Source organism: Paraburkholderia sp. A1RI-2L (genome assembly GCF_048957375.1).
Taxonomy (GTDB): Bacteria; Pseudomonadota; Gammaproteobacteria; order Burkholderiales; family Burkholderiaceae; genus Paraburkholderia.
This window is the reverse complement of the sequence record NZ_JARBTA010000002.1, coordinates 744076-858595: the sequence shown is the minus strand read 5'-3', so window position 1 is coordinate 858595 and position 114520 is coordinate 744076. Positions and strand designations below refer to the sequence as shown.

Here is a 114520-nt window from a genome sequence, read left to right as displayed (position 1 = left end):
CCTGATCGGCGTGCTGTTCGCCCCGCAAATCGACATGCTGTTCGCGGGTGCGAGCCGCCTCGGCCGTCTCACCGCGGTGGTGATCCTCGTGCTGTTGCTGCTGTACGCGGCGTATCGGTGGCAGCGCCGCCGCCAGCTCATCAAGAAGCTCGCGAACGCGCGCATCACCGTGGACGACCTCTATCGCGCGATGACCAACCAGCCGCCGCCCGTGATCTTCGACATCCGCTCGGCGGAAAAGCGCAAGCTCGATCCGTTCATCATCCCGGGCTCGCTGTTCGCCGACGAACGCCAGCTCAAGGAGATCATCCAGAAGTATCCGCGCGATCAGAAGCTCGTGATTTACTGCTCGTGCCCCAACGAGATCTCGGCGGCATGGATGGCCAAGCAGCTTGCCGAGGCTGGTTTCGTCGACGTGCTGCCGCTGCTCGGCGGCCTCGACGCCTGGCGCGATGCGGGCCGCACGCTCGAACCGCTGCAGGTCATGGAACATCCCGAGGTGCCGGTCAACATCACGCCGAAACCTGTTTGAGCCGCGCAGATCCACGCGGCGTCCTCGCGCCGCCGCGCGCATGAGGAGAACCGCCTGATGGGCGCTATTGCAACCGACGCATCCGCGATGCCTCTGCGCGAGGCCTCGAACTCCACGTTTTCCGATACGCAGCCGCAACCCGCCGAGGCGCCCTTCTCGACGCTCTCCACGCGGCGCCACCAGATGTTCCCCATCCTCTTCGACGAGGAGATCGCGCGGCTCTCGCGCTTCGGCGAGCGGCGTCGCTGGGCGCCGGGCGAGTTGCTGTTCCAGACCGGCACGACCGGCCCAGGCATGTTCGTGCTACTGTCCGGCCACGTGAAGGTGTTGCAGCGCGATGGGCTTGGACGCGAGCGGATCATCAACGAGCATGGGGCCGGCAGCTTCCTCGCCGAAGTGGGCCAGCTCTCCGGCGGTCCGTCGCTGGTGGACGGCCTGGCGCTCGAGCCTGTCGAGGCGCTGCTGATTGCTCCCGAGCGCTTGCGCGCGGCCATCGTCGCCGAAGCCGAGCTCGGCGAGCGCATCGTGCGGGCGCTGATCCTGCGGCGCGTCGCGCTGATCGAGAAAGGCGCGGGCGGCCCGATTCTGGTCGGCAAGCACGACGACCCCAGCATGCTCTCGCTTCAGGGCTTTCTCTCGCGCAACGGCCATCCGTACTCGGTGTTCGACGAGCGCGACGAAAGCAGCATGCTCTGCGTGATCGAGCGCTTCGCGGCGCGCGCCGAGGACCTGCCGCTCGTGATCTGCCCCGACGGCACGGTGCTGCGCCATCCCACCTCGCCCGAGCTCGCCACCTGCCTCGGCCTGCTGCCCGACCTCGACGGCGAGCGCGTCTACGACGTGGCCGTGGTGGGCGCCGGCCCGGCGGGCCTCGCGACCGCGGTGTACGCGGCCTCCGAAGGCCTTTCGGTGATCGTGCTCGACGCGCGCGCGCCCGGCGGCCAGGCGGGCGCCAGCTCGCGCATCGAGAACTACCTCGGCTTTCCCACCGGCATCTCGGGCCAGGCGCTCGCGGGCCGCGCGTTCGTGCAGGCGCAGAAGTTCGGCGCCCATGTGGCCATCCCGGTCATGGTGCGCAAGCTCTATTGCAACGAAGTGCCGCGCCGCCTCGAAACCTGCAGCGGCAACGTGCGTGCGCGCACCGTCGTGATCGCGAGCGGCGCGAAGTACCGGCAGCCCGCGATCGACGGGCTCGACCGCTACACGGGGCGCGGCGTCTATTACTGGGCCTCGCCGGTCGAGGCGAAGCTCTGCAAGCACGAGAACGTCGTGCTGGTGGGCGGCGGCAACTCGGCGGGCCAGGCGATCGTCTATCTGTCCTCGCACGCGCGCCATCTCGACGTGCTGATCCGCAAGTCCGGCTTCGAATCGACGATGTCGCGCTATCTGATCGACCGCATCGCCTCGCTGCCCAACGTCACCGTGCATCCATCGTGCGAGGTCGGCGCGCTGGAGAACGACGAGGCGGGGCTCGCGGCCATCCGCCTGAAAGCGCCGTGCCCTGTGTCGGGCGCGGAGCGCTTCGACGCACGCCATCTGTTCCTCTTCACGGGCGCGGACCCCAACACCGGCTGGCTGCACGCATGCGGCGTGGCGCTCGACATGAACGGTTTCGTGCTCACCGGCGCCAACGACACCTCGTGCAGCCTCGCCACCTCGGTCGACGGCATCTACGCGATCGGCGATGCGCGCGCCGGCTCGACCAAGCGCGTTGCGGCGGCGGTGGGCGAAGGCGCCGCCGTGGTCGCGCAGATTCACCAGTGGCTGAGCGAAGCCAGCGTGCCGCGCGCGACCGTGACGCCCGCGGCCATGGCCGCGATGGCGGGCCTGCATGCGTGACGAGGCGGCGCTCGACATCGCAGCCGAGGCCAGCGCGCAACCATCTCGCACCACCGTGACGCTGCCGCTCGCCGCGGCGCGCACGCTCCATCTCGCGGCCCAAGGGCTGCTCGCGCCGCCGCGCCGCAAGGCCACCGCGGACGACGTGCTCGCCGCCATCCGCCGCATGGCGCAACTGCAAATCGACACGATTCACGTGGTCGCGCGCAGTCCGTATTTCGTGCTGTTCAGCCGCATCGGCGCTTACGACACGCGCTGGCTCGACGCGCATCTCGCCGAAGGCCGGCTCTTCGAATACTGGTCCCACGAGGCCTGCTTCGTGCCGATCGAGGACTACGGCCTGCTGCGCCATCGCATGCTCGACCCGTCGGGCATGGGCTGGAAATATCCGGCTGAATGGCATGCGAAGCATCGCCGCGAGATCGATGCGCTGCTCGAACGCATCCGCGCGAACGGTCCCGTGCGCTCTGCCGACTTCGCGAGAGAAAAAGGAGAAAAAGGCAGCGGCTGGTGGGACTGGAAGCCCGAGAAGCGCCACCTGGAGGTGCTGTTCGCGACCGGCGCGCTGATGGTGGCCAAGCGCCGTAATTTTCAGCGCGTCTACGACGTGACCGAGCGCGTGCTGCCCGACTGGAGCGACGCGCGCGATCTGCCCGCGCGCGCCGACGCCGAGCGCACGCTGCTGCTGCGCACATGCCAGGCGCTGGGCGTGATCCGCACCGACTGGGCCGCCGACTACTACCGCCTGCCGCGCCGCCCGTATGCCGAGGCGCTGCACGCGCTCGCCGACGCGGGCGAACTCGTGCCCGTGCGCGTGGAAGACTGGAAGCACGATGCGTTCGTGCATCGCGATTTCGCGCCGCTCATCGACGACGCCGCGAGCGGCGCGCTGGCCTCGACGGCCACCACGCTGCTCTCGCCTTTCGATCCGGTCGTATGGGAGCGCAAGCGCGCGACGGCGTTATTCAGCTTCGATTACGCAATCGAATGCTATCTGCCCGCGCACAAGCGCAAATACGGTTACTTCGTACTGCCTATCTTGAGCCGCGGTAAACTGATCGGCCGCGCCGATGCGAAGGCGCATCGCGCCCAGGCGGTATTCGAGTTGAAGTCGCTGCATCTGGAGCCGGGCGTGCGCGTGAGCGGCCGTCTCGTGAGCGATCTGCGGCGCGCGCTGCAACGTTGCGCGGACTGGCACGGCACGCCGGCATTGCGGATCGGCGAGGCGCCGCACGGGCTGGCCGCCGCGTTGCTCGCCGAACCTTGAATCTTGAAACCTCAAAGCGAAGCGCCTGGGTTACTCAGCGCTCCAGCTTCACGCGCAGCTCGCGCGCCGCTTCAAGCAAGCCTTCATAGCCCGAGCGTGCATGTTCGGGCAGGTCAGGGTCGCCCACCAGCGCGCCCAGCGTCTCGATCAGGCTGAAGAGGAGGCCCTTGGCCGCGCCCCTCGCGATGCTGCCGCTCTTCACCCCTTCGTCGACGTGCGACAACGCCGCGTTGAGATTCTCCAGATCGTGCTTCTGCGCGTCGCCGCCTGCCGCTTGAGCGTCATCCTTTTGCGTGTCGTCGCTCGTCATGATGAACCGTTTCCCCTTGCTGGTACTTCGTGGAAAAAAAATCCCGCACTGCTGTTATATACCCATCGCAAGCAGTCGTCCATTGGCCGCCGCCGGGGTTGCCTGGCGGCCTGGCAGCGCCCCGGGCGGGTCCCGAATCTTCTCACCTTTGTGCCCATCCTGCCGGTGCGTGCGCCGCTCACGCTTGCCAAGGCTCATGGCGAGCGTCAAGAAAAGCCCTGAAAACAAGCGCCGGTTCGATCGCTTCCCGGCAAGTTTCCTGGCAAGCCGGTTGCGTGCGAGCCGGCTTCCGGAACATCCCGGAAACGCTCACCCTTGTGCAATGGAGACGCATTCGAGCGCGGGTTTCAGCGCTCGGCAACGCCAGGCGACACACCCGCGTATCCGGCGCTTCGTTGCACATTCCCCCCTTGTTTCAGGGCACTTTCTCTGTGGTGACATGATGGAAACACGACGCGCACGGAACCTGGACGGTGCGCTCGCGCGCAGCGTTTCGCTCACTCCTGAAAATACTCACCTTTGCGGCAAACGCATGCTCGTTCGCCTTGACGCGCCCCTCGCACATCCCCAGACTGAGCGAGTCCGCCGCGAACCCGATCATCCAAGAGCCCATGAACCCGGTCACGCCCTTCATTCCCGAACGCTTTCACAACGCCGCGCCGCATTACCTGAGCGGCCGCCCCGCGTACTCGCCGGCACTGATTCGCCGCGTCGCGCAGCGCGCCGGCCTGGACGGCACGCAGCGCCTGCTCGACCTCGGCTGCGGCCCCGGCCAGCTCTCGCTCGCCTTCGCAAGCTGGGTGAGCAGCGCCGTGGCGATCGACCCCGAGCCCGCCATGCTCGACGTAGCCGCGCAACTCGGCGCGGGCATTGCGCCGAACATCGAGTACCGCCGCGGCAGTTCGTTTGAGCTCTCGCCCGCACTCGGCACCTTCGATCTGGCGGTGATCGGGCGCGCGTTTCACTGGATGGATCGCGTGGACACGCTCGCGCGGCTCGACGCGATCCTCAGCGAGCGCGGCGCCGTCACGCTCTTCAACACCACGCATCTCGACGACCCGCAGCGCCCCTGGGCCGCGCACTATCGTGACCTGCTCGACCGTTACGCCAATACCGATCCCGCGCGCGAAATGCGCCGCTCGCCGAACTGGGAGAGTCACACCGACGTGCTCGCGCGCTCGGCGTTCGCCGCCATCGAGCGCATTTCGGTGATCGAGTACCGGCGCGTGAGCGCAGAGCAGTTGAAGGCGCGCCCGCTCTCGATGTCGAGCCTCGCGCGCGAGCGCCTCGGCGATCAGCTCGACACGCTGCTCGCCGAAATCGACGCCATCGCCGCCGCGCATGGCGACGATGGCTGGCTCATCGAGCGCATCGAGTCGACCGCGACGATTGCCACGCGCGCGCTCGCCTGAGCGGCGCACGGCGCCATGCGGCGCCGCCAGCGCGCGGTGGCCGCCTGCGGTATCGTATGACGTCGACTTGAAAGGAGATCCAATGAGCTACGCCACCAAAGCCCCGGCCCGCCAGGAAATCGATGCGCTGAGCGGTCTCGCCGTGCTCGAATTCGGCACCGACTGGTGCGGGTATTGCCAGGGCGCGCAGCCCGTGATTGGCGATGCGTTCGCGAAGCGCCCGGGCGTGCGTCGCATCAAGGTGGAAGACGGTCCGGGCCGCCCACTCGGCCGATCGTTTCGCGTGAAGCTGTGGCCCACGCTGATCTTCCTGCGCGACGGCGCAGAAGTCGCGCGCGTGGTGCGCCCTGGCGCGGCGGCCGAACTCGATGCGGCGTTCGCGGCGCTGGGCTGAGCGCACACCTTTTCAGAGCCGGCGCTAGAGCATTGTCAGGCGCCCCGCGCGCATTCACTCGAGCCCGGCCAGCAAATCGTCGATGGCCCGATATACACGCCCCACGACCTCCGGCCCCACCTCCGCTTCCAGCGTCTTGTAGCGCGCCTCCAGATCCTTCGAAATCGCCTTCACGAGCTGGTGACTCTTCTTCGTGAGCTTCACGAGCACGCGCCGCTGGTCGTCGGCAAAGCGCTCCTTCGTCACGAGGCCCAGCGCCTCCATGCGCGCAAGCACGCCCGCCATGCTCGGGCTCGAAATCGTGCACAAATCGGAGATCTGACGCGGCTCCAGCGGCCCGCTCTCGTTGAGCGCGCGAATCACGCGCCACTGCTGCTCCGTGAGCCCATGCGCCGTGATCAACGGACGAAAGCGCTCCATCATCTTTTCGCGCGCGCGCAGCAGCAGCATGGGCAGATTGCGGTGCGCGACGCGCGCGGACATGCGGGAGGAATCGGACATGGTGGCTTGGTTCACTTCATTCCAGGGGAAACCCGCGAAATCTTCGTCGATGGTTGACGCTCGATCATAGCAAGCGCAGACTCACTTACATATTAGTATTTTCGGGAACACGAGTCACGACATGTTTTCACTGGCCGACCACCTGCTGCATCTCGAAGGCGAGGCGCTGCCGCGCGACGTGAGCGCAAGTGCGGCGCGCGCGCTGCTGGCCGGTGGCGCCCGCTGCCGCGCCCCCATTCCCGGCGCCGTGTACGGCACGCTGCTCAACGACAGCGCCGCGCTGGAAGCCCTGGGCGACGCCATGAACGCCGCGCCCTACAAGGCGCCGCCGCGCGCGCCCATCCTCTATCTCAAGCCGCGCAATACCCTCGCCGGCCATGGCGCGCGCGTGAGCGTGCCGGACGCGCAAGGCGTGCAGGTTGGCGCGTCGCTGGGCATCGTGATCGGCCGGACCGCCACGCGCGTCGCGCCGGGCGAAGCGCTCGATTACATCGCGGGCTATGCGCTGGTCGCCGACCTCAGTGTGCCGCACGAGAGCGTCTATCGCCCGTCCGTGCGCTTTCGTGCTCGCGACGGCTTCTGCGTGATCGGCCCGACGGTGCAGGCGCGCAGGCATGTCCCCGATCCGGACCGGCTCGCGATCCACGTCGATGTCGAGGGCACGCCGCGCTTCAGCGCAAATACGTCCACCTGCGTGCGCGGCGTCGCGCGATTGCTCGCGGACGTCACCGATTTCATGACGCTCTCGCCTGGCGACGTGCTCACGCTCGGCGTGCCGCATGGCGCGCCCGTCGTGCATTCAGGTGCGCGCGCAACCATTTCCATTGCGGACTGGCCCGCCCTTGCCATCGAATTCATTGTGCCAACTGCGGCGTCGACTGCGGCGCAAGGAGCCGCAGCATGATGCGAGGACGCGTTGCCTACGCAGGCGCCATCCACGAAGCGAGACCCGAAGGTCCGCTGGAAAATGCGCGCGTGCGCCTGGCCGATGGCCGCGTGCGTGAAGAGCATGAAGTGGTCTGGCTCGCGCCGTTCGAGCCAGGCACGATCTTCGCGCTGGGCCTGAACTACGCCGAGCACGCCAAAGAGCTGCAATTCACGAAGCAGGACGAGCCGCTCGTGTTCCTCAAGGGGCCGGGCAGCGTGATCGGGCATCGCGGCGTCACGCGCCGCCCCGCCGATGTCGCCTTCATGCACTACGAATGCGAGCTCGCAGTGGTGATCGGCCGCACGGCGCAGGACGTGAAGTGCGAAGACGCGATGCAGTACGTCGCCGGCTACACCATCGCCAACGATTACGCGATCCGCGATTATCTGGAGAACTACTATCGCCCGAACCTGCGCGTGAAAAATCGCGACGGCGGCACCGTGCTCGGGCCATGGTTCGTCGATGCCGCCGATATCGCCGACGTCAACGCGCTCGAACTGCGCACGTACGTGAACGGCGAATTGAAGCAGCGCGGCAACACGCGCGACCTCGTCACCGGCATCGCCGAGCTGATTGAGTATTTGAGCGGCTTCATGACGCTCGCGCCCGGCGACGTGATTCTCACGGGCACGCCCGAAGGCGTCGTCAACGTGAATGCCGGCGACGAAGTGATTTGCGAAGTCGACGGCCTCGGCCGTCTTGTCAATACGATCGCGTCCAACGCCGAGTTCGGCCGCGCTTCCACGCAGTAAGCGAGAACCCCATGCGCATCGAACACCTGATCGACGGCCGCGCCCATGCGGGGCGCGACTACTTCGAGACCGTGAATCCCGCGAACCAGCAGGTGCTCGCGGAAGTCGCGCGCGGCGGCGCGGAGGAAATCGACCTTGCCGTGCGCGCCGCGAAAAATGCCTTTCCTGCGTGGGCCGCAAAGCCGGCGGCGGAGCGCGCGAAATGCGTGCGCAAACTGGGTGAGCTGATTGCGAAGAACGTGCCCGAGATCGCGCAAACGGAAACGCAGGACACCGGACAGACTATTTCGCAAACGGGCAAGCAGCTCGTGCCGCGCGCCGCCGACAACTTCACCTACTTCGCCGAAATGTGCACGGCGGTGGACGGCCATACCTACCCCACCAGCACGCACCTGAACTACACGCTGTTTCATCCCGTGGGCGTATGCGCGCTCATCTCGCCCTGGAACGTGCCGTTCATGACGGCCACGTGGAAGGTCGCGCCCTGCCTCGCGTTCGGCAACACCGCCGTGCTCAAGATGAGCGAGCTGTCGCCGCTCACCGCCGCCATGCTCGGCCAGCTTGCGCTCGAAGCGGGCATTCCATCAGGCGTGCTGAACGTCGTGCACGGCTTCGGCAAGGAAACGGGCGAGCCGCTCGTCGCGCACCCCGACGTGCGCGCCGTTTCGTTCACGGGATCGACGGCTACCGGCAACCGTATCGTGCAGACCGCGGGCCTCAAGAAGTTTTCGATGGAGCTGGGCGGCAAGTCGCCGTTCGTGATCTTCGATGACGCCGATTTCGAGCGCGCGCTCGACGCCGCCGTGTTCATGATCTTCTCGAACAACGGCGAACGCTGCACGGCGGGCTCGCGCATTCTCGTGCAGCGCTCGATCTACGCGCAGTTCGCCGCGCGCTTCGTCGAGCGCGCGAAGCGCATCGCGGTGGGCGATCCGCTCGACGAAAATACCGTGGTCGGCCCGATGATCAGCCAGGGCCATCTCGCCAAGGTGCGCAGCTATATCGAGCTCGGGCCGAAGGAAGGCGCAACGCTCGCGTGCGGCGGGCTCGATGCGCCCGCACTGCCCGACGCCCTGAAACAGGGCAATTTCGTGCAGCCCACGGTGTTCGTCGATGTCGATAACCGCATGCGCATCGCGCAGGAAGAGATCTTCGGGCCGGTTGCGTGCCTGATTCCGTTCGACGACGAAGCCGATGCCATTCGCCTCTCGAACGACATCGCCTATGGCCTGTCGAGCTACGTGTGGACCGAGAACACGGGGCGCGCGCTGCGCGTGGCCGCCGCTGTCGAAGCTGGCATGTGCTTCGTGAACAGCCAGAACGTGCGCGATCTGCGCCAGCCGTTCGGCGGCTCGAAGGCTTCGGGCGTGGGCCGCGAGGGCGGCATCTGGAGCTACGAAGTGTTTCTCGAACCGAAAAACGTGTGCGTGTCGATGGGCTCGCATCCCATTCCGCGCTGGGGCGTTTAAATAGGGAAGCCGCAATGGGCAAACTCGCGCTGGCCGCCAAGATCACCCACGTGCCGTCGATGTACCTCTCCGAGCTCGACGGGCCGCACAAGGGCTGCCGCCAGGCCGCCATCGACGGCCACCGCGAAATCGGCCGGCGCTGCCGCGAGCTCGGCGTGGACACGATCGTCGTGTTCGACGTGCACTGGCTCGTGAACAGCGAATATCACATCAACTGCGCGCCGCGTTTCGAAGGCAATTACACGAGCAACGAGCTGCCGCATTTCATCAAGAACATGCCATACGCGTACCCGGGCAATCCCGCGCTCGGCCACCTGCTTGCCGATGTCGCCAATGAAATGGGCGTAAAGAGCCGCGCGCACAGCGAGACCACGCTGGACCTCGAATACGGCACGCTCGTGCCGATGCGCTACATGAACGCCGACCAGCACTTCAAAACGGTGTCCGTCGCGGGCTGGTGCATGTGGCACGACCTCGCCACGAGCGCGCGCTTCGGCCTCGCGGTGCGCCGGGCCATCGAGGAACGCTACGACGGCACCGTCGCGATTCTCGCGAGCGGATCGCTGAGCCACCATTTCGCGAACAACGGCACGGCCGAGCAGTTCATGCACAAGGTCTGGGACCCGTTCCTCGAAGCCACGGACCGCCATGTGGTCTCGCTCTGGGAACGCGGCGACTGGACCACCTTTTGCGGAATGCTGCCGCTCTACGCCGAAAAATGCTGGGGCGAAGGCGGCATGCACGACACCGCAATGCTGCTGGGTGCGCTCGGCTGGGACCGCTACGCAGGCCGCGCCGAAGTCGTCACGCCATATTTCGGCAGTTCCGGCACCGGGCAGATCAACGCGGTTTTTCCGGTCACGCCGCTGCCCGCCTGAATTTCGAAGGAGCATCTCGTGCCGCATCTCACCCTTGAATACAGCGCCAATCTCGCCGATGAAGCAAACATCGGCGAACTGTGCGCCATGCTCGCACACGTGCTCGACTCGCAACGCGACGCGAGCGGCGCACGCGTGTACCCGCGTGGCGGCATCCGCACGCGCGCACTGCGCTGCGAGCAGTACTTCGTCGCCGATGGCGATCCGCACAACGCCTTCCTGCACGGCTGCCTGAAGATCGGCGCGGGCCGCGCGCCCGAGGTACGCCGCGCCACCGGCGATGCGCTCTTCGAAGCCATCAAGCAGCACTTTGCCGTAGCGTTCGCCGCGCACGGGCTCGCGCTTTCGCTGGAAATCGTCGAGTTCGGCGAAGAAGGCGCATGGAAGCACAACAACCTGCATGCCCGGCTCAAGACCTGAGCGCTTGCATCGCAACCATCGGGAATAGATATGCTGGATCCGCAACGCATTCGCGAGCTGGCCGCGCAGCTCGACGAAGCCGAACGCACGCGCACGCAGTTGCGCCACTTCTCACGCGCCCATCCGTCGATGACGATCGACGACGGCTACGCGATCCAGCGCGAATGGGTCAAGCTCAAGCTCGCGGCGGGCCACATGATCAAGGGCCGCAAAATCGGCCTCACGTCGCGCGCGATGCAGCGCGCCTCACAAATCGACGAGCCCGATTATGCGCCGCTGCTCGACAGCATGTTCATCGAGGCCGGCAGCGACATTCCTGCTGCGCGCTTCATCGCGCCGCGCGTGGAAGTGGAGCTCGCGTTCGTGCTGGGCCGTGCGCTGCAAGGGCCGCACGTCATGCTATTCGACGTGCTCGATGCCACCGCTTATGTCACGCCCGCGATCGAGATCATCGACGCGCGCATCGAGCAGTTCGACCGCGAAACGAAGGCGCCGCGCAAGGTGTTCGACACGATCTCGGACTTCGCCGCGAACGCGGGCGTGGTGCTGGGCGGCCGCCCGGTGAAGCCGCTCGACGTCGACCTGCGCTGGGTGGGCGCGCTGCTCTACAAGAACGGCGCAGTCGAGGAGAGCGGACTGGCCGCCGCCGTGCTCAATCATCCGGCCACCGGCGTGGCCTGGCTCGCGAACCGGATCGCGCGCCACGACGAACGCCTCGAAGCCGGCGACGTGATCCTGAGCGGCTCGTTCACCGCGCCCATTACCGCGCGCGCGGGCGACACCTTCCATGCCGACTACGGGCCGCTTGGCGGCATCGGCTTCCATTTCGTCTGATATCGTTGCCGTCGCGCCAACTCAAAACGGAGACGCCCCATGAGCGCAACCCCCGACGAAGCCGCTCGCCCCGACTGGTGCGAGCCGCAGGAATGGGCCGCACGCGTGAAGCTCGCGGCCACCTACCGCGTATTTCACCTGCTGGGCTGGACCGAGCTGATCTTCAATCACATCACGCTGCGCGTGCCTGGTCCTGCGAAGCATTTCCTGATCAATCCGTTCGGCCTCGCGTATGACGAGATCAAGGCGTCGAACCTCGTGAAGGTCGATCTGGACGGCCAGATCCTGAGCCCCGGCGAGTATCCGATCAACCCGGCCGGCTTCGTGATCCACAGCGCGATTCACGCCCATGTGGACGACGCGCATTGCGTGATGCACACGCACACCACGGCCGGCCTCGCCGTCGCGTGCATGGAAAGCGGCCTCGCATACACGAACTTCTATTCGGCGCAGTTGCACGGCATGGTGGCTTATCACGACTTCGAAGGCATCACCGTGCACGACGAAGAAAAGCCGCGGCTGTTGAAATCGATGGGCGACCGCCGCCTGCTGATCCTGCGCAATCACGGCCTGCTCGCGCATGGCACGAGCCTCGCGCACGCGTTCGTGCTGCTCTGGACGCTCAACCGCGCGTGCGAGATCCAGTGCGTCACCGACTCGATGCGCGGCCAGACCATTCCCATCGACCCGGCCATCACCGCGCGCTCCACGCGCGACGCGCTGCAGTTCTCGCCCGCGCATGGCGCAGGCGAGAACGTGCTCGCGGCGCTGATCCGGCGCGTGGAGCGCATCGACCCTTCATACAAGGAGTAAGCCGTGAATGCCCCGCAACGCACCATCACGGTAGTTGGCGCCGGCGCGATCGGCGGCCTCATTGCGGCACGGCTCGCGCGCGCGGATAACCGCGCACAGATCAACGTGCTCGCGCGCGGCGCGCATCTCGAAGCCATCCGCCGCGACGGCCTCACGATACTCGAGGAAGATTCGCGCTACACGGCCCGCGTGAACGCCACCGACAACGCCGCCGCGCTCGGCGCGCAGGACATCGTGTTCGTCTGCCTCAAGGGCCAGTCGCTGGTGCAGGCCGCCGCCTCGCTGGTGCCGCTCGTTGGACCGCACACGCATATCGTCTCCGCGATGAACGGCGTGCCGTGGTGGTTCCTCGCGGAGTTCGGCGGCGCCCACGGCGCGGGCCGCGACCGTCACCTCGAATCCGTCGATCCGGGCGGCGCAGTGTCGGCGGCGCTGCCGCCCGCGCAAGCGTCGGGCTGCGTCGTGCATATCTCGTCGTCGATTGCGGGACCCGGCGTGATCCGCAAGGGCCGCGGCAATCTGCTGATCGTGGGCGGCGCTTCGCAGCGCACGCCGGCGCACGCCAACGAAGCGTGCGCGCTGCTCGTGCAAGCGGGCTTCGAAGTCCAGGCCACCGGGCAGATCCAGCATGAAATCTGGGCCAAGCTCTGGGGCAACATGACGATGAACCCCATCAGCGCGCTCACGCGTTCGAGCGCCGACGTGATCCTCGACGACCCGCTGACGGCGACCCTCGTGAAAGCAGTCATGGCCGAAGCCCGCGCGATAGGCGAGGCGTTCGGCATCGGCCTTGCCATGAGCATCGACGAGCGCAATGCCATCACGCGCAAGCTGGGCGCGTTCAAGACTTCCATGCTGCAAGACGTGGAAGCCGGCCGCACGCTCGAAGTGGAAGCGCTGCTGGGCGCGCCCTATGAACTCGCGCAGCGCGCGGGGGTGGCCGCGCCGGCGCTCGGCATGCTTTACGGCCTCGCGCGCCAGCTCGATGCAAATCTGGAAGCGGCGCGCCGGGCCGCTTAGAACGCCGCCCTCAATCCTCCAGCGGCTTGCCGGTGAGGTCGCGAATGAATGGCAGCGTGAGGCACGAAAGCGCCACGCACACCATCACGTACCAGGCGGGCGCGTGCAGGTCGCCCGTGAGCTTGATGAGCCAGGTGGCAATGGCCTGCGCGAAGCCGCCGAAGATCGCCACGCCCACGCTATAGACGATGGCCATGCCCGTCGCGCGCACCGCACGCGGGAACATCTCGGGCAGCATCGCAGTCGCCGTCGGCTCGCTGGATTGGCTGTTAGTTGCAATATCATGAATTAGCAGAACATCATCAGCAATCCGTATCGTGCAGGCGCGGCTCCTTCGGCTGGCGCGCGAAGCAGGAAAAGCGCAAGCCTTGGCGCGCGTCGACGCCCGTGTCCTAAATCAGCGTTGATTGATGCCGGCACAACGGGTGCGCGCTGCGCGCCTGAAACGCTGCCGCACGGCGCATACTTTGGGCTCTCACGCCGCGTGTGCCGTCGCGTCCATGACCTGCCCCGCGAAATCGGGGCACGAGACTTGCGCACGCACGGCGATCACGATTCGATATCGCTTTCCTCCCATGCCCAGGATGTCTCTTTCTTCCCGCTTACAGTCGCGTGCCGCGCAATGCCGCAACACGCTGATTGCCGCCTTCGCCTGCATGTTGCTGCTTGCCCTGCCCGGCGCCGCGCCGTGCAGCGCGGCGGCGCCCGCCACCGCCTCGCCAGCGAACCCCGCCGCGCCCGTCGTGCTGACGCCCGCGCAGGCGAACGCGGCCTTGCGAGTGCTCGACGATCCGGTCCAGCGTGCGCACGTGACGGACACGCTGCGCGCGATCGCCGCCGCGGGCGCGCTCGCCACGCCAGCCTCGGCCGCCACGGCGGCTCCAGCGGGCGCCAACGCCGCCGCAGCGGCATCGGCGGCCAGCGCACCGCGGCGTCCGCGCCGCTCGCGAACGCGTTGCGCTCGAATGGCCTCGTGCTGCAAATCGCCGACGGTGCCGCGCGCGGCGTGCAGGCCGTCGGCCAGCGACTGCTGCGCGCGCGCGCGGCGCTCTTCGACGTTGCGTCCGCACGCGAGTGGTGGAGCACCCGCATCGGCACGCCGCAAGGCCACGCGATGCTGCTCTCGCTGTTGCGCGTGCTGCTGCTCACGCTCGTGCCGGCGCTCGCGATCGAGGCGTTCCTGCGCCGCGCGATTGGCAAGCCGCGCCGTGCAATCGTCGAGCATGCGGCTGTCACGCAGGATGCGGACGAGGCTCGAGGCACGGACGGCAGCCCAGCGGTGGAGTCGAATGCCGCAGATGCGCCCGATACAAAGGATTCCTCATCTTCAGCGTCTGAAGCAGCCGGCGTGGAGCCGGCAAAAACCGATCAGGCCACCCTGCGTGCCGCTGCCGGCATGGCGCCCGCCGCCACGCCCCCTCACACTGACACCAGCCTCGACGAGCACGCCAGCGCAAGAGCCAGCGCCCTCACCGCCGAGGCCGACAACGCCTCCGGGCAGCGCATCGCCTCGCTCGCGCGCGAAGCGCGTCACCGCATCCGCGGCGCGCAGCACTGGCGCCTGCTCAAGCGCCTGCCCTGGACGCTGCTCGTTGCCCTGCTCGAACTCGTGCCCGTAATCGCATTCGGGCTGTGCGCCGCCGGCGTGCTCTCGCTGCTGAGCCCCGCGGACGCCGCACCCGCCGCCGCCGTCGGCCAGGTCGTCGACACGTGGGTGGTCTGCCGTATCATCGTCGCCATCGGCAACATGCTCTTTGCGCCCGACGCCGACGCCCTGCGGCTCATGCCGCTCTCCGGCACCTGGGCCACATTCGCGCAGCGCTGGGTCGAGCGCATCGTCGTGATCGGCGGCGTGGGCGGCGCGCTCGGGGGCGCGGTGCCGCTCGGCATGACCGAGGACACGCATCTCGCCCTGCTCAAGCTCGTCATCCTGTTCGCGCACGTCGCGCTCGCCGTGGCCATTCTGCAATGCCGCCAGCCGGTGGCCGCGGCCATCCGCAAGTCGGCCGCCGAACGCAGATCGTTCGCGTATCTGGTGCACTGGTTCGCCGACATCTGGGCCGCTGCGGCCGTCTTCGTCGTCATGGCGCTGTGGTTCGTCTGGGCGCTCGACCTGCGCGGCGGCTACCGCGAGCTCGTGCGCGCCGGCGGCATCTCGCTCGCCGTGCTGCTCGCCGCGCGCATGGTGGCCATCGTCACGCTCGGCGCGCTCGGCCGGATGTTCGACCCGAGCGGCAACGGCAAGAACATGACGATCGCGCAGCGCCGCGCGTATCGCTACTACCCGGCGCTGCGGCGCATCGTGGTCACCGTGCTGTGGATCGTCACGCTCGACATCCTGATGCGCGTATGGGGCCTGCATCCGGGCCGCCTCATCGCGAACGCGTCCATCGGGCACCTGATCGGCTCCGCGTTGCTGACGATCGCCATCGCCGTCGCCGTGGCCATCGTGATCTGGGAAGCCGCGAACGGCGCAGCCGAGCGGCGCCTGAACGCGTGGACCGATGCCGGCGACTTCGTGCGCGCCGCGCGCCTGCGCACGCTGCTGCCGATGTTCCGCACCACGCTGTTCGTCGCGATCCTCGTGGTGGTCGGACTCACGGCGCTCTCGCAGCTCGGCGTGAACACCGCGCCATTGATTGCGGGCGCAAGCATCTTCGGCGTGGCGCTCGGCTTCGGCTCGCAAAAGCTCGTGCAGGACTTCATCACGGGCATCTTCCTGCTCACCGAGAACGCCATGCAGGTGGGCGACTGGGTCACGGTCGCGGGCGTTTCGGGCACCGTCGAATTTCTCTCGATCCGCACGGTGCGCCTGCGCGGCGGCGACGGCTCGCTCTACACCGTGCCGTTCAGCTCGGTGACGACGGTGAACAACACGAACCGCGGCATCGGCAATGCGGCGGTGAAGGTGTTGATCGCGCATGGCGCGGACCTGCAGCGCGCCATCGATACGCTCAAGGAAATCGGCGCGGAGATCCGCAACGACGAGGCGTACAAGAAGGGCATCCTCGGCGACTTCGCGTACTGGGGCGTGGATCAGGTGGATGGCGCGAGCGTGACGCTGGTGGGGCAGATGCAGTGCAAGGACTCGGCGAGATGGGGCGTGCAGCGCGAGTTCAACCGGCGCGTGCTGGCGCGCTTCACGGAGCGTGGCATCGAGCTGGCGAATCCGCAGCGCAGTTTTTTGATTGGGCGCGCGAGTGGAAGCGATGTGGAAGGGCGCATGTACGGCGATGACCGGCGTGCATCGGGGGATGATGATGACGATGGCGGCACGGCGCGCCGCCCGCGCAATGAAGCGCGTGGCAAGCCGAATTGAAGCCGGGGTCGGTGCGCGGCTCGCGTGAGCCGGTCTCACCTTCGTAGTGCTTCGCAGGCGTTCCCGAAAATGCTCACCTCTAGCGGCGCCGGGCCGTTGCCGCGCGTCCCGCTCGCGGCGGAGTTTTCAGTCCAATCAATGACCTACGTGTGGCGTGAAGCGGCCAGGCAGTCGCTTCGTCACCGCTCCCGAAGAAGCTCACCTTTGCATGAATACGGTCGGGAGAGCTTCGCGGCTCGTTCGTACCGAACATGAATCGGCGGTCCCGTCCGTCCCTTCGGAACGTGAGCCCAACTATGGCCGTCGTAGTGGTAGAAGCTGCACTTGCCGCAATTTTCGTCGACCGTGAGAATAGAAACCGCTTTCCATCCTGCTTGAAACCATAGGTGCCGGCGAGGCTTGCGTGCTGTTACCGCAGCACACCTCATCGCGACGAGCCGAATCAGCGTTGCGCCAATAAACGCTGTAACCGCACATGCAAAGACTGGATCGCGGCAGGACTTCCGAACAGGAATCGACAATATGATTTCGCATGTCTACGTAGGCGTTAACGACTTTGAACGCGCCTTCCAGTTCTACTCACTCGTCATGCGCGAGCTGGGACACAAGCTGAAGTTTTGCGAGGCCGATAAACCGTGGGCAGGCTGGATGGCCGAGGGCGCGCCGCGCCCCCTCTTTCTTATCGGCAGCCCCTACGACGGCAACCCCGCCGAATGCGGCAACGGCCAGATGGTCGCGTTGCTTGCACCGGATCGCCGCTCGGTCGACAACGCATACGCCAGCGCGATGGCTCACGGGGCTGCCAGCGAAGGCGCTCCCGGCTTGCGGGTCCACTACCACCCCAATTATTACGGTGCATACTTTCGGGATCCGGAAGGCAACAAGATCTGCGTGTGTTGCCACGATACCGTAGCCCAGTAGATTTCTTTGTGAACCCGCGCCTCCCTCCCCCTTTGCCGCCCGAATGGCCCTTCCCGCCGAGTCGCGATGTCACTGGCCGGACCTTCGGCGATCTGGTCGCGCTTCGATATCTCGGCGCCGGTGCATGGCTCTGGAAGTGCCGTTGCGGCGACTACGTGAGCGCTGCGCTGGATGCGGTGGAGCGCGGCCAGACGCGGGATTGCGGCTGCCGCGAGCAGCGCCGCGTGTGGCGATCCCGGCCGGGCTCGCGGGCGCTGCGGGGCGGTGAGGTATTCGGCCAGTTGACGACGGATCGCTATCTCGGCGACGGCCTGTGGCTTTGCCGGTGCGAATGCGGGGGTGAAGTGAGAGTGAGCGCCGGGCGCCTGCGCCTGGGTCAGGCGCGTTCGTGCGGCCGCTGCTTTGGCGCTTCGACCGGCTGAGCGGCGCGGTTCGCTCAGCCGGCATGACCAGCGATGATCAAGCCTCGACATCCTCGAGACTGAAAATCTCCGACTGATCGTTATACGAAAAGATCTCGCCGTAACGACCCCAGTCGATCACCGTATCGAGCGTCTCTTCCGCCGCCACGTCGGAGAGAAAGTCTTCGAGCTCCTGCTCGAAGCGCACGCGCGGGGCACGATGCCCCGGACGCTCGTTGAGCACCTTCTTGATACGCGCCGCGAGCGGCACATTGCGCAGCAGATGGTCGGCGAACATCAGCTTGCGCGCCTGCGTGCCCATCTCCGCGAACACGCGTGCGGGCGGCGTGAGCAGCAGATCGCCGTCGCGCACGTCGGCGAAACCCAGCTGTTGCAGCACCTCCGCGATCGGGAACAGGTCGTCCACTTCGAGATGCAGCGAGCGCGCGATTTCGGGCATGTCGGCGCGGCCGTGATAAGGCGCCGCCGCCAGCGTCTCGATCAAGCCCGCCATCAGGTTCGTGGAAACGTCCGGCAAACGGCTGCCCACTTCCAGGCGCCGCTGCGAGGCCTCGGCGGCTTCGCGCGCGGTCATCTTCGCGTAGATCTCGTCGACGAGCTTGCGGAACGCCGGGTCCAGGCGGTTGCGCGGGTGCTTGAACGGCACCTTGATCTCGGCCACCACGCGCCCCGGATTCGACGACAACACCAGAATGCGGTCGCACATGAACACCGCTTCCTCGATGTTGTGCGTGACGATCAGCATCGATTTGATCGGCATGCGGCCTTGCGTCCACAGGTCGAGCAAATCGGTGCGCAGCGTTTCGGCGGTCAGCACGTCGAGCGCGGAGAACGGCTCGTCCATCAGCAGCAGCGCCGGGTCCACCACCAGTGCGCGCGCGAAGCCCACGCGCTGGCGCATGCCGCCCGAAAGCTCGCGCGGGTAGGCATTTTCGAAGCCGTCCAGACCAATCAGGTCGATGGCGGCCAGCGCCCGCTCGCGGCGCTCGCGCGCGCCCACGCCCTGCGCTTCGAGGCCCGCTTCCACGTTCTGCAGCACCGTGAGCCACGGAAACAGCGCGAAGGTCTGGAACACCATCGAGACGCCTTCGGCCGGCCCTTCGAGCGGCTTGCCGAGCCAGTTCACTTCGCCCGATGTGGCCTCGATCAGGCCGGAAATGATACGCAAAAGCGTGGACTTGCCCGAGCCCGAGCGGCCGAGCAGCCCGACGATTTCGCCTTCGCGCAGCGTGAGATTGACGTCGTCGAGCACGAGGCGCTCGTCGTCCTTCTTCGCGAAGCCGCGCGATACGTGCTTCACGGCGAGCACTTCCTGGCCCGGCACGGGACGCATCGGCAGCAGGTCGGATGAGACGATCCTGGGATTCAGCATGATTTACTCCATCTCAATCGAGCCGCAGCCGGGACTCGGCGAACGTGTACATCGGACGCCAGAGCACGCGGTTGAACAGCGTAACGAACAGGGACATCATCGCGATGCCCAGAATGATCTTCGGGAAGTCGCCGGCTGCCGTCATCTGCGCGATATACGCGCCCAGGCCGTGCGCCTGGAGCCTGGTGTCGCCCCACTGCACGAACTCGGACACGATGCTCGCGTTCCACGCGCCGCCCGAGGCCGTGATCGCCCCCGTGACGTAGTACGGGAAGATGCCCGGCAGCATCGCCTGACGCCACCATTGCCAGCCGCGAATGCGAAAGTTCTTGGCCGCTTCCTTGTAATCGTTGGGATAAGCCGTTGCGCCCGCAATCACATTGAAGAGGATGTACCACTGCGTGCCGAGCACGATCAGCGGCGAGAGCCAGATGTCCGGGTTCAGATGGAAGCGCACGATCACGATCACGAACACCGGGAACAGCAGGTTCGCCGGGAACGCCGCGAGGAACTGCGCGAGCGGCTGCACCTTTTCGGCAAGCGCCGGACGCAGGCCGATCAGCACGCCGAGCGGCACCCAGATCACCGAGGCAATCGCGATCAGCAGCACCACGCGCAACAGCGTGATGAGGCCGAGCACGAACACATGGCCGACTTCGTCGAGCGTGACGCCGGTGCGCACGAACGCGACCACGCGCCAGACCACGTAGACCGTGAGCGCGATCACGAACACGGCCCAGATAACATCGCCGATCTTCGCGCGCAGACCTTCGCCGCGCGCCGGAGCGGGCGCCGCGATGGACGTCAGTGACGAGGTCAGCGCGGCGGGCAGCCGGAACGGCACGCGCGCGAGCGTGGCCAGCAAAAAGCCCATCGGCACGAGCGACTGATGAATCAGATGCGTGCGGCGAATCAGGTCGAGCAGCCACGACTCGGGCGCGTCGCCCGAAGAGGTGTTCTCCATGCGGAACTTGTCAGCCCACGCCACCAGCGGGCGGAACAGGAACTGGTCGTAGGCCAGGATCACCACGGTCATCGTGAGAATCACCCAGCCCACCGCGTGCAGGTTCTTCTCCGTGATCGCCTGCGCCAGGTACGCGCCGATGCCCGGCAGCGTGATCGTGTTGTTGCCCACCGTGATCGCCTCGGAGGCCACCACGAAGAACCAGCCGCCCGACATCGACATCATCATGTTCCAGATGAGACCCGGCATCGAGAACGGCACTTCGAGCTTCCAGAAACGCTGCCAGCCCGTGAGGTGAAAGCCGCGCGAGACTTCGTCCAGATCGCGCGGCACCGTGCGCAGCGACTGATAGAAGCTGAAGGTCATGTTCCACGCCTGGCTCGTGAAGATCGCGAAGATCGCCGCAAGCTCCGCGCCCAGCACGCGCGAGGGAAACAGCGCGAGAAAGAAGGTGACCGTGAACGAGATGTAGCCGAGCACCGGCACCGACTGCAGGATGTCGAGGATCGGCACCAGCACCTGGCCCGCGCGCCGGCTCTTGGCCGCGAGCGTGCCGTAGACCAGCGTGAACGCGAGCGAGGCGACCATGGCCGCGAGCATGCGCAGCGTGGTGCGCATGGCGTACTCGGGCAGGTTGGCCGGGTCGAGCGAGATCGTCTGCGTCTTGAGCGTGGCGATGGGCGCCATGGTCTCGTGAAAGCCCACCACGGCCATGGCGATCAAACAGATGATCAGCGGGAACGCCACGAAGTCCCAGCGATTGGGCAGCACGCGCCACGCCGAGGCGTTGGCCGTACGGTTCAGGTTGAATCTGAACTCCATCAGCAGCCTCCCGGGGCGAATAACAGGTTGAACTGATTCATGTCTTGAAGCACCAGCGTTTCTGGATGTTGCGGCTTGTTGCGGCCTGTTTGCTGCTATTTGGCTCTTACCCGCCCTTGCGCCCCGCAACGCGCGGCGCGCCAGTCCGGCCAGCGCGCGGCGAGTCCCGAATGGCGGCAAGGCAAAGCGGCTGGCGCGCGCTGGCGGGCGCCGATCGCATCGGCCTGGGCCGAGCACCACGCAAGTGGCGGTCCGTGCCTCGCGCCGCATCGCTGCGATGCGCGCCATGAACGGACCGTGCCGCGAGCGAGAAAGTCGCTCACGGCGCAATGTCGGCCCTGCGCGGCGCGCGATAGAAACGCGGCTGCGCCGGGTCGACGCTAATTAAAGTGCACGGAAATGGCTGCTAGACGCGCACCGTCTGCCTGGCTGGCAAGACGGCGGCTGAAAGAAAGGGAGCGCGGACGTCGTGCCGGTCAGGCAGCGAAACTATTCGAAGATCGACAACTGCTACTGTCCAAGGCGTCAGCCCCTTTTGTTAAGACGGGCGAATTTTAGTCACGCCCACTGCCGGAAGTCAACACGATTCGCGCCGCCCGTCAAATCTCGTGCCAATGCCGCCACATGGCCACTGCACGGCACTTCCGCTCGCATCGCCGCGGCGCGGGACGATGCGCTGGACACCCCTCGCTGTATCCAGCCCTGTTTGCCGGCGATACATAAGCAATTGAGGTCTCGTGGCGGCGATTCCTGTGCGGACGGACCGATTGAAACGAACCGCCCAGGCAGCTCAGGCGGGATCGGCCGGCAGCCTCGCAGATGGCCCGCAATGCGCGTGCCCATCCGAGCGCCTGGCCGCCTGTGTCAGGCTTGCTTGCGCATCGGCTGCCTGGAATCGCCCGCGCGCATGCGCTCCAGCCGCTCGCTGGCCTCGGCCAGCACCCAGAATGGCGCGCTCTGCAACTGCTGGTCGTAGATGCCGACGATCGTCCTGACCGCCTCGAACCCGGATTCATCGAGCCGCCACACGCTCTCGGCCGCGCCGCGCGCGAAGCATGCGAGGATCGCCTCGTCGGCGCAGCGGACCTGCTCGGAGGTCAGCGCGCCGTAGCCGGCGCCAGCAATCGATTGCGCGAGCACGTGCGCATGGAGGAGCGCCTGCGCGTCGTGCTGTGTGCCGCCCGCGCGCAGCGAAGCGAGCGCCAGATGCAGCTGCAGCGCGAGTTCGTCCGCGCTCGCGCGCGGCATCGGCAGCAACTCGGCCTTATGCCGCCGGGCGCGGGTGGTCTTGTGCTGTGGAAAAGGGATCGTCTTGGCCATGTCGCCCATCGGTATCGAGTCAGGTGCGTTTGCAGCTTCATTAACGGCACGCAGCGGCCAAGGTTGAGCGCCGCCGCTCAAGATCGATGTAACAGTCAGTGACAGGCCGGCGCGCGAAGCGCCGGTGGCGTGCACGCGGGCGTGCGGGCCAGCCCGTGCACGCGACGCCCTATACGAATCTGTGGTGGGAAGCCCCATCGCCTCCGCCCGCGCTAGCGCGCGTCGTCGGGCGAGCGGCGCGCGGCCATGAAGGCTTCCACGTGGCGGATGGCCGCCTCGCACTGTTCGAGTGTCAGATGGTGGATCGACGGATTCGGCAGTTCGAAGCCGAGCTCCCCGGCCACCCAGCGCAACGCGCGTCCGCGCGCCTCGAAGACGTTCACCTTGTCGCGCCGCACCTTGGCGGCGACGAGCGGCTCGAGCGCGTCGTGCAGGCGGCTCTTGGCGTCGCGCAGCGCGGCGTTGGCGAGCCGCCCGAGCGGCACGTTGCGGGTGCTGCGCGCAGGCACGCCAATCCAGGCCTCGCAGGCCGCGCAGACCCAGAGTGGGCCATGGTCGTCGCGATACGGATAGGCTTCCTCGCCGTAACGGGCGAGCAGCGCCTTTGCGCCGCAGTAGTCGCACAGCGGCTGCGGCAGCGCCTTGACGGGGCGGCCTACGCGCATGCGCGGCTCCCGCGGGCGAAATTCGATGGTTCCATAGACTTGCTTGCGATGCGGTTGGATCGCGGTTCGGTAATTGCCGGATGAACGCAAAAAACTTCAAAACGCGCCCATCGACAAAAGGATACCGGGAAACCGCCAGCGAGCGGCACCCTGGCCGGATGGCCCAGTCCGAATCGCACAGGCCGAATCGCACGGGCCGGATGGCCCAAGCCAGATGGCCGAGGTGCGGGTCAACTCTTGACGAGCTTCTTCAGCGCTTCGATCTCGGGCGCGCACACGGCAGCGGCGCGCGCCTCGATGCCGCGATAGAGCCGGATGATCTCTTCGCCCACGGGCGTGAGCGTGCTGCCTCCGCCGCTTTGTCCGCCGTGTTCGGACACGGTGGCCGGCGACGCGAGCGCGCGATTGAGCTCGTCCATGAGGAGCCACGCGCGCCGATACGACATGTTCAGGCTGCGCGCCGCAGCTGAAATCGAGCCCTGCTCGCGCACGGCCTCCAGCAGTTCCACCTTGCCTGGCCCGAGCGCGATGGTGTCGTCATGAATGACACGCATGCGAAAACGCACTTCAGGCGCGCTGCGCGGCGTTGGCGTGGCGGCCTCGATCTGATTTTTTTTCGCGGAGGTCATGGACGCCAGCATACACGATGGCCCAAGCCATGATGGCCCGCGCCGTTCAATGCCCCAAGGGAAAGCAGAAGCCAAAATCCTCGCAGCCGTGGCACCCCGGCGCAGGTCCCGGCACGCCGCCCGTGGCCCGCGCCAGTTCGCGCGCGAGCAGCTTCTTCCAGCGCAAGCCTTCGCGATTGCGCGCGACCACCTGGGGGAAAAGCGCGTGAGCATTTGCGCGACGTCGTCGCGGCCGGCGAGCCCCAGATCGCGCCACAGGTGATCGGGACGCAGGCACGCGTGCGCGAGTAGCGTGGCGAGACACTGGGCTTCGGCGGCGCCGACGTCGGGCCAGGCCCCGGTCATGTCCGCCGCCGTTGCCGAGCGCCTCGCACGTCAGCTAGTCAGGCGTCCACGCCCACGATCACGCTCGACGCCTTGAACAGCGCCGCCGCCGACTTGCCCGCCGCGAGACCGAGGCGGTCCACGCTGTCGTTCGTGACGATGGCCGCGATCTGCGCGCCGCCCGCCGACGCGATCACGACCTCTGCGTTCACCGCGCCCTTCGTGACCGAAGCGACGGTGCCCGCGACGACGTTGCGCGTGGAAACCTTGCTGGCGTCGCCGTCGACCATCACGATCACCGACGAAGCCTTCACGAGCGCAAAGGCGCTCTTGCCGGCCGCGAGACCCAGCGAAGCGGCGCTGCCGTGCGTGATGATGGCGACGATCTCGAGGCCGCCGTCGACGCGCAGCGTGACTTCGTCGTTGACTGCACCGGCCTTGACCGCGGCGATCTGGCCAGAGAAGTGATTGCGTGCGCTGGTACGCATGAAAGCCTCCATATAGATGACGAAATTGATCGACGAAAGCGCCGGCGCGAGTCCGAATGCAGGCGCCCAGTGTAGCGGCGCTGCCGGGGCATGCACAGCCGTTATCGGAACGTTGACCATCCGGCCAGGCGCATGGCGTGAAACCGTCAGTTCGTCGTAATATATGCACCTTTATAACGCTACGGGGTAGAAGAGATGATCCGCAAGCTGATCGCGGCCGTCGTGGTGATGTCCGGCGTGCTCGCCACGAGCACGGGCGCGTTCGCGGCCGACCACAGCGATGTCAACGTGCTGTACGCAGGCTCGCTCGTGAACCTGATGGAAAAGAGCGTGGGGCCGGCATTCGAGAAGGAAACGGGCCTGCATTTCAAGGGCTACGCGGGCGGCTCGAACAAGATCGCCAATGAAGTGAAAGGCAAGTTGCGCCGTGGCGACGTGTTCATCAGCGCGAGCCCGAAGGTCAACGCGAACCTCATGGGCGACTCGAACGGCAATCATGTTTCGTGGTACGTGAATTTCGCCGAGTCGCCGCTCCTGATCGGCTACAACCCGAAGAGCCGTTTCGCCGCCGACTTCAAGACGAAGAAGTGGGACGCCGTGCTGCGTGAGCCCGGCATCCGCATTGGCCGCACCGATCCCAAGCTCGACCCGAAGGGCGCATTTACGGTCGAGCTCATGACGAAGGCGGCCCAGGCGTACAACCAGCCCGACCTCGTCGAAAAGACGCTCGGCGCACCGGAGAATCCCGCTCAGGTGCTGCCGGAGGAAACGCTCGTGGGCCGTCTGCAGTCGGGCCAGCTCGACGCGGGCTTCTTTTACTCGACCGAAACGTCGGACCTGAAGATTCCGTCGATCCATCCCGCGCCCGAACTGGGGATCAAGGCGAGCTACACGCTCACGATCCTCAACGACGCGCCCAATAGCGCGGGCGCTGCGCGCTTCGTCAACTTCCTGCTGAGCGCCGAGGGCAGCAAGCTGCTCGCCGAGCACGGCGTGGATATCAAGAAGCCCACGGTCAATGGCAACGCCCAGGGCATGCCGTCGGCGGTGCAGGCCGTGATCGACGCCGCACAGCAATGACGCCGCAATCATGACTCGACCCGCTCGGCCCCCTCGGCCCAGGCAACGCGCCGCAAGGCCGCTTTGGTGGCTTGGCGCGTTGCTCGCCGTCTACCTGTGCGCGCCGTTTTTCGCCAGCATTCCGCAGATCGGCCAGGCGGACTGGAAGGGTGTCGACTGGCGCACCATGGGGTCGGCGGTCGGCGTGTCGGTGGCGAGCGCGAGCGTCGCCGCGCTCGTCATCCTCGTAAGCGGCGTGCCGCTCGGCTACTGGCTCGCGCGTTCGCGCTCGCGCGGCGTCGCGCTGCTCGGCTTCGTCGTGCAGTTGCCGCTCGCGCTGCCGCCGCTCACGAGCGGCGTGCTGCTGCTGTTCCTGATCGGTCCGTATAGCGCGCTCGGCCAGCTCTTCAACGGCGCGCTCACCGACTCCTTCACGGGCATCGTGCTCGCCGAGACCTTCGTGGCCGCGCCGTTCCTGATCGTGGCGGCGCGCTCGGCGTTCTCCGCCGTCGATCCCGTCTACGACGACGTCGCCGCCACGCTCGGCCATCGCGCGGCGAGCCGCTTCTTTCGCATCACGCTGCCGATCGCCTGGCCCGCCATCCGCGCAGGGCTCGCGCTCGCGTGGCTGCGCGCGTTCGGCGAATTCGGCGCAACGGTGATGGTCGCCTATCACCCGTACTCGCTGCCGGTATACACCTACGTGGTGTTCGGCGGTCAGGGGCTGCCCGCGATGATGCCGCTGCTGCTGCCGACGCTTGGCATCGCGATCGTCTGCGCGGTGCTCTCGGTCTATAGCCGCGGCGCGCGCGCCACGCTCGCGGTGAGCCCCGACAACGGCGACGAGCTCACCGCATTCACGCCCGCCGCCGCGGCAGCGAATCTGGATAACCCGCGGCTCGCGTTCGCGGCGCAGCGGCGCCTCGGCGCCTTCACGCTCGACGTCGCCTGGCAGCCGCGCACGCGGCGGCTCGCAATCATCGGGCCCTCCGGCTCGGGCAAGTCGCTCGTGCTGCGCATCGTCGCGGGTCTCGAGCGCAACGATGCAGGCTTCGTCTCGCTCGGCGCAACCGACATCGGGGCATTGCCGCCCGAAGGCCGCCAGATCGGCTACATGCCGCAGGACTACGGCCTGTTTCCGCACCTGACGGTGGCGCAGCAACTGGCGTTTCCCGTCGATGCCGACGCCGCCAGCGCGCGCTACTGGCTCGCGCATCTGGGCCTCGACACGCTCATGCAGCGCCTGCCGCGCCAGCTCTCCTTCGGCCAGCGCCAGCGCGTGGCGCTCGCGCGCGCGCTCACGCGGCACAGCCAGCTGCTGCTGTTCGACGAGCCGTTCGCCGCGCTCGACACGCCGCGGCGGCGACGCCTGCAGCAAACGCTGCGCGCCTTGCAGCGCGAGATCAGCGCGGTCACCGTGATCGTCACGCACGATCCCGACGAAGCGGCCCTGCTCGCCGACGAAGTGCTCGTGATCGAGCATGGCCGCACGCTGCAAGCCGGTCCCGTCGACGAGGTGTTCGCGCGGCCCGCCTCGCCGCGCGTGGCCGAATTGCTCGGACTGCACAACATCGGCGCGGGCATCCTGCTCGACTCAGGCGAGATCGAAACGGCGGGCGGGCTGCGCTTGCCGTGCAGCCGCGCTTGCGAAGACGCGCGGCTCGCCACGGGCACGCGTGTAATGTGGCGCGTGTCGCCGCGCGCGCTGTGCGCGACGCCCGGTGGTTCGCTCGAAGGCCGTCTCGCGGGCGTCTCGCTGCGCCACGGCGACCGCTATGTCACGCTCGAACTGGCCGGCGAAATCTTCGACATCCCCGCCGACGACGGGACGCTTCCGCACGCCGGCGCGCTGCGCTTCGAGATCGCCCCGGCGGGCGTGAGCGCGTGGCCCGCCGCGCACTCCTGAAAAACCTCACCTTTCGGTTTACCGAGGTCCCGGCGGCATCGCGCCGGGCCTTCCCGCACCGCTCGAAAAGCCTTGTTTTCCAGTGTTTTCAAGACTTTTTCCCGAACGGTTAGTGTCTCGAAACAACCGCGCGCACCGCTCCCGAATACCCTCACCTTTGGCGTTCGGGCGCGGCTTCGCCTGTCGCGGGAGAGAACGCTTCGCATCGCTTAACCTGGGACTACCAGGAATTTTCTGCCGCGTTTCGGCCTGGAATCGCGTTATTTGTTGCGCAGCGGCTCGTCTCGGGTGAGAGTTCCCGAAGCAGCGCGCTTCACCTCACATCACGCGGGGCCGCCCGCTCGCAATGGCGCACGACTCCCGAAAACGCTCACCTATAGCTCAACCATGCCGTCTGCGGCTCAAATCACGAAGCGGCTATCCCCGTCCAATAGCTTCGGCAGCGGCATGAGGTCCGCGCGCGCAAAGCGGATCAGCGAGAACGCGCGCACGCCCTGCGGACCGGACGGCAATCGCGCGAGCGGAAACACGATCTGTGCACCGCTGCCCGGTGCGTCGTGCTCGATCACGACGTTCATCGGGCTCAGCCGCACCTGCTTCATCTCGACGTTCGCGTGCTGCGCCGGATGCGCGAGCACATCGCAAATCACGCCCATTTCGTGTTCTAGCGCGTCCGTCTTCAAGCCAAGCTCCGCGAGCGCCTGCTCGTTCGCCTCGATCTGCGCCTGCAGGTGTGCGAGTTCCGCGGCGTTCGCGACCGCGCGCTCGCCCACCATCTTCTGCGTGCCCGCGCCCTGGCGAGTGAGCAGCTGGCGGCGCGTGCGCAACAGCGCGCGCTCCTGCTCCAGCGCGTCGCGGCGCGACTCGTCGGCACCGATCTGCGCGAGTCCTTCGAGCGCGATCTGCTCGACCACGCGCTGCACGATCTGCTCGCGCAGGTCCGCTTCGGATTCGCCGCAGACGCGCACCTGATGGTCGTCGAAGCTCAGCGTGGTCTGGGCAACGTCGGTATGCACGTGGTCACCGTGCTGCGCGACGCCGAGGCTGCGGCGCTCGGCCATCGCCATGCCCAGCACGGCCCACGCTTCGTTTGCGAGCGGATGGCTCCCGAACCACGCATGCAATTCGGGCGAGCGGCTCAGCACCGGCGCGACCTCGTCGGGCGCGGCGAAGAATGCGTGGATATAGGGATCGGCAAGCCAGTTCGCGGCGCTCGCCTGGCACGCGGGCGGCAAAGCTTCGACGATTTCGCGCACATACGCGACCGACTCCGCGAGCGCGGGACCCAGCCGCTCGCGATAGTCGCGCGCGAGTTTCAGCGAGGGGCTGAGCACGATCAGCCGCTCGACGAGCGCGCGCGTTTGCGCGCTCTCCTGCACCGGCATCGCGCGTTTGCGCGGCCATAGTCGGTCGAAAAAACCCATGTTGCCGCTCCATAGCGCTGCGCCGACGGCGCGTTTCGCGAATCACTATACCGTGCGTGGCTCACATATCGATGACAGCTTGCCGCGCCGCACGACTCCCGAAAATACTCACCTTTACAAATCGACCCAAGACGCTTTTATTAAAAAAATCTGCGAAGCAACTTAAATACATCAGGTAAAAAGCAGCTTTTGGTACTGCTCAGTGAATATTGGCTCCCGCAGACACTCACCTTTACCATTCGCGCGTGTCCTCTCCCGATTTGTCAGCGATGTTTCTGCGTTTGCGACAAACGCCCCCGAAAACACTCACCTTTGGAAGCGGCGCGCGCAAACCCGCTCCCGAATTCCCTCACCTTTGAGTTCGTTGCGCGGCTCGACAACCACTGCCCCATATCACCGCCATTTCATTCGGATGCCAAATTAATCAGGTGACGGTTCAGGCTGCCCTCACCCATGCCTCAAGAGTCCTTCAAATAGCTTGCAGACCTCGCATCCATCGGGAACATCGTTTGCTCGGCGGCCCCGCCGGGCCGTTTGCAAGCATCGGGAAAAACCCCGGTTGCTAGCGGCTCGAGCCATGCCGGCGCGAGCCGCGCCGCCGCACGGCCAGTTTTAGAGTGCTTCGTTCAATTGACAGCGTCCGATGTCATGATCCAATCTTCAGCGCATAAATTATTACGAGACAGGGAGATAACACATGTGGGAGAGCATGCTCCGCTGCGGCGCGCTGGCCGCAGTCGCAACGCCATTACTGGTCGCGTGCGGCGGCGGAACCGCCAGCGATCCGGCGCCCATCACCCCGGCGCAATGTTCGGGATCGACGTGCGCGAACCAGGGCCCGCCCGCGAGCCAGCCGGCTGCCACCGCGCTGTGCCCGGCCGCCGCCGACATCGCGAAGAACACTTACCTCGGCGGTACGGGCAGCGGCGAAGTCGTCAGCCTGAACATCGATCCCACGAAGATGACCTACTCGCTCACCTTCCTCGCGTCGCCGATTCCAGTGAATTCGAGCAAGGTGCAGAACACGCGCGCAGGTCTCACGATCACGGGTGCGGTCCAGCATCCGAGCGCCGGCTCACTGCCCACGCCCGCGCAAATCGCCTGTGCGTTCCAGCTTCAGCAAGGCACGGGCACCATCGGTGGCAGCACCTACACGACGGCCTACAACGCCAATAATCCGCCCACCATCTATGTGGGCTTCGGCGTGGCCGGCGGCGGCATTCCGGGCGCGACTGTCGACTTCAGCGGCGACCAGCTCGCCTCCACGCTCTTCCCCAACGTGAAGGCGCGCACGTTCGACTTCTATCCGTTCATCGGATTTTCGTCGGTGAGCACGAATATCGCCGACTTGAAGGGCGCGTATAACGCGCTGCTCTATCACATCCTGCCGTCGAACAATTTCGCGCCCGCCGCCGAGGTCACGCAGGAACAATACGACGCGAACGGCAACTGCAGCGTGCCGGGTGGCGCAAGCAACACGAGTTGCGCGACGGCCACGAGCGCGTGGACTGCAAACTCGACCGGCGGCTACTTCAACAGCGCCAACGCACCGCAAATCCAGACGCCCACGCCGGTCGGCACGCCGCTGGTCGGCCCGCTGCTGGGGCTCGTCGTGCAGCGCAACGGCGCGACGGCGCATCTGATTCTCGGCAAGCTCAACAATGCGATCGTGCCGATCGTCGTGCGCACCGGCTACGTGAACGAAGACCTCACGAATGCTCATGTGGACGACGAATCGGGCATCGCGATGATGGCGCCGGCCACCACGCTCAAGTCGGGCGCGTTCGACGGCAGCTATATCGGCGCCGATTCGAACTTCGCCTACACGGCCACGCTCATCAACGGCCAGACCGCCGGCTTCCTCAAGCCCGCGACGATGACGACGCAAAGCACGTTCACGCTCGATTACACGCAGACGCATCCGGGCCTGATCGATGTGATCGACAACAACGGCAACAAAGGCAACGTGATCGCGGTCGGCGGGCTGTACGGCATCTTCCTGAATGGCCAGGAAAACGGCGGCGTCACATCGACCTCGGCAAACAGCGCCACGCCCAACCAGCCTTACTTCGGCGTGGGTGCGCTGATCCAGCCGCAGTAAATGTCGCGTGGCAGGCGTCCGATACCAAATTTATCTGGATGCCTGATTAATCAGCCGAAGCGATTCGAATGAGCCAGACCGGGGTGCCATGCACAGGGAGCCGGCGCTCCGCCTACAAAAACGATTCCGGAGATGCGGTATGAAATCCAGTTTCTTTGCGACGCTGGGCGCAGGCGTGCCCTTGCTGCTCACGTTGAGCGCATGCGGCGGCGGCAACAGCAGCCCGCCGCTGGTGGAGACTTCGCTCTGCCCGACGACGCTCGACTACAACACCGTCTACACGGGCGGCGGCGGCGACGGCGAAGTCGTCAAGCTCCAGCTCGACACCACGAAAAAGACCTGGCAGATCACCTATGTGGAGTCGCCGATTCCCGCCACTACGGGCACCGTCACGCCAACGCGCAAGGGACAAGTAGTGTCTGGCACGATTGCTCAGGAAACCGCACTACCCACGGCGAAGCTCAATCAGTGCGCGTTCCAGCTCACCGGCGCGAGCCTCGATCCGAACCGTCCGGCGCGCGTGTTCATCGGCGAGGGCGTGGCGGGCGGCACGATTCCGGGCGCCGAGATCCAGTTCGCGGGATCGGGCGGCATCGGCATAGTGCCGGACACGAAGTTTCCGTATTACCCGTTCATCGGCTTTGCTTCGCTCGAAACGAATATCGCCAAGGTTGCCGGCACGTATAACCAGCTCGGCTATCACCAGGTGCCGTCGCAGAACTTCCTGCCCACCGCCGTGGACGCGAAGATCACCATCAATGCCGACGGCTCCTGGACCGAATGCGACAACACCGGCGTGAACGCGGGCAAGTGCATGCAGCCGGGCACCAATCTCGCGCCGTCGGCCGATGGCAGCGGCGCGTTCGAAACCGATCACTTCCAGGGGCAGGTCAAGCCCACGCTCGTGACCGGACAGAACGCGGCGAAAGGCTTCATGATCGTCGGCAAGCTGCGCGGGCAGCTCGTGCCGGTGCTCGTGCGCACGGGCGTCGCGTATCCGCAGGTGGGCGTCGATCCGCAGAGCGGCGCGACCGGTCCCGTCGCCGACGACGAATCGGGCATTTCGGTGCTCGCGCCGCAAACGAACATCGCGCAGGGCTCGCAGGACGGCGAGTACATCGGCGTGGACAGCCAGTTCGATTACCGCACGCTCGCGCTCTCCGGCACGCAAGGCACGCTGCTCGATCCGTTCAACCCCTCGCAGGCCGCGCTCGCCACCGCGCTCGATCTGAACTTCGCGCAAAGCGTGGCAGGCGTCGTGACGACCACGCACGTGAACGCGTCGACCGGCAGCACCCCGACCGGCAAGATGATTTTCACGGGCGGCGTGTTCGGCTTCCTGGACATGACGAATGCATCCTCGCCGTACTTCACGGCGGGCGCATTCGTGCAGTGAGCCGCGCGATGAGACCCGATCATGCATCGATAAAACCGGGGCCGTGCAGCCCATGAGGTGACCGCCTTCTCGCACGCGAGGCGCGTGCGGGCCGCCGGGCGCGCGCAGGAACGGCCGTTCACGAAACGGTCGCCGCGCGCAAACAGCGGACGGGCAGGGACACCCGAACCTGAGAGCAGCCGAAGAAAACAGGAAGGACAGGGAGGAATGATGAGACGTATCGCAAAGCCAATGCTGGCAGGGGTGGCGGTCGTGCTGAGCACGGCCGCCCACGCCCAGCACGCGGGCGACAACGTGGCCGTGCTCGGCTGGTTCCACGTCGCGCCGCAGCAGTCCAGCACACCGCTCACGACCACGGTGGCGCCCTCGCCGATCAACACGCCGCTGCGCCTGCCGAATTCGTCCACGTCGCCGGGCACGGGTCTTTCGACGAGCAGCGCGAACACGGTCGGCTTCGTGTTCAGCCATTTCCTGACCGATCACATCGCGGTCTCGACGGTGGCGGGCGTGCCCCCCACCTTCAAGCTGTACGGTCACGGCACGGTCAAGCCGCCCGGCCCGGCGGGCGCGCTCGGCAGCCAGAACCTCAGCGATCCGGCCACCAACCCCATCGTCAAGAGCGTGCGCCAGTGGAGCCCGGCGCTGCTCTTTCAGTACTACTTCCGGGATGCCGATGCAAAGTTCCGCCCGTTCATGGGCATCGGCGTTTCGTACAACTGGTTCTCGGACATCCAGCTCAATCCGAACTTCGTGAAAGCCACTCAGGACGACCTGGGCTCTGTGCTCGCGGCGGGCGCAGGCAAGCCGGGGACGACGCAGGTCACCGCGAAGGCGTCGTCATCGTGGCAGCCGGTGTTCAACGTGGGCGCCGAATACAACATCACCTCGCATCTGGGGCTCGTGGCATCGCTCACCTATATTCCGCTGAAAACGACATCATCGGTGATCGTGAAAGCCGCCGACGGCACCGAGCTGGCCGTGAGCCGTGGAGAGCTCAAGGCCGATCCGCTCATCTCGTACCTCGCGGTCTCGTACAAGTTCTAGCGCGTTCGTGGGGCACGCCCGATGGGGCACGCCTGGTAGGGCACGCCTGGCGGCCCATGGCCAGGCGCACGCCGGTTCGCGCTTGGGCGGCGGCTCGCGCTAAAATCGGCGCATGCCGAAATCGCCCACGCCTCCCGTCACCGACACCACGCCCGAGCGCGCCGCCGACAGCGAATACACCGTCGACGAACTCGCGCGCGTGGCCGGCACCACGGTGCGCAACGTGCGCGCCTATCAAGACCGCGACCTGCTCATGCCGCCCGACAAGCGCGGCCGCGTGGGCATCTACAACGACTCCCACGTTGCGCGCCTGAAGCTCATCAATCACCTGCTTGCGCGCGGCTACACGCTGTCGAACATCCAGGACCTCATCAAGGCTATCGACGACGGCGGCGACCTGCGCTCGATTCTCGGCCTCGAGAACGCGATTGGCGGCCCGTGGTCGCATACGCGGCCCAGAACCTATTCGCTGCCCGAGCTGATCAAGCTGTTCGGTCCGCAAGCACCCAATAGCCTCACGCGGCTCGCCGAGCTCGGCCTGCTCGAACGCAAGGGGCTGTCGTTCGTCGCGCGCAATCCGGCCATGCTCGATGCCGCCGCGGCCACGGTGCGCGAAGGCATTCCGGCGCGCGAGCTGCTGGACGTGCTCGAAGAGGCGCGCCCGCATTTCGATGCGATCGCGGGCGCGCTGGTGGCCATGGTCGTGCGGCACCTCGACCGCTACGACGCGGGCGCGTTGCCGCCCGCGACCGACATGCCGGCGCTCGTCGACGCGATCTGGCGGCTGCGGCCGCTGTCTACGGTGTTCGTCGAGAATGAGATTCTGCGCGCGCTCGAGGAGCAGTCGAGCGCGTATCTTGGTGGCCGCGTTGCGACGATTCTCGAGCAGACGCTGGGCCGTCGTGGGGGAGCGGGCTCGGCGCCGGCTGAGGATGCGCCGGTCGAGCTGGATAAAGCGGCCGGTGTGGCTGTGAAGAAGTCCGGTGGTAAAGGCAGCGGCAAGGCCGCCACCGCCCGCAAAGTCCTAGGTAAATCCATCGGCAAGAAACGCTGATCAGGCGCGCGCTGAAAGCGCGCCCGTGCGTCCAGGAACGCATCCTTCCTTTCGCGGGTGTGCTTGCTTCAAGACCCGCTTTTTTCTCTCCCGCCTGCCCCCGCACCGCTCCCCCTCACTGGCCTGAAGCCCAAGCCAGTCGCGCACTCGCGTGCTTTTTTTGACGCTCGCGTTTTTCCTGGAACGCTTCCTCTAGTCCCTTGCGTCCATGCGTCGCACCCGCTATGTTTACATCATTCAATGTAACAGTTCATAATGGACCATAGGGAGACGCTCCGGATGAACGCACCCACCCGGTCTTTCGAAGCAGCCGGCAACGACCGCACCGGCGAGCCACTCGGCGTGGCCATCATCGGCACCGGATTCGCCGGCCTCGGCATGGCGATCCGCCTGCTGCAGCGCGGCCATACCGACTTCGCCGTATTCGAGAAGGCCGGCTCGGTGGGCGGCACCTGGCGCGACAATCACTACCCCGGATGCGCGTGCGACGTGCAATCGCACGTGTACTCGTTCTCGTTCGCGCCCAATCCGCGCTGGACCCGCATGTTCGCGCCGCAGCCCGAGATTCGCGCGTATCTGAACCGCTGCGTCGAGCAGTTCGGGCTCTCGCGGTGGCTGAACTTCGATCACGAACTGACCAGCGCCCAGTGGGACGAGACCGCACATTGCTGGCGTCTGGCTTTCGCCAACGGCAGGCGCCTGGCCGCCCGCGTGCTGATCTCGGCCATGGGCGGCCTCTCGCGGCCCGCGCTGCCCGCGATCCCCGGCGTGGAGACCTTCGCGGGCAAGGCCTTTCATTCGCAGCAGTGGGACCACGGCTATGCGCTCGAAGACAAGCGCGTGGCCGTGATCGGCACCGGCGCGAGCGCGATCCAGTTCGTGCCGCAGATCGCGCCAAAGGTGGCCGGGCTCGCGCTGTTCCAGCGCACCCCGCCATGGATCATGCCCAAGCCCGACCGTCGGCTTTCCCGCTTCGAGCAATGGATGTTCCGCACGCTGCCGTTCACGCAGAAAATCGCCCGCACGGGCCTCTACTGGATGCTGGAGTCGCGCGTGCTGGGCTTCGCGGTCCACCCGGCGCTCATGAAGAACGTGCAGAAGCTCGCACTGCGCCATCTCCGCAATCAGGTCGCGGATCCCGCGCTGCGCGATGCGGTGACGCCCGACTACACGATCGGCTGCAAGCGCGTGCTGATCTCGAACGACTACTATCCGGCGCTCGCGCGCGCCAACGTCAATGTCGTCACGGCTGCAATCGAGCGCATCGACGCCACCGGCGTGATCACCGCCGACGGCACGCATCACGAGGTGGATTGCCTGATCTACGGCACGGGTTTCCTGGTGGCCGATCCGTTTCCACCAGGCGCGGTCATCGGGCGCGGCGGCGTGGACATCGTGCAGACATGGTGCAACGGCGCGCATGCCTATCTCGGCACGACTTTGCCTGGTTATCCGAATTTTTTCATGATCGTCGGCCCGAATACCGGGCTCGGCCATAACTCGATGGTGTTCATGATCGAGTCGCAGGTCGAGTACATCCTCGGCGCGCTCGACGCCATGAAGCAGGAGCGCGCCGATTCGATCGAAGTGCGAGCGCAGGTGGAGGCGCGCTACAACGCGCGTATTCAGGACCAGCTCGGCCGCGCGATCTGGTCCGTGGGCGGCTGCAAGAGCTGGTATCTCGATCCGCGCAACGGCAAGAACACCACACTCTGGCCGGGCTTCACATGGCGCTACCGGCAGGCCACCGCGCGTTTCTCGATGGCCGACTATCAGGCATTTCGCGCACCGCATCGTGAGGATGCCGAATCGCCTGTCGTCGCCGCCACGCATACGACCGAAGCCGCTTGAGGCGACCCAAAGTGACCCCAAGCGCCCCAACGCGGTTCACAACGGAGAACACGTTCATGAAGCACTTCGACAACAAGGTAGCCGCCATCACCGGCGCGGGATCGGGCATGGGCCGCTCGCTCGCCGTGCAGCTCGCGCGCGCCGGCTGCCATCTCGCACTCGCCGACCGGTACGCGCCCGGCCTCGCCGAAACCGAACGCATCGTGCGCGCGCTCGCCCCCACGGTGCGCGTGAGCCCGCGCGTGCTCGACGTGAGCGAGCGCGACGCCGTGTTCGCGTGGGCCGACGAAACCGCCCGCGAGCACGGCCGCGTGAATCTCGTGTTCAACAATGCGGGCGTCGCGCTCTCCAGCACGATCGAGGGCATGTCGTACAGCGACCTCGAATGGATCGTGAACATCAACTTCTGGGGCGTCGTGCATGGCACCAAGGCTTTCCTGCCGCATCTGAAGGTTTCGGGCGATGGACATATCGTCAACACGTCGAGCGTGTTCGGCCTGTTCGCCCAGCCCGGCATGAGCGGCTACAACGCCACCAAGTACGCGGTGCGCGGCTTCACCGAATCGCTGCGCCAGGAGCTCGACATGATGAAGTGCGGCGTCTCCGCCACCTGCGTGCATCCGGGCGGCATCCGCACCAACATCGCGCAGTCGAGCCACGTGGCCACGAACATGGTCGGCTTCATGGTGGCAAGCGAGCAGCAGGGCAAGGACGAGTTCGAGAAGTTCTTCATCACCACCGCCGACGAGGCCGCGCGCACGATCCTCGCCGGCGTGCGCCGCAACGCGCGGCGCGTGCTGATCGGGCGCGACGCGCGCATGGCCGACTGGCTCGCGCGCACGCTGCCCGCCGCCTATCAGGCGCTCGTCGTGATGAGCGCGCGGCGCGAGGCCGCGAAGGCGCGCAAGCGCGCCAGGAATAACAACGCAGGCAACAGCAATCAGGGAGAAACAGCATGATGCCGATCCGGCGCGACATCCGCTTCGCGTTACCGCCCGAAAGGGCTTGTGACTGGCACGTCGAGGGCGTGCCGGTCACCCACTTCTTCAATGCGCTTTCGCTGCTTTTTCCGGCCGGCGAGCGCTTTTTCATGGACGCGGTGCGCCATTACCGCGACCGCATCGAAGATCCCGAGCTCAAGAAACAGGTGATGGGTTTCATCGGGCAGGAAGCGATGCACACGCGCGAGCACGTCGAGTACAACGACCTGCTGCAAGCGGCCGGCCTGCCCGCGCACAAGCTCGACAAGCGCCTCTGGGCCATCCTGAACTTCGCGCGCAAGGTGCTGCCGCCCTCGCTGCAGCTCGCGCAGACGGTCGCGCTCGAGCACTACACCGCGATGCTCGCCGATCTGCTGCTCGCCGACGGCAGCGCGCGCATCGAGGGCTCGGTGGAAGGCTACAAGCAGATGTGGCTATGGCATGCGCTCGAGGAAACCGAGCATAAATCGGTTTCGTACGACGTCTGGAATCTCGTGATCAAGCCCGGCCCCGCGCGCTACCTGATGCGCACCGGCACGATGCTGGCCACCACGGTGCTGTTCTGGCTGATCGTATTCGACTACCACCTCGCGCTCATGCGCCGGCACAGCCGGAGCATCGGCAAGTTCGGCGGGCGCTGGCAGCTCATCAAGTTTCTCTATGGTCCGCGCCATGGCGTGTTTCCCGGCATCGCGCTCGAATGGCTGCGCTTTTTCAAGCCCGGCTTTCATCCATGGGATCACAACAATCATAAGCATCTCGAACGAATCGATGGCCTCATTGCGCAGATCGACGCGACCAATGAGCAATACGCGACACAAGCCGCGCCACGGCGCGTGCCGCTGCATCCGGCGGGCACGCCGCGCGCCGCCTGACGCACCATGCGCAACCTGAACGGAGCTGCGGCGCCCGAAAGGCTCGACGTCGATTCGGACGGCGTGCGGCTCGCCGTGTACCTGAGCGGGCCGCCCGACGCGCCGCCCATGATTCTCGTGCACGGCTATCCGGATTCGGCGCGCGTGTGGGAGGCGCTGCGCCGTGAACTCGATACGAGCTTTCGCGTGATTGCGTATGACGTGCGCGGCATGGGCGGCTCGGCTGCGCCCCGGCGGCGCGGGGACTACCGGCTCGCGCAGCTCGCGCTCGACTTGTGCGCCGTGGCCGATGCAAGCTGTGGCACGCGTCCGTTTCATCTCGTCGCGCACGACTGGGGCTCGATCCAGTGCTGGGAAGCCGTGACCGATCCTGCCAACGCCGCGCGCATTGCCTCGTTTACGTCGATTTCGGGGCCCTGTCTCGATCACGTGTTTCGTGCACGCATGAGCCTCTCGCAGTCGCTGAAATCGTGGTACATCGCGCTCTTCCATCTGCCGCTCGTGCCGCAGCTCGTGTGGCGCCTGGGCGGCGCGGCGCTGTGGCCATGGTGGCTGCGCAAGACCGAAGGCGTGCGCGCGCCGCGCGACCCCGATCAGTTGCGCAACGGCATCAACGGGCTACAGCTTTATCGCGCCAACTTCATCGCGCGCGCGGCAGCCGCGCGAGCGGCGCACTCTCGTGCCCGTGCAGTTCGTCGTGCCGCGCAGGGACCGCTATGTGACGCCGGCGCTTTCCGAAAACGTCGCGCAATGGCTGGGCCACTACCGGCGCGAGGTCATCGACGCATCGCACTGGACCATCCTGCGCGATGCGCCGCTCATTGCCGCTCGCGTCGAGCGGTTCATTCAATCTTGCCAGCGGAGGATCGCGTGAACGCCATCGTTTTTCCCCTCGCCGCCGGAATCGTCGTGACCGTGCTGGCCTGCGCCGCACTTGCGTCGTTCACGCGGCGCATGACGCGACGCATCGAACAGGCCGTGCCGATGGACGGCCGCCTCGTCGATATCGATGGCGAGCGCATCCACTACGCAGAATATGGCCATGGCGACGGCGGTGGGGCGCCTCTCGTGTTCGTGCACGGCCTGTGCGGGCAGATGCGCAATTTCGCCTGGCTGCCGCTCGAAGCGCTCGCACGCGAGCATCGCGTGATTCTGATCGACCGGCCCGGTTCCGGCTATTCCACGCGCGGCGCGCTGACCCCAGCCAACATTCGCGCGCAAGCTCGCACGGTCGCGCGTTTCATCGACGCGCTCGGCCTCGAAGCGCCCGTGCTCGTCGGGCATTCGCTCGGCGGCGCAATTGCGCTGGCCGTCGCGCTCGATCATCCCGAGTCGGTCGCGCGGCTCGCGCTGATCGCCCCGCTCACCCACGTGCAGACGGAGGTGCCCAAGGCCTTCCGCGCGCTCGCCGTGCGCTCGGCGCGCGTGCGCCGCTTCATGGCGCGCACGCTGGCCACGCCGTTCGGCCTCGCCACCAGCACCGCGACGCTCAAGGCCGTGTTCGCGCCCGAGGCGGTGCCCACGGACTTCCGCACCCGTGGCGGCGCGCTGCTCAGCGTGCGGCCCAAGGCTTTCTATAACGCGTCGCTCGATCTCGTGGCTATCGAGGATTCGAACGATCTCGAACAGATGGAGCAACGCTACGCAGACCTGATGATTCCCGTCGACGTGCTGTTCGGCCGCGACGACATCGTGCTCGACTGGATGCGCCATGGCGAGGCGCTGCGCCGCCGCTCGTCGCGCGTGACGCTCGAGGTTGTGAACGGCGGCCATATGCTGCCCGTCACCGCGCCTTCTGCTACCGGCGAGTGGCTGCGTGCCGCGACTGCGCGCACCACTCAGGCCAATTCCGCGCCACGCGCAGCATGATCGGGAAATTGAGAGGCAGTGCGCCGCGTAGCCGTTACCATCGCGCTTTTTCTTCACGCCTTCTGCGGTTCTGTTTAACGTTTCGTTCAAGAAAATAGCGACACAGGGAGCCAAACCATGAATAACGATCCATTGCGTTCGACGCCGCAAGGCGTGCGGCCGGCGCGGCGCCTCGCTGCACCGCTCGCGTGCGCAGCGCTTGCATTCGCGTGCGCCACGGCCAATGCGCAGGATAACGAAGCGGCCGGTGCGAACGCACAATCGAGCATGCAAGCGAGCGCCCAGCAAGACGCCGCGCCAGCGACAGCCACAGCCAGCCCGTCGGCCAATCCCGCCGCCGAGGTCGGCAAGCTCCCGCTCGAACAGCAGGTACGCTGGCTTTCCCGCGCACAGAAGAGCGGCGCGCTCGTAAAGATGAGCGACGCGCAACTCACGGCGCTCTTTCAGGCGTTCGATCCGCTCGTCGTGCCCGCGCTGATCCAGATCGGGCCGCCGGGGTATCCGTCGTATGAATTCGTGCTCTCGCGCTGGGAACGCCTGAACGGCAAGTGGCCCGGCAAGCCCGCGCACATGCTCGTGAAGCTCGAGCGCGAACCGCTGCGCATCTACGCGAAGTGGCTGCCCGACGGCCAGAATGCGGGCGAAGAAGTGATCTACGACGCCACCAAACGCACCGATCAGATGTACGGTCATCTGGGCGGCCTGCTCGGCGTCATGCCGATGTGGACGGCGATCGACGGCTCGCTCGCGCGCTCGCAGTCGAATCACAAAATCACCGAGCTCGGCACGGAGTTCATCGTGAGCCGGTTCATGGCAGACGCGAAGAAATACGCCGAGGTGGGCGCGCCATACAAGCCGCAGGTGGAAGTGAAAACGCTCAGCGGCGTGCGCGTGGTGGCGCTCACTTATGCCTCGCCAGCCGGCAAACCGCAGTTCTATGCGAAAAAACAGACGCTCGGGCTGGACCTGCGTCGCCCGTATTTCCGCACAGTCGAGGCGTATGACAACGACGGCCAGATCTTCGAAAGAATCGTGATCGAAAGCATCACGCCAAAGACCTTCGAGACCGACGCCTTCGATCCGAAGAATCCCGAGTACAAGTTCTGATACGCCGATACGCCCCCACCCAGGACAACGGTGAGGTTTTTCGGGAGCACCAACTCCTGGAATTCCTCACCATTGCACGATGCGCCGGTGAGGTTGCCGCGCTTTGCACGACTCACCATCCGCCTCTCCTGGAATTCCTCACCATTGCGCAATCGCCGGTGAGGTCGACGTATCCTTCGCGACTCACCATGCTCCCGCTATGGCGAGTGCTTCGACGCCCTCGCGCAACACCCGCGCACGCTCAGAACTTCACCTTCAGTTGAAAGCCGATCGTGAATGGCAGGTCGTCGGAAGGAATCGGCGGAATGACGATGAAGTTCACGCCCACGCGCTTGTAAGCGACCATCACGATGGGCGCGGCCACTGGCCCGACCGTGTGATTGTGGCCGAGCCCCCAGTTGCCGTAGTTGTAGCCGGAGATGAGGCCGCCCATCGCCGCGAGGCGCACGTAGCCCCAGTGCAGGAATTCCGGCGCCCAGACCGCGCCGCCATACCACGAGGGCCGCCGCAGCGAATTGCGAAAGCCGCCCGCCGTGAGCGCCCAGGTTTCGCCCGGCCAGCATTCGATGCCGAGGCCCGGATTGAATTGCTCGAAATCCTTGTCGGGATGGATGTGATATGAGCCGACCATCGCGTCCACCCACAGGCCGCCGCCGCACCAGTCGCGCGCGCGTGCGCTCGTTGCGACGCCAGACATCAGCGCTGTGAGCGCCAACGCGATGGCGATTTTTTGGGTCCTGACACCTCGCACTTGCCAACACCGCATGGGCTCTCCGTCCTCTTGCTCGCCGAATCGCTTCGGTTCGTCTGCTGCTGGTTCTGTTCACGGTCTGCTTCCGGCGACTGCAAACTGTACAGCAAGCCAGCGCGGGCGCAACCTTCGGCGCGCCCATGTTGCAGTCCGATGAGTCGCCGCGATGAACGATCGACGATGCGCGCGCTGGCAAGGGACGGGACAGCCCGCTCAGAGCCCGAGATCGCTCAAGCCCGGATGATCGTCGGGACGGCGGCCGAGCGGCCAGTGGTATAGCCGGTCCGCCTCGCGAATCGGCAGGTCGTTGATGGACGCATGGCGGCGCGCCATCAGCCCGTTCTCGTCGAACTCCCAGTTCTCGTTGCCGTACGAGCGGTACCAGTGGCCGGAATCGTCATGCCACTCGTAGGCGAAGCGCACCGCAATGCGGTTTCCCGTGAACGCCCACAATTCCTTGATGAGCCGGTAGTCGAGCTCACGCGCCCATTTGCGCGTGAGAAACGCGACGATGGCCTCGCGGCCTGTCACAAACTCGGCGCGATTGCGCCAGACGCTTTGCGGCGTGTAGGCAAGCGCGACGCGCTGCGGATCGCGGGTGTTCCAGCCGTCCTCGGCGCCACGCACTTTCTGGATCGCGGTCTCTCGGGTGAAGGGCGGCAGCGGCGGGCGGGTTTCGGCGGGGGACGTGGGGTGGGTAGTGCTCATGCGTGGGCTCCTTGAATGGCGAGAAGGACGGAAAGCGGCGGAAAAGCACGCGGCTAGTCCTGCACCGCGCCGCGTGTTCGTGACACTAGCACGCCCGGCGCGGCAGTCGCGAACACGGCCGCGACCACGAGCGCGAGCCCGGCCAGGCGGGCGAGCGTGAGCGGCTCGCCCAGCAGCAGCGCCGCGAGCACGACGCCCGAAACCGGCGCGACGGCCGTGAAGATGGCCGCCTCGGCGCCCGACACGCGCGATGCGCCCGCGTACCAGAGCCAGAAGCCGCCGACGGTCGGCACCAGCGCGTAGTACGCCACGGCCAGCAAGGCATGCGGCGGCGGCGCGTGCAGCGTGGCCGGCCAGTCGGGCAGCGCCGCCAGGCCGGAGACGATGAAGCCGATGCCCGTCATCGCGGTCGACAGCGCGAGCGGCGGCCAGGGCATCGCGAGCCGCTTGTTTAGCAAAACGAACAAACTTTCGCAGATCACCGCGCCGATCAGCAGCGCATCGCCCGTGAGCGAGCCGCCGCCATGCACTGCGGGCGCGAGCGTGACGAGCGCCACGCCGAGGCTCGCCACCATCACCGCGATCAGCGTGCTTGCGCGCAGCCGCTCGCGCAGCACCACGGCGGCGGTGAGCGCACATACGGCGGGCAGGGTGCCGAGGATGATGCCCGCGTCGGCGGCCGAGGTCCGCTGAGTTCCGGCGATCAGCAAGACGGTGTAGCCGACGCTGCCGACCGCGGCCTGGGCGATCAGCAGGCCCGCATCGCGCAGGCCGGGGCGCGGGAACGCGGTGCCGGTCACGCACATGAGCACCAGCAGCACGGGCAAGGCGAGCCCAAAGCGCAAGGCAGCCGCCGGCAGGGGATCGAGCCCCGCGCCGATGATCTTGCTGGCAATCACCGTGCTGCCCACGGTGATCATCGCGAGGGACAACTGCAGATGCGCGACGGACCGCGACGACGACGCGCGCAGCGATTTTGCGGATGACAGCGAAGAAGACGAAGAGGACGAAGAGGACATGGAGGCGCTCCGTGGGACTGAAACGCCTGTATAAAACGCGGCGCCTGCGCCGTCTTGGATCGGTGTGCGGCGGCCGCCAGCCGCCCACGGCAACCGTCAGGCCGGAGGGCCGCCGTGCACGAGCCGGTAACGGCCCGGCGATACCCCGAACTGGCGCGCGAACGCGCGATTGAGATGGCTCTGGTCGCAAAAGCCGGCCGCGAGTGCGACCTGGGCGGGCGCCTGGCCGGCCTTGAGCAGCCGCCTTGCGAGTCCGACGCGGCAATGCAACAAGTACTGATGCGGCGCCACGCCGAACGCCTGCACGAAGCCGCGATGAAGCTGGAAACGGCTGAGCCCCGCCGCGCTCGCGAGATCGGCGAGCGAGAACGCCTGGCCCGGATCGGCATCGATCATCTCGCGCACGCGCGCCACGGCCAGCGGCGAACACGGCGCGAGCGGCCGGCGGTGGCCGAGCCCGCGCACGAGCCGCGCCATGGCGTCGAGCGCCGCGCCGTCGAACGCCATGGCCGCGAGATCGCCGCCGTCAGCCGTGGCGCTGGCGAACGCGACATCGAACAGCGCGCGCAGGTGCGGATCGGCGATCACGGGCGCGAACAGCGCAAAACTCACGTCGTCGCCTTCGGTGATGTCGGCATGCAGCGCGTCGATCCAGCGCGGCTCGAAATAAAGCATGCGCCAGCGCCGCGCGTGCGCGCCGAGCGGGCGGCCATCATGCACTTCGCCGGGATTGACGAGAATGAGGTTGCCGGGCAGCGCCTCGACCACGCCCGCATCGGAGAGCGATACGTGCCCACCCGCATCGATCACGCCGATGCCGTACTGGTCATGCGCATGGCGCGCGAAGCTGTGCGCGGTGGCGGCCGTCATGGCGTCGACCTCGCGCAGGTGCGTGCTGTGAAAGCAGACCGAATCGTTCGCGGCGGGCATGCGGTATGCGTCCCCAGGATGGGCAGGCTCCGATCCGCGTATCAAACCCGAAAACGGGCCGCGTGGCAATGGGTATGCGACTCGGTGCGCAAATCGGTGTGCGAATCCGCATGAGGGGTATGAACGCCGCTCCGTCGGCCCCCTCCAACATGACGAGCCGTCGGTGGAATAAAACGGCATGGCCGCTCGTCACTAAATTCGTTGCAGTCACTACAATGACTCGCCGCCATTCCCATGGAGATGAAATGGACACCTCCCCAGCCGCCGCCAGGGCCACGCCGCAAGCGCGCCGCCGCATGCTGTGCGCTGCGCTGGCCGTGGCCTGCCTGCTGCCCGGCTGCATGCCGCTGCGCGTGGTGACGCACAGCGTGAGTCCCGTCGAGGCGTCGGTGCCGGCGGGGCATTACACGCTCGACGCGCATCACTGGAGCATCGTGTTCGACATCGACCATCTGCACTACACGCGCTTCGTGATGCGCTTCGACCGGGCAAGCGCGCAGCTCGACTGGCCCGCGAACGCGCTGGAAAGCGCAAAGGTGGACGCGGTGATCGACGCCGCGAGCCTCGACACCAACGTGCCGCTGCTCGACCGCATGGTGAAGGGCCCGCAGTTGCTCGACGTCGAGCATTACGCGCAGATCCGCTTCACGAGCACGCATTTCGAGCGCACGGCGGATGTGGACGGCAAGCCCGCCGGCAAGCTCACGGGCGATCTCACGATTCATGGCGTGACGCAGCCGGTCACGCTCGACGTGGTGTTCAACGGCTATGCGCCGGACCCGCTCACGAAGCAGCCGACGCTCGGCTTTGCGGCGAATGGCAGGTTCAGCCGCGCGAAATTCGGGCTGTCGACGTGGTATCCGGCAGTGGGCGACGAGATCGACGTGCGCATCCAGGCAGAGTTCGAGCAGGCGCCGCCGGATGCTGCGGCGGCGGCCTCGACGGCGCAATGACCCCCTCGGGGCGTCAGGCGGCCGTCCAGTCGAGAATCACCTTGCCGCTCTCGCCCGAGAGCATCGCGGCAAAACCCTTTTCGTAGTCATCCACGTGGAAGCGGTGCGTGATGATGGGCGAAAGATCGAGCCCGCTCTGCAGCATCGCGACCATCTTGTACCAGGTCTCGAACATCTCGCGGCCATAAATACCCTTGATTTCGAGGCCCTTGAAGATGACCTGATTCCAGTCGATGGCGGTCTGCGCGGGCGGAATGCCGAGCAGCGCGACCTTGCCGCCGTGGTTCATCGATTCGAGCAGCGCCGTGAACGCGCTCGGCACGCCCGACATTTCGAGGCCCACGTCGAAGCCCTCGGTCATGTGCAGTGCGTTCATCACGTCGCGCAGCGATTCGCGCGAGACGTTCACCGCGCGCGTCGCGCCCATCTTGCGCGCGAGTTCGAGCCGGTAATCGTTCACGTCGGTGATCACCACATTGCGCGCGCCCACGTGCTTCGCGATCGCCGCGGCCATGATGCCGATGGGCCCCGCACCGGTAATGAGCACATCCTCGCCGACGAGGTTGAACGAGAGCGCCGTATGCGTGGCATTGCCGAACGGGTCGAAGATCGCAGCGAGATCGTCGGAGATTTCAGGCGGAATCTTGAAGGCGTTGAAGGCCGGAATCACGAGATATTCGGCAAACGCGCCTTCACGATTCACGCCCACGCCCGTGGTGTTGCGGCACAGATGACGACGCCCCGCGCGGCAGTTGCGGCAAAAGCCGCAGGTGATATGGCCTTCGCCCGAGACGCGGTCGCCAATGGCAAAGCCGCGCACCTCCTGGCCCATCTCGACGATCTCGCCCACGTATTCGTGGCCCACATGCATGGGCACCGGAATGGTTTTCTGCGCCCAGTCGTCCCACTTCCAGATATGGATATCGGTGCCGCAGATCGCAGTGCGGCGGATCTTGATCATCACGTCGTTGTGGCCGACTTCGGGCTTCTTCACGCGGGTCAGCGTGAGCCCGGGCGCGCGTTCGAGTTTGGCAAGCGCTTTCATGTTATTTCGCCATCCTGTTCAAATCACGCCAAGCTGCTTGCCGGTGCGCGCAAACGCGGCCACCGCGCGATCGATCTGCTCGGGCGTGTGCGCCGCGCTCATCTGCGTGCGGATGCGCGCGCGGCCCTTGGGCACGACCGGATACGAAAAGCCGATCACGTAGACGCCTTCGTTCAGCAGCGCCTCGGCCATCTGCGCGGCCACCCGCGCGTCGCCCAGCATCACGGGAATGATCGGGTGCTCGCCGGGCACGAGCGTGAAGCCGAGTGCGCTCATCTCGCGGCGGAAATGCGCGCCATTGGCCTGCACGCGCGCGCGCAGTTGTGCGCCTTCGTCGCTCGCGATCAGCTCGAGCACCGCGAGCGATGCGGCCGCGATGCTCGGCGTGAGGGTGTTCGAGAACAGGTACGGACGCGAGCGCTGGCGCAGCAACTCGATCACTTCCTTCTTCGCCGCCACGTAGCCGCCCGACGCGCCGCCGAGCGCCTTGCCGAGCGTGCCACTGACGATGTCCACGCGCTGCGCCACGCCGCAGTGCTCGGGCGTGCCGCGGCCATGCGCGCCGATGAAGCCCACGGCGTGCGAGTCGTCGACCATCACGAGCGCGTCGTAGCGGTCGGCCAGATCGCAGATGCCCTTCAGGTCCGCGATGATGCCGTCCATCGAGAACACGCCGTCGGTCGCGATGAGCTTGTAGCGCGCGCCGGCTTCATCGGCTTCGCGCAGCTTCGCTTCGAGATCGGCGAGATCGTTGTTCTTGTAGCGGTAGCGGCGCGCCTTCGAGAGCCGCACGCCGTCGATGATGCTCGCGTGGTTGAGCTCGTCGCTGATGATCGCGTCTTCCTCGCCGAGCAGCGTTTCGAAGAGGCCGCCGTTGGCGTCGAAGCAGCTCGAATAAAGAATGCAGTCTTCCGTCTGCAGGAATGCGGAAAGCGCGCTTTCGAGCTGCTTGTGCACCGTCTGCGTGCCGCAAATGAAGCGCACCGAGGCCATGCCGAAGCCGTCGCGATCGAGCCCGTCCTTCGCGGCGGCGATCAGGCGCGCGTCGTTCGCGAGACCCAGGTAATTGTTCGCGCAGAAGTTCAGCACGTCGCGGCCGTCGGCGAGTCCGATGGACGACGACTGCGGCGTCGCGATCACGCGCTCGCTCTTGTAGAAACCATCGGCGCGAATCTGGTCGAGCGTCGCGCGCAGATGATCGAGCCAGGGCGTGTTGGACAGGCTGGAAGTGCTCATTGCATCGTGCTCCTCACATGGGGAGCCGCGGCTGGTATAGTCGCCGTCAGCTCCAGGCGAATTTATTCGTTTTTCCGAACTTGTGTTCGGTATGTCGAACAACTTTAATCGATGAGGCAGTCCATGGCAAGCACCGGCTCAGGTTCCCCATCCGGTTCCCGCGCGGGGAGCAACGCAGCCGCCGATTCCGGCACCCATGCCGACACCGGCGCCGGCGTCAAACCCCGCCCGCGCAAAACCCGCGCCGCGGCCGGCCCGACGGCGGAACGGTCGGGCGCCGCCGCGCCGGCGCGCCGCCGCGCGTGGGCGAGCAGATCCAGCGCCTGCGCAGCGAGCGCAGGATGACGCTCGACGAACTCTCGCGCGCGGCTGGCGTCTCGAAATCCATGCTATCGGAAATCGAGCGCGACAAGGCAAACCCGACGATCGCCGTGGCCTGGCGGCTCACGAACGCGCTGGGCGTGAAGCTCGACTCGCTGTTCGCCGCGCCGCGCGCGCCCGACGCCATCGCGGTAGCCGGGCCCCACGACATCCCGACCCTGCACGGCCACGAGGCCGGCTATCAGCTGCGCGTGTGGGGGCCGATCGAGCTTGCCGGCCATTTCGAGTGGTACGAGCTCACGCTCAAGCCGGGCGGCGCGCTAGTGTCGGGCGCGCACGAGCCCGGCACGCGCGAGCATCTCACCGTGCTGCAGGGCACGATCGAGGTGGAGGCGGCCAGCGCACACGAGCGCCTGAAGAGCGCGGACACGGCGCGCTATATCGCTGACCAGCCGCATGCGATCCGCAACGTGGGCAAGGGCGAGGCGCGTGCGCTGCTGGTCGTGATTCACGGCTGAATTCACGGCGGAATTCATGGCTGAACGGATGAGGCTGCGCGAACGCGCCGACTACTGTATATTCATACAGTAAAAAGAACGACCGGAGAGCCCATGCAGACCTCGCCAATTCCGAATGAGCAAGCGTTGGCCGCCTTGCGTTTTCAGGCAGCCGCACGCGACCTCGAACAGATCGTGCGCAACATCGCGCAGCGCTATATCGCCCAGCAGGTGCCGCTGAGCTGGCGCCTGCTGCATGCGATCGAAGCGGAAGCGCTCGCCGACCTCGGGTTCGCGAGCCGTCACGACGGGCTCATGCTCGGCCTGTTCCAGCGTCCGGGTGATCTCGCGTATCCGGAAACCGACGAAACGGTTCATTTCGGCCAGTCCAATGCCCTGCCGGCCGTATTCGCCTTCGCCGTCGACGCCTACGAGCGGGCGGCCCAAAGCGCGGAAGCGGCCCGACGCGACGCCCAGCGGCAAGCCACCGCAAAGCGGCCGCGCGCCTGGGGCGGCTGACGAGCAGGGTATGAGTCCCGCAACAACGGGAATTCGCTAGAATGCCTTCCTGCTACGCAACTAACGGAAGCATAGTGATGAGCGCCTCCCAATCCTCCCGCGATCTCTTCGACCAGCAGCGCAAGGACTGGCAAGACGACCCGGTCGCCGCCTTCGATGCCTGGCTCGCGGCCCAGGACTTGCGCCAGTCGTCCGCCGACGTCTACCGCGTGCAATGGGGACGCTTCCTCGAATGGCTCGCGCTCAGGCGCAAGACGATTATTTCGGTGGACACTGGCACGATCGCCGAATTCGTCGCGGGGCTCGACGTGAAGAAGCCGCAGCGGCTGCGCTATCTGCGCCTCATCGAGCGCGTGCTCGACCATGTGCGCCAGATCGAACTGGCCTCCACGAACCCCGCGCGCTTCATCGCCCAGGACGGCGAGGCAGCGTGGCGCAATGCACGCGAGAACGAACCCACCGGTTTTCTCACCGCGATGGAACGCGCCGCCGTGATCGCGCAGCTGTTCGCGCCGCTCACCGAACAGTCGGCCGCGAAGCGCTGGCGCGAGCGGCGCGATCGCGCGCTCGTCGCGGTCTTTCTCGGCGGCGGCCTGAAGACCGGCGACGCCATTGCGCTCAAGCTCGACGCCACCGCGATCGGCTCGGAATGGATCACCATCGAAGCCGACAATCCGGCCTTCACGCACCGCACGCAGCTCGCGCCGTTCGCAGTCGACGTGATGGGGGCATGGCTCGAAGCACGCCGTCTCGCGGGCCTGCCCGGGCAACTCGTGTTTCCCGGCTCGCCCAATGGGCGTCCGATGCACAAAGCCACCGTGCTGCGCGCAATCGACGCGCTCATGGACGAGGCGGGCATCGCGCAAACCCGCGCCGAACGCGCGAGTCCACAAACCCTGCGCAACAGCTACGCGGCGGATCTGTTCGAGCGCGGTGTGGATGCCGATCAGGTCGGCCAGTGGCTCGGCTTCCTGCAACCGATTTCCGCCGGGAGGCTGCATCGCGCGTGGCGCGTCTGGGCCGACCGGAAAGCGTCCGTGCCAGCCACGGATGCAGCGCCCGACACGCACTGAGGCGCACTGAGGCGCACTGAGGCGCGCAGCATGACCTGAGCAGGCGCTGCCCGCCTGTCTCGCACCACGCCGTGACCCCGTAAAAGCTCACCGTCTGGGCGGCCGACGCCTCCCGGAAATGCTCACCTCACTGCGGTGTGGGCATCTTTCTTGCCGATGGCGAAGCGCGCGACGGCCTCCAGACGCGACGCGCCCAGTCCCGAGGTGTGCTCACATTCGGGACACGACAATTCGAAACGGCCATCGACCTCGGCCAACTCCGGCTCGCCGTCATCACAGTTCGGGCAATGCGCAGGCAAGCTCACCTGGGCGTCAATGCTCGTGCCGAGCCGCGCCAGATCTTCGTTGCCAAGACGGCCCGACTGCGCAAGCGCGCACAGCACGCCGGCCACCGAGCCATCGACACCTTGTTGCGCACGCAACGTCGCCACCTGACGCGTAAGCATGTCGATCTCGTCCGAGCGCTCGCGCAGTACGGCGTCGAGCCGGTCCGCGCGGGCCTTGGCGGTGGCCAGTTGCTGGATGAATTCGAATTCCTTCTTGCTTGCGTCGCGCTGCGCCGACTGCCAGGTGGATGACATCGTGCGCAGCGAATCGAGCTCGACCAGCATCGGCTTCACGCGGCGCTCGGCTTCAGCCAGCGCATCTTTGATTTGCTGCGCGTAGTGCTCGGTGCTTTTGCGCATGTCTTCGTGCAGACGGTCGATCCGGTCGCGCAACCCGGCGTTGGTGGTCTGCTCCGTGTCGATACGCTTCTGAAGCGACTCGTTTTCGGCCTCGAGGCGGCGCACGGTTGCCTGCAGACTGTCCTGATGCGATGCGCCGTGGGCAGACGCCGTCGCCAGCTGGTTTTCGAGTTCGCGCACGCGAGTCCAGGCCGCTTCGATGCGCGCCTCGCTGCGCTGAAGCATTTCATCGGCGGCGAGACTTCGGGCCAGGGCATCGCGCAACGCCTGCTCGGCTTCCTGGCGACCCGACTCGATTTCCTTGCGCTCGGTTTCGAGGGTCTGGCGGGCGAACGACCGGGCCTCTTCATAAAGCGCGCCGAGAAATTCGCCCGCGCGTTCTTCCAGCGCGGGTGGAATGGCGCCGCTGCCGACGCGTACCTTCGACGCCGCACGAATGCGTTGCCAGAAAAGCTCGATGTCCTTCGGAATGTCGCTGGCGCTGCCGGTCTGGGTCAAATCCCGGACGGTGGCCATTGAGGGACGAATGCCGAAGTCGAAAAAGAGCCGCTTGCAGGCATGCAGCGACAAGTCCTGACGCCTTGCGCCATCTTTGCGCAATGCATCGAGCTCTTCGCGAAGGGCGTGGCGATCTTCGTCTCGAATCATGGTCGTATCTACGAGGGATAACGGATCGAATTATAACAAATTACGTATTGAATGATACGTTTATTGCCCTGATTTTTAGCGGATGAGAAATTCACATGAACGGGGAGCCACAAAAGCCCATTTTGATGTCGCCAAGGCTGGCGTTTCGTGAAACAAAGCCAAGTTCGTCCTGTAAGCCATTGTAAACGCTTGGTTTTCCAACGGTGAGCTGTTTATCGGGGTTGTTTCACGGGCTGATGTGCTGGCAATAACGGCTTTGTTGCCTGGTTGGGGTGTGGATATCCCTAAGGGCTCGCGGGGTAAAGGTACTTGAGAGTAATAAAAGTAAACACCCTTGATACCTGTTAAAAGACGTTAACGCCACGGCAAACCCTTGCCTGGCATGGGTTTCAGCCCGATGAGGTGAAGTTTTACGGGAGCGGTGGTGAGACTCTGCGGGACAGCCGGGTGATGGGCTTCGGGGAAAGCGGTGAGCGCCTGCGGGACAGGACGTGAGCGGGTTCGGGATGGACCCGATTCTTGACCTGGAAGCAAAGGTGAGTCAATACGGGGGCTATGCGTGATGCCGGCCCGGCTACATCGGGATAGTGGACGTTGTTACACGAATTGCAACGGTGAGTGGATTCGGGACGGCTCATTTGGCCGTTTTTTGGACTCAATCGACGTCGCCTGGACGCTGGGGTGAGATAGATCGGGAAATATCGCCTGGCGAAGGTGAAGTTTTTCGGGAGCCGAGGGGTATTTTGACCGGATTTTCGCCTGAGCGGACCTTGAGGTGAGCTTTTACAGGAGAGCAAGAGTCCTTGTTCACGCGGTAAAGCGTCGTGCTGGAAGGGATTCTCAATGTTTTTCGACGCCATCCATGTATGAGGGTGAGTCTTTACGGGAACCTGTCGCAGTGCCGCGAAACGGGCCCCGTTCTTGATCCGGCATACGCAAGAGGTGAGTGTTTTCGGGAGTCGATTGAGACCAAAAAAGCTGCTCAGGTGAGCTTTTTCAGGTGCAAATCGGCGCTCCCGGACGCCGGAAGGTTGATAGGCAAAGACAAGGGACTGCCGTTGGTATTTCCGTGAATTCTGAAAGGTGAGATTTTTCAGGAGCATCTGGCCACCCGGTCGGGATTGGCTCATCGCCTCGCACGAGATCTTGAGGTGAGGTTTTTCAGGAGCAGCAGGACGCGTTGGCGGCCTCCGGCACATTGTGGATAACCCTAGGAATCTATTGGCTTTTTTGGTGTGCCGGAGGAAAGGTGAGGGTTTCCGGGAAGGATCATGATAGCTCGAAGCCGGCCTCTTCCGATTCAAAGGTGAGTGTTTTCGGGACTGGAAATGGCCGCATTCGGCTTGCTGCATTGTCCAGAAGGATTGCTGGATCATGTCCCATGCAGCGCCGAAGGTGAGTTTTTTCGGGAGACATGAGGCAAGCCGGGAGTTGGCGGTTCTCTTGACGGCTCGGGTCTGGCTGAAGCAAGGCCGCGGGACCGAGGCGCTGTAAAGACATCAGAGCATCGGAAGCGCTTTTTGTGTGGTGCGGCAAGTCTGTACAGCCGGCTCATCGTGAGCACGCAGGCCTGGCCCGGTGTTGCATCCATCGCGAGCGTGTCGGGAGCCGGTCTTGCAACCGGCAGGGCTTTTTGGACGGATCGATTGCGCCTGTCTGGATGGGCGGCGAGGTTCCAGCCTGCCGTTGTGTTTGCGCCAGGAAATTTTTTAGGTGAGTCTATTCAGGAGACGATCGACACCTTTCGAATAGACCAGAACGCGGGTGGCAAGCCGGAACCCCGAGCCGGTCGGGAACCCGGCGAACAGGCGCATACCGTCAAGGTGAGCCTTTCCGGGAGCACTTCGTGGTGAGGCACGTGTCGTGGCGCTGCTTCACCCGCAATGGTGAGGGGGGACCTGTAGACGCGTTTCACCACAGGCGGTATCCTTTCGCGAAATCTCACCTCGACCCGACGCATGGCCACAAAGCGCGTGAAAAAAACCGATGTGGTGAGCCCCAGTTCGGCGGAATTGCGCAAGGCCGTCGAGGCGATCGCGATTCAGCCGAAAAGCGGCAAGATCACCCTGTTGACCCGCAAGCTCTTCAACGTCCTGCTCGCCGTCGCGCAGCAGGCGGACGAGTCTGGCGACACCTATCGAGCGCTCCTGTCCGACATCGTCGCGAACTCGGCGTTCGACTCGAACGACACGGCACTCGTGAAGGAGCATCTGCGGCGCATGGTGTCGGTGCAGGTCGAATGGAGCCAGGGCACCTCGAGCCAGAAGCCGGGCCGCAAGTGGGGCATCTCCACGCTGATTGCGGACGCCGAAATTCTCGAAGATCCGGCCACACGCCGTGTCTGGGTGGAGTTCTCGTTCGCGCCCAAGATCAAGAAGAAGCTACTGGATCCGGTCCAGTATGCCCGGCTCAGCCTGCAATTCCAGAGTCAGTTGCGCAGCAGCGCAGGGCTCGCGCTCTACGAAATCTGCGTGCGCTATCTCACTAATCCGAGCCATCTGACGATGCGCGAAACGTGGGAGTGGTGGCGGCCGATCCTCTCGGGCACGCCCGACACCGAGGCCGGCGACGAAGCCAAGCGCGAGTACAAGTACTTCAAGCGTGATTACCTGCGTCCGGCCATCGCGGAAGTCAACGCGGTCACGAATATTTTTGTCGAGTTGATCGAGCATCGCGAAGGCCGGCGGGTTGCCGAGATCCAGTTTCGCGTGACCGAGCGCAAGCAGCCCATGCTCGCGCTCGACGAGCATCCGAACGTTTTTGACAGCACGCTTGTCGACCGCATGGTCAAGATCGGCATTCCGCTGAAGGAAGCGCAGTCGCTTTACGCCGACAGCGAGGAAAACCGTATTCGTGCGGCGCTCCAGTTGACCGAGCAGCGCATGCGCAGCACGAGTCTGCCGCCTGTGCGCAGCGCCGCAGCGCTGTTCAAGGATGCATTGAAGAAGGGCTACGCGCCGCCGGTCGAGGACTCCGCGGCGGGCGCACCGGCCACGACGCGCGCCGTGGCCGGAAGCGTGGCTGCGGACGACCCGAAGGCCCGGCTGATGGACGAGTACGCGGCCTACCGGCGCAAGGAAGCGCGCGCGCTCTACGACGAGCAGGGCGAGCTCGAGCGTGAGGTTGCGCGCACGTCATTCGAGAACGACGAGTTGCCGGCGCTCGGGGCGCATCTGCGCGATGACTGGCGCCGCCGCGGCCTCGACTCGAAACTGGCCGATACGGCATTCTTCGACTGGCTTGCGCGCAAGACCTGGGGCGAGCCCACCGATGGCGATTTGCTCGCCTTTACGCTGAGCCAGTCGCGCGCGGCTTGAGCGGATAGCGTGCGGTTGCTGGCAGGAGGGCACAGCGCAAGCATTCGCGGTGATCCGGTTCACGCTGGATTTGCGGCGAATTCCCCCCAAAAAAAAGCGGTCTTCACGTTCGTGAAGACCGCTTTTTTGCTTTCTGCGATTACTTCGCTTTCAGCATTTCTTCTATCTGGTGAAGGAGTGCATCGCGCCGATCTTTGGTGAGACCCTTCAAACGAAGTTCGAGTCGATCTTCGCCGTAGGACTTCAGATCGCCCACCGCCACGCCGTCGAGCTTGATCTCCAGACGCTGGGCATAGCGCTGCCGTCCGGCCGGCTTGGGGCTTTCTTGCGGCGCTGCCCGGCCCTTGACGATGTCCGCCACCTGGCGGGTGCTCAGATCGTCGGCAAGAATCCGGTTGATAAGGCGCAGCGTGGCGTCCGTGCCGCGCGCACCGTGATAGCGGCCGACCTGATAAGCCATGTTCGAGCCGAAGCGGTCGGGGCGGGCAACCATTTCGTGCATGACGGCTTCGGGCAACTTGGCGACGGACAGCGCCACGGCTACGGTCGACTCATCAAGGCCGAGGTGGTCGGCGAGTTCCCGCTGGCTCTGGAAATGCTTTTCGTCAATAAACCGCTTCCAGACGATGGCGTTATCGAAGACCGTTTGCGAATCGCGCTGGACGTTGAGATCGTAACCAAGCTTGTAGCTCTCGAGCCCGATGGGCAGATCGACGACGATCGCCTTGACGATCTCCTTGTTGGCTTCCTTGAGCGCCCGCACACGCCGACCACCGTCGCTGACGTAGTAGCTGCCCGGTGCGGCGTAATCGGGAATCACGTGGATGGCCTGCTGCTGCCCCTGCTTGGCGAGATTGACCGCGAGTTCGGCAATCGACGCCTTCAGATAAAAGTGACGCGGATTGAACGGACTCGGCTTGATCGCCTTCAGTGGCAGTTCGATGATTTGGCCGGGACGATATCCGTGCTCGATACGCCACGCACGATATTCCGCGGATTCGTTTTCAGTCGAAGCAGAAGTGGCTTCCTCTGTATTTGCAACCGGCTCCGGCTGGTTTGCGCGGCCGACCGGTTCACGTGCCTTTGGCTTTTCCTGGACGAGGCCGTCGATGGCATTGAGTCGATCGAGCGCCGTGCGCTTTTCGCTGCTCGTCGTGTCAGGCCGTGCCTGAAAACCTTTGGCAAATTGTGAGGGCTTCATTCAAGGTCCTTTATGCGCATAAAGTCAGGGGAGCATCGCCGCGATTTCGTCGGCGCATGCCCGTACTTCGACGGCAGCGAGCCGTGCGCCGCGATCGCTCATCTGCAGGACGGTTTGACCGAGGGCCATGGCCTGCTTGTACGCTTCGCGGGTGGGTATTTGGGTTTTGAGCAAGGGGAAGCCGAGCTCTTCCAGTGCGCGCTTCAGCTCGCGCGTGAGCATGCGCTTCTCTTCTGTCTTGTTCAGCAGGAAGACAGCCTTTAGATCTTCATTCATGACTTGCGCCTGCTGGATCAGCTTGACGAGCCCAACGCTTGACCAATAGTCGGCGGGTGAGGACGAAGTGGGAATAACGGCGATGGAGGCCGCAAGCAGGACCACGCCAGAAACCTTTTCGGTAATTGACGGCGGACAGTCGACGATGATGATGTCGTAGTCGCCGACGAACTTCTTGATCTCGCGGTGGATCTGGCCGCCCGCCTCTGAAAGATTCACCACTGGGAACGGGATGCCGGTTTCGCCATCGGCAGAGGCGCTTGCCCAGTGAACCAGTGTGTTCTGGCCGTCGGCATCGACCACGAGTACACGCTTTCCCTTTTCATGGAATGCTGCGCCGAGATGCATCGCGATCGTGCTCTTGCCGACCCCGCCCTTTTGCTGCGTGACTGCGATTATCTCTGCTGCCAATTGGTTTTCTCCTTTTTGCTAATTCTTTTGGATTTTACCTGGATTAAGTTGCGATTCAACGGCAGTTGTATGATTTTCATCGCATTCGAAGCAGTATTGGCCGTTTGGCCAAGGTTTATGCGCATAAAGGCCGATGCGGTGCCGGCATTTGCCCCGAATGTTGGCTTGATAGGTCCGTGGGAGGATGGCGTGCATGCCGGAAGCAATTCGTGTCGTGTGTCGTCAGCAGGCGGCCTTTATGCGCATAAAGATTGCAGCATCGAGATAGCTACTGGCTGAGTGCCCAATTTCTGTTGCCGTCTGAACCTGGCGAACATGTCTGTGAGCCAGGTTGCATTTCTTCAAAAGGCCGGAGACTTTATGCGCATAAAGGTGCTGGCATGGGCTGCGGTGTCCGTCCGCTCATGTATCGAGTGCCGATCGAATCAGCTCCCGTCGGTTCCTCCAGACGGGTTGTCGCTATGCCATTAAACGGAGCGAAGGTGTCCGACGATCTCCCCGCCTTCTACCCTCGTCATCCAGACCGGTAAAATGAGCCACCCGCGCGAAGCCCGTCCAACGCGGCCGCATTTCTATTTGGCTTGGCCGGTAGAACTCACCCACTCCGAGTAACCGAACCGGTGCCTCGGCTACCCCTCCAATGTCCAATCCATTCAAACCGATCTTCACGTCCTGAACCTGCAGCCATGATCACGATCTACCACAACGCGCGTTGCTCGAAGTCCCGCTCCACATGCGAGTTGGTCTCGACCACGTACAACAAGGCCAATGAACTCGTCGAGGTTGTCGAGTACCTGAAAACCCCGCTTACGGTCGACCAGCTGAAGGCGCTGCATGCCATGCTCGGAGGTCCGCTACTCGACATGGTTCGCACCAACGAAGCGGAATACTCTGCGCTCGGGCTCGATGCCAATAGCGCGACTGATAATCAGTTATACGAAGCAATCGCGAGCCACCCGGTTCTGCTGCAGCGCCCGATCGTCGTGCGTAACGGCCGCGCGGCGATTGGACGTCCGCCGGAAAACATCGCTGTGCTGTTCGATCGAGTTGCATAGGGTTGCTCAGGCAGCGTGACCGTTTTCCTTGCAGCGATCCAGTCGGGCATTACATCGGGCGCACCTTCGTGCCCTTCCAGCCCGGCACCGCATGCGCGCGCGCGGCGGCACCACGAGGCGCCGCCGCGGCGACGGACTCATTGCGCATACTTCGGGGATGCCTCGATCCCGAAACTTGTCCGGCCGGATCGGGCTTCGCGCGGACTTGTCCACAAGGTTGTCCAGAAAATCTGTGGATAAATTTCCGCTCAGCTTGCTTATCCACATTGTCGATAGTGGTCGCACGCTTCATGCTGCCGTCCTTTTGACACACCGAGAATTTTTCTCGCGCCTATGATGGCGTTTCTCTCCCCTGCGCTTCGCGCACAATTTGAGGAAACCAAGGAGGACTCAGAGATGGCCTATCAAATTGCGGTCGTAGTCGGCAGTCTGCGCAAGGATTCGTGGAACCGGCAGCTCGCGCATGCCGTGACATCGCTTGCACCCGTCGATTTTTCATTCGAGTTTCTCGACATCGGCGTATTGCCGCTCTACAGCCAGGACTACGACGCCGATTTCCCCGAGGTCGCGCGTCAGTTCAAGCAAAAGATCGAGGCGGCCGATGCGCTGCTCTTCGTGACGCCCGAGTACAACCGGTCGATACCCGGGGTGCTGAAGAACGCTATCGACTGGGGCTCGCGCCCGTGGGGCAAAAATTCGTGGACCGGCAAGCCGGCCGCGGTGCTCGGCACATCGCCGGGGGCCGTTGGCACGGCGCTTTCCCAGGCGCATTTGCGTAATGTGCTCGCGTATCTCGATGTGCCGACGCTCGGCCAGCCCGAGATGTTCATCAAGCACGATGCAACACGGATCAACGAAAAAGGCGAAATTATGAACGACGATACGCGCAAGTTCCTGCAAACGTTCGTCGACCGCTATGCCGAGTGGGTCAAGCGTCAATTGGGCCGTTAAGCCACGTCACCTGGCCTGACGGGGCGCGGCGGCAACTCGCCGCCGCGCCCGATCGCCCCTCAATGAAGTGTCGGAGGCTGCCCGGTCACGGGCCGATCCGGCGCATCGGACGCCCGGTGGTCGTGCGAGTCCTCTTCGTACTCGATGAACTCGTCGGGAATGCGTGGCGCGGCGGCCTCCGCGGGTTGCGTCGCCCGAGCGGCGGCGGGCGCGCCCATCACCGCACCGGCGCCCGGCGCGCTTGCCGATGTGAGCACGGTGGCTTCAGCGTCGTTCATCGGCCGCGATGGCTGCACCGTGTCGCTGGCGGCGCCTGCATTATCGTCGGCGGCCTGCTCCAGGCGGCGGCGCATCGCCTCGGCCAGATTCGCGAGGCCAAGTTCGTCGAGGGCGGAGTGCTCGCGCGCGACCGGGTCGGCGTCCGTCGCGGGCCAAGTCCAGTTGCCGCCGCGCACGGCGACTTCGAGTGCATCGTTGCCGCGCAGCGTGTTGCTGGCGAGATCCGCGTGGGCTTCGTCGGCGACGCGCACGCCGATCAGCACATTGCCCGATGGCGCGACGGGTTCGGGCGATGCGCCGGGGTTCGCGCGTCCGTCTCCGGTAGAAGAGAAGAAGCTCGACACGAGCCGCTCGATGCCGGCCAGCACACCTGACTCGTGTACGGGCAATTCGATGTCGCTGGCAGAAAATCCGCATTGCAGCAGCGCTTCTTGCGCATGCCGCGCTTTGTCGTAGGTCTCGAAGAGACCGGTCACGGTCTGTTTCATGGCTTGATCCTCCTGTAGCCGTTTCCACGTGCCGCATGACCCATGACGCAATCCGCGTGCCGGGCGTATCTATTCCGACCTACAGCGTCGCGTCCCGTTCCCGCCGCGCGCGCGTCTGGCGCTCAAGCTGGATGGCTTCCAGCATCTTCTCCAGCAATGCGATGTCGAAGGGCTTCGAGAGCACGCGCGCGTCCACGCCGCGCGTGCGCTCGAGCTCTTCCGCGTAACCGGTGACGAGGATCACCGGCAGCCCCGGCTCGCGTGCCTGTAGCGCCTCGGCGAGATCGATGCCGTTCATCGTGCCGGGCATGTGGATGTCCGAGAGCACCAGGTCGAAGCGCGGCGCATCGTCGTCGCTCGCACGCGCGGCGCGGGCCGCATCCACGAATTCCAGTGCGCTCGGCGCGTCGTTCGCGCAGGTCACGTGATGGCCCATCATCTGCAGCAGCGCCTCGGTGCCCGCCGCGACTTCGTCGTTGTCCTCGACGAGCAGCACGCGCAGCCCTTGCGGCGGATTCGCGCTGTGTTCGCGCGGCTCGGTTTCGCGCTGCGCGGCCGGCGCGGCGCTCGCGCGCGGCAGATAAAGATGCACCGAGGTGCCCGCGCCAATCGCACTGTCGATCGCGGCGAGCCCGCCCGAGCGCTCGCAGAATGCGAACACCTGCGGCAGCCCGAGGCCCGTGCCCATGCCCTTGGGCTTGGTGGTGTAGAGCGGTTCGAAGGCGCGCGCGAGCACGTCGGGCGACATGCCCACGCCCGTGTCCTCCAGCGAGACGTGCACGAATTCGCCGTCGAGCGGGAAGCCCTCGCCGGGCCGGAACGCGATATTGCGCGCCCGCACGGTGAAGCGTCCGCCGTTGGGCATGGCGTCGCGCGCATTGACCGCGAGATTGATGAGCGCGAGCTCGAATTCGGCGACGTCCACGAGCACGGTCCACACGGCCTCGTCGACGTCCATGACGAGCGCGACCTTCGCGCCGAGCGAGGCGCGCAGCAGTTCGCGCGACGCGGGCAGCCAGCGGCCGACCGAAATCGTTTCGTTGCGCAGCGGCTGCTTGCGCGCGACGCCGAGCAACTGGCGCGTGAGCGACTGCCCGCTCTTGAGCGCGCGCTCGACGGCAGAGAGTTCGCGCTCGAAGCCCGTCACGCCGCGCCGTCGCGCGATCTGCACGTTGGCCGAGACGATCATCAGCAGATTGTTGAAGTCGTGCGCGACGCTGCCCACGAGATTGCCGAGCGCTTCCATCTTGCGCGACTGCCGGTAGGCCGATTCGATCGAGCGGCGCATCGCGGCTTCGGCCTGCCAGCGCTCCCAGGCCTCCTCCTCGGCGGCGAGGCGGCGCAGCGAGAGCCAGATCACGCACCACAGCGCGATTGACGGCGTGAACATCGAGATGATCAGCACGCTCAGGTGCCGGTACCACGCGGACCAGATCGCCGAGGTGCGGTAGAAACAGGCGACGTAGACCGGATACGCGCCCACGCGCCGGAACGCGACGATCGCGTTGTCGCCGATCAGCTGCGAATGCATGCGCACGACGCCCGATTCCTGGCCGTGCGCGAGCGCGGCGGCGAACGGCGAGCCCGGCGCGACGGTGGCCGGCGCTTTCGTGCCGCCAGCGCTGCTGAATGTAGTCGAGCTGGCAGCCCGAGGCGTGGCGCTCGCCGCGCTCGTGGCGCCCCTGGCACGGGCGGCTCGCGCGCCGGGTGGCGGCTCGAAGGCGAGAACGGCGCCGTCGCTGCGCACGAGGCCGAGCGCCATCGGCGAGTCGTCGCCTAGCAGCTCGTTGTAGAACTTGTCGAAATAGCCTGGCCGCAGCGCGACCGACACCAGTCCGGCGAACGCGCCCGCGGCGTCGTGGCGCGCGATGCCGGTGTTGAACACCGTTTCGCCGCTCACCTGGCCCTGCATGACGCGCGAGACGTGGTCGAGCATGCGGCCGGCGCGGATGCCCACGAAGTCCTCGCGCGTGGCTATCGAGACGGACGGTGGCGGCGAGTAGCGGCTGCTCGCGAGCAATTCGCCGTCGCGGCCGAAGATCGACACGGCGGCTACCTGCGGATAGCCGCCGCCGATGCTGTCGAGTTTCTCGTGGATCTGCGCTTCGTTCGCGCGGATGCCGTTGTCGTCGAGGTCCTCCACGCCGTCCACGATGCGCGCGTCGAGCGCATCGTTCATGTCGAACACTTTGAGCGCGTGCTCTTCGGCTACGCGCACGGTGCGCAGCGTGGCGTCGGTGGCGTCGGCGTCGCGCGTGCGCAGGTCGTTCCAGGCCATCGTGGCGACGTAGACGCAGGGCAGCACGATCGCCGCGATCAGCAGCGCGATCAGCGTGCGGCGGCGCACCGTAAAGTCATGGCTGGGCGCAGCCGGGAACGGCGCTTCCTCGGCGCGCGGTGGCGGCGTGCGGTCGTCGGGCCCTGAGGGCCGGTCGGGATTCATCGTAGAGATAAGGCTGAAGGCGGCGGCGGAGCGTTGAGCATGGCTATCGACATGATAAACGACCGGGGTTGCGCTTCGGTTCGCGCGGGCGTATCGTGCGCCGCCGCGAGGCACGCGAATCGTGCGCGAACATCGGTGCGCTCGAGGCATTCCTCGCCGGTTCCGTTGATTGCGCGACATTTCACGTAGCGCAAACGTACACAAAAGGATAATCGAGGGTCTTTAATGCGAACGCGGATTGTTTATTTTCGAAAAGGTCCCAAAATGGGTGGTTTTTGTTCGTCTAATGATTATCGGCGAGTTGCATTTGGTCCGATTTGCTTCGAGAATCGCGACCACGATTAATCTCGTGCACGCGCGCAGGCGTTGCATGCCGCGCAATATGCCGTGTTTTTCGGGGCGCTTCGCGTCCGCGCATTCCATGCGACACGCATAAATATTCCTCCACTCGCTAAAGAATTCGCGCTCGCGGCCGTTAATACGCTTTAACGCATTCCGTTCAACGCCCACTCAATTCGCATAACCATGTCTTTGCCCATCGTGATCGCCGACGATTCGCTGCTGGCCCGCAAGGTGCTCACGAAGGCGCTGCCCGAAGACTGGGATGTCGAAATTACCTACGCGTCGAACGGACAGGACGCGCTGGCGCTCTACCGCGCCGGCCGTGCGCCGGTCATGTTTCTCGACCTCACGATGCCCGGCATGACGGGCTTCCAGGTGCTCGAAGCCATGCAGCACGAGGACCTGAACACATTCGTGATCGTGGTTTCCGCCGATGTCCAGCCGCGCGCCCAGGAGCGCGCGCTCGCGCTCGGCGCGATGGCGTTCGTGCCGAAGCCGGTTACGCAGAAAGCGCTGCTGCCCATCCTCAGGGAGTACGGGTTGTATGCCTGATCAAGTGTTCACGGAAATGCAGCGCGACGCGCTCCAGGAGATCGCCAATCTCGGCATGGGCCAGGCTGCAACGCGCCTGTCGGGGCTCCTCGACGCGTTCATCGAACTCTCGGTGCCGCGCGTGCGCGTGGTCGCCGTGAGCGAGGCCGCGCAGGCGCTGCGTGAGATGACCGGCATCGACGGTCCGGTCACGGCGGTGCGCCAGGGTTTTCGCTCCGAGATCAAGGGCGAGGCGCTCGTGATCTGCCGCAGCGGCGAGATCGACGAGCTGGGCGCGCTGGTCGGCGGTCCGCCATCCGCGCGCGACGTGCTCACCGGGCAGGAGCTCATCTTCGACGTGGCCAACGTGCTCTGCGGCGCGTGCGTTTCGTCGATGCTCGACCAGCTCGGGCGCATGCCCGTGTTCTCGCAGCCGGGGCTGCTCGGCCTGGCCATCATGCTCGACGAGGTGTTCCAGCCCGGCATGCTCGCCTGGGATCTCGCGCTGCTCGTGGAGGTCAATTTCGCGCTCGAAGATCAACGCTTTCGCGCGCATCTCGTCATGCTGATGGCCGAGGAATCGATCCACCGCGTGAGCCGCGCCATTGACGCCCTGCTGCTAAGCCTATGAGCACGCGCGACCTGTCCGTCCCGGCGACGGCCCCGGTCCCGGCGGCGGCGATGCCGTCGCTCTCCGATCTCGTGGTGGAGCGTGTGGGCTTCGGCATCTTCGTGCTCGACCGCGACCTGAACGTGCTGATGTGGAACCGCTTCATGCAGGACCACAGCGGCGTGACGGCGGCCGACGTGATCGGCCGTTGCGTCTTCGAGCACTTTCCCGAGTTGCCGCGCGCGTGGCTCGCGCGCAAGGTCGAGAGCGTGTTCCAGCTCGGCAGCTTCGCGTTCAGCTCCTGGGAGCAGCGGCCCTGGCTGTTCCGCTTCGATCACGACCGCCCCATCACGGGCGGCGTGGACTACATGCAGCAGGACTGCACCTTCATGCCGCTCATGCAGGAGCGCGAGGTGATCGCCGTGTGCGTGACCATTTCCGACGTCACGCACGTGAGCGTCATGCAGCGCGAGCGCGAGGACGCAGTGGCGAAGCTGCGCGAATACGCCGACCGCGACGGCCTCACGGGCATCGCGAACCGGCGCTATTTCGAGGCGCGGCTCGCCGACGAATTCGCGCGCTGGCAGCGCTACGGCGGCGAGATGTCGGTGCTGCTGTTCGATCTGGACCACTTCAAGAAGATTAACGACGAATTCGGCCATGTCGCCGGCGACACCGTGCTGCGCGCCATGGCGCAGCGCGTGGCCCAGGTGGTGCGCAAGCAGGACGTGTTCGGGCGCTTCGGTGGCGAGGAGTTCGCGCTGCTGCTGCCGTGCACGCCGCTTGCCGACGCATTGCGCGTCGCCGAAAAGATTCGTCACACGATCAGCGATGTGCCCGTGAAGGTGGAGGGCATGGTCGTGTCCGTCACGGCGAGCGTGGGCGCCGCCGCCGCACGGCCCGGCGCGACCGGTTACGAAGTCATGATCAACGAGGCCGATGCGGCCCTCTACAGCGCCAAGCGCGAGGGGCGCAATCGCTCCGTCGCGTGGGAGCACGCAATTTCCTGAGCTTTGGCCGCAGGGTCTGGCCCCCTTTCCGGTATTGGCGCTTTCCTCACTGGTCGCGCCTGCGGCGGCGAGTAAAGATTGCTATACTTTTGGCCGTTTCCGGCCGTGAACCCTGAATGGCGTTCCGATAGGGCCGGTGCCTCGCGCGTGTCCGCGCGCGCGGGCGACCCGCGACAGGCGGGCCCGAATATCTGAAAAGCCCCGCCGGGGGCGCCCCCAGCGGAGATCGTCTTGGCCGTTTCCAACCTCGTCGTGGACGATACACAGCAAACCGACGCCGCCGCCGCTTCGTCGGGCAGTTCGTTTTATCTGGCAATGCGGATTCTGCCGCCAGCGCAGCGCGACGCCATGTATCAGGTCTACGCCTTCTGCCGCGCAGTCGACGACATCGCGGACAGCGACCTGCCGCGCGCCGAGCGTGCGGCGGGGCTCGACCAATGGCGCGCCGACATCGACGCGTGCTACGCCGGCACGCCGCGCGACTCGCTCGCGGCGCTCACGCGCCATATCCATACGTTCGGGCTCGCGCGCGAGGACTTCCACGCGATGATCGACGGCATGGCCATGGACGCCGCCGAGGACATCTGCGCGCCCGACGAAGCCACGCTCGACCTCTATTGCGACCGCGTGGCGAGCGCGGCGGGCCGCCTTTCGGTGAAGATCTTCGGCATGGCCGACGAGCCTGGCCACCTGCTCTCGCATCACCTCGGGCGCGCCTTGCAGCTCACGAACATTCTGCGCGACATCGACGAGGACGCGGACATCAACCGCTGCTACCTGCCGCGCGAGCTGCTCGCGCGCGAGGGCATCGCGACGTCGAATCCGCGTGAGATCGCCGCCGATCCTTCGCTGCCGCGCGTCTGCGCGACGCTCGTGCAGCGCGCGCTCGCCCATTTCGCCGAAGCCGACGCGATCATGGACCGCACGCCGCGCGTGCAGGTGAAGGCGCCGCGCATCATGTCGGGCGTGTACCGCGTGCTGCTCGAGTGCACTGTCGAGCGCGGCTTCGATCTGCCGCGCACCAAGGTCGTCAAGCCGCGCGCGCGGCTCATGTGGATCGTCGCGCGCTACGCGCTGTTTTAGGGTCTGCTTACCTATGAGCATGCGAATGCCACGGCTCGTCCACGTGATCGGCGCCGGGCTCGCGGGCCTCGCCGCAGCGATCCGGCTCCAGCGGCACGGGGTCCAGGTCGCGCTGCACGAGGCCGCCTCCCAGGCCGGTGGACGATGCCGCTCGTACTACGACCGCACGCTCGCGCTTACGCTCGATAGCGGCAATCATCTCGTGCTGGCGGGCCATGAGGCCACGCTCGACTACGTGCGCACTATCGGTGCCGCCGACGAGCTCACGGGTCCGGGCGAGTCGGCCTTCGCATTCATGGATCTCGCGGCGTGCTCGCGCTGGAGCGTGCGTTTTTCGCGTTCGCGCGTGCCGTTCTGGATCGGCGACGCCCATGCGCGCGTGCCGGGCACCAAGGTGTCGGACTATCTCGCGCTGCTGCCGCTCCTGTTCGCGAAGCCCGGCCGCACGATGGCGCAGACCATGCGCTGCGACGGCCTGCTCTGGGACCGCCTGCTGCGCCCGCTGTTTCTCGCGGCGCTCAACGTCGAGCCGCGCGAGGCCAGCGCCGAGCTCGCGGCCACGTTGCTGCGCGAGGTGCTGTCCGCCGGCGGCGAGGCATTCCGGCCGCTGATGGCGCGCAATGGCTTGTCGAGCGCGTTCGTCGATCCGGCGCTGCGCATGCTCCAGCATGGCGGCGCGGCGATCCGGCTCGATGCGCCGTTAAAGGAGATCGTGTACGACGACGCGGCGAGCCGCATCGTCGCGCTCGATTTCGAGAGTGGCTGCGTCCCGCTGGGCGAGGACGAAGCGGTCGTGCTGGCCGTGCCGGCCCCCGATGCCGCCGCGCTCGTGCCCGCGCTGCAGACGCCGCAGCGCCACACGGCTGCCATCACGCTGCACTTCGCCGTGGAACCGCCGCCCGGCATGGCCACGCCGATGGCGCTCGTGAACGGCACGGCCGAATGGCTGTTCGCGGGTGCGGGCCGCATTTCCGCCACGATCCACGATGCCGTGGCCTTCGGCATGTCCAATACGCTCGACGCGCTGGCGCCCGAAGACCTCGCGCGGCGCGTCTGGGCCGATGTGGCGCAAGCCGCATCGCTGCCGGCGCAGCCGCTGCCCGCCTGGCAGCTCGCGCGCGAAGCCCGCGCGGGCTTCGCCGCCGTGCCGCAAGAAGAACTGCGCCGCCCGGCGGCGCGCACCCGCTGGACCAACTTGACGCTCGCCGGTGACTGGACTGCAACCGGCCTGCCCGCCACGATCGAAGGAGCGATCCGCTCAGGCCGCAAGGCCGCGGACCTGCTTTTAGAGACCAGGATGTATTGATGAACGATCTTTCAGAGGCCATGCCGGCCGACGACCTCGCGAACGCGCCGGGCGTCGCCACGCCGGGCGTCGCCATGCTCGACGTAGCGACCCCCCACGCATCCGCGCCTGCCGCCGGCGCAGACGTTGCCGTGATCGACGCACTCGCCGCCGCGGTCACGCGTGCGACCGACGCGATCCTTGCCGACCAGCGCGCCGACGGCCACTGGGTCTACGAGCTCGAAGCCGACGCCACGATTCCAGCCGAATACGTGCTGCTCGTGCACTATCTGGGCGAGGAGGCGAACCTCGAGCTCGAAGCGAAGATCGCGCGCTACCTGCGCCGCATCCAGCTGCCCGGCGGCGGCTGGCCGCTCTTCGCCGAAGGCGAGATGGACGTGAGCGCGACCATCAAGGCTTATTTCGCACTCAAGATGATTGGCGATGCCGAAGACGCCGATCACATGGTGCGCGCACGCGAGGCGATCCTCGCGGCGGGCGGCGCGGAAAAGGCCAACGTGTTCACGCGCATCCTGCTCGCGCTCTACGGCGTGGTCAGCTGGTACGCGACGCCGATGATGCCGGTCGAGATCATGCTGTTGCCGCAGTGGTTCCCGTTCCATCTCACCAAGGTCTCGTACTGGGCGCGCACGGTGATCGTGCCGCTACTCGTGCTCGGCGCGAAGCGGCCGGTCGCGAAGAACCCGCGCGGCGTGCGCATCGACGAGCTGTTCCGCGGCGCGCCCGTCACCACGGGCCTGAACGAGCGCTCGCCGCACCAGAGCAAGGGCTGGTTCGGCTTCTTTCGCGCCGTGGACGGCGTGCTGCGCATCACCGATCCGCTGTTCCCGAACTATCTGCGCCAGCGCGCGATCGACGCGGCGGTGGCCTTCGTCGACGAACGCCTGAACGGCGAGGACGGGCTCGGCGCGATCTTCCCCGCGATGGCCAACGCCGTGATGATGTACGAGGTGCTCGGCTACCCCGCCGATCATCCGCACCGCGCGATCGCGCGCCAGTCGGTCGAAAAGCTCGTGACCATCCACGCCGAGGAAGCGTACGTCCAGCCGTGCCTCTCGCCGGTGTGGGACACCTCGCTCGCCGCGCACGCGCTCATCGAAACCGGCGACGCGCGCGCGCACGAAGCGGCGCGGCGCGGCCTCGAATGGCTGCGCCCGCTGCAGATTCTCGACGTGCGCGGCGACTGGATCTCGCGCCGCGCCGCCACGCGTCCGGGCGGCTGGGCGTTCCAGTACGCGAACCCGCACTACCCCGACGTCGACGATACGGCCGTGGTCGTGGCCGCGATGCGCCGCGTGGACCAGATCGACCAGACCCACGCCTACGAGGAAGCCATCGCGCGCGGGCGCGAATGGGTGGTCGGCATGCAGAGCGGAAATGGCGGCTGGGGCGCGTTCGAGCCGGAAAACACGCACGAGTACCTGAACAGCATTCCGTTCTCGGATCACGGCGCGCTGCTCGATCCGCCGACGGCCGACGTCTCGGGCCGCTGCCTCTCGATGCTCGCGCAGCTCGGCGAATTGCCCGCGACGAGCGAGCCGGCGCAGCGCGCCTTCAACTACCTCCTCGCCGAGCAGGAAGCCGACGGCAGCTGGTATGGCCGCTGGGGCATGAACTATATCTACGGCACCTGGACGGCGCTGTGCGCGCTGAACGCCGCGGCCCTCGCGCACACCGATTCGCGCATGAAGCGCGCGGCGCAGTGGCTCGTCGGCATCCAGAACGACGACGGCGGCTGGGGCGAGGACGGCACCAGCTACAAGCTCGAATACCGCGGCTACGAGCGCGCGCCGAGCACCGCGTCGCAAACGGCGTGGGCGCTGCTCGGCCTGATGGCGGCGGGCGAGGTGAACCATCCGGCCGTCGCGCGCGGAGTGGCGTGGCTGCAGGCCACGCAGCGCGAGCACGGCTTGTGGGACGAAACGCGCTTCACGGCCACGGGCTTTCCGCGCGTGTTCTATCTGCGCTACCACGGCTACCGCAAGTTCTTCCCGCTGTGGGCGCTGGCGCGCTACCGCAACCTCAAGCGCGACGGCGCCACGCACGTCACGGCCGGTTTGTGACGACGGCCGTGGAACTTGCAACCGCCATCACCGCAGCGCGCGTGCAACGCACGAAAAGCACGAATGGCACGCCAGCCTCGCTGCCCGTGATCGCCGTGACCGGCATGGCCTTCGAGGCAAGCATCGCGGCGGGCAAGGGCGGCGACGGCATTGCGGCGGTCTACGCCGCGCGCGCCGATCTGCTCGAACGCGCGCTCGCGGCGGCGCTCGATCGCGGCGCAGCGGGCGTGATCAGCTTCGGCACGGCGGGCGGCCTCGGGCCGGATCTCGAACCGGGCACGCTCATCATTGCCGACGCCGTGGACGGTCCGCTCGGCCGCATCGCCTGCGATGCGGCGTGGAGCAAGCGCATGGCGGCGGCGCTGCTCGACTCGCCGCTGGCCGCGCGCATGCGGCGCGGCGTGGAGGCCGCCGTGTCAGCGCCGCTCACCGGCGCGGCGGACAAAGCGGCGCTGCACCGGTCGAGCGGCGGCGCGCTCGCTGTCGACATGGAGTCGCATCTGGCTGCGGCTGCCGCCGCGGCACGCGGCCTGCCGTTCGCGGTCTGCCGTGCGGTGGTGGATCCGGCCTGGCGCAGCCTGCCGAAGGCCGCGATGGCCGGCTTGCGCGACGACGGCTCCACGGCCGTTCTGCCGATTCTGCGCGAACTCGCGCGCGATCCCCTGCAGCTGGGCGGCCTGCTGCGCGTGGCCGCTGACGCCGGCGCGGCGCGCAAGACGCTTACGGCGGCGCGGCGCGTGCTGACGGCCTCGGGCGCGTTTTTTCCGGGGTGAGTTGGCTGCTGGGCGGTGCGGGCATCGGATGACCGGGGGACTGGAGAAGGCGTCACGGTGGCGCAAGCGCGCCACCCCATGTCACGGAGCCGAAACCGCCGACGCGGGAGCAGCAGCCGAGGCCGCCACGGGTGCGGATGCCGATGGTGCGGGCGCGGCAGCCGTCGCGCCGCTCGCCGCAGTCGCCGCGCCGGCGGCGCCCGTCGACTCGCCCGGATCCTCGTAGTTCGGCAGCCCGTTGTTCGAAGCACCCGATCCGCTCGATCCACCCGATCCGCCCTTGGCGCCCGAACCCGCCCCATCCGGCGAACCGCCCGACTCGCCCGGATCCTCGTAATTCGGCAGGTTGCTGTTGCCCGGCTTGCCCGACCCACCAGCGGCCCCGGCAGCGCCAGCGGCACCCGACGCGCCCCCAGCGCCTTCAGCACCCTCGGCGTCCGGATCGCCGTAATTCGGCGGCGGTGCATTGTTCTGCGAGCCGCGAATCAGCGACTGGCGCTGCTGGCTGTATGCGTCGCGCACGAACGAATACGGGTCGAGCGCGGCCTGCTTGAGCAGGTCAGTCGCGCCAAGCAGGTCCGAGCGCGCGCTCACGAACTGCATGATGTAGAACGGGTTGCGCACCGCGGGCTGAAAGTAATTGATGACGTTGAACTTCACGTCCACGCCCATGCCGATGCCGTCGCGCACGTCGCTCGGCCCGAACAGGGGCAGCACGAGGTACGGGCCGGCCGGCACGCCGTAGTGGCCGAGCGTGAGGCCGAAGTCCTGATGGTGCTTCGGCAGCCCCGCGAGCGTGGCGAAGTCGATCAGGCCGCCCAGCCCGAAGGTCGAATTGATCGCCATCCGCATGAGATCCTGGGTGGCGTCGGTGATCTTCAGCTGCAGCAGGTTGTTGGCAAAATTGCTCGCGTCGCCGAGGTTCGAGAAGAAGTTCGTGATCGCCTGGCGCACCGGCTTCGGCGTCACCTTCTGATAGCCCTTCGCGATTGGCTGCGCGATGTAGGTGTCGAGTTTATCGTTGAACGTGAAAATCGCGCGATTCGCGGGCTCGAACGGGTCGCCTGGCTTGCGCTCGGGGCCCGTGGCGCAGCCCGAGGTCACGAGGAGCACCAGGCTCGCCGCCGCCATCGTGAGCGCGGCTTGTTTTTTCTTCATTGATCAATCCCCTGGATTTGCGCTCGTGCGCGCTTTGCGCGCGGCTTGCCCATCAACACCGGCTGGAACACCACTGCGCCGATCAGCGTGCAAAACAGCGACAGCGCGAGCAGCTTGCCCATGCTCGAGGTGCCCGGATGATGCGAAAGCCACAGGCTGCCGAATGCTGTCGCCGTGGTGGCGGCCGAGAACAGCACTGCATGCGTGAGGCTCGACTGCAGGAGGCCGGTCTGCCCCGCGCGCCACGCCATCACGAAGTAGATTTTGAATGCGACGCCCACGCCCAGCATCAGGGGAAGCGCGATGATGTTGGCGAAATTGAGCTGGATGCCGAACACAACGCACAACTCCAGCGTCACGAGCGCCGAAACCAGCAGCGGAATCAGCGTGCGCAGCACGTCGCTGAAGTTGCGCAGCGTGATCCACAAGAGCGCCGTGATGAGCAGCACCGACCAGCCCGCGGCCTGGAAGAACGCGAGAATGATCACGTTCGCCGAATGCAGGATCGAGATCGGGCCGCCGATGGCGCTCGGCTCCGCTTGCTTCACCGCATGCGCGAAGCGCGCAAGCATGATGTCGTCGTTGGGGTCGACGCCGGCCGGCACGCGCGGCGCGATATCCACGATCGCCTGGCCCGTGACCGGCGAGACCCAGTCGTCGACCATCGTGCGCGGCAGGTTCTCGCGCGTGATGGGCGAAGGCTGCAGCAGCCGCGCGAGCTGCGCGAAGGCGAGCTTGAGCGGCAGGCTGAAGGCGGCTTCGGCGCGGTCGCGCGTGGCGGCGTCGGCGTTCGCGAGCTTCACGAGACTGTCGGAAAGATGCTTGGCCTCGGCGGCGCCCGGTCCCGGGTGATCGCCTGCCGCGAGCGCGAGCTGGCGCGCCGCGCGCTTGAGCGTGTCCACGCGCACGGCGTCGGTGACGGGCGCGGACGGCTGCTGCGTGAGCGCGGGCAGTAGTTGCTGCGCGGCGCTCGAGATCAGCATGAGCTTTTGCTGTTGATCGTCGGGGATCAGCGAGCTGAGCGTGGTGGCGCGGGCCACTTCGGGCAGCTTCGCGAGCTTCGCGGCGATCTTGTCGGCCTCCGCGAGATTGGGCGCGAGCGCGCTCACATCGTTGATCGAGATGACCGGCGAGTTCTTGAGCGCGATGAGCGTGGCCATCGACTCGGTATGCGGGTCTTTCAGGTGCAGCGGATTGAAGTCGAAGCGCAGATGCAGCAGCAGCGGCGTCGCGCCCAGCACCACGATGAGGGTGGTGATCAGCACCGGCTTGCGATGCCCGGCGAGCCAGGTGTCCACCGGCGCGAGGAACGGGAAGCCCGGCGAGGCGCGCTCACCCTTGGGCTTGAACACGCTGATGAGCGCCGGGAACACCGTCATGTTCGCGAGGTACGCGACGAACATGCCCACGCCGGCGATCTGGCCGAGCTCCGAGAGGCCCTTGTAGGCGGTCGGCAGGAACGAAAAGAAACTTTCCGCCACGGCGATGGCCGCGAGCGTGAGCGGCACGCCGATGGTGCGCGCGGTCTTGAGCAGCGCCGTTTCGAGGCGCTCCTCCTCGAAACGATGCTCGCGGTACTTCACGCCGAACTGCACGCCGAAGTCGACCCCGAGGCCCACGAACAGCACCATGAACGCGACCGACAGCATGTTGAGCGAGCCGATCATCATGAGCCCGAGCGCGGCCGTGATGACGAGGCCGATCACGAGCGTGACGAGCACCGCGCCGATCAGGCGTCCCGAGCGCAGCGCGAGCCAGAGAATCACGAGCACGACGATGGCCGTGACGATGCCGTTGAGCGCGGCGCCGTCCTGCACCGAAGCGAACTCCTCGTCGGCGAGCGGCTGCTCGCCGGTCAGGCGCACGTGCGCGCCGTATTCGGTGTCCAGATGCAGGCGCGCGGCGGTGTCGCGGATCGCCTGCGAGGCGCTCGCGCCGGCCTTGAGCGCCGCGAAATTCAGCACCGGCTGAACCGTGACGAATGCAAACGCGGGCTTTGCGGCCGAATCCTTGTCGACGAGCGCGCGCCACGAGAACGCGGCGGGCTTGCCGGCCAGCACCTGGTCGACTACGCCGGCGGCGCTGCCTAGCAGCGACGCCATTTGCGGCAGCTTCACCTGGCCGATCGTGAGGGGCAGTTGCAGCGTGGTCGTGAGCGTGCCGGCGAGCCCGGCGAGGCTCGGATCCTTCGCGAGCTGGTTCACGAGCGGGCGCGCCTGCACGAGCTGGCCCGTGGTGGAGAGCACGGTCTGGGTGGGCGGGAACAAGAGCCCGTTGTGCTCGAAGAACGGCCCGCCCGCAGGCTGCGAAACGGCGCTGAATTCGTGCGCATCCTGCTTGAGCGCTTCGGCGAGCTTGTCGGCGGCGGCGTCGGCGAGCTCGGGCGCCTGCGCCTCGATCACCACGAGCAGCGACGCGCCGCGCTGCGGGAACGCCTTGTCCTTGGCGTTGCTGAGCGCGGCCCACTCGGCCTTGTTCTCGACGAGGCCGCTCACGTCCGTATTGATCTTGAAGTGCTTCGCGACGTACGCGCCGCTCAAGGCGGCGAGGACGAGCGCGAATGCGATGACCCACGCCGCGCGGCGAACCGACCAGGCGACGAGGTGGATGATGAATGGCTTCAGCATAAAGGCGAGGGGGCCTTGTCGATAAATTCTTGACGGAAAGCGCCCAAGTATACCGGCCTCGCTCCTCCCGGCGCGGCTTGCGCACGCGAGCCGTGCACTAAAGCCGTTATACTGGCCCGGTCGGGGCGGGATCGGGCCTGATGGGGCCGGTTCAACGTCGATCGAACGTTGGGCCGGGCTTGTTCCGGGCCGCCGTGCCGGCACCTGATATTCACTGTTCAAGAACGCTCAAGAACACGTATGAAACGCTATCTGACCGCATTTCTCGCCGCCGCCTTTCTGTCGGGCGTCTCTGGCACCGCCCTCGCGCAATCCTCGCCGGACGCCGTCGTCAAGAGCGCGGTGGAAGGCACCGTGAAGGCGATGCAAGCCGACCCGCAGGCGCGCGGCGGCGACATGAACAAGATCACGAGCGTGGTCGAGACCCACTTCGTGCCGGCCACCGACTTCAAGCGCACCACGCGCATCGCGATCGGCAAGGCTTGGACCACGGCCACGCCGGAGCAGCAGCAAAAGCTGTATGAGCAATTCCAGCTCCTGCTCGTGAAGACCTACGCCTCATCGCTCTCGCAGCTGCGCGACGCGCAGGTCACCTTCAAGTTCGTGCCGTCCAACACGGGCGCGGGCGCGAAGGACACCGTCGTGCAGTCGCACGTGCTCAGCAACGGCGGCGACGATGCCATCGACTATCGCCTCGAGCGCGGCGCCAACGGCTGGAAGATCTACGACATCAACATGATGGGTGCGTGGCTCATCCAGGTCTATCAGACCCAGTTCGCCGACCAGATCGCCAAGGGCGGCATCGACGGGCTCATCAAGTATCTCGTCGATCACAACGCGCGCGGCTAAAGCGGCGCGCGCTGCGCGGGAAGTACGCCTTCAGATATCCTTGGATACCTTCAGGCGCCTTCCCGCTTTCTGCGGTTCTCCACCGCGAATTTGATCAGTTCTGCCTGGCCTTCGATATCGAGCTTGCGCTTGAGATTGAGCCGGTGCGTCTCCACCGTGCGCACCGATAGCCCGGCGCGCTGTGCAATCTGCTTGCTCGACAGGCCTTCGGCGAGCGCGTCGAGAATGTCGAGCTCGCGCGGCGTGAGGCGCTCGATGGGCGTTTCCTTCAGCGATGCCTGCAGCATGCGCACGCCTAGCCCCGCGCTGAAATACGTCTGCCCGGCCAGTACCGCTTCGATCGCGCGCACGATCTCGGTGGCCGGCGAATCCTTGAGCACATAACCGCTCGCGCCCGCGCGCACCGCTTGCGCCACATATTCGACGTTGTCGTGCATCGAGAGCATCAGCACGCGGATCGCCGGAAAGCGCTCGTGAAAGATGCCCGCGAGCGCGATGCCGTTCATTCCGGCCATGCCCACGTCCATCAGCGCGAGATCGGGCTCGAGCGCGGCGGCCAGCCCGATGGCCTCGTCGGCGTTGCCCGCCTCGCCCGCGACTTCGAGGCCCGGCACGGCTTCGAGGCGCGCACGCAGGCCGTCGCGCACGAGCGGATGATCGTCGACGAGCACGAGGCGCGCCGGTTTGCCTGGTTCGTTCATGGTGTGTTTCTTTTCAGTGCGTTGCCCTGGAGGCCGCGTGCCTTGGCGGCCGCGCTGGCGAGTGCGATCGGCACCCAGGCGTCGACCACGGTGTGGCCCGGCTTCGAGCTGACCGAGAGCCGCCCGCCGAGCGGTTCGAGCCGCTCGCGCATGTTGCGCAGGCCCATGCCCGCGCGCGGATCGGCGAGCGCGTGCGCGACGTCGAAGCCCCGGCCATTGTCGGCGATGGTGAGCGTCACGCCGTTGGGCGCGACGTCGAGCGTGAGCGCGGCGCGCCGCGCGCCGGCGTGCTTCACGATGTTGGTGAGCGCTTCCTGGGCGATGCGGAACAGCACCGTATTCACGGCGTCGGGCAAGGGCGCGGCGCCTGGGGTCGTGCCGCTATCGCCATCGCCTGCAGCGGGCAACGCGCCCGGTTTCGCGGCGGGTTTCGCGCCCGACTGCGTGAAGCCGATCTCCATCTCCGATTCCTCGGCCAGCTCGCGCGTCAGCTGCTCGAGCGCGGCGGCGAGACCGAGATCGTCGAGCATCGCCGGGCGCAGCGCGTGCGAGATGCGGCGTACCTCGCGCAGCGTCTCCGAAAGCCGCGCGAGACCGGTCGACAGCGAGGCCTCCGCCGCGGGCACGCGCGCCTCGCCGCGTTCGAAGCGCGCAAGCGCCGATTCGAGCAGCAGCTTCGCGGAAACCAGCATCTGGCTGATGCCGTCGTGCAGCTCGCGCGAGAGGCGCGCCCGCTCCTGCTCCTGCGACTCCACCACTTGCTGCGCGAGGCGCTTGAGCTTCGCGTCGGTGCTGCGGTACTCGCTTACGTTGAGCACGAGCGCGCCGAGCGCGAACACGCCTACGCCCGCGAGCGCGATGATGCCGAGCCATTGCAGCGTGCGCTCGATATTGGCCGAGGCGCGCTCGTCGGTGCGCGCGAGCGTGGACTCGACGTCGTCGAGATAGATGCCGGTGCCGACCATCCAGCCCCAGCGCGGCAGCCCGACGACATAGCCGAGCTTCGGCGCGAGCTTGCCCGTCGACGGCCGGTGCCACATGTAGCGCACGAAGCCGCCGCCGTGCGAAGCCGCGCTCACGAGCTGCTGAATCGTGAGCGCGCCCTGCGGGTCGCGCAGGTTCCAGAGATCCTGGCCGACGAGGCCCGGCTCGCGCGGATGCATGAGCGAGCGGCCGTGCATGTCGTAGACGAAAAAATAGCCGTCCGGGCCAAAGTCCATCTTCTGCAGCACGGCGAGCGCGGCGCGCTGGCGCTCGGCGACGCTGCTGGCGATGCTATCGGCGGCGCCTGTGGTGCGGCTCTCGCTGGCTTCGTACAGCGGCGCGATGGCGCTCGTTGCGAGCTCGACGTAATGGCGCAGCTCGACTTCCTTGCTCGACAGAAACGCCGCCTGCATCGTGGCGTGTTGCGTGCGCGCGAGCGCGGTCGCCTGCTGCCGCACGCCGATGCCGATGCTGGCAATGGCGGCGAGAAAGGGCACGACCGCGAGCAGGAAGATCTTCGTCTTCAGGCGGTCGTTGAAGAAAAATGGGGCGGGCATGGCGGCGTTCGGATACCAGGTGTGCAAGCATAACGGCTGCGCACGAAGTGCGGTGCGCACCTGGATTTTTCGAGATTGTGCTACGGGCGATGATGCGGCGGCGAACGAGGGCCGCACCGCTCCTGCCCCGTCGCGCTGGCTGTTTCCCCCGTTCCGAGCGGCCTTGAACCTGACGCACCATGACTCGACAGACCCCACTGATCCGCTCTCTGCTCGCGAGCGTCGCCGCTTGCGCCGCGCTGTTGCTCAACGCCTGCGGCGGCAACTCCGAGGCCCGCACGATCACGCACACGGAGGTTGCCGTTCCGCAACTGATCGCCCATCGCGGCGGCACCGGCGACGCGCCCGAGAACACGATGATCGCCATCCGCACCGCGCTCGCGAATCGCGCCGACGCCATCTGGCTCACCGTGCAGTTGAGCAGCGATGGCGTGCCGGTCCTCTACCGCCCCGCCGATCTTTCCGCGCTGACCGACGCGCGCGGCACGGTCGCTTCGAAAAGTGCCGCGGAGCTCGCGCACATCAACGCGGGCTGGCAGTTCAAGACGCTGGACGCGTCCGGCCGCGACACCTACCCGTACCGCAGCGCACCCGTCGGCATTCCCACGCTTGCGGACGCGCTCGCGGCGATACCGCCGGATGTGCCCGTCATGCTCGACATGAAGGCCTTGCCCGCGGCGCCGCAGGCAGCCGCCGTGGCGCACGTGCTCGATCAGGCCGGCGCGTGGGAGCGTGTGCAGATCTATTCGACCGATGCGAGCTACCAGCAGGCGTTTGCCTCGTTGCCGCGCGCGCGCCTGTTCGAGTCGCGCGACGCCACGCGCGGGCGGCTTGCCACTGCCGCGCTCGCGCATCGCTGCGAGGCGCCGCCGCCCGCGAATGCGTGGACCGGCTTCGAATGGCGCCGCCAGGTCGATCTCGTCGAGCAGTTCACACTCGGCGAAGCGCGCTCGACGGTGGCGGACGCCACGCTCTGGTCGCCCGAAGCGGTTCGGTGCTTCCGCACGAACCCCGGCGTGCATATCGTGGCGATCGCCGTCAACAACGAAGCCGACTACCGCGCAGCGGCCTGCGCGGGCGTGGATGCGGTGCTGGCGGACTCTCCACGGCAGATGGCGCCGGTGCGCGAGGCCTTGCGGTTGGGCTACACCTGTCCTTGAGCTTGGACTGACTTCGACTAACCTACGTAGTTGTACGTAGATTGCTTACGTAGTTGTCCGGTTGTGGCGCGCGGCGCGAAGGCGAATACTACACGGCCATTACATGGCGCAGTGCGCCATGCTGCGCGCCACATGTCGTCGATGCATGACACGGGTGGCGGTCCTCAGCGGGCATCGCCCCCATGGGCTTAAAACCAACCATAAGACAGGAGACGGCATGAGTCGGACAACCAGCCTGATCGTCTGGACGCTAGTCGCGCTGCTCGGCGCATTCGCGTTCGGCACCATCGCACTCGCGCACGGCGAGCGCATCAGCGCACTGTGGATCGTGATCTGCGCGGTATGCGTCTATCTGATCGCGTATCGCTTCTACAGCCGCTTCATCGCCACCGCCGTCGTGCAGCTCGACGGCCTGCGCATGACGCCGGCCGTGCGCCACAACGACGGGCTCGACTACGTGCCCACCAACAAGTACGTGCTGTTCGGCCACCACTTCGCGGCCATCGCGGGCGCGGGCCCGCTGGTGGGCCCGGTGCTGGCCGCGCAGATGGGCTACATGCCCGGCATACTGTGGATTCTCGCGGGCGTGGTGTTCGCGGGCGCGGTGCAGGACTTCGTGGTGCTGTTCCTCTCCACGCGCCGCGACGGCCGCTCGCTCGGCGACCTCGTGAAGATGGAGCTCGGCCCCATCCCCGGCGTGATCGCGCTGTTCGGCACCTTCCTCATCATGATCATCATTCTCGCGGTGCTCGCGCTGATCGTGGTGAAGGCGCTCACGAACTCGCCGTGGGGCACGTTCACCGTGGCCGCGACGATTCCCATCGCGATCTTCATGGGCCTCTACGTGCGCTACATCCGCCCGGGCAAGATCGGCGAGATCTCGATCATCGGCTTCGTGCTGCTGATGGCCGCCATCGCGTTCGGCCAGCACGTGCACGATTCGCCCACGCTCGCGGCCTGGTTCACGTTCACGGGCACGCAGCTCACGTGGATCCTGATCGGCTACGGCTTCGTGGCATCGGTGCTGCCGATCTGGCTGCTGCTCGCGCCGCGCGATTACCTCTCGACGTTCCTGAAGATCGGCACGATTCTCGCGCTCGCGATCGGCATTCTGATCGTCGCGCCGGAACTGAAGATGCCGGCCTTCACGAAGTTCATCGACGGCACCGGCCCGGTCTGGTCGGGCAACCTGTTCCCGTTCCTCTTCATCACGATCGCGTGCGGCTCGGTCTCGGGCTTCCACGCGCTGATCTCGTCGGGCACTACGCCCAAGATGCTCGATAACGAAACCAACGCGCGTTTCATCGGCTATGGCGCGATGCTGATGGAATCGTTCGTCGCGATCATGGCGCTGGTGGCCGCTTCGGTGATCGAGCCGGGCGTGTACTTCGCGATGAACGCGCCGCTCGCCGTGCTCGGCACGACGCCGGACGCCGTTGCGCAAACCGTGGGCCAGTGGGGCTTCGCGCTCACGCCGGACATGCTCACGCACACCGCGCAAGCCGTGGGCGAGACCACCATCATCGCGCGCGCGGGCGGCGCGCCCACGCTGGCCGTGGGCATGGCGCAGATCCTGCACCAGGTGATCGGCGGCGAAGCGATGATGGCGTTCTGGTATCACTTCGCCATCCTCTTCGAAGCGCTCTTCATCCTGACCGCCGTCGACGCGGGCACGCGCGCGGGCCGCTTCATGCTGCAGGATTTGCTCGGCACGTTCCACCCGTCGCTCAAGCGCACGGATTCGCTGGTCGCGAACCTCGTTGCTACCGCCCTGTGCGTGGCTGCGTGGGGCTACTTCCTCTATCAGGGCGTGGTCGATCCGCTCGGCGGCATCAACACGCTGTGGCCGCTGTTCGGCATCTCGAACCAGATGCTCGCCGGCATTGCGCTGATGCTCGCGACGGTCGTGCTCTTCAAGATGAAGCGCGAGAAGTTCGCCTGGGTCACGGCGCTGCCCACGCTCTGGCTGCTGATCTGCACGCTCACGGCCGGCTGGCAGAAGATCTTCGACAGCAACCCGAAGGTGAGCTTCGTCGCGCACGCACAGAAGCTCTCGGCGGCGCTCGCCGACGGCAAGATCGTCGCGCCCGCGAAGTCGCTGGAGCAGATGCAGCGCATGATCTTCAACGACTACGTGGACGCGGCGCTGTCCGGCCTGTTCATCTTCGTGGTGGCGAGCATCGTGGTGTACGGGCTGATTGCGATTGCGCGCGCACGCCGCAGCGACCGCCCGACCGCGCAGGAAACGCCGTACGAGGCGATGCCGGCAGGCGGTGCGGCCATCGCTGCACGGCACGGCGTGCACTAGGGCCCTGGCCGCAGGAGCGCATCATGTTCTCGGGACTTCGCGACAACGTGCAGACGGCGGGCCGCTATCTGGGCCAGGCCATGCGCCTGATGGTGGGGCTGCCGGACTACGAGAGCTACGTCGCGCACATGCGCGCGACGCATCCCGACCGGCCGGTCATGACCTACGAGGAGTTTTTCCGCGAGCGGCAGAACGCGCGCTATGGTTCAGGCGCGGGGAAATGCTGCTGAAGACCGGCTGAGCGAACCCGTTCGACGAGCTGGCGATGCTCGTCAAAAAGCGCGATGGCAAAATCCATCGCGCTTTTTTTATGCTTCGATGCGCTCAACTCCTGCTGTCCGTCGCCGTTAACTTGAACCAGATTCCACACCAATTCGATGTGTCATGGCGTACCCAACGTCGTGCCCTGATTCGAATCGTCGGGAAGCGGATTGCAAGCTTGCCGGGGACGGCAACACCTCACCTCGAACGCCTGTACAGCACGGCGTTGCACAAAGAAATCTCTCATGATCCTGCACCGACTGGGCGCCGCATGGCTTGCGCTCATCCTCGCCGCAACGGTTGCACCCGTTTGCGAAGCGCAATACTCGACCGACTGGGTGGCCAACACCTACGGCACTAGCACGACGCGCGTGGGCAACGTGGCTCGCTCGATGTGGGTCGCGCCCGAAGGCGTGATTTACACCGCGTCGATGTGGGACGAAAACGAAGGCGGCGTGGCTATTTATCAGAACGGCCAGAGCGCAGGCTCGATTGGCGGCCACGCCGATTTCCAGGGCGGTGCGATCACGGGCAATGCCACGTCGCTGTTCGTCGCGATGCAGTACAACGCGAGCTACGGCAGCGGCAGCGTCGGGCGATACAACCGCTCTAGCGGCGCGCGCGATCTGCTCATCGGCGTAAGCGCCGACACGACCGAGAAGCTCGCCGATGTCGTCACCGGGCTCGCGACCTCGGGTTCGCTGCTCTACGCCAGCGACTTCCCCGGCAACCGCGTGCGCGTGTACACCACGACCGGCGTCTGGCAAAGCGACATCGGCGTGACGGGGCCGGGCGCGCTGGCGGTGGACGCGCTCGGCAATCTCTGGGTCGCGCAAAAGAGTGCGGGCGCGGTGCTCGAGTTCAGCCCCGGCGGCCAGCTGCTGAATACCATTCAGCTGGCTTCCGGCGCGCGGCCGTCGTCGCTGTATTTCGATGCGCAGAACGCGCAGTTGATGATCGGCGACTCCGGCCCCGACATGAACATCAAGATCTACAACGTCACGGGCGCGCCTTCTTTCGCGGGCACCTTCGGCGTGCAGGGCGGCTATCTCGACACGACCACCGGCATCAAGGGCCAGGTGGGCGCCAAACGCTTCACGCGCGTGGCCGGCATCGGCAAGGACTCCGCGGGCACGCTGTACGTGCTGAACAATCCCTGGGGCGGCTCGTGGGATCTCGGCCGCAACGGCGGCACCGACCTTCACGCCTACGATGGCGCGGGCAATCTGCGCTGGATGCTCCAGTCGCTCAACTTCGAAGGCAACGGCGCGCCCGACCCGGCCACCGACGGCGCGCGTTTCTACGGCGGCATGAACCTCTACGCGGGCACGGCTGGCGGCACCTTCGTGGCCAACACGATCGACCCGATCACGTATCCGAACGACCCGCGCATCAATCTCGCCGACCCTGCGCGCGGCGAACATTTCGCACAGCTTGCGAGCGTGAATGGGCAGCGCATTCTCGTGGCCGCCGGCCAGAACCCCGATACGTTCTACTTCTTCCATTTCAATGCAGCGAGCGGCTATATCGCCATTCCCGACTACACGCTGCCGGGGCCGGCATTCAATACGACGGCGCCGGTTCGTAATGGCTTTTGCCTCGACAGCAAGGGCGATCTCTGGGTGGGGCTCGACAAGACCAACGTGATATCCCACTATCCGCTGACCGGCTTCGATGCGAACGGCAAGCCGCTGTGGGGCGCCGCGATCACCACGCCGATTCCGAGCACGATTGGACGCCTCACGCGCATCATCTACCTGCCCGAAAGCGACACGATGGTGCTCGCGGGCATCACCGGCAGCACCGACTGGACCGCGGTGGGCTCGCGCGTGGAGGTCTATCACGGCTGGCTCGCGGGCAATACGGGCGCGCCGAATCCGGTGATCACCCTTACGAGCGCGAATCCCAAGTCGATCACGGCCGCCGGCAACGAGCTGTTCGTGGGCTACGTGCACACGGTGCCCAACATCGACGCCTTCAACCTCACCACGGGCGCGCTCGACACCACGTTCATCGACAGCAGCACGAACACAGTCTACGTGGGCAACGACGTGGATTCGATGTATGGTCTGCGCGCGTATCTCCGCTCGACCGGCGAGTACGTCGTGACCAAGGACAACTACAACGGCACGAGCATCGTGGTGTACCGCTGGACGCCGCCGGTGACGGCCGCGGTCATGACCGCGACCCGCACGAGCGCGGTTACGGGTACGAGCGCCACCCTGACCAAGACCGTGGCGAAGGCGATGAAGGTGATGAAAGCGGCGAAGGCGCTGCTGGTTTCGCCCTTCGGAGCGAAGTCGAAGTGACCGAAGTGAAAGCGGCGCCGCGCCGCCGCGATGCGGCGAGCTATTCCGGCGATGACACGCGCGCCGCTCGCCGCGCTTCCTGAGCGTCGCACCAGGCCTGCCACATTTGCCGATACGCGTTTTCGATATTCGCGGCAAAGCGCGGCGCATCCATGAGCGGCGACGCCTCCATGCGCGCGCGCAGCCCCGCGCGCAACGTGGCCAGACGCGGCAGATCGCGCGCGAGGTCGACGGCGATGCGCACGAAGTCTGCGTCGGTGTGCGCGACGAGCTCGGGCAGGCCGAGATTCGCCGCGATGCTTAAACCGCCCCGGCTCGCCGCCGAGCGTCCCGTGCGCGTGACGACGGGCACGCCCATCCACGATGCGTCGAGGCTCGTGGTGTGCCCGTTATACGGAAACGAGTCGAGCGCCATATCGATGCGGTGGTAGGTCTCCAGATATAGCCGGCGCGCCTGATGGCCGACGAACGCCATGCGCTCCGCGTCGATGCCCCGCTCCTGCGCGCGCGTCCTGAGCCGCTCGCGCGGCGCGCCCGGGGGCGCGAGCAACAGCAGGCGCGCGTGCGGCACGGCGGCCAGCACGCCGCTCCACAGGCGCAGCGCGTGGTCGCTGATCTTGGCCGGATTGTTCAGGCAGCCGAAGGTGAACGGCGCGCCGCCTGCCGCCGGCAATGCGTTGACTTCGAGCCCGGCGGCCTGCGCGTCGTAACACCAGAATGCATCCGGCAGGCGCAGCGAGCGCTCGCTGTAGAGCGCGTCGCGGCCGGGCTCGCCGACGGGGTCCAGCCATGGGTCGGTGAGCCGGTAATCCATCGCCGCGCTGCCGGTCGTGCCCGGATACGCGAGCCACGCGACCTGCACTGGCGCGGGCCGCCGCGCGAACAGCAGGCGCCGTCCGCCGGCCATATGCATCGTGAGGTCGACGAGGATGTCGATGCGGTCCTCGCGGATGTGCTGCGCGAGCGCCGCGTCGCCGAGCGTGTGCACGTCGCGCCAGACATCGACGAAGCTTTTGAGGTGCTGTGTCAGAGCGTCGGGCTTCGGGACGCTCGCATAGCAGACGATCTCGAACGCCGCGCGGTCGTGGTGCGAGAACAGCGGCGCCGTGAAAAGCGCCTGGCAATGCGAACGAAAATCGGGTGAAACATAACCGATGCGCAAGCGCCGCCCGGGTGCGCGGTCGTTGGCATGCGGCGGCTGCGCGCGCGCCGCCTCGAGCAGCGACGGCTCGTAGCGCGCCGCGAAACGCCGGCATTCGTCGAGCAGCACCTGCGGGTCGTCGGTCTGGAAGGCGAGCGCGAAGATCAGGTCGCCATGCGCGACGACGGCGTCGCGGTTGCTGTCGCTGCCGTTGCGGTTGTCCTTGCCTGCGGATTCCTGCGCTGCCGCGAGCGCCACCGCCTTCTGGTACGAAGCCACCGATTCGTCGAGCCGCCCCATGTCGAGCAGCACGTTGCCGAGCGCCGCGTGTCCGGCCGGGTCGGCAGGATCGAGCCCGATCGCGCGATGCAGTGCGGCTTCGCCCTCGCTCAGCCGCTCGCCCTTCAGCACGAGGCCGAGGTGATGCCACGCGAGCAGGTGGTCAGGCTGTAGGGCAACGGCGCGGCGCAGCGCGTCGGCGGCCTCGTCGGGGTGCGTGACGCCGATCAGCGTGCCGAGGTTGTAATGCGCGTCCGCGAGCCCGGGGTCGAGTGCGATGGCCTTGCGCGCCGCTGCTTCGGCTTGCCCGGGTTCCGTCTTCGCCAGCAAGTGCGAGAGATTGACCCACGCGATGGCAAAGTCCGGCTTGATCGCCACCGCGCGCTGGAAGGCCTGCGCCGCTTCGTCGGGGCGGCGCTCGCAGAGCAGGTTGCCGAGGTTGAAGTGCGCCGCCGCCAGCGCGGGGTCCAGCTCGATCGCGCGGCGCAGCGCGGCTTCGGCTTCGTCGGGATGCGCCACGGAAAGCAGTTTCCCGAGACGGTTCCACGCGGGGGCGAAGTCCGGATCGAGTTCGAGCGCGCGGCGTAACGCGGCCTCGGCGGCCTCGGCGGCCTCGGGTTGCATCGACACCAGCAGCGTGCCGAGGTTGAAATGCGCGTGCATGAAATCGGGGCGCAGCGCGATTGCTTGCTCGAACGCCGCGCGCGCTTCCTTGGGCTGCGTCGTGCGCAGCAGATTGCCGAGGTTGTTGTGCGCTTCCGCGAGCGCCGGATCGAGGCAGATGGCCGCGCGCAGATGGGCGTCGGCTTGCGCGGCGTCGTCGGGGCCGAAGGTGTTGGCCAGGTAGAAGTGCGCGGCGGCCAGCGTGGGATCGAGCGCGAGCGCGCGGCGCAGCGCGGCGCGCGTGTCGTCGATGCGGCCTTGCGAGCGCAAGGCGTGGGCGAGATCGACGAGGCCCTGCGCATCCTGGTGCGGCGCGAGCGCCTCGCGCAACAGCGCTGCGGCTTCGGCCGCGCGGCCTTGCTGGTGCGCGATCAGGGTGGACAGATGCAGCGCCTGCGCGTGACCGGGCGCTTGCGCGAGCAAGGCTCGGCAGTGCTGCTCGGCCTCGGCCAGCTGCCCGGTGCGCCAGGCGGCGAGGGCGTCGTCGTAGAGTGGAGACATGGTGGCGATCGGCGGGGCCGGGCCGGCGGCGCGCGCGGGCGCATCGCGGGACCGGGCGCGGCGTCCGGTAGATGGGAAACCCGGCATTGTGGCCGCGTCACCATCCCGAAAACGCCTGTTCTCGCGCCGCTGCGATCTGCCGCAACAAAAACAGAAAGGGCGCAACGGTGTGAACCGTTGCGCCCTTTCGAGCACTGAGTCTGGGCCGCTTAGCTTGCCGCGACGGTCGCGGCTTTTTTTGTCTTGGCCGCGTTCTTGATCTCTTCGAGCTTGATCTCGACGTGACGCGAGAACACGTACTCGGCCGGACGCTGGCCGTCGAGCGGGATGTCCTTGGCGAACGCGCCTTCGGTCTTCGGGCCGCTCATCGCGACCTTCATGGCCTTGAGCGGATGCGAGACCGTGTCCAGCACGGCAGTGGCCTCGAAGCCGCAGTGAACCATGCAGTTCGCGCACTTCTCGTACTTGCCCGTGCCGTACTTGTCCCAGTCGGTCGTTTCCATCAGTTCCTTGAAGGTCTTCACGTAACCTTCGCCGACCAGATAGCAGGGCTTTTGCCAGCCGAACACCGTGCGCGCCGGGTTGCCCCACGGCGTGCATTCGTAGGTCTGGTTGCCGGCCAGGAAGTCGAGGAACAGGCTCGACTGGCTGAACGACCACTTCTTGCCGTTGTTGCCGCGCTTGAAGATCTCGCGGAACAGGTTCTTGGTTTTCTCGCGGTTCAGGAAGTGCTGCTGGTCCGGTGCGCGCTCATACGCATAGCCCGGCGACACCGTGATGCCGTCGACGCCGATCTCGCCGACCGTGTCGAAGAACTTCGCCACGCGCTCGGGCACGGCGTCGTTGAACAGCGTGCAGTTGATGTTCACGCGGAAACCGCGGCGCTTGGCTTCCTTGATGGCCGCGACGGCCTTGTCATAGGTGCCTTCCTGGGAAACCATGTGGTCGTGCGTTTCGCGGTCGCCGTCGAGGTGCACCGACCAGACGAAGTACGGGCTCGGCTCGTAGTCGTCCATCTTCTTTTCCATCAGCAGCGCGTTCGTGCACAGGTACACGAACTTCTTGCGCGCCATGATGCCCTTGACGATCTGCGGCATTTCCTTGTGCAGGAGCGGCTCGCCGCCTGCAATGGAGACGACCGGCGCGCCGCACTCGTCGACGGCTTCCAGGCACTCTGCCAGCGACAGGCGCTGGTTCAGGATGGGATCCGGATAGTCGATCTTGCCGCAGCCGTTGCAGGCCAGGTTGCAGCGGAACAGCGGCTCGAGCATCAGCGCGAGCGGATAGCGCTTGTTGCCGCTGAAATGCTGGCGAAAGATGTACGAGCCAACGCGGACTTTTTGTAGCAGCGGAATAGACAAAGCGTGTCCTCCTTAAACTTCGCGCGCGACGAGCGGTTGCAACAGCTTCGACGGCAGCTTGAATTCGACTTTTTCTTCACGGCCCGCCATCGTCGAGACCTCGACAGGCCCCAACGCGCGCAGCGCGTCAATCACGTTTTCCACCATTTCCTCGGGCGCCGACGCACCGGCCGTGATGCCCACGGTTTGCGCGTTGGCAAACCACTCGGGCTTCACTTCCGAGCCGTCTGCGACGAGGTAGCTCGGCACGCCCGTTTCGCTGCCGATCTCGCGCAGGCGATTCGAGTTCGAACTGTTGGTCGCGCCCACCACCAGCAGCACGTCCACCTGGATGGACAATTCGCGCACCGCGGCCTGGCGGTTTTGCGTGGCATAGCAGATGTCGCGCGTGTCCGGGCCGACGATGTCGGAAAAGCGGGTGATCAGCGCGTCGATGATGCCGCGCGTGTCGTCCACCGACAGCGTGGTCTGCGTCACGTAGGCGAGCGGCGCGTCGAGCGGCAGGTCGAGCTTCGCCACATCGGCTTCGCTCTGCACCAGCAGCACGGTGCCGGGAATCTGGCCGATCGTGCCTTCCACTTCCGGGTGACCGGCGTGGCCGATCAGGATCAGCGTGCGGCCAGCCGCGACGTACTGGCGGCCCTGCACGTGAACCTTGGTGACGAGCGGACAGGTTGCATCCAGCACGTCGAGGCCGCGTTCGTCGGCGGCCCGCTCGACCGTCTTGGCCACGCCGTGGGCGCTGAAAATGGCGACCGCGCCCTCGGGCACTTCGTCGAGCTCTTCCACGAAACGCGCGCCCTTGTTACGCAGGTTTTCGACCACGTGGCGATTGTGGACGATTTCATGGCGCACGTAGACCGGCGCGCCGTGTTTCTGCAATGCGCGGTCGACGATCTCGATAGCGCGGACAACCCCCGCACAAAAGCCGCGGGGTTGAGCAAGGATGACTCGCATAAGGTGGCGAACTCCGACTGCCGCGGATTTTCGAACAAGCCGTGAAAGACCCATTCGCCGCGGCCATCATATTAATAAGGTGCTGAGATCCGCACGTATCCGCAGAAAGGCGGGGCGGAAAAAACCAGACGCGCATTTTAACCCCTTCGCCGCCGCTTTGCTGCGCGGCGCGCGGGAAGGTGCGGCGTGCATACGACGCCAATCAGCATGGCCCCTTTTTCATGCGCTTTTCGGCGGCGCGACGGCCTTGCCGCTGCGGCAAGATTTGCCGCTAGACGGCCCGTGGCGGCCTCGGCTACCTTGCGCAGTGCAACATGATGCGGGAACCCTTAAACTAACGTCCCCGCGCATCGGCCGGCCTGCGTCGTGCGGGACCGACCCCAATCTGGACGCTTCATGGAACCCGACCAACACGACGATTTTCCGGTAGCGCGCATTTTGCTGCCGAAGGCGCTCAGAGCGCCTGTCGGTGTGATCTACCATGTCGCGCGCACCCTCGACGGCATCGCCGACGAAGGCGACTGGAGCGTCGAAGAGCGCCATTTGCGCCTCGCCGACTTTCGCGCCGGGCTCGACGCCGTGGCGCAAGGGCGTCTCGCGCCCGTGCACCCCGCGCTGTTCGCGCGGCTCGCGAAAGTGATGTACCAATGCCGGCTGCCGCTGGAGCCGTTCTACGACCTGGTCTCGGCGTTCGATCAGGACATCCGCACCACGCGCTACGCCGACCGCCACGATCTGCTCGATTTTTGCCGCCGCTCGGCCAACCCGATCGGGCACCTGATGCTGCACCTGATCGACGAGGCCACGCCCGAGAATCTCGCCGATTCCGACGCCATCTGCACCGCCTTGCAGCTCATCACTTTCTTGCAGGACGTGCGGGCCGACTGGAGCCGGGGCCGCATCTATCTCCCGCAGGCCGACCGCGAGCGCATGCAGGTGAGCGACGCGCAGATCGCCGCGGGCCGGGTGGACGACGCCTGGCGCGCGCTGATGGCGCACGAAGTGGCACACGCGCGCGCGCTCATGCTGAGCGGCGCGCCGCTCGCGCTGCGCGTGCCGGGCCGCTTCGGGCTCGAGTTGTGCAGCGTCGTGCATGGAGGCTTGCGCATGCTGGAGATCATCGAGCGCAGCGGCTACGACGTGTTTCGCGCGCGGCCCCGGCTGGGCGCGGCCGACTGGGCCGTGGTGCTGCTGCGCACCGGCGCCATGTGGCTGTCGCGCCGCCTGGGGGCGCCTTCGATAGAGAGCAACAACGCATGATGACAACGATCCTCTTTGCCGTGTCCTGTCTTTCTCTGCTGATCTGGCTCGTGCTGCTGTTCGCGCGGGGCGGCTTCTGGCGCGCGCGTCCCGCCGCGCCGCTGCCCCTGGTCGAGCCCGCGGCGGGCTGGCCGGCGGCGTGCGCCGTGGTGCCGGCGCGCAACGAGGCGGACGCGATCGGCGAGGCTGTCGCATCGCTGCTCCGCCAGGACTACGGCGGCGAGTTTCATGTCATCGTGATCGACGACCACAGCACCGACGGCACCGCCGAAGCCGCACGCGCCGCCGCGCTCGCGCTGCAATGCCCGGAAAAGCTCACGGTGGTGAGCGCGAAGCCGCTGCCTGCGGGCTGGTCCGGCAAGGTGTGGGCGCAGTCGCAGGGCATCGAGGCGGTGCGCACGCTGGGCCTGAACGCCGACTATCTGCTCCTGACCGACGCCGACATCGGCCATCCGCCCGAGGCCCTCGCGCAACTCGTGGTGCGCGCGCAGGCCGAGCAGCGCGACCTCGTCTCGCTGATGGTGCGCCTGCGCTGCGACTCGTTCTGGGAGAAGGCGCTGATCCCGGCATTCGTGTTCTTTTTCGCGAAACTCTACCCATTCTCGTGGGTCAACAATCCGCGCAACAAGACGGCGGCGGCGGCGGGCGGCTGCATGCTGGTGCGCCGCAAGGCGTTGGAGGAAGCGGGCGGCATCGAGTCGATCCGCGCCGAGCTCATCGACGATTGCAGTCTGGCCGCGCGCATCAAGCATCGCGGCGAAGGCCATCATCCGATCCGCCTCGACGTGGCGGCGAAGAGCGTCTCGCTGCGCCCCTACGATTCGTGGAAGGACATCTGGAACATGATCGCGCGCACGGCGTTCACGCAGCTTCATTACTCGGCGTGGCAGCTCGCGGGCACGATCCTCGGCATGACGGTGATCTACCTCGCGCCGCCCGTGGTCGCGCTCGTGCTCGGCCCGCTCGGCTGGCCCGCGTGGATGGCATGGGCGCTGATGTGCTGCGCTTATGCGCCGATGCTCGCGTACTATCGCCGTTCGCCGCTGTGGGCACCGTTTTTGCCGCTCGTCGCGCTGTTCTATGTGGGCGCCACGTTCGCTTCGGCGTGGCGCTTCTGGCGCGGCAAGGGCGGGCAGTGGAAGGCGCGCGTGCAGGCGCCGGTGCAGGGGCGGTGAGCGAGCGGGGCGGGTCTCGTCGTTTTTGACGTGAGTGGGGTAAATCTGGCTTCTTCTGTTGTTGCGACACGCTATCGACTTAACTTGGCGCGATCGTGACGGATAGGAGCGTGACGGACAGGAGCGGCAATGCCGGCGCAGTGCTTTTACAACCTCAAGTCAGTTCGGCCTGTTCGGCGCCGTGGGTATCGAAGGGCATGAAGCCGTTGTCGCGGGTCTGTTGCTTGCGTTGAGTTTCGCGATTTCGGGCGTCATTGTTGCGGCCGGCGCCGTGCTGCTGCGCCGCCGCTGAACCTATGCCGGCGCCGCCGCTCAGCGCTGCGTCAGCATCATGTACATCTGCACGATCATGTCGGGCGAGAACACGAACGGCACCCAGCCGTGACCCGTGTGCCGCATGACCAGCAGACGGTCGCCGTTCGACTGCTTCTGCACGGCGATCATCGGGTTCTTCGTCGAAGCAAAGCGCCAGCCCTGCGGAATCGCGGGCGGCGGCTCGGGCTGCATCGAGGCGCGCGCGTTCGCGAGCTCCTCGATCAATTGGCCCACCTGCATCGGATGCAGCGATACCGTCTGGCCGCCGATCGTCATCGTGATCTCGTTCGCCGAGGGGCGGCCGACTTCCAGCGTGGGCGTCGGGGCTTGGGCTTCCTGCACCGCGGGTTCGGCCTGCGGCTCGGGCTCGGGCTCGGGCGCTGCCGCAACGGCGGGTCTTTCCGGCTCGGCAAGGGCCGTCGCGAGAGCAGGTTCGGGAGCTGCCGCAACGGCTGCGCGAGAGGCAAGCGCGGCACTGGCGGCCTGAATAAGCTGATCGACGCCTGCGTCGAGCGCGCCAATCTGATCTTGAAGATTCATGCGAGGCTTCTCTGGTAAGACCCGCGATTTTACCTACAGCGCACGCGGGTGTCCCGCGCGACGTTGTAATGAGGTCGCAACAAAAGTTGTAACAATTTGCTCCGCCAGTGCGCGGCGCGCCGCACGCGGCGCTTATTTCGCGCCCAGATACCCTGCCTCGCGGAACCACGCGAGCGCGTCTTCGAGGCCCTGGCGATAAGGCCGCGCACGGTAGCCGAGCTCGCGCTCCGCCTTCGCCGACGTGAAGTACATCTTGTTCTTCGACATCTTGAGCGCGTCGACGGTCACGAACGGCTCGCGCTTCGTGAAGCGCGCCACGGCCTCCGCACCCATGGCGAGCGGATAGAGCGGCCAGCGCGGCAGCGCGATCGTGGGCGGCTTGCGCCCCACGATGCCCGCGATGTCAGCCAGCATCTGCTGCAGCGGCAGGTTCTCGCCGCCGAGGATATAGCGCTCGCCGATGCGTCCGTGCTCGAGCGCGAGGAAGTGGCCGTTCGCGACATCGTCGACGTGCACGAGGTTCAGCCCCGTGTCGACGAACGCGGGAATCTTGCCCGTCGCGGCCTCGACGATGATGCGGCCCGTGGGCGTGGGCTTCACGTCGCGCGGGCCGATCGGCGTGGATGGATTGACGATCACGGCGGGCAGGCCGTCGCGCTCGATCATGCGCTCCACGGCGCGCTCCGAGAGTACCTTGCTGCGCTTGTACACGCCGATGGCCTGGTCCGCCGTGAGCGGCGAGGTTTCGTCGGCGGAGTTGCCCGAGCTCGTGACCTTGAGCGTGGCCACGCTGCTCGTGTAGACGATGCGCTCCACGCCTGCGTCGAGCGCGGCGCGCATGGTGGCTTCGGCGCCTTCGAGATTGGCGCGCTCGATCTCGTGCGGGTCGGGTGCCCAGAGCCGATAGTCGGCGGCGACGTGAAAGAGGTAGCGCACGCCGGTTAGCGCCTTGCGCATCGAAGCGGCGTCGCGCATGTCGCCGGTGACGATTTCGGCGTCGAGCGCCTCGAGATTCTTGCGCGGGCTCGTCGCGCGCACCAGCACGCGCACGGCGTAGCCTTTGTCCTGCGCGATGCGGGCGACGGCCGAGCCCACGAAGCCGGACGCGCCGGTGATCAGCACGAGGTCCTTGTTGGCGCGGGAGGTGTCGGTCATTCTGGATTTGCTTGCGGGTTCGAAGAGCGGCGCGGTGCGTCGCTGGCGTGGCAGGGATTGTACGTGGCGCGCGGCGGCAGAGTCACGGCGCGGCGTCTACAATGCCTGGCGTAATGGACGCATGCGGGACGCACCGCGGGACGCACCGCAAAGGGAGAACGAACGATGAGCGAACCGGATCTGGATGCACGCCTTGAAACGTACTACGTGCGCGTGCGCGGAACGGTGCAGGGCGTGGGCTTTCGCCACGCGACGGTGCGCCAGGCGCACGCGCTGCGCATTCGCGGCTATGTCGCCAACATGGAGGACGGCTCCGTGGAGGCCGTGATCCAGGGCAGCGCGAACCAGGTGGACCGCATGCTGTCCTGGCTGCGCCACGGCCCGCCCGCCGCGCGCGTGAATTCGGTGGAGAGCGAGGAGCGGCGCACCGAGAAGCGCTACGAGCGTTTCGAGCAGCACTGAGGCGGCCCGGCCCTGCTGCGCCCCCGCCGCAACCTCACGCGGCAGCCAGCAGGCTCTCCGCGAATCCCCATTCCTTCTCGACCCACTGCCGCGCGCATTCGAAGCCCGCATCCGCTGCGATCGCGGGGATTTCGTCGGCGTGGTACTTGTGACTGCTCTCGGTCCAGATCGTCTCGTCCGCTTCCAGCTCGACCGCGAGCCGCGCCGCGCCCACGCGCGCCGAGACGCGCCGCCGCGCGCGCAGATGCATCTCGACGCTGCGCGCATCGGGATTGAAACGCGCGACGTGTTCGAAGTCGTGCAGGTCGAAGTCGCCGTCGAGTTCGCGGTTGATGCGCGCGAGCAGGTTCAGGTTGAACGCGGCGGTCGCGCCGATGGCGTCGTCGTAGGCGGCGATCAGCGTGGGCACGGGTTTCACGAGATCGGTGCCCAGCAAGAGCGTGTCACCCTCACGCAGCATCGCGCGGATGGCGCGCAGGAAGCGCGTCGCCGCGAGACGCGCGAAATTGCCGATCGTGCTGCCGAGAAACAGCACGCACAGGCGCTCGCCTTGCTTGCGCTGGCGGCTCACCTCGGCGAGCCCGGCCAGGTAATCGCGCTCGTAGCCGACGATGGAGATGCGCTCGATGTCGGCGAGTTCGCGCCGGCATAGCTGCAAGGCACTGCGCGAGATCTCGATCGGGCAATACGACGTGGGCGAGGTCGGGCGTTTGCGCGAAAGCGCTTCGAGAATGCGGCGCGTCTTGCGTCCGCTGCCGCTGCCGAGTTCGGCGACGATGACATCGGCGGGCAGTGCCTCGACGATTTCAGCGGCGTGGCGCGTGAGCAGGCGTTCCTCGGCGCGCGTGACGCCGTATTCGGGCAGCACCGTGATCACCTCGAACAGCGCCGAGCCGACTTCGTCGTAGAGATACTTCGACGGTAGTTCCTTTTGCGGCGCGTGGGTGAGGCCTGCGCGGACCTCGGCGGCAAAATCGGCGGCGAAGCCGGAAAGCGCATTCGGCTGCGCATTGGAACGGGAGGAACGGGCGGGACGGGACGCGGATTGGGTCATGCGCACTCCTGTGTGCGTTGGACGGCTGGCGGCTGCTGCGCAGAAGGTCTCGTTCGCGCGCGCGGCTGCAGGGCGGCTCCGTGGAAAGATTTACGTTCTAGTCCATTGCAGCAGACATTTCACGGACTATGTGGCGGATCTCGCTGCTCCGGCGGACGCCGCATTGCCCGTGCCCGCCGCCCCGGCGCGGTGCGCGGCACATTAGAATCGGGCTGACGGCGTGGCAACGCCCTCGGCCGCTAATTCAATAGCCGATTCAAATGACAATATTTTTTCCAACGCTTCCCCGGCTTTTCATGGAGGCCGGCATGCGTTTCGCCGTGCGGCGCAATTTGAGCGCGCGCACTTGCGCGGCGTTTTCTCCACGCCCGCGCGGCGCCTCGCCATGTCGGTGAATACATACGATCCCAGGCGCGGCATCACGCTTTCCGTGGGGGCGTCCACGCTGTTCGCGCTGATGTCCAGCTACACCCTGCTGCTGGCCCCGCTCGACGGGCTCGATATCTTCGCCTGGCGCGTGATCTGGACGGCGCCCGGCGCACTCGCGCTGGTGATCTTGCGCTCGCGCGCGCCGCAGCTCGTGGAGTTGCTCGTGCGCGCGTTCAGGGAGCCGCGCATCGCGCTCATGCTCGTGGCCAGCGCAGGGTTGCTCGGCCTGCAGTTGTGGGTGTTCCTCTGGGCGCCGCTGCACGGACGCCTGCTGGAAGTCTCGCTCGGCTATTTCATGCTGCCGCTCGTGATGGTGCTGGTGGGCCGCTACTACTACCACGAGCGGCTCGAAGCGCTGCAATGGATCGCGGTCGCGTGCGCGGCCGTGGGCGTCGCGCACGAGCTATGGGTGACGCACGCGTTCTCGTGGCCGACGCTGCTCGTCGCATTCGGCTATCCGCCGTACTTCGTGCTGCGCCGCAAGATTCACGCGGATTCGCTCGTGACCTTCTCGATCGAAATGGTGCTGCTGCTGCCGGTGGCCGCCATCGAAGTGCACGCGGGCGGCTCGGTCGCGCTGCTCGGCTCGCACAAGCTGCTGGCGTGGCTGCTGCTGCCGGGACTGGGCGTGATCAGCACCGTGGCGCTCGCGTGCTATCTGAAGGCGAGCCGCCTGCTGCCGATGGCGCTCTTCGGCGTTCTCGGCTATGTCGAGCCGGTGCTGCTCGTGATCGTCTCGGTGGTGCTGCTGGGCGAGCCGTTCGGGCTGCGCGAGCTGGGAACCTACGTGCCGATCTGGATTGCCGTCGCGCTGACGGCCGTTCATGGCGCGCGGCTGGTGAAGCTATCGGGGGGATGATCCGGTTACGGCCGGGCCGCGTGCCCGCGCGGAGGATTGATGCGCGTGGGCCCCGCCTTGGCCTCGATGGCCGCGCGCAAGGCCGGACGCCAGCCGAGCCCGAACAGCGCCTCGGCAAGCACGAAAAGCGGGCCGATGACGAGTCCGATCAGGTCGTCGGCGAACGCGGGCTTGCGGTGCTCCCACGCGATGTGCCCGACGAACTGGAACACCCACCCCACCACGAAAAGTCCGATGCCGCCTGCGAGCCAGGCCACTGTGCCTTGCTGCGCGAGCCACGCGCCGAACCCGAGGCAGGCCGCCGAGACGACGGCCATCATGAGGCCGAGCGGCACGTCGAGCACGAGGTAATAGAGCGTCGCGGCGCCGAACAGCAGCCACGCGGGCGAAAGCGGCCACGCCGCGAGGTGCCCCCAGACGGGGCGCGACAGCAGCACGGCGAGCGCGAGCACGATCATCGGAATGCCGATGAAGTGCGTGGCGATGTTGCGGGCGTCGCGATGGTACTCGGCGTACTGCGTGAGCTGATCGGTCAGGTTTCTCATGAGCGCCTCGTTGTCTCCACACGGATTATGACGCTGTGACGGCCTCGCAGCGCCGCGACGCGCCTGTATCGACATTGATTGATAGCATCAACATCGATACATCAAGCAAGACTGCCCGTGTGGCGCATGGCTGCGCCATTGCGGCAGCGCGCCGTTTGCACCGACAATGACGCCGGCTTGCCGCCCATAACCCCACGCCTCTGACCGTGGCGCTTTCCGATTCCGCTTCATGAACAACCGCGATAACCGTGTTGTGGCCGCCTTCGATTTCGACGGCACCATCACCACGTCCGACAGTTTCCGCGCCTTCATGCTCGATGCCGCCGGCAACGCGCGCTTCGCGCTCGCCGTGCTGCGCTGCCTGCCGTGGCTCGCGGGCATCGCGCCCGGCTGGTCCGACCGGGGCCGCACCAAGGCACGCTTTCTTTATGCGGCGCTCGGCCCGGTGCGCCGCGAAATACTCGACGCCGCCGCACAGCGCTTCGTCGACACGCGCCTGCCTGCGATGCTGCGCCCCGAGATGCTCGCGCGCATCCGCGAGCATCAGGCGCTCGGGCACGAGGTGGTGCTCGTGAGCGCGTCGCCTTCGATTTATCTGCGCAAGTGGGCGCCGCGCGTGGGCATCGGCACGGTGCTCGCAAGCGAGCTCGAATGGCGCGAGGGGGACTACACTGGGCGGCTCGTGGGCCGCAATTGCTGGGGCCCGGAAAAGGTCGCCCGGCTGCGCGCATGGTGGGGCGAGCACGCGCCCGCGACGCTCTATGCCTATGGCGACAGCCGCGGCGACCGCGAAATGGCCCAGCTCGCGAATCACGCGTGGATACGCGGTGAAGCCGCGCTGCCGCCGCTTGCGGCTGGAGGGGGATTTGGCGCGGTGGCGTAGCATCCGCGCGGCAGACGCTTCGACCCGGCTGAAGGCCGGCCCGTGGATACACGCACAGAAGGAGACAAACGCATGACTGGACAATGGACCCAGGTGAAGTCGCGCGACGGCGGCGAATTCCGCGCCTACACGGCGCTGCCGCCGGAGGGCAGCGGCCCGGGCCTCGTGCTGCTGCAAGAGATTTTCGGCGTGAACGCATCCATGCGCGCGATGGCCGACCGTTATGCGGAAGAGGGCTACGTGGTGATGGTGCCCGATCTATTCTGGCGGCTCGAGCCAGGCGTCGATCTGGGCTACGAGGGCGCCGACATGGCGAAGGCGCTCGCGCTCTACGACCGCTTCGACGTCGATCTCGCGATGGACGACATCGCGCAGACGCTCGCGGCGCTGCGCGCCCATCCCTCGCAGCGCGGCAAGGTCGGAGCGCTTGGCTACTGTCTGGGCGGGCGGCTTGCGTATCTGGCGGCGGCGCGCACTGACGTCGATTGCGCGATCGGCTACTACGCCGTGGCGCTCGAAAACTATCTGGACGAAGCCGGCAAGATCCACTGCCCGCTCATGCTGCATTTCGCGGCCGAGGACGGCTGGTGCGACGCGGCCACGCGCGCGCGCATCACGCAGGCGCTGGCGGGCAAGCCCGGCGTCGAGCTCTACACGTATCCGGGCTGCGATCACGCATTCGCGTCGAATGCGCGGCCCCAATTCGACAAGCCCGCCGCGATGATGGCGTACTCGCGTTCGCTCGCGATGCTGCGGCGCGTGCTCGGCCCCATCTACGACTTCAACGCGCTGTGGGAGGAGCACTGCTACCACGAGTTCGTCACGCGCAACCCCAGCGACGTCATGCCGACGATGGTGGCACAGCCCTACGTCAACCACATCCCGACGATGACGGGCGGCGTGGGCCACGACGAACTCAAGCGCTTCTACACGCACCATTTCGTGCATTCGAATCCCGCCGATACGCGCCTGATTCCGATCTCGCGCACGATCGGCTCGGACCGTGTAGTGGACGAGTTCATCTTCTGCTGCACGCACGACCGCGAGATCGACTGGCTGCTGCCCGGCCTCGCGCCCACCGGCAAGTACTTCGAGGTGCCGATGCTCGCCGTGATCCGCTTTCGCGGCAGCAAGCTCTATAACGAGCACATCTATTGGGACCAGGCGTCGGTGCTCGCGCAGATCGGCGCGATCGATCCGACCGGGCTGCCGATCGCGGGCGCCGCGAGCGCGAAGAAGCTGCTCGACGAAACGCTGCCGTCCAACACGCTCATGGCCGCGTGGAAGACGAGCGAAGGCAAGCCGTTCTGAGGCGCAGCCGGCGCGCGGGCCGCGCGTTTGCGGCGGCCCGCGCGGCGATCAGTTGAACGGGTTGTCGACGACGCCGGGTTTCGCGTCCGGCTCGTCCTTGACCTGCGCGGGCAAGTGCGGGTCGCCCTGGAGCTTCGCGACCACGGCGTCGAGCGCGGCCTTCAGCGCGAGCGCGGCGGCAAGGCCGCGCTTGTCGCGCGTGAGTTCGAGCGTGCCGGCGAGCGTCACGCGCGTGGTGCCGTTCGTGAGCGTGAGCGCGTCGCCCTGCACGTTCAGGACATCGTCGTCGTTTGCGTATGCGTCGAACACCTTCGGTTCCTCCTTGAGCGCGATGCGCGGGCCCGCATTATAAGAAGCAGCCCGCTACGCCATCAAACATCTTCCCGAAAATCCGGTGTGTCTCCGGGCGGGGCGTCGTGGATGGCGCGCCGCGCGCCGTTCAAGTTGACGTGAATCAGAACTGGCGCGCGAATCCACTGCGCTTCGCGACAAACCCTTGATCATGACGCTCCTGCGCCGCGCGGCGCAGACATTCCTGCTGGTCGAACAAGGAGCGCGTCATGAGAACTTTATACGAGGGTGCCGGAATTGCCGTGGCCGTGGCCATCGTCGCCGCGTCCGCTGCAATGCTCGGCGCCTGCACGGTCACGCCGTGGCATGCGTCCGCGCCCGTGGCCGACGACGCGCCGGCTGCCGCCAGCGAGGCCGCCGCGTCTTCGTCCGCCACGAGCGCGACGCCGATCGAAACACCGGCTCCGGCTGTCGTGGCCGAGGTGCCGCCGTCGAGCGCCGCCGCCGAGTTTTATCGCGTCAAGGCCGGCGACACGCTCAGCCGCATTGCCGCCGCCCACAAGCAACGCGCCGCCGATATCGCCGCCTGGAACACGCTGCCCGCCTCGGGCACCGTGAAGGTGGGGCAGCTGCTGCGCGTCGCGCCGCCCGCGAAGGCCGCTGTCGCGGCACCCACACCCGCGTCCGCTCCAGCGCCTGCGAAGGGGCCGGCGGCCAGCGCATCGCCGCCGGCCGCCGCACCTTCGGCCCCGGCTGCGCCCGCGCAGCCCGCCGCCGCTGGGCGTGCCGAGGCGCATTCCAATGCACGTGCCAATGCGCGCCTTGCCTGGCCGGTGAACGGGAGCGTCGTCACGCCGTTCGCGCCTGGCAAGCAGCGGGGCATCGTCATCGCATGTGCGCCGGGCGCGCCCGTGAAAGCGGCCGCGGCGGGGCGCGTGATGTACGCCGGCAGCGGCATCAAGGGCTACGGCAAGCTCGTCATCGTCAAGCACGACGCGCACCTGATCACCGCGTATGGCCGCAACGGCAGGCTGCTCGTGAAGCAGGGCGACACCGTGAAGCTGGGCCAGCAGATCGCCACCAGCGGTGCGGACGCGGTGGGGGTGGGCGCGCTGCTGTTCGAAGTGCGCGAGAACGGCAAGCCGGTCGATCCGGTTGCGCAACTGCCGCGCAAGCAACCGTAGTTCAACGAGAGTGCGAAGCAAATGAACAGAAGGCAATTCATTGCGGCGGGTGGGCGGGCCGCTGCGTCGCTGGCATCGCTCACGGTGCTGGACGCATGCACGACGACTGGGCCCGGCAATGCCGCAGATGCGGCAGAAAAGAACGCCCGCTTGCGCCGCGAGATCGATACGAATGTCGATGCCGCGCTGGCGCGTCTCTATGGCACGGTGAAGGGCTCGCGCGAGCTGGTGGGCAAGGCTAGCGCAGTGCTGGTGTTTCCCGAGGTGGTGGGCGCGGCCTTTGGCGTGGGCGGCGAATACGGACAAGGCGCATTGCGCGCCGACGGCCGCTCCATCGGCTACTTCAGCACCATGGCGGGCTCGTTTGGCTTTCAGGTCGGCGCGCAGTCGCGCGCCGTTTTCTATGCGTTCATGACCCGGGGCGCATTGGAGCGCTTCAAGCGCAGCAGCGGCTGGAAGGCGGGCGCGGACGCCACCGTCGCGCTCGTGAAGATGGGCGTGAACGGGCAGATCGACACGACCACCGCCGTCAACCCGATCGAGGCTTTTGTGCTGACCAATGCCGGCCTGATGGCGGGCGCTTCGCTCGAAGGCACCAAGGTTTCGCGGCTGGATCTATAACGGCGCGCGCTGCGCCGCTCTCTGCCGGCTTCCGTCACCCGGTTCTTACCAGCCCCATTTGCGCACGGCAAATGTGCCGCCGTTGAACGACACCTTCGTCTGCGCGGCGACGTTTGCGGGAATGCCCGGGAATGCAATGCCGCTTTGCGCTTCGAGATCGCGCACCGAACGCACCTCATAGCGATCGTCGCTCGCGTTGTTCGCGACGATGGCGAACGCCAGCTGCTGCGAGGGCACGTAAACCACCTTGAAGATCTGCGTGGGCACCAGCACGCGCGACGCGCCGATCGTCTGCAACTGCGCGCCGGCGAAGAGCGGACCGGTCACGACATAAGCATCGCCGTATTTCGTCGCGAGCTTGCGCACCGCCGTTTCGATATGCGACCACAGCCGCTGATTGTTCTCGCGGTTCTGCGGCACGATGTTCGCGAGCGAGAACGATTCAGCCATCGCCTGGGGGTTCCAGCGGTTGCCGGCGGGGCTCATGTGGCCGCGGTCGAAGCCGCTGCGCTTGTAGTCGGCGAGCGTCGCGCCTTCGCCGGCGGGCAGGCGCTCGTCTTCGAAGAAGCGGTTCGTGCGCGTCATGTCCTTCGCGGCTTCGAGATGATCGCGCGTAAGGTGCTCCGCCGACCAGAGCGGGCCATGGGTGACGCCCGAGTGCAGCACCACGTAATCGGAGTAGCAGAGCATGCGCGTTTTCGGCGCCATGCGCGGATTGCTGAGCGTGGGGAACTGGCCGCCGGGAACGAATTGGGCGCAGGCGGACGTCGCGGGTACGGCAGGCGCAGCGAACGCATGGCCAGGGATGGCCAGGGTCAGGGCCGCGCTCAGGCAGGCAAACAGCTTCTTCATCGGCAAATCGGTAAATCAGCGAGTCGGGGATGGCCCGCGAACGCGTGAGCCGCGCGCGCATCGTGCGCGCGCCGTCGCGCTCGTGAAAGGACCTGTAAGGGCGTGAGAGTATAGCGGGCGAGACTGGGCGCGGCCAACTCGAGCTCAGGTGCGCGCGCAGCAAAACAATGCGGCGCCGCCAGAAAGGCGACGCCGCAAGACAAGGGAACACGAAGGGTGAAACGCGCGGGCTACGCGCGATGCATCAGTCAGCGAACAGGGCGTTTTCGGCGTGGACCATCTGGCGGTCCACGGCCTGCAGTCGCCATTGGCCTTCCATGTGCGCGTGCGAGGTTTCGCACGACCACGTGGCGTCGCCGTGGGCTGAACTGATCTCCTGGCGGCGGTTTACATGCAGGCCGCGCAGGGTGCAGAGCGGGGAATCGTCGAGCGGCGCGCATAGCGCCGTCACACCGTCTGCATCGCGCATCTCTCCCCAGGCGGGAAGGTCGATGCCTTCGTGCGACTCGCGCGACCAGCGTTGCTGGTCGGTGTCGAGCCAGAGCACGGCAAAGTCGTGGTTCACAGTCGGGTCCGGACCGTTGATCAAAATAGTCAATCGCATGTGAGCTCCGAAATGGCTTCGAAAGGGCGCGCGGGCGGGCGCGCGAATCTGGCCGAAACCTAAGTCTAGGTCGGAAGATTCGGTGTTCAAGGCGTTTATTCAAATATTGGGATAGATCGGTCGCACAGGCCCGCCGCATAAGGGTGGCCAGCGTGTGCGGCAAGGCGTCGCCGGGCCAAAGGCCGTCCGGCTATCGGCGGGATTGAAAATCACAATTGGGAACACAAACGACATTTCCTAGATTGATAGAGCGGCGTAGACCGCGCTCATGCCCTGCTGCACCGCACGAAGATGCGCAGCGCCGCGTCCCCCCGAATCCGGAAGATTGAAGGAGGCATAGATGGCACAGCTCAAAGGCTCGAAGACGGAACAAAACCTCAAGGACGCCTTCGCGGGCGAATCGCAGGCGAATCGCCGCTACCTATATTTCGCGGCCAAGGCCGATGTGGAAGGCCAGAACGACGTTGCCGCGCTGTTCCGCTCGACCGCCGAAGGCGAAACCGGCCACGCGCACGGCCACCTCGAGTATCTGGAAGCCGTAGGCGATCCGGCGACCGGCCTGCCGTTCGGCAGTTCGCGTCTGAATCTGCAGTCGGCGATCGCGGGCGAAACGCACGAATACACCGATATGTACCCCGGCATGGCCAAGGTCGCGCGCGACGAAGGCTTCGACGAAATCGCCAACTGGTTCGAGACGCTCGCCAAGGCGGAGCGCAGCCACGCGAACCGCTATACGAAGGCGCTGGAAGCGCTGGCCGACTAGGGCCGAGGTCAGGGCAAGGCACCATTGCGCGCGCGAGGCTCGCCCGCGCGCGCTGCATCTCGTGCGTTTCTCGTGCGCCCGCGCGAACGCACCCTGATAACCAGAAGAAACAACTAGAACTGGAGACGTCATGCCCCACAAGGAAGGCAGTCTCGAAGCGCCGACCCGCCACCCGCTCGACTGGCGATCCGACGCGTTCTACGACCAGGCGCAGCTCGACACCGAGCTCGCGCGCGTGTTCGATATCTGCGCGGGTTGCAGGCGTTGCGTTTCGCTCTGCGGCGCGTTCCCGGCGCTGTTCGATCTCGTCGACGAAACCGACACCGGCGAAGCCGAAGACGTCGACAAGACGCAGTTTTCGAAAGTGGTCGATCAGTGCTATCTGTGCGACCTCTGCTACATGACGAAGTGTCCCTATGTGCCGCCGCATCCGTGGAACGTGGATTTCCCGCATCTGATGCTGCGCGCGAAGGCGATTCATTACCGCAACGGCGAGGTGCAGCTGCGCGACCGCGTGCTCTCGAACACCGACGCGCTCGGCCATCTCGCGGGCATTCCGGTGGTCACGCAAACCGTCAACGCGGTCAACGGCACGAAGGCGATGCGCGCGGTGATGGAAGACGCGCTGGGCGTGGACCGCCACGCGTGGCTGCCGTCGTTTGCCGCGCGCAAGTTCCGCAGCGCAGCAAGCAAGGCCACGGCGAGCGAGGTGCGCGACGGCGAGCGCACGCCGGGCAAGGTCGCGATCTACGCGACCTGCTACGTGAACTTCAACGAGCCGGGCATCGGCCACGACCTGCTGGCGGTGCTCGATCACAACGCCATCCCCTACGTGCTGGTGAAGAGCGAGGCGTGCTGCGGGATGCCGCTGCTCGAACAGGGCAACCTCGAAGGCGTGGCGAAGAAGCAGGCCGAAAACATGCCGGTGCTCGCGCGGTACGCGCGCGAAGGCTATGCGCTGCTGGGCGCGGTGCCGAGCTGCGTGCTGATGTACAAGCACGAACTGCCGCTGATGTTCCCCGACGACGCCGACACGCGCGCCGTGAGCGACGCGTTCTGGGACCCGTTCGAGTACTTCGTGGCGCGCAACCGCGACGGCTTGCTGAAAACCGATTTCCGCACGCCGCTCGGCAACGTCTCGTATCACGTGCCTTGCCACGCGCGCGTGCAGAACATCGGCCGCAAGACCTCCGACCTGCTCTCGCTCGTGCCCGAAACCAAAGTCAACGTGGTCGAGCGCTGCTCGGGCCATGCGGGCACATTTGGCGTGAAGAAGGAATTTCACGCGATGGCGATGAAGATCGGCACGCCCGTGTTCAAGCAGATGGCGCAGGGCGAGCCCGATTTCATCTCCTCGGATTGCCAGCTCGCGGGGCATCACATCGCGCAGGGCATCGACGAGAACAAGCTTGGCAACGCGCAGGGGGGCCCGCCGCTCGCGCATCCGCTCACGCTGCTGCGCCGTGCCTACGGAATTTGATGAGGAAACCTGATGAAGATCGCAAGAAATTCGCTGCTCTCGCTCGAAGCCTATGCGAAGCAGCGCAGCGAGATGCGCAACCGCATCATCGAGCACAAGAAGCGCCGCGCCGTGGCGCTGGGCAATCACCTGACCTTTCTCTTCGAAGACGAAGCGACGATCCGCTACCAGATCCAGGAGATGCTGCACATCGAAAAGATCTTCGAGGAAGACGGCATTCAGAGCGAGCTCGATGCTTATCTGCCGCTGGTGCCCGACGGCAGCAACCTCAAGGCCACGATGCAGATCGAGTACGAGAACGAGATCGAACGACGCGCGGCGCTGGCGCGGCTTATCGGCATTGAAGATCGCGTTTTTCTGCAGGTGGAGGGCGAGTCGCCCGTCTACGCCATCGCCGACGAAGACCTCGAGCGCGACAACGCCGAGAAGACCTCGGCGGTGCACTTCGTGCGCTTCGAATTCACGCCGCAAATGAAGAAGCGCCTGCGCGACGGCGCGGCGCTCATGATCGGCTGCGATCATCCGAACTATCGCGTGCCCGACCAGATCATCGGCTGCGACGTGCGCGACGCGCTCCTGAAGGATCTCGATTGAGGCTTCGAAGCCCTTCGCGCTTCATGCGTCTCACACGTTCTTGCGGTACATGACGAAGCCCGGCTTGTCGGCCACGCCGTCGTAAAGGCGCATGGCCGTGTGATTCGTCTCGTGCGTATGCCAGTAGACGCGCGCCGAGTTCGAGGCCTTCGCGTGCGCATACACCGCTTCGATCAGCGCGCGTCCCACGCCCTTGCCGCGTGCGTCCTCGCTCGTGAACAGATCCTGCAAATAGCAGATCGGGCCATCGAGCGTGGTGTTGCGGTGGTAGATGAAGTGCACGAGACCCATCACGCGTTCGCCTTGCAGCGCGATGAACGCGTGCATGGGTTCGTAGCCGTCGAAGAAGCGCGTCCACGTGGTCTGCGTGATCGCCTTGGGCAGCGCGGTGGGGCCTGAGCGGCCATAGAAGTGGTTATAGCCGTCCCAGAGCGGGCGCCATGCGTCGTAGTCGGCGGGCGTGACTTCGCGCACGTGGATCGTCGGGCTCAAATTCGTTCTCCTTGGCGTGGTGGGCTTGCCGCAGCATCAGCGTATGCGATTTGTGGCACCATTGTTAGTCCCACTCAAGCCACAAAACATGGAGCCACGAGATTGGACTACGCGCTGATGATGGCCGCTTACGAGCGCCGTGCGCGCGCGAGCGCTTCACGACGCCTCACGCAACAGGACCTGCTCTACGAGAGCCTGCGCCGCGCGATTCTCGACGGCGACATCGTGTGCGGCACGCGCCTCGCTTCGAGCCGCACGCTGGCCGAGGAGCTGGGCATCGCGCGCAACTCGGTGCTCTATGCATATGAGCGGCTGGTGGAGGAAGGCTTCATCACGGCCACGCGCCATGGCTCCATCGTCAACGGCGTGAAGCCCGGCGTTGCGCCACCTGCCACACGTGTGCCGCCGCACGACGCCGCCGCCGCGCCGCTGCTGTCGCGCCGCGTGCGCGAGTTGCCGCCGCGCCGGGCATCGGGTGACGGCGTGACGGCGTTGCGGCCCGGCACGCCCGCGCTCGACGCGTTTCCGCTTGCGCAGTGGCGCACGAGCGTCGAGCGCGCGATGCGCGAGGTGGACCCGGGCGAACTGGGCTACGGCGACAGCGCGGGCCTGCCGGTGCTGCGCCATGCCATCGCGCAATACGTGCGCGTGTCGCGCGGCGTGCGCTGCCAGCCCGAGCAGGTGTTCATCACGGACGGCACGCAAACGAGCCTCGCGCTGTGCGCGCGTTTGTTCGCCGACGAAGGCGAGCGCGTGTGGATCGAAAATCCGGGCTATCTGGGCGCGCGCGTGGAGATGCTGGCGGCCGGGCTCACGCTCGTGCCGGTGCCGGTGGACGCCGCGGGTATGGCCGCGCGCGACGAGGACTGGCGCGCCGCGCCGCCGCGTCTCGTGTATCTCACGCCCTCGCATCAATATCCGCTCGGCTGTGTGTTGAGCCTCGAACGGCGTCTCGCGCTGATCGAGCAGGCGCGCGCGTGTGGAGCGTGGATCATCGAAGACGACTACGACAGCGAGCTGCGCCACGATGGCCCGCCGCTGCCGTCGATTCAGGGCCTCGCGGACGACACGCCCGTGATCTACCTGGGCACCTTCAGCAAGACGCTTTTTCCGGCGCTGCGCCTCGGCTTCATGATCGTGCCGCGCCAGGTCGTGGCGCAGGTCGCGGCGGCGCATCGCACGCTCATGCGCCAGGGCCGCGTGGCCGAGCAGGCGGCGCTTGCGGACTTCATCGAAAGCGGCCGCTACGCGCGGCATCTGCGCCGCATGCGCAAGCTCTACGAGACGCGCCGCGACGGCCTTGTGGCCGCAATCGAAAAACATCTCGCGGGCCTCATGACGGTGTCCGCCGATGCGGGCGGCATGCACCTGAGCGTGCGCCTGGATGCGCCGCTGGCCGACGTGGCCGTGAGCGAGGCGGCGCGTGCGCATGGTCTCGCGCTTTCGCCGCTCAGCGCGTTTTGCCTCGATGGCGAGGAGGGGCGCGACGCGGTCCGCTATAACGGCTTCCTGCTCGGCTATGCGGAGGCCACGCCCGAGGCATCGGACGCGCTCATGGCGGCGCTGGCGGGGGTGTTGGAGGAGATGCTTTCAACGGTGATGCCCTGGATGCGTGTTCACGCTATTCGATCTCATCGAGCGTGAGTCGTGTGGTATCGGCGCGAATCGCCTGGATAGTCCGCATCATCTGCAGCGGTGATCGGCAACGTAAAGGATTGCATTTAGCACCTGCAGGTTTTTCAGGCTGACATTGCCGCACCGTTCTGCATGGCGATGCCTGATCTGCCGATACGACTTGAATGCGCGCTGGATTTTCATCATCGGACGCCGTGTGGGTCGTGCGCCATGTCAATAACAGTTAGTGTCTAATGATGTAGTATTTTTAGATGAGACTTTGAATATCAGAATTTCATTTTATAACTCAATTTCAATCCTGCTTGATAGCGAAATTGCTCCATGACATTTCGTGATTGCCCGCCTGAATAATCCTGTTTTAAATCCTGCGTCGTGCAAGCGCGCTGTCTGGATTGATTGATTCTTCATTACTGCATTTCACGAATTCATTTCAATCACTTGGTAGTGCATATCATCAAGAAAGTCGTTTCAATATGACCTCCCCACTCCTGAATCCCGACACCTCATCGCCGGATGCCTCACAATCCGGTACGGCTTCAGCATCGAACTCATCCGCGCAAAGCTTGCCGCCGCGCATTATCGTTGGCTCGGGGCAAGGCCCGCTGGTCTTCGATCTCACGAGCGAACTGATCTGCGTGAAGCAACAGCCGCTGCCCGGCGTCGTCATCTTCGTGCATGGCGTGAACTCCGAGGGCGAGTGGTTCGAAGCCGCCGAGCAGGGGTTATGCGAGGGGTTGAACCGCCGGCTCGCCCGGCTGGACGACCAGATGGCGTACAAGGGTGTCGTCGGCGGGCAGCTCTCGCCCGTCTCGTACACCGAAAGCCTGACGCCGGAAGGCTTTCTCAATCCGGAGTTGCTTCCCGACACCTACATCAAGCCCGATCCGTCGTTCTCGCCGGTCATTTATTTCCGCTGGGGCTACAAGGCCAACCCGGAAGAACTGAAAGAGTACGGCGACAAGATCTTCCTGAACGAGCAGGACTACTGGGGCGGTGGCCCGTTCGTCAACGGCTGTTCCAGCCTGCCTGACCTGTGGAGCGAGGGCCTCGATGACCGCATATTCGGGTTTCTTTCCGTGCAGGCCATGAACCCGACGCCGCGCGCCATATACCGCACCCCGCCGCGCACCTACGGCGTGCTCGCGGCGCTGCGGCTCGCGCGGCTCGTGCAGTCGATCCGGAAGATGCAGGCCAACGTGCCGATCACGATTGTCTGCCACAGTCAGGGGAACATGATCGGGCTCGCGGCGGCATTCTTCGGCGACACGTTTCCGGAGGTCCAGGACCCCTGGGGCAACATCGGGCGCTGCGTCGCCGACGCATACGTGCTCGCGAATCCGCCGTACAGCGTCGCGAACACCGGCACAGGTCTCGAAAGCTGGTCGCAACGTGAAATGCGCGACGCCCAGAAACGCAACGGCCGGCAGACCTACAAGGCGCGCACCGGAACGCTGCGGGCCTTCCTCGACATCATGCGTGCGCGCACCGCCTTCGAAATGCCGCCCGACAAGGTCGATGAGGACATGGCCAACACGCGCACGTCGGAGTCGGGCGGCAAACCGTACACGGCCGCCGCCGACCGCGCTGCCCACGGACTGAATGGCTACACCTATGGCCGGGTCACGCTGTATTGCTGCCCGCATGACCAGGTGATTTCGGCCTCCACGGTTCAGGGCATCGGCTGGCGCGGACTGGGGCGCGTGAGCAACAAATACAACAAGGATATCGACCCGCACAAGGCCATGCCCAATGACGAACTGGCCGATATCGGCGCACAGGGGGTGTTGACCCAGCGCGTATTCGCAAGCGGCTTCGAGGTAGGCAAGCACGCCGAGTATCACTACTGGGAAAACGACTGGCGCCACACCGGCGCGAAGACGTCGGGGTTCTGGTTCCCGGCTTCACCGACGGCGAAATATGGCATCAAACGCGCATGGAGCGCCAACGAGAACTACGTGGCGAAGCTCGCCACCACCGCAACCGCGCCACTGCTTTACATCGTGACGCTGGCGACGTCGGCCTTCAACCTGCTGCCGGTCAACGCCGATCCGCCGAAGGGCTGGATGGTCACGGCCGATGCGCCGCCGCTCGACGAGACGTTTGCGCCACGGGCGCTTCGGTACGGCAAGCCGGTCCACGTCAGCGATGGCGACGCCCAAAGCAATTTCAACGAGGATAACGATCCGCCCGCAGCGGCCCGCAATGCGAACAAGCTGGACAGGAATGCTGACGATCCCTACGACAACTACAAGTCCATGCAGGCCGATCAGGAGGCGGCAGGCAACGTCGACAGCGAGGCGTCGCAGCGCTACGAGGACCACGCGATCCTGCGCATGCGCGTGCGCGCCGATCGCAATTCAGCGTGGATCGACGGCGACGGCAACGTGATCGGCGAGGACGGCAAGAGCGCCTTGCCCGAGGGCTACGCGGAGTGGCGCAACGAGCAGGTCACGCAAATCCTGGACGACAGCCGGAACAACAACCCGACCAATCACTCGACCATCATGACGAACCCGATGCATGCGAGGAAGGCGCTTGCATATGACATGGCGGTGGGGTTGTGCTACCTGTCGCCCGAGCAGATGACCGAGTTGCGACGCGAAGCGGATTGGCGGATGGAGGAAGGGATGGGTGATGCGAACCCCAACAAGAAGTATTGGGAATATTTTGATAGCGGGACGATAAATCTGGATGCGCTGACTCAATGGCTCGCGAATGACGAAGAGGGGCGCAAGCCCGAGAAGATCGTCGACGAACGCGAAGGCCAGTTCTACCTGAATCTCGGAGGCCTGGTATGAGTGCGCTGATTTCGACGTGGCAGCGCCGACTGGTTCTCGCCGTGCTGATGATGTTCTGGGTGCCGTCCTCATGTTTGTGTGGAGTACGGAGGCCGGCGACGCGACGGTCTTAGCATTGACTACAGGAGAATGGATGAAACGACTGGTTGTAATTCCCTTCTTGATGGCCTTCGCGACGTTTGCCTTCACGACGTCCGCCATGATGCCTACGCCCGCCAGGGCGGCCACGCCGAGCGCTGATGCCGCGCCGACGGCTTCCACGAAGCCCTACATGGCGCAGGTCGTCGGGGCCGCATGGCTGAATCCGCTGCAGCGGCGCGATTACCCGACCGAGTGGCAGTTGTTGTGGGCCTTGGGGCTGGTAACACCAAACAGGAACGACGACGTGGTGCGGACTGATCCGCAAAAATTCTCGACGCTCCAGTCGATCGGAGCGCTTGCCTACGGCAACCACGGCAAGGAAAATTTCAAAGGCTATTACCATAAATACGTGACCAAATTAACCAGGCTGTTTGGTAACCGCTATGTGATGAACGAGAAGTACTTCTACACAGTCAAGCCCGACAACAGGCAGGACTGGCGGGAACTGGCCGGGATTCGTGTTGAGTTCGCCATTCCGACTCGCCTTGATCCGCTAGAGGCCCAGACCTATCTGTGCAAAGAGATCATCAGAAGATTCAGTATCGGGAGCAAATCGTTCCCCAGCCTCTGGAGCCGCGACACGCCCCCCGACGTGCGCGTAACCCCCGGAGGAGCAAACGCCGGCTTCACCTCATTGAACAACGCGCTGGACTACCTCGAGGCGAACCCCGACGAAAGCGTCTGGGTGATGAACTGGGATGCGCCAAGCTTTCCGCCGAGAGACGGCCAGCTTAACGAGAACATGGTGCTGCTGTTCCTCGCGGGTCCGCAGATGAAGACCGAACGCGCGCCGCTGGCCTGGATCGGCCGCGCAGCCACCGGAAACGTTCAGGATTTCGAAAAAAAGGCCGGCACGACCCGCGCGGTCGAGGCATGGAAAGCAACCATCGCCACAGCCGCGCACAACGCGAACGTATCGGTACCCGATATCCGCTACACGATCCACGATGCGGGCAAGGGCAGCGATGCCTCCTCGTCACGCATCGGCCCGCTCGGTCGCGCTCTGACCGAAACGATGCTGGAGTTCGATTTCCAGAAGCAGACCTTCAACACGCCGGCGTTGCTCGGCGAAATGGGCGCGGGCACGGCACTCACCGATGTGGCGCTGGCAATCGGCCGGGCGAACCACCTGGGCGAAACCGTACTCGTGGCCGGCACCACCGACGCGGAACATCCGGTTGCAGTGGTCGTGACCCCCCCGTCGCAGATCGTGCCGATCGACCCCGACGCGGACTGGTTCCGCGCGCGCGGCGAGAACAACGCCTATCTGCCGTGGTGGGGCCGCCGCTACGACACGAAGTATGGCCAGCAGGGCTGGTCGTGGTGAGCCAGGAGACACAAATCGTGAGAGGCATTATTCGCGTGAGAGACGCGACCAGCCACGGCGGCCATTTCGAAGCCGGCAGCGCGGTCCGCAAGGTAATGGGCCGCGCCGTCGCCCGCGAGGGCGATCGCTGTACGTGCCCCATCGAGGGACGCCGGGACTGCGTGGTCGCCGAAGACGATCCGGCCTTCGTGATCGGCGGCCACAAGACCACGTGCGGCGCGATATTGATTTCCAGTCTGCTGTACTCTGGCCGCAACTGATGACGGAGGCGGCTTTTTAGGGCGGAAGAAGTTCGCCAGGACCGACCGCGCGCAGCCGCCTGATATTTCGCGCTCGTCGACGGTGAACTCGGATAACGTGAACACGCTCTAAAGCATCTCCATCACCCGGTGATACATCATGCCGATCTCGAGTGCGGGCCTGCGCCACGACGGTCCGCCCGGGAAGCGCGCGTGACGCACGCGCGAAAACAGATCGAACGCCGCGCGCTCGCCTGCAATTGCCTGGGCAACCACGCGCCCCGCGATGCCAGTGAGCGCCACGCCGTGCCCTGAAAAGCCCTGCACGTAGTAATAATTCGGGTCGACCGCACCGAAGTCGGGCGCGCGATTGCGCGTGACGTCCACGAAGCCGCCCCATGCGTAGTCCACGTTCACGCCTTCGAGTTGCGGGAACACGCCGGTCATGCGCTGCTTCATCGCCTCTGTGAGTTGCGCGGGCGCTGCGCCTGTGGAATCGGCGCGGCCGCCGAACAGCAGCCGGTCATCGGCGGACAGGCGGAAATAGTCGAGAAAGAAGTTGTTGTCGCAAATGGCCGCGCGGCCGGGAATGAGCGCTTGCGCGCGCGCCCGCCCGAGCGGTTCAGTCGCGATGATGTACGAAGCGATGGGCGCGATGCGCGCCGCAATGGGCGCGGGCAGCACGCCGCCAGGCGCGGCGTTGCAGCACGACACCACGAAGCGGCAGCGCACCTCGCCGCGCGCGGTCCTCACGACCGGCCGCGCGCCGCGCGCCACATCGAGTGCGCGCGAGTGGGCGAACAGTCGCGCGCCTTCGTTGCGCGCCGCATCGGCGAGGCCGAGGCAGTACTTGAGCGGATGCAGATGCCCCGAGAACGGATCGTGGACACCCGCCAGATAGCTGTGCGAATTTACGCGCGCACGCGTGGCGTCGGTGTCGAGCCATTCGAGCTTGTCGTAGCCCCAGCGCGTGCGCGCGGCGTCCATCCATGCGCGCAGGTGAGGCACGCGCTTGGGCTTCGTGGCGACCGTCACGTAACCCGGCGTGAAATCGCAGTCGATGCCATGGCGCGCGATGCGCTCGCGCACCAGCGCCACGCCCTCGATGGACAGCGCCCATGCCGCGCGTATGCCCATGTCGCCAAGCTGTTTTTCCAGCACCTCGTCTTTCGCAAAGCCCACCAGCGTCTGGCCGCCGTTGCGCCCCGAGGCGCCCCAGCCAGGCCGATGCGCGTCGAGCACGGCGACCGAGAGCCCGCGCGCGCGGCACTCCAGCGCCACCGAAAGTCCCGCGAAGCCTGCGCCGATCACGCAAACATCGGCGTCGATCATGCCTTCCAGCACGGGATCGTCGTCGGCGGGGCGCGTGGCGGTGGCTTCGTAGTACGAGTCGCGGGCGAGCAGGTCCGCCCGGGCGTCGAGGTCGAGAGTCATCAGAGCAAATCCTTCATTCGATACCATGCCATCGCGAGCACGAGGGCAGGGGTTCGCAGTGTAGCGCCGCCGGGAAAGTCGCGGTGGCGGATCTTGCCGAACAGGTCGAAGCGCGCGGCCTGGCCGTGAATCGCTTCGGCAATCAGCGTGCCTGCGAGGCCCGTGGTGTTCACGCCGTGGCCGGAGAAGCCTTGCGCGAAATACACGGTAGGGGAAAGGCGGCCGAAATGCGGCGCGCGGTTCATCGTGATGTCGACGAAGCCGCCCCACGCGTAGTCGACTTTCACGTCGGCGAGTTGCGGGAAGGTCTTGAGCATGTCGGCGCGCATCGCAACGCCCAGGTTGCGCGGTGCGAGCTTCGAATAGCTGACCTTGCCGCCCCACAGGAGCCGCGTGTCGGGCGCGGGGCGGAAGTAGTCGAGCACGAAGCGGCTGTCGCACACGGCGGCCTGCGCCGGCATCAACGCCGCCATGCGTTGCGCGCCGAGCGCTTCGGTGGCGATTACGTAGGTGCCGACCGGCATGATCTTGCGCGCGAGTTGTGGCGCCAGCGCACCGAGATAGGTGTTGCACGCGAGCACGACGAACTTCGCGCGCACCTGGCCCTGCGCCGTTTCGACGACGTGCCCACCGTGCTCGTCGCGAATGCGCGTGACCGCGCTGTCCTCGAAGATTTGCACGCCCGCTTCGCGCGCCGCGCGTGCGAGTCCGAGCGTGTAGTTGAGCGGATGCAGATGCCCGCTATCAGGATCGTAAAGGCCGCCGCGATAGCGCGCCGAATTCACGTACTGGCCCACGCCTTCGCCATCGACGTAACGGAACCGGTCGTAGCCGAAGCGCGTCGCGGCTTCGTCGCGCGAGCGCTTGAGGTCGTCCACGTCGCGCGGCTTGTTCGCGGCGGTGAAGTAGCCCGGCGTGAGCGCGCAATCGATCTGGTGCCGGGCCACGCGCGACTTCACGATGTCGAGCGTTTCGAGGCCCATCGCCCAGATCTGCTTGATCTCGTCTTCATTCATGAATTGCGCGAACGTGTGCAAGCCGCAGGCGAAGCCGCCGATCAGCTGGCCGCCGTTGCGTCCGCTCGCGGCCCAGCCAACCCGCGAAGCTTCGAGCAGCGCGACGCGATAGCCGCGCTCGGCAAGATTGAGCGCCGCGGAAACACCCGTGAGACCCGCGCCGATCACGCTGACATCGGCGTCCAGTGCGCCTTGCAGCACGGGGTGGCGGGTCGTGTCATTGACGCTGGCCGCGTACCACGACGGCGCATGAGGCTGATTGGCGAATTTGAGCATAGGGGATACAAAAAAAGCGGGCGGCGGCATGCGCGCCGCCGCCCGCTGCGCACTCGTCAGAACGAGTAGATGAACTGCGCGCCCAGCAGGTCGTTGCTCTTGCTGTACGAGCCGTCGTCGCGCAGGAACACCTTCTGCGTGGCCCAGTCGTGGCGGTATTCGACCTTCACGGTGATCTGCTGCGTCGCGTAGAACAGCACGTCGAGCGCGATGTCCTGGCGCGTCGCGCCATGGCATTCGAAGCCGTAGCCGCCGCTCGCCTTCGAGTTCGCGAGGCAGTCCGAACCGATGCCGAAGCCGTTGTACGGATCCATGCCGTTGCCGTTGAGCACGATGCCGCCGCCGCCGCCGCCGTTCTTGCCGTTGGCGAGCACGTCGTAGCGCGCGGTCACGCCCATGCGGCCCACCACCGGCGCGAAGAACTTGCGGTGCGCGAGCAGCGAGAGACCATACCACTGTGCGTTGCCGCCGTTGAACGCCGCGCGCTGCTGCTGGCCGTAGTCGATTTCGGCGTTGTACTGGATGTCCGCGAGCGTATAGCTGGCATCGACTTCGCCGAAGAAGAAGTAGCCACCCGAGCTCGATGCCTGGCCGCCCGGACCATAGACGGTCTGGCCGGTCGTGGAGTCGATCGCGCTCGACAGCGTCTGCCGGCCGACGTTGAACGAGCCGCCGATATCGAGTGCGCTCGACCATGTGTAGTCGGCGCGCGCCGTGAAGGTCGGGATCTTGTTGCTGGTGGTGATCGGGTCGCCCAGCGCGTTCGTGCCGATCTGCGTGACGGCGCCGAAGGTGCGGTACTGCTCGTTGCCGACCATGAATTTGAACGCCCACTGGCTGCCGCTAGGCGAGTAGTTCCAGCCCACGCCCACATAGCTGCCCGGATCGGAGAAGTCGTAGAGCAGGTTGTGGGTGAGGGTGAGCATCTGGTTCGACTGCTGCACCTCGTAGCCGCCGAAGCTCGACATGAGGCCCGCCACGAACGTGCCGGTGGAGGTCACCGGCACCGTGATGACCGCCGTGTTCAGGATGTTGTTGCCGATCTCGCCATGCTCGTTCTGCAGCAGCGTGATGCCGTTGCCGCGGTTGGGCATGAGCGTGATTTCGGCCGAAGGCGCCATCGGACCGACGCCGAATGTCTTCTTGATGTCGAGGTAGACGTC

99 protein-coding genes and 3 pseudogenes (2 of these 102 running past the window's edge) are annotated in these 114520 nt (G+C 66.1%); 61 read left to right on the top strand and 41 right to left on the bottom strand.

Annotated elements, in window-relative coordinates:
- The 3 genes from PWP93_RS18745 to PWP93_RS18735 form a co-directional block, all read left to right on the top strand.
- Positions 1-532 carry the 3' portion of a DedA family protein/thiosulfate sulfurtransferase GlpE gene (locus tag PWP93_RS18745; protein ID WP_421045476.1) on the top strand. The gene continues 458 nt to the left of window position 1, outside the view, so 532 of the gene's 990 nt are visible here — the last part of the coding sequence; its start codon lies beyond the left edge, outside the window; the stop codon is at positions 530-532.
- Between the two features lie 87 nt (positions 533-619).
- A complete protein-coding gene (locus tag PWP93_RS18740; protein ID WP_421046115.1) occupies positions 620-2371 on the top strand; it encodes an FAD-dependent oxidoreductase in 1752 nt (583 codons plus the stop codon).
- Positions 2364-3638: a winged helix-turn-helix domain-containing protein gene (locus PWP93_RS18735; protein ID WP_421045475.1), complete on the top strand. Its 1275-nt coding sequence runs from the start codon at positions 2364-2366 to the stop codon at positions 3636-3638. Before PWP93_RS18740 ends, PWP93_RS18735 begins: the two co-directional genes overlap by 8 nt.
- Before the next feature lie 34 nt (positions 3639-3672).
- Here the strand turns inward: PWP93_RS18735 and PWP93_RS18730 are convergent, their stop codons facing one another.
- A complete protein-coding gene (locus PWP93_RS18730) occupies positions 3673-3948 on the bottom strand; it encodes a hypothetical protein (RefSeq protein ID WP_421026334.1) in 276 nt (91 codons plus the stop codon).
- Positions 3949-4559: 611 nt separating this feature from the next.
- Between PWP93_RS18730 and PWP93_RS18725 the strand changes: the two genes are divergently transcribed.
- Positions 4560-5360: a class I SAM-dependent methyltransferase gene (locus tag PWP93_RS18725; protein ID WP_421045474.1), complete on the top strand. Its 801-nt coding sequence runs from the start codon at positions 4560-4562 to the stop codon at positions 5358-5360.
- Positions 5361-5442: 82 nt separating this feature from the next.
- Complete coding sequence (locus PWP93_RS18720; protein ID WP_421045473.1) at positions 5443-5754, top strand: thioredoxin family protein; 312 nt, start codon at positions 5443-5445, stop codon at positions 5752-5754.
- 54 nt (positions 5755-5808) lie between these two features.
- Here PWP93_RS18720 and hpaR read toward each other — a convergent pair whose 3' ends face one another.
- Complete coding sequence (gene hpaR / locus PWP93_RS18715; RefSeq protein ID WP_421046114.1) at positions 5809-6204, bottom strand: homoprotocatechuate degradation operon regulator HpaR; 396 nt, start codon at positions 6202-6204, stop codon at positions 5809-5811.
- Positions 6205-6376: 172 nt separating this feature from the next.
- Here hpaR and PWP93_RS18710 point away from each other — a divergent pair, with 172 nt between their 5' ends.
- Genes PWP93_RS18710 through PWP93_RS18675 form a run of 8 tightly spaced genes read left to right on the top strand, consistent with a single transcriptional unit; the run spans position 6377 to position 13369 of the window.
- Positions 6377-7159, top strand: a complete 783-nt coding sequence (locus PWP93_RS18710; protein ID WP_421045472.1) for a fumarylacetoacetate hydrolase family protein — start codon at positions 6377-6379, stop codon at positions 7157-7159.
- The gene (locus PWP93_RS18705) at positions 7156-7935 is read left to right on the top strand and encodes a fumarylacetoacetate hydrolase family protein (protein ID WP_421045471.1); all 780 of its coding nucleotides are present in this window, start codon (positions 7156-7158) and stop codon (positions 7933-7935) included. Before PWP93_RS18710 ends, PWP93_RS18705 begins: the two co-directional genes overlap by 4 nt.
- A gap of 11 nt (positions 7936-7946) precedes the next feature.
- Positions 7947-9404: a 5-carboxymethyl-2-hydroxymuconate semialdehyde dehydrogenase gene (hpaE, locus tag PWP93_RS18700; protein WP_421045470.1), complete on the top strand. Its 1458-nt coding sequence runs from the start codon at positions 7947-7949 to the stop codon at positions 9402-9404.
- Between the two features lie 14 nt (positions 9405-9418).
- The gene (gene hpaD / locus PWP93_RS18695; protein WP_421045469.1) at positions 9419-10282 is read left to right on the top strand and encodes a 3,4-dihydroxyphenylacetate 2,3-dioxygenase; all 864 of its coding nucleotides are present in this window, start codon (positions 9419-9421) and stop codon (positions 10280-10282) included.
- An 18-nt stretch (positions 10283-10300) separates the two neighbouring features.
- Positions 10301-10702, top strand: a complete 402-nt coding sequence (locus tag PWP93_RS18690; RefSeq protein ID WP_421045468.1) for a 5-carboxymethyl-2-hydroxymuconate Delta-isomerase — start codon at positions 10301-10303, stop codon at positions 10700-10702.
- Positions 10703-10732: 30 nt separating this feature from the next.
- Positions 10733-11536, top strand: a complete 804-nt coding sequence (gene hpaH, locus PWP93_RS18685; protein WP_421045467.1) for a 2-oxo-hept-4-ene-1,7-dioate hydratase — start codon at positions 10733-10735, stop codon at positions 11534-11536.
- 39 nt (positions 11537-11575) lie between these two features.
- Positions 11576-12349, top strand: a complete 774-nt coding sequence (locus PWP93_RS18680) for a class II aldolase/adducin family protein (protein WP_421045466.1) — start codon at positions 11576-11578, stop codon at positions 12347-12349.
- A 3-nt stretch (positions 12350-12352) separates the two neighbouring features.
- A complete protein-coding gene (locus PWP93_RS18675) occupies positions 12353-13369 on the top strand; it encodes a 2-dehydropantoate 2-reductase (protein ID WP_421045465.1) in 1017 nt (338 codons plus the stop codon).
- A gap of 10 nt (positions 13370-13379) precedes the next feature.
- Here the strand turns inward: PWP93_RS18675 and PWP93_RS18670 are convergent, their stop codons facing one another.
- Both PWP93_RS18670 and PWP93_RS18665 read right to left on the bottom strand, forming a co-directional pair.
- A complete protein-coding gene (locus PWP93_RS18670; protein WP_421045464.1) occupies positions 13380-13607 on the bottom strand; it encodes a hypothetical protein in 228 nt (75 codons plus the stop codon).
- 237 nt (positions 13608-13844) lie between these two features.
- Positions 13845-14243, bottom strand: a complete 399-nt coding sequence (locus PWP93_RS18665) for a hypothetical protein (protein WP_421045463.1) — start codon at positions 14241-14243, stop codon at positions 13845-13847.
- A gap of 99 nt (positions 14244-14342) precedes the next feature.
- Between PWP93_RS18665 and PWP93_RS18660 the strand changes: the two genes are divergently transcribed.
- Positions 14343-16688: a mechanosensitive ion channel family protein gene (locus PWP93_RS18660; RefSeq protein ID WP_421045462.1), complete on the top strand. Its 2346-nt coding sequence runs from the start codon at positions 14343-14345 to the stop codon at positions 16686-16688.
- 522 nt (positions 16689-17210) lie between these two features.
- Positions 17211-17609: a VOC family protein gene (locus PWP93_RS18655; protein WP_421045461.1), complete on the top strand. Its 399-nt coding sequence runs from the start codon at positions 17211-17213 to the stop codon at positions 17607-17609.
- Between the two features lie 459 nt (positions 17610-18068).
- Here the strand turns inward: PWP93_RS18655 and PWP93_RS18650 are convergent, their stop codons facing one another.
- The 7 genes and pseudogenes from PWP93_RS18650 to PWP93_RS18620 form a co-directional block, all read right to left on the bottom strand.
- A complete protein-coding gene (locus PWP93_RS18650; RefSeq protein ID WP_421045460.1) occupies positions 18069-19403 on the bottom strand; it encodes an AAA-associated domain-containing protein in 1335 nt (444 codons plus the stop codon).
- Between the two features lie 13 nt (positions 19404-19416).
- A pseudogene (locus tag PWP93_RS18645) lies at positions 19417-21210 on the bottom strand (ABC transporter permease); the annotation flags it as partial.
- 843 nt (positions 21211-22053) lie between these two features.
- Positions 22054-22509 (bottom strand): hypothetical protein, encoded by a 456-nt coding sequence (locus tag PWP93_RS18640; RefSeq protein ID WP_421026317.1) that lies wholly within the window; start codon positions 22507-22509, stop codon positions 22054-22056.
- Positions 22510-22721: 212 nt separating this feature from the next.
- Positions 22722-23174, bottom strand: coding sequence for a zinc-finger-containing protein (locus PWP93_RS18635; RefSeq protein WP_421026316.1), 453 nt, complete (start codon positions 23172-23174; stop codon positions 22722-22724).
- Positions 23175-23404: 230 nt separating this feature from the next.
- A complete protein-coding gene (locus PWP93_RS18630; RefSeq protein ID WP_421045459.1) occupies positions 23405-23803 on the bottom strand; it encodes a winged helix-turn-helix domain-containing protein in 399 nt (132 codons plus the stop codon).
- 46 nt (positions 23804-23849) lie between these two features.
- Positions 23850-24130, bottom strand: a pseudogene (locus PWP93_RS18625) (nitrogen fixation protein NifQ); the annotation flags it as partial.
- A gap of 56 nt (positions 24131-24186) precedes the next feature.
- On the bottom strand, positions 24187-24615 hold the full coding sequence (locus PWP93_RS18620) for a TOBE domain-containing protein (protein WP_421045458.1): 429 nt from the start codon (positions 24613-24615) through the stop codon (positions 24187-24189).
- Between the two features lie 228 nt (positions 24616-24843).
- Here PWP93_RS18620 and PWP93_RS18615 point away from each other — a divergent pair, with 228 nt between their 5' ends.
- Positions 24844-25695 carry an extracellular solute-binding protein gene (locus PWP93_RS18615; RefSeq protein WP_421046113.1) on the top strand — a complete coding sequence of 284 codons (852 nt, stop codon included), beginning with the start codon at positions 24844-24846 and terminating at the stop codon, positions 25693-25695.
- 10 nt (positions 25696-25705) lie between these two features.
- Positions 25706-27580: an ATP-binding cassette domain-containing protein gene (locus PWP93_RS18610; protein WP_421045457.1), complete on the top strand. Its 1875-nt coding sequence runs from the start codon at positions 25706-25708 to the stop codon at positions 27578-27580.
- A 401-nt stretch (positions 27581-27981) separates the two neighbouring features.
- Here PWP93_RS18610 and PWP93_RS18605 read toward each other — a convergent pair whose 3' ends face one another.
- Positions 27982-29004 carry a hypothetical protein gene (locus PWP93_RS18605; protein WP_421045456.1) on the bottom strand — a complete coding sequence of 341 codons (1023 nt, stop codon included), beginning with the start codon at positions 29002-29004 and terminating at the stop codon, positions 27982-27984.
- A 697-nt stretch (positions 29005-29701) separates the two neighbouring features.
- Between PWP93_RS18605 and PWP93_RS18600 the strand changes: the two genes are divergently transcribed.
- The 10 genes and pseudogenes from PWP93_RS18600 (at position 29702) to PWP93_RS18555 (ending at position 41281) form a co-directional block, all read left to right on the top strand.
- Positions 29702-31105 carry a DUF2957 domain-containing protein gene (locus PWP93_RS18600; protein ID WP_421045455.1) on the top strand — a complete coding sequence of 468 codons (1404 nt, stop codon included), beginning with the start codon at positions 29702-29704 and terminating at the stop codon, positions 31103-31105.
- Between the two features lie 139 nt (positions 31106-31244).
- On the top strand, positions 31245-32501 hold the full coding sequence (locus tag PWP93_RS18595; protein ID WP_421045454.1) for a DUF2957 domain-containing protein: 1257 nt from the start codon (positions 31245-31247) through the stop codon (positions 32499-32501).
- A gap of 210 nt (positions 32502-32711) precedes the next feature.
- Complete coding sequence (locus tag PWP93_RS18590) at positions 32712-33545, top strand: OmpW/AlkL family protein (protein WP_421046112.1); 834 nt, start codon at positions 32712-32714, stop codon at positions 33543-33545.
- 112 nt (positions 33546-33657) lie between these two features.
- Positions 33658-34599 carry a MerR family transcriptional regulator gene (locus tag PWP93_RS18585; RefSeq protein WP_421045453.1) on the top strand — a complete coding sequence of 314 codons (942 nt, stop codon included), beginning with the start codon at positions 33658-33660 and terminating at the stop codon, positions 34597-34599.
- 279 nt (positions 34600-34878) lie between these two features.
- Complete coding sequence (locus PWP93_RS18580; RefSeq protein ID WP_421045452.1) at positions 34879-36450, top strand: flavin-containing monooxygenase; 1572 nt, start codon at positions 34879-34881, stop codon at positions 36448-36450.
- A 56-nt stretch (positions 36451-36506) separates the two neighbouring features.
- Positions 36507-37409, top strand: coding sequence for an SDR family NAD(P)-dependent oxidoreductase (locus PWP93_RS18575; RefSeq protein ID WP_421045451.1), 903 nt, complete (start codon positions 36507-36509; stop codon positions 37407-37409).
- Positions 37406-38305: a metal-dependent hydrolase gene (locus PWP93_RS18570; protein WP_421045450.1), complete on the top strand. Its 900-nt coding sequence runs from the start codon at positions 37406-37408 to the stop codon at positions 38303-38305. The genes PWP93_RS18575 and PWP93_RS18570 overlap by 4 nt, the downstream gene beginning before the upstream one ends.
- 6 nt (positions 38306-38311) lie before the next feature.
- A pseudogene (locus PWP93_RS18565) lies at positions 38312-39064 on the top strand (alpha/beta fold hydrolase); the annotation flags it as partial.
- 111 nt (positions 39065-39175) lie between these two features.
- Positions 39176-40174: an alpha/beta fold hydrolase gene (locus tag PWP93_RS18560; RefSeq protein WP_421046111.1), complete on the top strand. Its 999-nt coding sequence runs from the start codon at positions 39176-39178 to the stop codon at positions 40172-40174.
- 117 nt (positions 40175-40291) lie between these two features.
- Entirely contained in the window at positions 40292-41281 is a 990-nt protein-coding gene (locus tag PWP93_RS18555) for a DUF1571 domain-containing protein (RefSeq protein WP_421045449.1), read from the top strand.
- Positions 41282-41522: 241 nt separating this feature from the next.
- Here the strand turns inward: PWP93_RS18555 and PWP93_RS18550 are convergent, their stop codons facing one another.
- The 4 genes from PWP93_RS18550 to PWP93_RS18535 form a co-directional block, all read right to left on the bottom strand.
- A complete protein-coding gene (locus PWP93_RS18550) occupies positions 41523-41978 on the bottom strand; it encodes a hypothetical protein (protein ID WP_421026301.1) in 456 nt (151 codons plus the stop codon).
- Between the two features lie 267 nt (positions 41979-42245).
- Complete coding sequence (locus PWP93_RS18545; RefSeq protein ID WP_421045448.1) at positions 42246-42740, bottom strand: DUF1348 family protein; 495 nt, start codon at positions 42738-42740, stop codon at positions 42246-42248.
- A gap of 53 nt (positions 42741-42793) precedes the next feature.
- Entirely contained in the window at positions 42794-43759 is a 966-nt protein-coding gene (locus tag PWP93_RS18540) for a DMT family transporter (protein WP_421045447.1), read from the bottom strand.
- Positions 43760-43855: 96 nt separating this feature from the next.
- A complete protein-coding gene (locus tag PWP93_RS18535; protein WP_421045446.1) occupies positions 43856-44689 on the bottom strand; it encodes an AraC family transcriptional regulator in 834 nt (277 codons plus the stop codon).
- Positions 44690-44934: 245 nt separating this feature from the next.
- On the opposite strand from PWP93_RS18535, the gene PWP93_RS18530 reads away from it, so the two are divergent.
- Positions 44935-45642 (top strand): YceI family protein, encoded by a 708-nt coding sequence (locus tag PWP93_RS18530; protein WP_421045445.1) that lies wholly within the window; start codon positions 44935-44937, stop codon positions 45640-45642.
- 13 nt (positions 45643-45655) lie between these two features.
- Here PWP93_RS18530 and tdh read toward each other — a convergent pair whose 3' ends face one another.
- Positions 45656-46687, bottom strand: a complete 1032-nt coding sequence (gene tdh, locus PWP93_RS18525; RefSeq protein ID WP_421026296.1) for an L-threonine 3-dehydrogenase — start codon at positions 46685-46687, stop codon at positions 45656-45658.
- An 18-nt stretch (positions 46688-46705) separates the two neighbouring features.
- Positions 46706-47923 carry a glycine C-acetyltransferase gene (locus PWP93_RS18520; protein ID WP_421045444.1) on the bottom strand — a complete coding sequence of 406 codons (1218 nt, stop codon included), beginning with the start codon at positions 47921-47923 and terminating at the stop codon, positions 46706-46708.
- Between the two features lie 302 nt (positions 47924-48225).
- Here PWP93_RS18520 and PWP93_RS18515 point away from each other — a divergent pair, with 302 nt between their 5' ends.
- The 3 genes from PWP93_RS18515 to PWP93_RS18505 all read left to right on the top strand — a co-directional run bounded on the left by PWP93_RS18515 (position 48226) and on the right by PWP93_RS18505 (position 50333).
- On the top strand, positions 48226-48762 hold the full coding sequence (locus PWP93_RS18515) for a helix-turn-helix domain-containing protein (protein ID WP_421045443.1): 537 nt from the start codon (positions 48226-48228) through the stop codon (positions 48760-48762).
- Between the two features lie 93 nt (positions 48763-48855).
- A complete protein-coding gene (locus PWP93_RS18510; RefSeq protein ID WP_421026293.1) occupies positions 48856-49260 on the top strand; it encodes a DUF2471 family protein in 405 nt (134 codons plus the stop codon).
- Positions 49261-49337: 77 nt separating this feature from the next.
- Complete coding sequence (locus tag PWP93_RS18505) at positions 49338-50333, top strand: tyrosine-type recombinase/integrase (RefSeq protein WP_421026292.1); 996 nt, start codon at positions 49338-49340, stop codon at positions 50331-50333.
- A gap of 122 nt (positions 50334-50455) precedes the next feature.
- Here the strand turns inward: PWP93_RS18505 and PWP93_RS18500 are convergent, their stop codons facing one another.
- Positions 50456-51667, bottom strand: coding sequence for a DNA-binding protein (locus tag PWP93_RS18500; protein ID WP_421045442.1), 1212 nt, complete (start codon positions 51665-51667; stop codon positions 50456-50458).
- A gap of 1958 nt (positions 51668-53625) precedes the next feature.
- Between PWP93_RS18500 and PWP93_RS18495 the strand changes: the two genes are divergently transcribed.
- Entirely contained in the window at positions 53626-54984 is a 1359-nt protein-coding gene (locus PWP93_RS18495; RefSeq protein ID WP_421026290.1) for a replication initiation protein, read from the top strand.
- A gap of 139 nt (positions 54985-55123) precedes the next feature.
- Here the strand turns inward: PWP93_RS18495 and PWP93_RS18490 are convergent, their stop codons facing one another.
- Positions 55124-56185 (bottom strand): ParB/RepB/Spo0J family partition protein, encoded by a 1062-nt coding sequence (locus PWP93_RS18490; protein ID WP_421045441.1) that lies wholly within the window; start codon positions 56183-56185, stop codon positions 55124-55126.
- A 24-nt stretch (positions 56186-56209) separates the two neighbouring features.
- On the bottom strand, positions 56210-56872 hold the full coding sequence (gene parA / locus PWP93_RS18485; protein WP_421045440.1) for a ParA family partition ATPase: 663 nt from the start codon (positions 56870-56872) through the stop codon (positions 56210-56212).
- Between the two features lie 686 nt (positions 56873-57558).
- On the opposite strand from parA, the gene arsC reads away from it, so the two are divergent.
- The gene (gene arsC / locus PWP93_RS18480) at positions 57559-57927 is read left to right on the top strand and encodes an arsenate reductase (glutaredoxin) (RefSeq protein ID WP_421045439.1); all 369 of its coding nucleotides are present in this window, start codon (positions 57559-57561) and stop codon (positions 57925-57927) included.
- A 396-nt stretch (positions 57928-58323) separates the two neighbouring features.
- Positions 58324-58878, top strand: coding sequence for an NADPH-dependent FMN reductase (locus tag PWP93_RS18475; protein WP_421045438.1), 555 nt, complete (start codon positions 58324-58326; stop codon positions 58876-58878).
- Positions 58879-58937: 59 nt separating this feature from the next.
- Here PWP93_RS18475 and PWP93_RS18470 read toward each other — a convergent pair whose 3' ends face one another.
- Together PWP93_RS18470 and PWP93_RS18465 are read right to left on the bottom strand one after the other, a co-directional pair.
- On the bottom strand, positions 58938-59645 hold the full coding sequence (locus PWP93_RS18470; protein WP_421045437.1) for a hypothetical protein: 708 nt from the start codon (positions 59643-59645) through the stop codon (positions 58938-58940).
- A gap of 79 nt (positions 59646-59724) precedes the next feature.
- Entirely contained in the window at positions 59725-62088 is a 2364-nt protein-coding gene (locus PWP93_RS18465) for a response regulator (RefSeq protein ID WP_421045436.1), read from the bottom strand.
- A 525-nt stretch (positions 62089-62613) separates the two neighbouring features.
- On the opposite strand from PWP93_RS18465, the gene PWP93_RS18460 reads away from it, so the two are divergent.
- The 7 genes from PWP93_RS18460 to PWP93_RS18430 all read left to right on the top strand — a co-directional run bounded on the left by PWP93_RS18460 (position 62614) and on the right by PWP93_RS18430 (position 69806).
- Positions 62614-62982 (top strand): response regulator, encoded by a 369-nt coding sequence (locus PWP93_RS18460; RefSeq protein ID WP_421026283.1) that lies wholly within the window; start codon positions 62614-62616, stop codon positions 62980-62982.
- Positions 62975-63592 carry a chemotaxis protein CheC gene (locus tag PWP93_RS18455; RefSeq protein WP_421026282.1) on the top strand — a complete coding sequence of 206 codons (618 nt, stop codon included), beginning with the start codon at positions 62975-62977 and terminating at the stop codon, positions 63590-63592. Before PWP93_RS18460 ends, PWP93_RS18455 begins: the two co-directional genes overlap by 8 nt.
- Positions 63593-63642: 50 nt before the next feature.
- The gene (locus tag PWP93_RS18450) at positions 63643-64581 is read left to right on the top strand and encodes a sensor domain-containing diguanylate cyclase (protein ID WP_421026281.1); all 939 of its coding nucleotides are present in this window, start codon (positions 63643-63645) and stop codon (positions 64579-64581) included.
- 231 nt (positions 64582-64812) lie between these two features.
- The gene (hpnD, locus tag PWP93_RS18445; RefSeq protein WP_421045435.1) at positions 64813-65664 is read left to right on the top strand and encodes a presqualene diphosphate synthase HpnD; all 852 of its coding nucleotides are present in this window, start codon (positions 64813-64815) and stop codon (positions 65662-65664) included.
- Positions 65665-65689: 25 nt separating this feature from the next.
- Entirely contained in the window at positions 65690-66970 is a 1281-nt protein-coding gene (gene hpnE / locus PWP93_RS18440) for a hydroxysqualene dehydroxylase HpnE (RefSeq protein WP_421045434.1), read from the top strand.
- Positions 66970-69033, top strand: coding sequence for a squalene--hopene cyclase (gene shc, locus PWP93_RS18435; protein WP_421045433.1), 2064 nt, complete (start codon positions 66970-66972; stop codon positions 69031-69033). Before hpnE ends, shc begins: the two co-directional genes overlap by 1 nt.
- A gap of 104 nt (positions 69034-69137) precedes the next feature.
- Positions 69138-69806, top strand: coding sequence for a phosphorylase (locus tag PWP93_RS18430; protein WP_421046110.1), 669 nt, complete (start codon positions 69138-69140; stop codon positions 69804-69806).
- 81 nt (positions 69807-69887) lie between these two features.
- Here the strand turns inward: PWP93_RS18430 and PWP93_RS18425 are convergent, their stop codons facing one another.
- Together PWP93_RS18425 and PWP93_RS18420 are read right to left on the bottom strand one after the other, a co-directional pair.
- A complete protein-coding gene (locus PWP93_RS18425; protein WP_421045432.1) occupies positions 69888-70964 on the bottom strand; it encodes a VacJ family lipoprotein in 1077 nt (358 codons plus the stop codon).
- A complete protein-coding gene (locus PWP93_RS18420; RefSeq protein ID WP_421045431.1) occupies positions 70961-73591 on the bottom strand; it encodes an MMPL family transporter in 2631 nt (876 codons plus the stop codon). Before PWP93_RS18420 ends, PWP93_RS18425 begins: the two co-directional genes overlap by 4 nt.
- 240 nt (positions 73592-73831) lie before the next feature.
- Here PWP93_RS18420 and PWP93_RS18415 point away from each other — a divergent pair, with 240 nt between their 5' ends.
- Complete coding sequence (locus PWP93_RS18415; RefSeq protein WP_421026275.1) at positions 73832-74440, top strand: MlaC/ttg2D family ABC transporter substrate-binding protein; 609 nt, start codon at positions 73832-73834, stop codon at positions 74438-74440.
- A gap of 50 nt (positions 74441-74490) precedes the next feature.
- Here PWP93_RS18415 and PWP93_RS18410 read toward each other — a convergent pair whose 3' ends face one another.
- Both PWP93_RS18410 and PWP93_RS18405 read right to left on the bottom strand, forming a co-directional pair.
- A complete protein-coding gene (locus tag PWP93_RS18410; protein ID WP_421045430.1) occupies positions 74491-75141 on the bottom strand; it encodes a response regulator in 651 nt (216 codons plus the stop codon).
- Complete coding sequence (locus PWP93_RS18405) at positions 75138-76682, bottom strand: cache domain-containing protein (RefSeq protein WP_421045429.1); 1545 nt, start codon at positions 76680-76682, stop codon at positions 75138-75140. The genes PWP93_RS18410 and PWP93_RS18405 overlap by 4 nt, the downstream gene beginning before the upstream one ends.
- 179 nt (positions 76683-76861) lie before the next feature.
- Here PWP93_RS18405 and PWP93_RS18400 point away from each other — a divergent pair, with 179 nt between their 5' ends.
- The 4 genes from PWP93_RS18400 (at position 76862) to PWP93_RS18385 (ending at position 82720) form a co-directional block, all read left to right on the top strand.
- Positions 76862-77842 (top strand): glycerophosphodiester phosphodiesterase family protein, encoded by a 981-nt coding sequence (locus PWP93_RS18400; protein WP_421045428.1) that lies wholly within the window; start codon positions 76862-76864, stop codon positions 77840-77842.
- A gap of 217 nt (positions 77843-78059) precedes the next feature.
- Positions 78060-80150: a carbon starvation CstA family protein gene (locus PWP93_RS18395; RefSeq protein WP_421045427.1), complete on the top strand. Its 2091-nt coding sequence runs from the start codon at positions 78060-78062 to the stop codon at positions 80148-80150.
- Between the two features lie 23 nt (positions 80151-80173).
- Positions 80174-80380, top strand: coding sequence for a YbdD/YjiX family protein (locus PWP93_RS18390; protein WP_421045426.1), 207 nt, complete (start codon positions 80174-80176; stop codon positions 80378-80380).
- 276 nt (positions 80381-80656) lie between these two features.
- Positions 80657-82720: an SMP-30/gluconolactonase/LRE family protein gene (locus tag PWP93_RS18385; protein WP_421045425.1), complete on the top strand. Its 2064-nt coding sequence runs from the start codon at positions 80657-80659 to the stop codon at positions 82718-82720.
- Between the two features lie 40 nt (positions 82721-82760).
- On the opposite strand, the gene PWP93_RS18380 is transcribed toward PWP93_RS18385, so the two are convergent.
- The 3 genes from PWP93_RS18380 to ispH form a co-directional block, all read right to left on the bottom strand.
- Entirely contained in the window at positions 82761-85304 is a 2544-nt protein-coding gene (locus tag PWP93_RS18380) for a tetratricopeptide repeat protein (RefSeq protein ID WP_421045424.1), read from the bottom strand.
- Positions 85305-85513: 209 nt separating this feature from the next.
- Positions 85514-86665, bottom strand: coding sequence for an adenosyl-hopene transferase HpnH (gene hpnH / locus PWP93_RS18375; protein ID WP_421026268.1), 1152 nt, complete (start codon positions 86663-86665; stop codon positions 85514-85516).
- 12 nt (positions 86666-86677) lie between these two features.
- Positions 86678-87622, bottom strand: a complete 945-nt coding sequence (ispH, locus tag PWP93_RS18370) for a 4-hydroxy-3-methylbut-2-enyl diphosphate reductase (protein WP_421045423.1) — start codon at positions 87620-87622, stop codon at positions 86678-86680.
- Positions 87623-88018: 396 nt separating this feature from the next.
- Here ispH and hpnC point away from each other — a divergent pair, with 396 nt between their 5' ends.
- Both hpnC and PWP93_RS18360 read left to right on the top strand, forming a co-directional pair.
- Positions 88019-88882 carry a squalene synthase HpnC gene (gene hpnC, locus PWP93_RS18365; protein ID WP_421045422.1) on the top strand — a complete coding sequence of 288 codons (864 nt, stop codon included), beginning with the start codon at positions 88019-88021 and terminating at the stop codon, positions 88880-88882.
- The gene (locus tag PWP93_RS18360; protein WP_421045421.1) at positions 88879-90057 is read left to right on the top strand and encodes a glycosyltransferase; all 1179 of its coding nucleotides are present in this window, start codon (positions 88879-88881) and stop codon (positions 90055-90057) included. The genes hpnC and PWP93_RS18360 overlap by 4 nt, the downstream gene beginning before the upstream one ends.
- 312 nt (positions 90058-90369) lie before the next feature.
- Here PWP93_RS18360 and PWP93_RS18355 read toward each other — a convergent pair whose 3' ends face one another.
- Both PWP93_RS18355 and hpnA read right to left on the bottom strand, forming a co-directional pair.
- Positions 90370-90912 (bottom strand): hypothetical protein, encoded by a 543-nt coding sequence (locus PWP93_RS18355; protein WP_421045420.1) that lies wholly within the window; start codon positions 90910-90912, stop codon positions 90370-90372.
- 132 nt (positions 90913-91044) lie between these two features.
- Positions 91045-92067, bottom strand: a complete 1023-nt coding sequence (gene hpnA / locus PWP93_RS18350) for a hopanoid-associated sugar epimerase (RefSeq protein ID WP_421026263.1) — start codon at positions 92065-92067, stop codon at positions 91045-91047.
- A 165-nt stretch (positions 92068-92232) separates the two neighbouring features.
- Here hpnA and PWP93_RS18345 point away from each other — a divergent pair, with 165 nt between their 5' ends.
- Positions 92233-92529 carry an acylphosphatase gene (locus tag PWP93_RS18345; protein WP_421045419.1) on the top strand — a complete coding sequence of 99 codons (297 nt, stop codon included), beginning with the start codon at positions 92233-92235 and terminating at the stop codon, positions 92527-92529.
- 34 nt (positions 92530-92563) lie between these two features.
- Here PWP93_RS18345 and egtD read toward each other — a convergent pair whose 3' ends face one another.
- Positions 92564-93583: an L-histidine N(alpha)-methyltransferase gene (egtD, locus tag PWP93_RS18340; RefSeq protein WP_421026261.1), complete on the bottom strand. Its 1020-nt coding sequence runs from the start codon at positions 93581-93583 to the stop codon at positions 92564-92566.
- 385 nt (positions 93584-93968) lie between these two features.
- Here egtD and rarD point away from each other — a divergent pair, with 385 nt between their 5' ends.
- The gene (gene rarD / locus PWP93_RS18335; protein ID WP_421045418.1) at positions 93969-94871 is read left to right on the top strand and encodes an EamA family transporter RarD; all 903 of its coding nucleotides are present in this window, start codon (positions 93969-93971) and stop codon (positions 94869-94871) included.
- Between the two features lie 5 nt (positions 94872-94876).
- On the opposite strand, the gene PWP93_RS18330 is transcribed toward rarD, so the two are convergent.
- A complete protein-coding gene (locus PWP93_RS18330) occupies positions 94877-95416 on the bottom strand; it encodes a DUF962 domain-containing protein (RefSeq protein ID WP_421045417.1) in 540 nt (179 codons plus the stop codon).
- Between the two features lie 229 nt (positions 95417-95645).
- Between PWP93_RS18330 and PWP93_RS18325 the strand changes: the two genes are divergently transcribed.
- Positions 95646-96299, top strand: a complete 654-nt coding sequence (locus PWP93_RS18325; RefSeq protein WP_421045416.1) for an HAD family hydrolase — start codon at positions 95646-95648, stop codon at positions 96297-96299.
- Positions 96300-96371: 72 nt separating this feature from the next.
- Positions 96372-97610: a dienelactone hydrolase family protein gene (locus PWP93_RS18320; protein ID WP_421045415.1), complete on the top strand. Its 1239-nt coding sequence runs from the start codon at positions 96372-96374 to the stop codon at positions 97608-97610.
- A gap of 48 nt (positions 97611-97658) precedes the next feature.
- Here PWP93_RS18320 and PWP93_RS18315 read toward each other — a convergent pair whose 3' ends face one another.
- Positions 97659-97919 (bottom strand): hypothetical protein, encoded by a 261-nt coding sequence (locus PWP93_RS18315; protein WP_421026237.1) that lies wholly within the window; start codon positions 97917-97919, stop codon positions 97659-97661.
- Positions 97920-98170: 251 nt separating this feature from the next.
- Here PWP93_RS18315 and PWP93_RS18310 point away from each other — a divergent pair, with 251 nt between their 5' ends.
- Both PWP93_RS18310 and PWP93_RS18305 read left to right on the top strand, forming a co-directional pair.
- On the top strand, positions 98171-99085 hold the full coding sequence (locus PWP93_RS18310) for a peptidoglycan DD-metalloendopeptidase family protein (RefSeq protein ID WP_421045414.1): 915 nt from the start codon (positions 98171-98173) through the stop codon (positions 99083-99085).
- 21 nt (positions 99086-99106) lie between these two features.
- Positions 99107-99706: a YSC84-related protein gene (locus tag PWP93_RS18305; protein WP_421045413.1), complete on the top strand. Its 600-nt coding sequence runs from the start codon at positions 99107-99109 to the stop codon at positions 99704-99706.
- Positions 99707-99751: 45 nt separating this feature from the next.
- Here the strand turns inward: PWP93_RS18305 and PWP93_RS18300 are convergent, their stop codons facing one another.
- Both PWP93_RS18300 and PWP93_RS18295 read right to left on the bottom strand, forming a co-directional pair.
- Positions 99752-100558: a DNA/RNA non-specific endonuclease gene (locus PWP93_RS18300; protein WP_421045412.1), complete on the bottom strand. Its 807-nt coding sequence runs from the start codon at positions 100556-100558 to the stop codon at positions 99752-99754.
- A gap of 244 nt (positions 100559-100802) precedes the next feature.
- Positions 100803-101162, bottom strand: a complete 360-nt coding sequence (locus PWP93_RS18295) for a DUF3564 domain-containing protein (protein ID WP_421026233.1) — start codon at positions 101160-101162, stop codon at positions 100803-100805.
- Positions 101163-101502: 340 nt separating this feature from the next.
- Here PWP93_RS18295 and PWP93_RS18290 point away from each other — a divergent pair, with 340 nt between their 5' ends.
- The 3 genes from PWP93_RS18290 to PWP93_RS18280 all read left to right on the top strand — a co-directional run bounded on the left by PWP93_RS18290 (position 101503) and on the right by PWP93_RS18280 (position 103999).
- On the top strand, positions 101503-101925 hold the full coding sequence (locus tag PWP93_RS18290; protein WP_421026232.1) for a rubrerythrin family protein: 423 nt from the start codon (positions 101503-101505) through the stop codon (positions 101923-101925).
- Between the two features lie 130 nt (positions 101926-102055).
- Positions 102056-103405, top strand: a complete 1350-nt coding sequence (locus PWP93_RS18285; RefSeq protein WP_421045411.1) for a heterodisulfide reductase-related iron-sulfur binding cluster — start codon at positions 102056-102058, stop codon at positions 103403-103405.
- A 12-nt stretch (positions 103406-103417) separates the two neighbouring features.
- A complete protein-coding gene (locus PWP93_RS18280; RefSeq protein WP_421045410.1) occupies positions 103418-103999 on the top strand; it encodes a DUF3501 family protein in 582 nt (193 codons plus the stop codon).
- Between the two features lie 30 nt (positions 104000-104029).
- Here the strand turns inward: PWP93_RS18280 and PWP93_RS18275 are convergent, their stop codons facing one another.
- Positions 104030-104491, bottom strand: coding sequence for a GNAT family N-acetyltransferase (locus PWP93_RS18275; RefSeq protein WP_421045409.1), 462 nt, complete (start codon positions 104489-104491; stop codon positions 104030-104032).
- A gap of 102 nt (positions 104492-104593) precedes the next feature.
- Here PWP93_RS18275 and PWP93_RS18270 point away from each other — a divergent pair, with 102 nt between their 5' ends.
- The 4 genes from PWP93_RS18270 to PWP93_RS18255 all read left to right on the top strand — a co-directional run bounded on the left by PWP93_RS18270 (position 104594) and on the right by PWP93_RS18255 (position 110652).
- The gene (locus PWP93_RS18270) at positions 104594-106135 is read left to right on the top strand and encodes a PLP-dependent aminotransferase family protein (RefSeq protein WP_421045408.1); all 1542 of its coding nucleotides are present in this window, start codon (positions 104594-104596) and stop codon (positions 106133-106135) included.
- A gap of 464 nt (positions 106136-106599) precedes the next feature.
- Positions 106600-108924 (top strand): T6SS effector phospholipase Tle3 domain-containing protein, encoded by a 2325-nt coding sequence (locus PWP93_RS18265; protein WP_421045407.1) that lies wholly within the window; start codon positions 106600-106602, stop codon positions 108922-108924.
- 133 nt (positions 108925-109057) lie between these two features.
- Positions 109058-110392: a virulence factor gene (locus PWP93_RS18260; RefSeq protein ID WP_421045406.1), complete on the top strand. Its 1335-nt coding sequence runs from the start codon at positions 109058-109060 to the stop codon at positions 110390-110392.
- A 17-nt stretch (positions 110393-110409) separates the two neighbouring features.
- The gene (locus PWP93_RS18255; protein WP_421045405.1) at positions 110410-110652 is read left to right on the top strand and encodes a PAAR domain-containing protein; all 243 of its coding nucleotides are present in this window, start codon (positions 110410-110412) and stop codon (positions 110650-110652) included.
- 108 nt (positions 110653-110760) lie between these two features.
- Here the strand turns inward: PWP93_RS18255 and PWP93_RS18250 are convergent, their stop codons facing one another.
- The 3 genes in view from PWP93_RS18250 to PWP93_RS18240 are tightly spaced (at most 56 nt apart) and all read right to left on the bottom strand, a layout consistent with a single transcriptional unit that may run on beyond the window.
- Positions 110761-112065, bottom strand: a complete 1305-nt coding sequence (locus tag PWP93_RS18250; protein ID WP_421045404.1) for an NAD(P)/FAD-dependent oxidoreductase — start codon at positions 112063-112065, stop codon at positions 110761-110763.
- Positions 112065-113357 carry an NAD(P)/FAD-dependent oxidoreductase gene (locus PWP93_RS18245; protein ID WP_421045403.1) on the bottom strand — a complete coding sequence of 431 codons (1293 nt, stop codon included), beginning with the start codon at positions 113355-113357 and terminating at the stop codon, positions 112065-112067. The genes PWP93_RS18250 and PWP93_RS18245 overlap by 1 nt, the downstream gene beginning before the upstream one ends.
- Before the next feature lie 56 nt (positions 113358-113413).
- Positions 113414-114520 carry the 3' portion of a DUF3138 family protein gene (locus PWP93_RS18240; RefSeq protein ID WP_421045402.1) on the bottom strand. The gene runs 510 nt beyond the window's last position, so only the last 1107 of its 1617 coding nucleotides appear in the window; its start codon lies beyond the right edge, outside the window; the stop codon is at positions 113414-113416.

Coding starts and splice junctions, on each gene's coding strand:
- PWP93_RS18735 (WP_421045475.1), top strand. CDS start 2,364: ATGCGTGACGAGGCGGCGCTCGACATCGCAGCCGAGGCCAGCGCGCAA.
- PWP93_RS18280 (WP_421045410.1), top strand. CDS start 103,418: ATGAAGATCGCAAGAAATTCGCTGCTCTCGCTCGAAGCCTATGCGAAG.
- PWP93_RS18450 (WP_421026281.1), top strand. CDS start 63,643: ATGCCGTCGCTCTCCGATCTCGTGGTGGAGCGTGTGGGCTTCGGCATC.
- PWP93_RS18620 (WP_421045458.1), bottom strand. CDS start 24,615: ATGCGTACCAGCGCACGCAATCACTTCTCTGGCCAGATCGCCGCGGTC.
- PWP93_RS18575 (WP_421045451.1), top strand. CDS start 36,507: ATGAAGCACTTCGACAACAAGGTAGCCGCCATCACCGGCGCGGGATCG.
- PWP93_RS18630 (WP_421045459.1), bottom strand. CDS start 23,803: ATGACCTCCGCGAAAAAAAATCAGATCGAGGCCGCCACGCCAACGCCG.
- PWP93_RS18295 (WP_421026233.1), bottom strand. CDS start 101,162: ATGCGATTGACTATTTTGATCAACGGTCCGGACCCGACTGTGAACCAC.
- hpaE (WP_421045470.1), top strand. CDS start 7,947: ATGCGCATCGAACACCTGATCGACGGCCGCGCCCATGCGGGGCGCGAC.
- PWP93_RS18610 (WP_421045457.1), top strand. CDS start 25,706: ATGACTCGACCCGCTCGGCCCCCTCGGCCCAGGCAACGCGCCGCAAGG.
- PWP93_RS18410 (WP_421045430.1), bottom strand. CDS start 75,141: ATGAACGAACCAGGCAAACCGGCGCGCCTCGTGCTCGTCGACGATCAT.
- PWP93_RS18740 (WP_421046115.1), top strand. CDS start 620: ATGCCTCTGCGCGAGGCCTCGAACTCCACGTTTTCCGATACGCAGCCG.
- hpaD (WP_421045469.1), top strand. CDS start 9,419: ATGGGCAAACTCGCGCTGGCCGCCAAGATCACCCACGTGCCGTCGATG.
- PWP93_RS18475 (WP_421045438.1), top strand. CDS start 58,324: ATGGCCTATCAAATTGCGGTCGTAGTCGGCAGTCTGCGCAAGGATTCG.
- PWP93_RS18600 (WP_421045455.1), top strand. CDS start 29,702: ATGTGGGAGAGCATGCTCCGCTGCGGCGCGCTGGCCGCAGTCGCAACG.
- PWP93_RS18285 (WP_421045411.1), top strand. CDS start 102,056: ATGCCCCACAAGGAAGGCAGTCTCGAAGCGCCGACCCGCCACCCGCTC.
- PWP93_RS18460 (WP_421026283.1), top strand. CDS start 62,614: ATGTCTTTGCCCATCGTGATCGCCGACGATTCGCTGCTGGCCCGCAAG.
- PWP93_RS18330 (WP_421045417.1), bottom strand. CDS start 95,416: ATGAGAAACCTGACCGATCAGCTCACGCAGTACGCCGAGTACCATCGC.
- PWP93_RS18580 (WP_421045452.1), top strand. CDS start 34,879: ATGAACGCACCCACCCGGTCTTTCGAAGCAGCCGGCAACGACCGCACC.
- PWP93_RS18415 (WP_421026275.1), top strand. CDS start 73,832: ATGAAACGCTATCTGACCGCATTTCTCGCCGCCGCCTTTCTGTCGGGC.
- PWP93_RS18530 (WP_421045445.1), top strand. CDS start 44,935: ATGGACACCTCCCCAGCCGCCGCCAGGGCCACGCCGCAAGCGCGCCGC.
- PWP93_RS18590 (WP_421046112.1), top strand. CDS start 32,712: ATGAGACGTATCGCAAAGCCAATGCTGGCAGGGGTGGCGGTCGTGCTG.
- PWP93_RS18650 (WP_421045460.1), bottom strand. CDS start 19,403: ATGCTGAATCCCAGGATCGTCTCATCCGACCTGCTGCCGATGCGTCCC.
- PWP93_RS18710 (WP_421045472.1), top strand. CDS start 6,377: ATGTTTTCACTGGCCGACCACCTGCTGCATCTCGAAGGCGAGGCGCTG.
- arsC (WP_421045439.1), top strand. CDS start 57,559: ATGATCACGATCTACCACAACGCGCGTTGCTCGAAGTCCCGCTCCACA.
- PWP93_RS18500 (WP_421045442.1), bottom strand. CDS start 51,667: ATGATTCGAGACGAAGATCGCCACGCCCTTCGCGAAGAGCTCGATGCA.
- PWP93_RS18535 (WP_421045446.1), bottom strand. CDS start 44,689: ATGCCCGCCGCGAACGATTCGGTCTGCTTTCACAGCACGCACCTGCGC.
- PWP93_RS18705 (WP_421045471.1), top strand. CDS start 7,156: ATGATGCGAGGACGCGTTGCCTACGCAGGCGCCATCCACGAAGCGAGA.
- PWP93_RS18505 (WP_421026292.1), top strand. CDS start 49,338: ATGAGCGCCTCCCAATCCTCCCGCGATCTCTTCGACCAGCAGCGCAAG.
- tdh (WP_421026296.1), bottom strand. CDS start 46,687: ATGAAAGCGCTTGCCAAACTCGAACGCGCGCCCGGGCTCACGCTGACC.
- PWP93_RS18495 (WP_421026290.1), top strand. CDS start 53,626: ATGGCCACAAAGCGCGTGAAAAAAACCGATGTGGTGAGCCCCAGTTCG.
- hpnC (WP_421045422.1), top strand. CDS start 88,019: ATGGAACCCGACCAACACGACGATTTTCCGGTAGCGCGCATTTTGCTG.
- hpnE (WP_421045434.1), top strand. CDS start 65,690: ATGCCACGGCTCGTCCACGTGATCGGCGCCGGGCTCGCGGGCCTCGCC.
- PWP93_RS18430 (WP_421046110.1), top strand. CDS start 69,138: ATGGCCTTCGAGGCAAGCATCGCGGCGGGCAAGGGCGGCGACGGCATT.
- PWP93_RS18680 (WP_421045466.1), top strand. CDS start 11,576: ATGAGCGCAACCCCCGACGAAGCCGCTCGCCCCGACTGGTGCGAGCCG.
- PWP93_RS18510 (WP_421026293.1), top strand. CDS start 48,856: ATGCAGACCTCGCCAATTCCGAATGAGCAAGCGTTGGCCGCCTTGCGT.
- PWP93_RS18290 (WP_421026232.1), top strand. CDS start 101,503: ATGGCACAGCTCAAAGGCTCGAAGACGGAACAAAACCTCAAGGACGCC.
- PWP93_RS18420 (WP_421045431.1), bottom strand. CDS start 73,591: ATGCTGAAGCCATTCATCATCCACCTCGTCGCCTGGTCGGTTCGCCGC.
- PWP93_RS18345 (WP_421045419.1), top strand. CDS start 92,233: ATGAGCGAACCGGATCTGGATGCACGCCTTGAAACGTACTACGTGCGC.
- shc (WP_421045433.1), top strand. CDS start 66,970: ATGAACGATCTTTCAGAGGCCATGCCGGCCGACGACCTCGCGAACGCG.
- PWP93_RS18325 (WP_421045416.1), top strand. CDS start 95,646: ATGAACAACCGCGATAACCGTGTTGTGGCCGCCTTCGATTTCGACGGC.
- PWP93_RS18655 (WP_421045461.1), top strand. CDS start 17,211: ATGATTTCGCATGTCTACGTAGGCGTTAACGACTTTGAACGCGCCTTC.
- rarD (WP_421045418.1), top strand. CDS start 93,969: ATGTCGGTGAATACATACGATCCCAGGCGCGGCATCACGCTTTCCGTG.
- PWP93_RS18555 (WP_421045449.1), top strand. CDS start 40,292: ATGAATAACGATCCATTGCGTTCGACGCCGCAAGGCGTGCGGCCGGCG.
- ispH (WP_421045423.1), bottom strand. CDS start 87,622: ATGCGAGTCATCCTTGCTCAACCCCGCGGCTTTTGTGCGGGGGTTGTC.
- PWP93_RS18725 (WP_421045474.1), top strand. CDS start 4,560: ATGAACCCGGTCACGCCCTTCATTCCCGAACGCTTTCACAACGCCGCG.
- PWP93_RS18250 (WP_421045404.1), bottom strand. CDS start 112,065: ATGACTCTCGACCTCGACGCCCGGGCGGACCTGCTCGCCCGCGACTCG.
- PWP93_RS18425 (WP_421045432.1), bottom strand. CDS start 70,964: ATGAAGAAAAAACAAGCCGCGCTCACGATGGCGGCGGCGAGCCTGGTG.
- PWP93_RS18570 (WP_421045450.1), top strand. CDS start 37,406: ATGATGCCGATCCGGCGCGACATCCGCTTCGCGTTACCGCCCGAAAGG.
- hpaH (WP_421045467.1), top strand. CDS start 10,733: ATGCTGGATCCGCAACGCATTCGCGAGCTGGCCGCGCAGCTCGACGAA.
- PWP93_RS18720 (WP_421045473.1), top strand. CDS start 5,443: ATGAGCTACGCCACCAAAGCCCCGGCCCGCCAGGAAATCGATGCGCTG.
- PWP93_RS18405 (WP_421045429.1), bottom strand. CDS start 76,682: ATGCCCGCCCCATTTTTCTTCAACGACCGCCTGAAGACGAAGATCTTC.
- PWP93_RS18520 (WP_421045444.1), bottom strand. CDS start 47,923: ATGAGCACTTCCAGCCTGTCCAACACGCCCTGGCTCGATCATCTGCGC.
- PWP93_RS18300 (WP_421045412.1), bottom strand. CDS start 100,558: ATGAAGAAGCTGTTTGCCTGCCTGAGCGCGGCCCTGACCCTGGCCATC.
- PWP93_RS18385 (WP_421045425.1), top strand. CDS start 80,657: ATGATCCTGCACCGACTGGGCGCCGCATGGCTTGCGCTCATCCTCGCC.
- hpaR (WP_421046114.1), bottom strand. CDS start 6,204: ATGCTGCTGCTGCGCGCGCGCGAAAAGATGATGGAGCGCTTTCGTCCG.
- PWP93_RS18640 (WP_421026317.1), bottom strand. CDS start 22,509: ATGGCCAAGACGATCCCTTTTCCACAGCACAAGACCACCCGCGCCCGG.
- PWP93_RS18550 (WP_421026301.1), bottom strand. CDS start 41,978: ATGTCTGGCGTCGCAACGAGCGCACGCGCGCGCGACTGGTGCGGCGGC.
- egtD (WP_421026261.1), bottom strand. CDS start 93,583: ATGACCCAATCCGCGTCCCGTCCCGCCCGTTCCTCCCGTTCCAATGCG.
- PWP93_RS18490 (WP_421045441.1), bottom strand. CDS start 56,185: ATGAAGCCCTCACAATTTGCCAAAGGTTTTCAGGCACGGCCTGACACG.
- PWP93_RS18730 (WP_421026334.1), bottom strand. CDS start 3,948: ATGACGAGCGACGACACGCAAAAGGATGACGCTCAAGCGGCAGGCGGC.
- PWP93_RS18310 (WP_421045414.1), top strand. CDS start 98,171: ATGAGAACTTTATACGAGGGTGCCGGAATTGCCGTGGCCGTGGCCATC.
- PWP93_RS18355 (WP_421045420.1), bottom strand. CDS start 90,912: ATGAATCTTCAAGATCAGATTGGCGCGCTCGACGCAGGCGTCGATCAG.
- PWP93_RS18305 (WP_421045413.1), top strand. CDS start 99,107: ATGAACAGAAGGCAATTCATTGCGGCGGGTGGGCGGGCCGCTGCGTCG.
- PWP93_RS18540 (WP_421045447.1), bottom strand. CDS start 43,759: ATGTCCTCTTCGTCCTCTTCGTCTTCTTCGCTGTCATCCGCAAAATCG.
- PWP93_RS18390 (WP_421045426.1), top strand. CDS start 80,174: ATGTTCTCGGGACTTCGCGACAACGTGCAGACGGCGGGCCGCTATCTG.
- hpnA (WP_421026263.1), bottom strand. CDS start 92,067: ATGACCGACACCTCCCGCGCCAACAAGGACCTCGTGCTGATCACCGGC.
- PWP93_RS18455 (WP_421026282.1), top strand. CDS start 62,975: ATGCCTGATCAAGTGTTCACGGAAATGCAGCGCGACGCGCTCCAGGAG.
- PWP93_RS18395 (WP_421045427.1), top strand. CDS start 78,060: ATGAGTCGGACAACCAGCCTGATCGTCTGGACGCTAGTCGCGCTGCTC.
- PWP93_RS18635 (WP_421026316.1), bottom strand. CDS start 23,174: ATGCGCGTAGGCCGCCCCGTCAAGGCGCTGCCGCAGCCGCTGTGCGAC.
- PWP93_RS18470 (WP_421045437.1), bottom strand. CDS start 59,645: ATGAAACAGACCGTGACCGGTCTCTTCGAGACCTACGACAAAGCGCGG.
- PWP93_RS18245 (WP_421045403.1), bottom strand. CDS start 113,357: ATGCTCAAATTCGCCAATCAGCCTCATGCGCCGTCGTGGTACGCGGCC.
- PWP93_RS18605 (WP_421045456.1), bottom strand. CDS start 29,004: ATGGGTTTTTTCGACCGACTATGGCCGCGCAAACGCGCGATGCCGGTG.
- PWP93_RS18320 (WP_421045415.1), top strand. CDS start 96,372: ATGACTGGACAATGGACCCAGGTGAAGTCGCGCGACGGCGGCGAATTC.
- PWP93_RS18400 (WP_421045428.1), top strand. CDS start 76,862: ATGACTCGACAGACCCCACTGATCCGCTCTCTGCTCGCGAGCGTCGCC.
- PWP93_RS18265 (WP_421045407.1), top strand. CDS start 106,600: ATGACCTCCCCACTCCTGAATCCCGACACCTCATCGCCGGATGCCTCA.
- PWP93_RS18465 (WP_421045436.1), bottom strand. CDS start 62,088: ATGAATCCCGACCGGCCCTCAGGGCCCGACGACCGCACGCCGCCACCG.
- PWP93_RS18595 (WP_421045454.1), top strand. CDS start 31,245: ATGAAATCCAGTTTCTTTGCGACGCTGGGCGCAGGCGTGCCCTTGCTG.
- PWP93_RS18615 (WP_421046113.1), top strand. CDS start 24,844: ATGTCCGGCGTGCTCGCCACGAGCACGGGCGCGTTCGCGGCCGACCAC.
- PWP93_RS18585 (WP_421045453.1), top strand. CDS start 33,658: ATGCCGAAATCGCCCACGCCTCCCGTCACCGACACCACGCCCGAGCGC.
- PWP93_RS18360 (WP_421045421.1), top strand. CDS start 88,879: ATGATGACAACGATCCTCTTTGCCGTGTCCTGTCTTTCTCTGCTGATC.
- PWP93_RS18380 (WP_421045424.1), bottom strand. CDS start 85,304: ATGTCTCCACTCTACGACGACGCCCTCGCCGCCTGGCGCACCGGGCAG.
- PWP93_RS18670 (WP_421045464.1), bottom strand. CDS start 13,607: ATGCTGCCCGAGATGTTCCCGCGTGCGGTGCGCGCGACGGGCATGGCC.
- PWP93_RS18545 (WP_421045448.1), bottom strand. CDS start 42,740: ATGAGCACTACCCACCCCACGTCCCCCGCCGAAACCCGCCCGCCGCTG.
- PWP93_RS18260 (WP_421045406.1), top strand. CDS start 109,058: ATGAAACGACTGGTTGTAATTCCCTTCTTGATGGCCTTCGCGACGTTT.